Annotated in this window: 110 protein-coding genes and 1 pseudogene; 25 read left to right on the top strand and 86 right to left on the bottom strand. The window is 69.1% G+C overall.

Annotated features, from left to right (window positions below; all coding sequences use genetic code 11):
* Nucleotides 1-212: 212 nt before the first annotated feature.
* A complete protein-coding gene (locus tag ACFW6B_RS22870; protein WP_386598365.1) occupies nucleotides 213-683 on the bottom strand; it encodes a hypothetical protein in 471 nt (156 codons plus the stop codon).
* A 463-nt stretch (nucleotides 684-1,146) separates the two neighbouring features.
* On the opposite strand from ACFW6B_RS22870, the gene ACFW6B_RS22875 reads away from it, so the two are divergent.
* Nucleotides 1,147-1,464, top strand: coding sequence for a hypothetical protein (locus tag ACFW6B_RS22875; protein ID WP_386598367.1), 318 nt, complete (start codon nucleotides 1,147-1,149; stop codon nucleotides 1,462-1,464).
* Nucleotides 1,465-1,571: 107 nt separating this feature from the next.
* Here the strand turns inward: ACFW6B_RS22875 and ACFW6B_RS22880 are convergent, their stop codons facing one another.
* The 3 genes from ACFW6B_RS22880 to ACFW6B_RS22890 all read right to left on the bottom strand — a co-directional run bounded on the left by ACFW6B_RS22880 (nucleotide 1,572) and on the right by ACFW6B_RS22890 (nucleotide 4,624).
* The gene (locus ACFW6B_RS22880) at nucleotides 1,572-2,063 is read right to left on the bottom strand and encodes a hypothetical protein (RefSeq protein ID WP_386598368.1); all 492 of its coding nucleotides are present in this window, start codon (nucleotides 2,061-2,063) and stop codon (nucleotides 1,572-1,574) included.
* Complete coding sequence (locus tag ACFW6B_RS22885) at nucleotides 2,064-2,522, bottom strand: hypothetical protein (protein ID WP_386598369.1); 459 nt, start codon at nucleotides 2,520-2,522, stop codon at nucleotides 2,064-2,066.
* A gap of 1,079 nt (nucleotides 2,523-3,601) precedes the next feature.
* On the bottom strand, nucleotides 3,602-4,624 hold the full coding sequence (locus ACFW6B_RS22890) for a LuxR C-terminal-related transcriptional regulator (RefSeq protein ID WP_386598371.1): 1,023 nt from the start codon (nucleotides 4,622-4,624) through the stop codon (nucleotides 3,602-3,604).
* Between the two features lie 263 nt (nucleotides 4,625-4,887).
* Here ACFW6B_RS22890 and ACFW6B_RS22895 point away from each other — a divergent pair, with 263 nt between their 5' ends.
* The 4 genes from ACFW6B_RS22895 (at nucleotide 4,888) to ACFW6B_RS22910 (ending at nucleotide 8,334) form a co-directional block, all read left to right on the top strand.
* Nucleotides 4,888-5,115, top strand: coding sequence for a hypothetical protein (locus ACFW6B_RS22895; protein ID WP_386598372.1), 228 nt, complete (start codon nucleotides 4,888-4,890; stop codon nucleotides 5,113-5,115).
* 447 nt (nucleotides 5,116-5,562) lie between these two features.
* Nucleotides 5,563-6,282: an RNA polymerase sigma factor gene (locus ACFW6B_RS22900; RefSeq protein WP_386598373.1), complete on the top strand. Its 720-nt coding sequence runs from the start codon at nucleotides 5,563-5,565 to the stop codon at nucleotides 6,280-6,282.
* Nucleotides 6,266-6,649 carry a hypothetical protein gene (locus ACFW6B_RS22905; RefSeq protein WP_386598374.1) on the top strand — a complete coding sequence of 128 codons (384 nt, stop codon included), beginning with the start codon at nucleotides 6,266-6,268 and terminating at the stop codon, nucleotides 6,647-6,649. Before ACFW6B_RS22900 ends, ACFW6B_RS22905 begins: the two co-directional genes overlap by 17 nt.
* Nucleotides 6,646-8,334, top strand: coding sequence for a hypothetical protein (locus ACFW6B_RS22910; RefSeq protein ID WP_386598375.1), 1,689 nt, complete (start codon nucleotides 6,646-6,648; stop codon nucleotides 8,332-8,334). Before ACFW6B_RS22905 ends, ACFW6B_RS22910 begins: the two co-directional genes overlap by 4 nt.
* Nucleotides 8,335-8,348: 14 nt before the next feature.
* On the opposite strand, the pseudogene ACFW6B_RS22915 reads toward ACFW6B_RS22910, so the two are convergent.
* From ACFW6B_RS22915 to ACFW6B_RS22930, 4 genes and pseudogenes are all read right to left on the bottom strand, one after another.
* Nucleotides 8,349-8,771 (bottom strand): annotated as a pseudogene (locus ACFW6B_RS22915) (single-stranded DNA-binding protein); the annotation flags it as partial.
* A 56-nt stretch (nucleotides 8,772-8,827) separates the two neighbouring features.
* Nucleotides 8,828-9,877 (bottom strand): peptidoglycan-binding protein, encoded by a 1,050-nt coding sequence (locus tag ACFW6B_RS22920; RefSeq protein ID WP_386598376.1) that lies wholly within the window; start codon nucleotides 9,875-9,877, stop codon nucleotides 8,828-8,830.
* A 70-nt stretch (nucleotides 9,878-9,947) separates the two neighbouring features.
* The gene (locus ACFW6B_RS22925) at nucleotides 9,948-10,592 is read right to left on the bottom strand and encodes a hypothetical protein (protein ID WP_386598377.1); all 645 of its coding nucleotides are present in this window, start codon (nucleotides 10,590-10,592) and stop codon (nucleotides 9,948-9,950) included.
* A gap of 25 nt (nucleotides 10,593-10,617) precedes the next feature.
* Nucleotides 10,618-11,238 (bottom strand): ParB N-terminal domain-containing protein, encoded by a 621-nt coding sequence (locus ACFW6B_RS22930; RefSeq protein WP_386598378.1) that lies wholly within the window; start codon nucleotides 11,236-11,238, stop codon nucleotides 10,618-10,620.
* A gap of 454 nt (nucleotides 11,239-11,692) precedes the next feature.
* Between ACFW6B_RS22930 and ACFW6B_RS22935 the strand changes: the two genes are divergently transcribed.
* From ACFW6B_RS22935 to ACFW6B_RS22960, 6 genes are all read left to right on the top strand, one after another.
* Nucleotides 11,693-12,250 (top strand): hypothetical protein, encoded by a 558-nt coding sequence (locus ACFW6B_RS22935; RefSeq protein WP_386598379.1) that lies wholly within the window; start codon nucleotides 11,693-11,695, stop codon nucleotides 12,248-12,250.
* A gap of 72 nt (nucleotides 12,251-12,322) precedes the next feature.
* On the top strand, nucleotides 12,323-12,610 hold the full coding sequence (locus tag ACFW6B_RS22940; RefSeq protein ID WP_386598381.1) for a hypothetical protein: 288 nt from the start codon (nucleotides 12,323-12,325) through the stop codon (nucleotides 12,608-12,610).
* A 242-nt stretch (nucleotides 12,611-12,852) separates the two neighbouring features.
* On the top strand, nucleotides 12,853-13,656 hold the full coding sequence (locus ACFW6B_RS22945) for a hypothetical protein (RefSeq protein ID WP_386598382.1): 804 nt from the start codon (nucleotides 12,853-12,855) through the stop codon (nucleotides 13,654-13,656).
* A gap of 32 nt (nucleotides 13,657-13,688) precedes the next feature.
* The gene (locus ACFW6B_RS22950) at nucleotides 13,689-14,495 is read left to right on the top strand and encodes an ATP-binding protein (RefSeq protein ID WP_386598383.1); all 807 of its coding nucleotides are present in this window, start codon (nucleotides 13,689-13,691) and stop codon (nucleotides 14,493-14,495) included.
* Nucleotides 14,496-14,607: 112 nt separating this feature from the next.
* The gene (locus ACFW6B_RS22955; RefSeq protein WP_386598384.1) at nucleotides 14,608-15,555 is read left to right on the top strand and encodes a hypothetical protein; all 948 of its coding nucleotides are present in this window, start codon (nucleotides 14,608-14,610) and stop codon (nucleotides 15,553-15,555) included.
* A 251-nt stretch (nucleotides 15,556-15,806) separates the two neighbouring features.
* Nucleotides 15,807-17,468, top strand: coding sequence for a hypothetical protein (locus ACFW6B_RS22960; RefSeq protein ID WP_386598386.1), 1,662 nt, complete (start codon nucleotides 15,807-15,809; stop codon nucleotides 17,466-17,468).
* Between the two features lie 715 nt (nucleotides 17,469-18,183).
* Here ACFW6B_RS22960 and ACFW6B_RS22965 read toward each other — a convergent pair.
* The 50 genes from ACFW6B_RS22965 to ACFW6B_RS23210 all read right to left on the bottom strand — a co-directional run bounded on the left by ACFW6B_RS22965 (nucleotide 18,184) and on the right by ACFW6B_RS23210 (nucleotide 81,600).
* Nucleotides 18,184-18,702: a hypothetical protein gene (locus ACFW6B_RS22965; protein WP_386598387.1), complete on the bottom strand. Its 519-nt coding sequence runs from the start codon at nucleotides 18,700-18,702 to the stop codon at nucleotides 18,184-18,186.
* A 271-nt stretch (nucleotides 18,703-18,973) separates the two neighbouring features.
* Entirely contained in the window at nucleotides 18,974-19,294 is a 321-nt protein-coding gene (locus ACFW6B_RS22970; protein WP_386598388.1) for a hypothetical protein, read from the bottom strand.
* 74 nt (nucleotides 19,295-19,368) lie between these two features.
* The gene (locus ACFW6B_RS22975) at nucleotides 19,369-19,869 is read right to left on the bottom strand and encodes a hypothetical protein (protein ID WP_386598389.1); all 501 of its coding nucleotides are present in this window, start codon (nucleotides 19,867-19,869) and stop codon (nucleotides 19,369-19,371) included.
* Between the two features lie 95 nt (nucleotides 19,870-19,964).
* Complete coding sequence (locus ACFW6B_RS22980) at nucleotides 19,965-20,345, bottom strand: hypothetical protein (protein WP_386598390.1); 381 nt, start codon at nucleotides 20,343-20,345, stop codon at nucleotides 19,965-19,967.
* Nucleotides 20,346-20,358: 13 nt separating this feature from the next.
* Nucleotides 20,359-22,914 carry a hypothetical protein gene (locus ACFW6B_RS22985; RefSeq protein ID WP_386598391.1) on the bottom strand — a complete coding sequence of 852 codons (2,556 nt, stop codon included), beginning with the start codon at nucleotides 22,912-22,914 and terminating at the stop codon, nucleotides 20,359-20,361.
* A 44-nt stretch (nucleotides 22,915-22,958) separates the two neighbouring features.
* A complete protein-coding gene (locus ACFW6B_RS22990) occupies nucleotides 22,959-24,170 on the bottom strand; it encodes a hypothetical protein (RefSeq protein WP_386598393.1) in 1,212 nt (403 codons plus the stop codon).
* A gap of 3 nt (nucleotides 24,171-24,173) precedes the next feature.
* Nucleotides 24,174-25,151: a hypothetical protein gene (locus ACFW6B_RS22995; RefSeq protein WP_386598394.1), complete on the bottom strand. Its 978-nt coding sequence runs from the start codon at nucleotides 25,149-25,151 to the stop codon at nucleotides 24,174-24,176.
* Between the two features lie 69 nt (nucleotides 25,152-25,220).
* Entirely contained in the window at nucleotides 25,221-26,159 is a 939-nt protein-coding gene (locus ACFW6B_RS23000; RefSeq protein WP_386598395.1) for a hypothetical protein, read from the bottom strand.
* Nucleotides 26,146-30,210, bottom strand: a complete 4,065-nt coding sequence (locus ACFW6B_RS23005) for a hypothetical protein (RefSeq protein WP_386598396.1) — start codon at nucleotides 30,208-30,210, stop codon at nucleotides 26,146-26,148. The genes ACFW6B_RS23000 and ACFW6B_RS23005 overlap by 14 nt, the downstream gene beginning before the upstream one ends.
* On the bottom strand, nucleotides 30,203-30,484 hold the full coding sequence (locus ACFW6B_RS23010) for a hypothetical protein (RefSeq protein ID WP_386598397.1): 282 nt from the start codon (nucleotides 30,482-30,484) through the stop codon (nucleotides 30,203-30,205). The genes ACFW6B_RS23005 and ACFW6B_RS23010 overlap by 8 nt, the downstream gene beginning before the upstream one ends.
* 2 nt (nucleotides 30,485-30,486) lie before the next feature.
* Nucleotides 30,487-31,023, bottom strand: coding sequence for a hypothetical protein (locus ACFW6B_RS23015; RefSeq protein WP_386598398.1), 537 nt, complete (start codon nucleotides 31,021-31,023; stop codon nucleotides 30,487-30,489).
* Between the two features lie 189 nt (nucleotides 31,024-31,212).
* The gene (locus ACFW6B_RS23020) at nucleotides 31,213-32,160 is read right to left on the bottom strand and encodes a hypothetical protein (protein WP_386598399.1); all 948 of its coding nucleotides are present in this window, start codon (nucleotides 32,158-32,160) and stop codon (nucleotides 31,213-31,215) included.
* The gene (locus tag ACFW6B_RS23025; RefSeq protein ID WP_386598508.1) at nucleotides 32,157-33,044 is read right to left on the bottom strand and encodes a ParA family protein; all 888 of its coding nucleotides are present in this window, start codon (nucleotides 33,042-33,044) and stop codon (nucleotides 32,157-32,159) included. Before ACFW6B_RS23025 ends, ACFW6B_RS23020 begins: the two co-directional genes overlap by 4 nt.
* 229 nt (nucleotides 33,045-33,273) lie before the next feature.
* Nucleotides 33,274-33,873, bottom strand: a complete 600-nt coding sequence (locus tag ACFW6B_RS23030; RefSeq protein ID WP_386598400.1) for a hypothetical protein — start codon at nucleotides 33,871-33,873, stop codon at nucleotides 33,274-33,276.
* A 79-nt stretch (nucleotides 33,874-33,952) separates the two neighbouring features.
* A complete protein-coding gene (locus ACFW6B_RS23035; RefSeq protein ID WP_386598401.1) occupies nucleotides 33,953-34,336 on the bottom strand; it encodes a hypothetical protein in 384 nt (127 codons plus the stop codon).
* Nucleotides 34,333-34,773, bottom strand: coding sequence for a hypothetical protein (locus ACFW6B_RS23040; RefSeq protein WP_386598402.1), 441 nt, complete (start codon nucleotides 34,771-34,773; stop codon nucleotides 34,333-34,335). The genes ACFW6B_RS23035 and ACFW6B_RS23040 overlap by 4 nt, the downstream gene beginning before the upstream one ends.
* Nucleotides 34,770-35,021, bottom strand: coding sequence for a hypothetical protein (locus ACFW6B_RS23045; RefSeq protein WP_386598403.1), 252 nt, complete (start codon nucleotides 35,019-35,021; stop codon nucleotides 34,770-34,772). Before ACFW6B_RS23045 ends, ACFW6B_RS23040 begins: the two co-directional genes overlap by 4 nt.
* Before the next feature lie 41 nt (nucleotides 35,022-35,062).
* On the bottom strand, nucleotides 35,063-35,593 hold the full coding sequence (locus tag ACFW6B_RS23050) for a hypothetical protein (RefSeq protein WP_386598404.1): 531 nt from the start codon (nucleotides 35,591-35,593) through the stop codon (nucleotides 35,063-35,065).
* A complete protein-coding gene (locus tag ACFW6B_RS23055; protein WP_386598405.1) occupies nucleotides 35,593-35,841 on the bottom strand; it encodes a hypothetical protein in 249 nt (82 codons plus the stop codon). Before ACFW6B_RS23055 ends, ACFW6B_RS23050 begins: the two co-directional genes overlap by 1 nt.
* Nucleotides 35,842-35,941: 100 nt before the next feature.
* Entirely contained in the window at nucleotides 35,942-36,808 is an 867-nt protein-coding gene (locus tag ACFW6B_RS23060; RefSeq protein ID WP_386598406.1) for a hypothetical protein, read from the bottom strand.
* Nucleotides 36,809-36,817: 9 nt separating this feature from the next.
* On the bottom strand, nucleotides 36,818-37,324 hold the full coding sequence (locus tag ACFW6B_RS23065) for a hypothetical protein (RefSeq protein WP_386598407.1): 507 nt from the start codon (nucleotides 37,322-37,324) through the stop codon (nucleotides 36,818-36,820).
* 76 nt (nucleotides 37,325-37,400) lie between these two features.
* A complete protein-coding gene (locus ACFW6B_RS23070) occupies nucleotides 37,401-37,883 on the bottom strand; it encodes an IPT/TIG domain-containing protein (RefSeq protein WP_386598408.1) in 483 nt (160 codons plus the stop codon).
* A gap of 62 nt (nucleotides 37,884-37,945) precedes the next feature.
* Complete coding sequence (locus ACFW6B_RS23075) at nucleotides 37,946-39,193, bottom strand: hypothetical protein (protein ID WP_386598409.1); 1,248 nt, start codon at nucleotides 39,191-39,193, stop codon at nucleotides 37,946-37,948.
* Nucleotides 39,190-39,459 carry a hypothetical protein gene (locus ACFW6B_RS23080; protein WP_386598410.1) on the bottom strand — a complete coding sequence of 90 codons (270 nt, stop codon included), beginning with the start codon at nucleotides 39,457-39,459 and terminating at the stop codon, nucleotides 39,190-39,192. The genes ACFW6B_RS23075 and ACFW6B_RS23080 overlap by 4 nt, the downstream gene beginning before the upstream one ends.
* A 104-nt stretch (nucleotides 39,460-39,563) precedes the next feature.
* A complete protein-coding gene (locus ACFW6B_RS23085) occupies nucleotides 39,564-40,859 on the bottom strand; it encodes a phage major capsid protein (RefSeq protein WP_386598412.1) in 1,296 nt (431 codons plus the stop codon).
* 161 nt (nucleotides 40,860-41,020) lie between these two features.
* Nucleotides 41,021-43,189, bottom strand: a complete 2,169-nt coding sequence (locus ACFW6B_RS23090; RefSeq protein ID WP_386598413.1) for a 2'-5' RNA ligase family protein — start codon at nucleotides 43,187-43,189, stop codon at nucleotides 41,021-41,023.
* A gap of 58 nt (nucleotides 43,190-43,247) precedes the next feature.
* Nucleotides 43,248-43,421, bottom strand: coding sequence for a hypothetical protein (locus tag ACFW6B_RS23095; RefSeq protein WP_367532599.1), 174 nt, complete (start codon nucleotides 43,419-43,421; stop codon nucleotides 43,248-43,250).
* A 6-nt stretch (nucleotides 43,422-43,427) separates the two neighbouring features.
* Nucleotides 43,428-44,060 carry a hypothetical protein gene (locus tag ACFW6B_RS23100; RefSeq protein ID WP_386598414.1) on the bottom strand — a complete coding sequence of 211 codons (633 nt, stop codon included), beginning with the start codon at nucleotides 44,058-44,060 and terminating at the stop codon, nucleotides 43,428-43,430.
* 52 nt (nucleotides 44,061-44,112) lie between these two features.
* A complete protein-coding gene (locus ACFW6B_RS23105; RefSeq protein WP_386598415.1) occupies nucleotides 44,113-44,346 on the bottom strand; it encodes a hypothetical protein in 234 nt (77 codons plus the stop codon).
* A gap of 12 nt (nucleotides 44,347-44,358) precedes the next feature.
* Entirely contained in the window at nucleotides 44,359-62,439 is an 18,081-nt protein-coding gene (locus tag ACFW6B_RS23110) for a DEAD/DEAH box helicase family protein (protein ID WP_386598416.1), read from the bottom strand.
* Between the two features lie 53 nt (nucleotides 62,440-62,492).
* Nucleotides 62,493-62,705, bottom strand: coding sequence for a hypothetical protein (locus tag ACFW6B_RS23115; RefSeq protein ID WP_386598417.1), 213 nt, complete (start codon nucleotides 62,703-62,705; stop codon nucleotides 62,493-62,495).
* A complete protein-coding gene (locus tag ACFW6B_RS23120; RefSeq protein WP_386598418.1) occupies nucleotides 62,702-65,026 on the bottom strand; it encodes a phage portal protein in 2,325 nt (774 codons plus the stop codon). The genes ACFW6B_RS23115 and ACFW6B_RS23120 overlap by 4 nt, the downstream gene beginning before the upstream one ends.
* A gap of 113 nt (nucleotides 65,027-65,139) precedes the next feature.
* Nucleotides 65,140-65,508, bottom strand: a complete 369-nt coding sequence (locus ACFW6B_RS23125; RefSeq protein WP_386598419.1) for a hypothetical protein — start codon at nucleotides 65,506-65,508, stop codon at nucleotides 65,140-65,142.
* A 54-nt stretch (nucleotides 65,509-65,562) separates the two neighbouring features.
* Nucleotides 65,563-65,943, bottom strand: a complete 381-nt coding sequence (locus tag ACFW6B_RS23130; RefSeq protein ID WP_386598420.1) for a hypothetical protein — start codon at nucleotides 65,941-65,943, stop codon at nucleotides 65,563-65,565.
* Nucleotides 65,944-66,028: 85 nt separating this feature from the next.
* Complete coding sequence (locus ACFW6B_RS23135) at nucleotides 66,029-67,030, bottom strand: thiopeptide-type bacteriocin biosynthesis protein (protein ID WP_386598422.1); 1,002 nt, start codon at nucleotides 67,028-67,030, stop codon at nucleotides 66,029-66,031.
* Nucleotides 67,012-68,241, bottom strand: a complete 1,230-nt coding sequence (locus ACFW6B_RS23140) for a lanthionine synthetase C family protein (protein WP_386598423.1) — start codon at nucleotides 68,239-68,241, stop codon at nucleotides 67,012-67,014. The genes ACFW6B_RS23135 and ACFW6B_RS23140 overlap by 19 nt, the downstream gene beginning before the upstream one ends.
* Nucleotides 68,241-71,300: a lantibiotic dehydratase gene (locus tag ACFW6B_RS23145; RefSeq protein ID WP_386598424.1), complete on the bottom strand. Its 3,060-nt coding sequence runs from the start codon at nucleotides 71,298-71,300 to the stop codon at nucleotides 68,241-68,243. The genes ACFW6B_RS23140 and ACFW6B_RS23145 overlap by 1 nt, the downstream gene beginning before the upstream one ends.
* A gap of 90 nt (nucleotides 71,301-71,390) precedes the next feature.
* The gene (gene fxlA, locus ACFW6B_RS23150) at nucleotides 71,391-71,585 is read right to left on the bottom strand and encodes an FxLD family lanthipeptide (protein ID WP_386598425.1); all 195 of its coding nucleotides are present in this window, start codon (nucleotides 71,583-71,585) and stop codon (nucleotides 71,391-71,393) included.
* A gap of 50 nt (nucleotides 71,586-71,635) precedes the next feature.
* Nucleotides 71,636-72,871 carry a methyltransferase, FxLD system gene (gene fxlM / locus ACFW6B_RS23155; protein WP_386598426.1) on the bottom strand — a complete coding sequence of 412 codons (1,236 nt, stop codon included), beginning with the start codon at nucleotides 72,869-72,871 and terminating at the stop codon, nucleotides 71,636-71,638.
* 203 nt (nucleotides 72,872-73,074) lie between these two features.
* A complete protein-coding gene (locus tag ACFW6B_RS23160; protein WP_386598427.1) occupies nucleotides 73,075-73,740 on the bottom strand; it encodes a hypothetical protein in 666 nt (221 codons plus the stop codon).
* The gene (locus ACFW6B_RS23165) at nucleotides 73,737-73,937 is read right to left on the bottom strand and encodes a DUF5999 family protein (protein ID WP_386598428.1); all 201 of its coding nucleotides are present in this window, start codon (nucleotides 73,935-73,937) and stop codon (nucleotides 73,737-73,739) included. The genes ACFW6B_RS23160 and ACFW6B_RS23165 overlap by 4 nt, the downstream gene beginning before the upstream one ends.
* 444 nt (nucleotides 73,938-74,381) lie before the next feature.
* Nucleotides 74,382-75,632: an acyl-CoA dehydrogenase family protein gene (locus tag ACFW6B_RS23170; protein ID WP_386598429.1), complete on the bottom strand. Its 1,251-nt coding sequence runs from the start codon at nucleotides 75,630-75,632 to the stop codon at nucleotides 74,382-74,384.
* A 78-nt stretch (nucleotides 75,633-75,710) separates the two neighbouring features.
* A complete protein-coding gene (locus ACFW6B_RS23175; RefSeq protein WP_386598430.1) occupies nucleotides 75,711-76,289 on the bottom strand; it encodes a GAF domain-containing protein in 579 nt (192 codons plus the stop codon).
* Nucleotides 76,289-76,885, bottom strand: coding sequence for an ATP/GTP-binding protein (locus ACFW6B_RS23180; RefSeq protein WP_386598431.1), 597 nt, complete (start codon nucleotides 76,883-76,885; stop codon nucleotides 76,289-76,291). The genes ACFW6B_RS23175 and ACFW6B_RS23180 overlap by 1 nt, the downstream gene beginning before the upstream one ends.
* Before the next feature lie 7 nt (nucleotides 76,886-76,892).
* Nucleotides 76,893-77,288, bottom strand: a complete 396-nt coding sequence (locus ACFW6B_RS23185) for a DUF742 domain-containing protein (protein ID WP_386598432.1) — start codon at nucleotides 77,286-77,288, stop codon at nucleotides 76,893-76,895.
* The gene (locus ACFW6B_RS23190) at nucleotides 77,285-77,770 is read right to left on the bottom strand and encodes a roadblock/LC7 domain-containing protein (RefSeq protein WP_386598433.1); all 486 of its coding nucleotides are present in this window, start codon (nucleotides 77,768-77,770) and stop codon (nucleotides 77,285-77,287) included. Before ACFW6B_RS23190 ends, ACFW6B_RS23185 begins: the two co-directional genes overlap by 4 nt.
* A gap of 22 nt (nucleotides 77,771-77,792) precedes the next feature.
* Nucleotides 77,793-79,160 carry an ATP-binding protein gene (locus ACFW6B_RS23195; protein ID WP_386598434.1) on the bottom strand — a complete coding sequence of 456 codons (1,368 nt, stop codon included), beginning with the start codon at nucleotides 79,158-79,160 and terminating at the stop codon, nucleotides 77,793-77,795.
* Nucleotides 79,161-79,309: 149 nt separating this feature from the next.
* On the bottom strand, nucleotides 79,310-79,783 hold the full coding sequence (locus ACFW6B_RS23200; RefSeq protein ID WP_386598435.1) for an ATP-binding protein: 474 nt from the start codon (nucleotides 79,781-79,783) through the stop codon (nucleotides 79,310-79,312).
* A gap of 254 nt (nucleotides 79,784-80,037) precedes the next feature.
* Nucleotides 80,038-80,178: a hypothetical protein gene (locus tag ACFW6B_RS23205; RefSeq protein WP_386598436.1), complete on the bottom strand. Its 141-nt coding sequence runs from the start codon at nucleotides 80,176-80,178 to the stop codon at nucleotides 80,038-80,040.
* A gap of 216 nt (nucleotides 80,179-80,394) precedes the next feature.
* Complete coding sequence (locus ACFW6B_RS23210; RefSeq protein ID WP_386598437.1) at nucleotides 80,395-81,600, bottom strand: helix-turn-helix transcriptional regulator; 1,206 nt, start codon at nucleotides 81,598-81,600, stop codon at nucleotides 80,395-80,397.
* A 188-nt stretch (nucleotides 81,601-81,788) separates the two neighbouring features.
* Here ACFW6B_RS23210 and ACFW6B_RS23215 point away from each other — a divergent pair, with 188 nt between their 5' ends.
* Complete coding sequence (locus ACFW6B_RS23215) at nucleotides 81,789-82,418, top strand: HAD-IA family hydrolase (protein ID WP_386598438.1); 630 nt, start codon at nucleotides 81,789-81,791, stop codon at nucleotides 82,416-82,418.
* A 1-nt stretch (nucleotide 82,419) separates the two neighbouring features.
* Here the strand turns inward: ACFW6B_RS23215 and ACFW6B_RS23220 are convergent, their stop codons facing one another.
* From ACFW6B_RS23220 to ACFW6B_RS23240, 5 genes are all read right to left on the bottom strand, one after another.
* Nucleotides 82,420-82,803: a toxin Doc gene (locus ACFW6B_RS23220; RefSeq protein WP_386598439.1), complete on the bottom strand. Its 384-nt coding sequence runs from the start codon at nucleotides 82,801-82,803 to the stop codon at nucleotides 82,420-82,422.
* Between the two features lie 3 nt (nucleotides 82,804-82,806).
* Nucleotides 82,807-83,046, bottom strand: coding sequence for an antitoxin MazE7 (locus ACFW6B_RS23225; RefSeq protein ID WP_386598440.1), 240 nt, complete (start codon nucleotides 83,044-83,046; stop codon nucleotides 82,807-82,809).
* A gap of 81 nt (nucleotides 83,047-83,127) precedes the next feature.
* Nucleotides 83,128-84,402, bottom strand: coding sequence for a hypothetical protein (locus ACFW6B_RS23230; protein WP_386598441.1), 1,275 nt, complete (start codon nucleotides 84,400-84,402; stop codon nucleotides 83,128-83,130).
* A 390-nt stretch (nucleotides 84,403-84,792) separates the two neighbouring features.
* A complete protein-coding gene (locus ACFW6B_RS23235; RefSeq protein WP_386598442.1) occupies nucleotides 84,793-85,926 on the bottom strand; it encodes a hypothetical protein in 1,134 nt (377 codons plus the stop codon).
* Nucleotides 85,923-86,450, bottom strand: coding sequence for an RNA polymerase sigma factor (locus ACFW6B_RS23240; RefSeq protein ID WP_386598443.1), 528 nt, complete (start codon nucleotides 86,448-86,450; stop codon nucleotides 85,923-85,925). The genes ACFW6B_RS23235 and ACFW6B_RS23240 overlap by 4 nt, the downstream gene beginning before the upstream one ends.
* Before the next feature lie 265 nt (nucleotides 86,451-86,715).
* On the opposite strand from ACFW6B_RS23240, the gene ACFW6B_RS23245 reads away from it, so the two are divergent.
* The 10 genes from ACFW6B_RS23245 (at nucleotide 86,716) to ACFW6B_RS23290 (ending at nucleotide 94,123) form a co-directional block, all read left to right on the top strand.
* Nucleotides 86,716-87,588: a hypothetical protein gene (locus tag ACFW6B_RS23245; RefSeq protein ID WP_386598444.1), complete on the top strand. Its 873-nt coding sequence runs from the start codon at nucleotides 86,716-86,718 to the stop codon at nucleotides 87,586-87,588.
* Between the two features lie 88 nt (nucleotides 87,589-87,676).
* Complete coding sequence (locus ACFW6B_RS23250) at nucleotides 87,677-87,907, top strand: hypothetical protein (protein ID WP_386598445.1); 231 nt, start codon at nucleotides 87,677-87,679, stop codon at nucleotides 87,905-87,907.
* Between the two features lie 555 nt (nucleotides 87,908-88,462).
* On the top strand, nucleotides 88,463-90,400 hold the full coding sequence (locus ACFW6B_RS23255) for an FtsK/SpoIIIE domain-containing protein (protein WP_386598446.1): 1,938 nt from the start codon (nucleotides 88,463-88,465) through the stop codon (nucleotides 90,398-90,400).
* A gap of 48 nt (nucleotides 90,401-90,448) precedes the next feature.
* A complete protein-coding gene (locus ACFW6B_RS23260) occupies nucleotides 90,449-90,919 on the top strand; it encodes a hypothetical protein (protein WP_386598447.1) in 471 nt (156 codons plus the stop codon).
* An 85-nt stretch (nucleotides 90,920-91,004) separates the two neighbouring features.
* Nucleotides 91,005-91,286 carry a hypothetical protein gene (locus ACFW6B_RS23265; protein WP_386598448.1) on the top strand — a complete coding sequence of 94 codons (282 nt, stop codon included), beginning with the start codon at nucleotides 91,005-91,007 and terminating at the stop codon, nucleotides 91,284-91,286.
* Nucleotides 91,287-91,398: 112 nt separating this feature from the next.
* Nucleotides 91,399-91,584 (top strand): hypothetical protein, encoded by a 186-nt coding sequence (locus tag ACFW6B_RS23270; protein ID WP_386598449.1) that lies wholly within the window; start codon nucleotides 91,399-91,401, stop codon nucleotides 91,582-91,584.
* A 219-nt stretch (nucleotides 91,585-91,803) separates the two neighbouring features.
* Complete coding sequence (locus tag ACFW6B_RS23275; RefSeq protein WP_386598450.1) at nucleotides 91,804-92,382, top strand: hypothetical protein; 579 nt, start codon at nucleotides 91,804-91,806, stop codon at nucleotides 92,380-92,382.
* A gap of 135 nt (nucleotides 92,383-92,517) precedes the next feature.
* The gene (locus ACFW6B_RS23280) at nucleotides 92,518-93,510 is read left to right on the top strand and encodes a hypothetical protein (protein ID WP_386598451.1); all 993 of its coding nucleotides are present in this window, start codon (nucleotides 92,518-92,520) and stop codon (nucleotides 93,508-93,510) included.
* Nucleotides 93,510-93,764, top strand: a complete 255-nt coding sequence (locus ACFW6B_RS23285) for a hypothetical protein (protein ID WP_386598452.1) — start codon at nucleotides 93,510-93,512, stop codon at nucleotides 93,762-93,764. Before ACFW6B_RS23280 ends, ACFW6B_RS23285 begins: the two co-directional genes overlap by 1 nt.
* A 122-nt stretch (nucleotides 93,765-93,886) precedes the next feature.
* On the top strand, nucleotides 93,887-94,123 hold the full coding sequence (locus tag ACFW6B_RS23290; protein ID WP_386598453.1) for a hypothetical protein: 237 nt from the start codon (nucleotides 93,887-93,889) through the stop codon (nucleotides 94,121-94,123).
* Nucleotides 94,124-94,590: 467 nt separating this feature from the next.
* Here the strand turns inward: ACFW6B_RS23290 and ACFW6B_RS23295 are convergent, their stop codons facing one another.
* Nucleotides 94,591-95,073 (bottom strand): DUF5949 family protein, encoded by a 483-nt coding sequence (locus ACFW6B_RS23295; RefSeq protein WP_386598454.1) that lies wholly within the window; start codon nucleotides 95,071-95,073, stop codon nucleotides 94,591-94,593.
* A 158-nt stretch (nucleotides 95,074-95,231) separates the two neighbouring features.
* On the opposite strand from ACFW6B_RS23295, the gene ACFW6B_RS23300 reads away from it, so the two are divergent.
* Nucleotides 95,232-95,645, top strand: a complete 414-nt coding sequence (locus tag ACFW6B_RS23300; RefSeq protein WP_386598455.1) for a hypothetical protein — start codon at nucleotides 95,232-95,234, stop codon at nucleotides 95,643-95,645.
* Nucleotides 95,646-95,712: 67 nt separating this feature from the next.
* On the opposite strand, the gene ACFW6B_RS23305 is transcribed toward ACFW6B_RS23300, so the two are convergent.
* The 12 genes from ACFW6B_RS23305 to ACFW6B_RS23360 form a co-directional block, all read right to left on the bottom strand.
* Nucleotides 95,713-96,456 (bottom strand): hypothetical protein, encoded by a 744-nt coding sequence (locus tag ACFW6B_RS23305; RefSeq protein ID WP_386598456.1) that lies wholly within the window; start codon nucleotides 96,454-96,456, stop codon nucleotides 95,713-95,715.
* Complete coding sequence (locus ACFW6B_RS23310) at nucleotides 96,443-96,880, bottom strand: hypothetical protein (protein ID WP_386598457.1); 438 nt, start codon at nucleotides 96,878-96,880, stop codon at nucleotides 96,443-96,445. The genes ACFW6B_RS23305 and ACFW6B_RS23310 overlap by 14 nt, the downstream gene beginning before the upstream one ends.
* Nucleotides 96,881-96,979: 99 nt before the next feature.
* Nucleotides 96,980-97,591: a hypothetical protein gene (locus ACFW6B_RS23315; protein ID WP_386598458.1), complete on the bottom strand. Its 612-nt coding sequence runs from the start codon at nucleotides 97,589-97,591 to the stop codon at nucleotides 96,980-96,982.
* Nucleotides 97,592-97,672: 81 nt separating this feature from the next.
* The gene (locus ACFW6B_RS23320; RefSeq protein WP_386598459.1) at nucleotides 97,673-97,855 is read right to left on the bottom strand and encodes a hypothetical protein; all 183 of its coding nucleotides are present in this window, start codon (nucleotides 97,853-97,855) and stop codon (nucleotides 97,673-97,675) included.
* A 19-nt stretch (nucleotides 97,856-97,874) separates the two neighbouring features.
* Nucleotides 97,875-98,714 (bottom strand): hypothetical protein, encoded by an 840-nt coding sequence (locus ACFW6B_RS23325; RefSeq protein ID WP_386598460.1) that lies wholly within the window; start codon nucleotides 98,712-98,714, stop codon nucleotides 97,875-97,877.
* Nucleotides 98,715-99,079: 365 nt separating this feature from the next.
* Complete coding sequence (locus ACFW6B_RS23330) at nucleotides 99,080-99,445, bottom strand: hypothetical protein (protein ID WP_386598461.1); 366 nt, start codon at nucleotides 99,443-99,445, stop codon at nucleotides 99,080-99,082.
* A 287-nt stretch (nucleotides 99,446-99,732) separates the two neighbouring features.
* Nucleotides 99,733-100,302, bottom strand: coding sequence for a hypothetical protein (locus tag ACFW6B_RS23335; protein ID WP_386598462.1), 570 nt, complete (start codon nucleotides 100,300-100,302; stop codon nucleotides 99,733-99,735).
* A gap of 159 nt (nucleotides 100,303-100,461) precedes the next feature.
* Nucleotides 100,462-101,088 carry a hypothetical protein gene (locus tag ACFW6B_RS23340; RefSeq protein ID WP_386598463.1) on the bottom strand — a complete coding sequence of 209 codons (627 nt, stop codon included), beginning with the start codon at nucleotides 101,086-101,088 and terminating at the stop codon, nucleotides 100,462-100,464.
* Between the two features lie 127 nt (nucleotides 101,089-101,215).
* Nucleotides 101,216-103,003, bottom strand: a complete 1,788-nt coding sequence (locus ACFW6B_RS23345; RefSeq protein WP_386598464.1) for a hypothetical protein — start codon at nucleotides 103,001-103,003, stop codon at nucleotides 101,216-101,218.
* Nucleotides 103,004-103,448: 445 nt separating this feature from the next.
* The gene (locus tag ACFW6B_RS23350) at nucleotides 103,449-104,474 is read right to left on the bottom strand and encodes a hypothetical protein (RefSeq protein ID WP_386598465.1); all 1,026 of its coding nucleotides are present in this window, start codon (nucleotides 104,472-104,474) and stop codon (nucleotides 103,449-103,451) included.
* Nucleotides 104,475-105,039: 565 nt separating this feature from the next.
* Nucleotides 105,040-105,423 carry a hypothetical protein gene (locus ACFW6B_RS23355; protein ID WP_386598466.1) on the bottom strand — a complete coding sequence of 128 codons (384 nt, stop codon included), beginning with the start codon at nucleotides 105,421-105,423 and terminating at the stop codon, nucleotides 105,040-105,042.
* A 91-nt stretch (nucleotides 105,424-105,514) separates the two neighbouring features.
* Nucleotides 105,515-106,006, bottom strand: a complete 492-nt coding sequence (locus tag ACFW6B_RS23360) for a hypothetical protein (RefSeq protein ID WP_386598467.1) — start codon at nucleotides 106,004-106,006, stop codon at nucleotides 105,515-105,517.
* A 210-nt stretch (nucleotides 106,007-106,216) separates the two neighbouring features.
* Here ACFW6B_RS23360 and ACFW6B_RS23365 point away from each other — a divergent pair, with 210 nt between their 5' ends.
* Complete coding sequence (locus ACFW6B_RS23365) at nucleotides 106,217-106,597, top strand: hypothetical protein (protein ID WP_386598468.1); 381 nt, start codon at nucleotides 106,217-106,219, stop codon at nucleotides 106,595-106,597.
* The gene (locus ACFW6B_RS23370) at nucleotides 106,573-107,067 is read left to right on the top strand and encodes an XF1762 family protein (RefSeq protein WP_386598469.1); all 495 of its coding nucleotides are present in this window, start codon (nucleotides 106,573-106,575) and stop codon (nucleotides 107,065-107,067) included. The genes ACFW6B_RS23365 and ACFW6B_RS23370 overlap by 25 nt, the downstream gene beginning before the upstream one ends.
* A 142-nt stretch (nucleotides 107,068-107,209) precedes the next feature.
* Here ACFW6B_RS23370 and ACFW6B_RS23375 read toward each other — a convergent pair whose 3' ends face one another.
* The 10 genes from ACFW6B_RS23375 to ACFW6B_RS23420 all read right to left on the bottom strand — a co-directional run bounded on the left by ACFW6B_RS23375 (nucleotide 107,210) and on the right by ACFW6B_RS23420 (nucleotide 112,779).
* Complete coding sequence (locus ACFW6B_RS23375) at nucleotides 107,210-107,500, bottom strand: hypothetical protein (protein WP_386598470.1); 291 nt, start codon at nucleotides 107,498-107,500, stop codon at nucleotides 107,210-107,212.
* Nucleotides 107,501-107,572: 72 nt separating this feature from the next.
* Complete coding sequence (locus ACFW6B_RS23380; protein ID WP_386598471.1) at nucleotides 107,573-107,866, bottom strand: hypothetical protein; 294 nt, start codon at nucleotides 107,864-107,866, stop codon at nucleotides 107,573-107,575.
* A gap of 119 nt (nucleotides 107,867-107,985) precedes the next feature.
* Entirely contained in the window at nucleotides 107,986-108,393 is a 408-nt protein-coding gene (locus ACFW6B_RS23385; protein ID WP_386598472.1) for a hypothetical protein, read from the bottom strand.
* A 40-nt stretch (nucleotides 108,394-108,433) separates the two neighbouring features.
* A complete protein-coding gene (locus ACFW6B_RS23390) occupies nucleotides 108,434-108,877 on the bottom strand; it encodes a DUF4262 domain-containing protein (protein WP_386598473.1) in 444 nt (147 codons plus the stop codon).
* A 150-nt stretch (nucleotides 108,878-109,027) separates the two neighbouring features.
* The gene (locus ACFW6B_RS23395) at nucleotides 109,028-109,450 is read right to left on the bottom strand and encodes a DUF4262 domain-containing protein (RefSeq protein WP_386598474.1); all 423 of its coding nucleotides are present in this window, start codon (nucleotides 109,448-109,450) and stop codon (nucleotides 109,028-109,030) included.
* Nucleotides 109,447-109,815, bottom strand: coding sequence for a hypothetical protein (locus ACFW6B_RS23400; protein ID WP_386598475.1), 369 nt, complete (start codon nucleotides 109,813-109,815; stop codon nucleotides 109,447-109,449). The genes ACFW6B_RS23395 and ACFW6B_RS23400 overlap by 4 nt, the downstream gene beginning before the upstream one ends.
* A 95-nt stretch (nucleotides 109,816-109,910) precedes the next feature.
* The gene (locus tag ACFW6B_RS23405) at nucleotides 109,911-110,519 is read right to left on the bottom strand and encodes a hypothetical protein (RefSeq protein ID WP_386598476.1); all 609 of its coding nucleotides are present in this window, start codon (nucleotides 110,517-110,519) and stop codon (nucleotides 109,911-109,913) included.
* A gap of 63 nt (nucleotides 110,520-110,582) precedes the next feature.
* Nucleotides 110,583-111,362, bottom strand: coding sequence for a hypothetical protein (locus ACFW6B_RS23410; RefSeq protein WP_386598477.1), 780 nt, complete (start codon nucleotides 111,360-111,362; stop codon nucleotides 110,583-110,585).
* A gap of 62 nt (nucleotides 111,363-111,424) precedes the next feature.
* Entirely contained in the window at nucleotides 111,425-112,270 is an 846-nt protein-coding gene (locus tag ACFW6B_RS23415; protein ID WP_386598478.1) for a hypothetical protein, read from the bottom strand.
* 80 nt (nucleotides 112,271-112,350) lie between these two features.
* Nucleotides 112,351-112,779 carry a hypothetical protein gene (locus ACFW6B_RS23420; RefSeq protein WP_386598479.1) on the bottom strand — a complete coding sequence of 143 codons (429 nt, stop codon included), beginning with the start codon at nucleotides 112,777-112,779 and terminating at the stop codon, nucleotides 112,351-112,353.
* Nucleotides 112,780-112,808: the final 29 nt, after the last annotated feature.

Below are 112,808 nucleotides of genomic sequence, written 5' to 3' on the forward strand. Positions count from 1 at the left end.
GCGGCGGCCGAGCCGCGCCTCCATCTCGCGTACGAGGGTGGGGATGTTGAACGGCCGCGGGAGTGGGAAATCGTCAAGATCCTCGACCAGCTGCTTGCGCAGCCGACGCAGGGAAGACATGGGCACCTCAGTCTGCAAGACGCGGGATCGCTCCCGCGCGGGGGACGCTTTCCAGGGACGCGGGTTCGTGGCAGAACGGTTCTGGTACAGCGCTACGCCTGCGTCTCATCACCGGTTGAGAACTCGGCGGCGACCTCGTTGAGGTAAGCGAGGAGTTCGGCCGACAGGCCTTCGGTGACGCCGCGGCCGGCCAGGCCTTGGACGTCCCCACGGTGCACGGCCCGGAGGAAGTTCAGCGACTCGAACACGCGCTTGACGACCTCGTGCTGGGGCTTGAAGAAGAGCGGGTCCACGTCGAAAAACTCGGCGACTGCTACCAGGATTGGCTCACCCGGCATGTACTCCATGCCCGTGTCCGGGTGGAGGGCGCCGGATCGCATCTTCCCGAGCGTGGGGTGCGAGATGACCTCACGCCGGTGGAAGCCGTTGATGGCCGTGGCGACGGCCCTGTCCGAAGACCTGTCGCCCCATGGTGCTTCCCCAGGTGGGAAGGCGTTGCCGATCAGGTACTCGATCTTCTCGGCCAGCGTCCTCGGCTCATGCTCGGCAGTTCTGTCATCCATCGCGCTCCCCACGGACAGGACCCATTCCTCCCCATAGACGCATCGGCATCACGATCACGCCAGGTGCGCCAACTTGCTTCCCTTTCAGAGGACTTGCATCACGGCTGGCCAGCTTTGCTGCAGGTCAATAGGCGGTGCCCTAGCAGCCAACCGAACACGTGAAGCAAGTTGCGCGATCACTCTACGCCACTGTTAAATCGATTTTCCACAGGGGAACGGGACGCACGCATATGCCAAGCTGCCCACTCCCGCCACCGTCGTAGGGGGGCGCGTGATAGTTCCGGACCAGCAGGGCGACCGCCGTGTACGCGTAGCTGATCTGCCGACCGCACGGGAGCTCGAGTGCCCGGGGCTGGACGGTGATCGTATGCCCACCGTCGGCGTGGGCGCCCGCCGGGCGCGCTTCGCGTTCTCCCCTGGGCCTGACTGCACACGATCCTGCTCGGATCAGGTCCGTGAGGTGATGGACCTGCTGCTGCCGGAACTCAGCCCTGCGGACTCCCTCGTCGACTGGGCCGCGGTGACCGCCGGCGAGTTCGTCACCCACCTGCTGCACGCCGTCCAGGGGAAAATGGCGTGCGAGCTTCGGATCGATGGAGAGCACCTGTACGTGTCGGTGGAGGCTGTCGACCGGTGCGGGGGAACGTGCACGACGCGCGGTGGCGGCCGTCGCCTCGTGGACCTGATCAGCATCGACGCAGGCTCGTACGAGAGCAACAGCGGCAAGCGCGTGATGTGGGCTGCGGCGGAAATCATCCCGGTCAGCGCCTCGGCAGCATGATCACGGCTGACTGGCGGGAACGGAGTTCAGCCGGTTAGACTCCGGGCGAATACCAGACACACGTAGGGCCCCCGCATCAGCGGGGGCCCTACGTGTTTCGTCAGGGGCTACGGCCTTCCACGTCTACGGCGGTGCGCCGCGAGGTCGGCGGGAGGCTTCGGCGGGGTCTGGCGCTCCTCAGCCTTCCGCTTCAGCTCCTCCTGGTGAGCGGCCACCGTCCGCTGGTAGCGCTCCTCGAAGTCGTCAACGTCGAGGTAGTCTTCCGCGTCCAGCCTGCGGACCGCTTCGTCGGCCTCAGCTGGTGTGCTGAACGCAGCGATCTGCGGGTGCAGCGTGTAGACGCCCCGCTGGAGCATGGTGACCATGCGGGCGAACTGCAGGTGCTGCAGTGCAAGACCGACCGCTGAGCGCTGGAGGCCGACCGCATCGGCGATGGCCTGCTGAGTGATGACGATGCGTCCTCCCGGCTCTTGAACACCTAGCAGGAAGAGCAGAACGCGCAGTGCGGGGCCGGGCACGCTTGGGACGAACGCGAACACGTTGGGCGACACCCAGAGATCGGGCGCGGATGCGTGTTCTTCGACCGGCTGTGCTGTCATCTATCCCTCCGCCTTCGGCTGCCGCGGCGCCCTACCCGGCAGCATGAGCTGTTTGAACTCGGTGGGGACCGTGGGGTCCTCGGCGAGGTCCGCGATCAGCTCCAACTGGTCCACTCTCCTGGTCGCCGGCTTCCGGTGAGCCGGGCGGCCAGGTTCTTCTACCTCGATGGTGCCACCCCGAAGCGATGCCTGGGGGTTCAGCTGATAGACGCCACGCTCGACCATGTGCACCAGGCCCAGGGCGTATACCCGCCCCATCGCCCGGTTGACGTGCACGCGGTTCAGTTGCAGCCCTGCAGCGATCTCCCTCTGCGTGGCCCTGATGGTGCCTCCGGGCTCCTGCGTCCCCATGAGGAAGAGCAGGACTCGTAGGGCCGCGATGTCATCGTGAAAGTAGACGGCCATCCATTTGAGGAACTCCAGGCTGTCCATGCTGAAGCCGCCACCGAGGAATCCCACGCTGGTGGGATTCCGTTCGACGATCGCCCTGTGCCCCTCGGGGAGCTTGACGACAGTGGCTGGCTTCGGCTGGGGACGGCGGGAACGGCGGTAGTCACTGGGGGCCGGCGCTGTCCGTTTCGACGGCGCGGGGTCCCCGGAGGGTGCCCGCTGGCGACGCGGGTCCTCAGAGGGTTGTGCTGACACGGGGTCATACGCTCCTCAAGATCGAATACCAGACGAGAAGCACCCTACTACCGGAGGCAACTATAGACGGCACAAGTGCAACTAATAATGGCACTCGGCGTGTCGGGAGTAGCCCTTGCCGTACGTCGAAGAGTCGGCGAATCGGTATGTCTACAGGGTCTGCCCCATTGCGCGCCCGACATGAACACCCGGGGCGCGCCTGGAAGTTGTGCAACTATACGTTGCATTAAGACTTGTGTTGTCGCGTCAGGTACAACGTCAAACGGCTCGAAGGTTGCCCCTGACGTACGTTACTTGCAAGTAGCAAGCCCCTGACCAGGCACTTTGCAGCGCCCTAACTCTTATAGCGTGCGCGCACGCGTGATACCTGACTATTCGCTCTAGCGCAAGAACAAACCAGTCCTCATAGAGCCCGGTGGTACCAGGGGCCTTCGCCGGCCCCTGGACCCCGCTCCCCCGGCACTCGTCAGCGCGAATCCGTCTCGTCGTGGCGTGCACCGTTCGCGCTGACGAGCACCGGGGCTGTGGGCGGTTGCCTGCAGCTTCATCTCCCACCTGTCTCTCCTTGCTGCCCGTCGTGAAGCTCAGCCACCGAAAATCAGCCACGACGACGCCGGTAGTCGAAGGATCAGGTGCACGTGTGCCTCCAGCAACCACTTCCCGGGAGCAACCACGTTTCTCTTCTGCGGTCTGCACCACGTGAGGTCCCCCATGCCCGGTGTCAGGCGAAGCGAAGGCAGTCGGTCCGGGATTGAGGCGCTTGCGCCGAAATCAGGTGCGGGTCCAGCGCCGCAGCGCTGGCGGGGGTCCAGGGGCGCGGAGCCCCTGGGTATCGCGCGGTAGTGCGATGTACCACCGCGGAGCCGCACGGCAGAACTCAGTCAGGGCATCGGCTAGCCCGGGAAGTTAGGGGGTTTCTCCCCGTTTTGGAGTTCAAGAGCCGAGGAGTTTTCTTTAGCCGTGGCCCACCAGTGAATGAGCTGGTAGGTGGTCTTCAGGCCCAACCTGGTGCGAAGGTCAGTGAGATGGTTGGAGAGCGTCTTCTCGCTGATCTGCAGGCGGTTCGCGATTTGCTTCTGGTCCAAGCCTGCGACCATCTCCCGAAGGATGGAGCGTTGGATCGCGTTGGTGATGCGTCCCGCCTGGTCCAAGGGCTCGGACCAGGAGTCAGCTCGATTCCAGTAGAGGTCATAAATCATTGCCATCCACTCGATAACAGCCCTATCGGTGACATACCACCCGGCGTGAGGTGGGGAGCCCTCCACGACGAGGTCTTCGATGAAGGCGTGCCGACGGTCAACGATGATCATGCGGGGGAAAGGGATGGAGAGTGTCCGGACGGCGGCCCCGCGCTTAACTACCTCTTGCATCCACTTCGGTTCGTGGATACCCACCCGGGCGCTGTAAGGGTAAAGAGTTCGCATGCGGCAGCCACGTTCCAGGAGCGCAATGTCACGATCCATGGCCATCGTGAGCAGACTCCTCGAGCGCTTGCGCGGCTGGGCGGTCAGCAGCTCCTCGATAGCTCCAGCCATGATCTTGTCGAGCGTGGCGTTGATCTGATCAGACTGCTCGAAGTACTCACTGCCTCCGCCGTCGTGCCACTTTCCGCGGTCGTGTTCGAGGGCGAGTTCTTCCGTGATTCTGGGGACGTTGGCGAGCTGACCGAGGATGCCGGTGACCTTGCTGATGCCGTCCCACAGAAGGTTCTGGGCGGTCTGCTGGGGGTCGAGGAGGATCCAGCGACCGGGGGCGTAGGTGTTCGGCACGACCGCGTGCAGCACGAGGAGCTCTTGTAGGCCAGGATCATCGTCGGCCATCGGCTCGTCGGCGGCGATGTGCTTGAGAGCACGTAGAGCGCGCTCGGAAAGCCCTGCATTGTCCTTCTCTGCGCCACTCTCGGGCGATTCGAACACTGTTGCGCCTTCGGGAATCGGAATTACAGGTTTCGGTAACCGGTCTGAACTTGCACTTGCCCCTGTCAACGATCAGCGTGTTCTTGTTGATCCTGATCAGCGGATCTCAGTGCGAATCCCGCCGACGTGGCCAAACGGCGTGCCACAGCGGAGATTGATCTTGCACGTTCCGGAGCCAACGACGCCATACGGAAGAGATGAACGCTGACCTGGGAGCGGGCGAGGCGGTCCTCTCGGCACGAACCAAAGGGGAACCACCGACCATGCCCAAGTCCCTGAAGAAACTGAGCACGATCGCATCGGCGCTCCTTCTCGCCTGCTCCCTCGCCCTCATCGGGGTGACCGTCGCGAAAGCCGCAGAAGGCACTCGCGACTTGGCCGACTCGTGGTGGGGCCTGACGGTGCCCGAGGGTGAGCCGGTGGTGTCGGAGCCGATTCCGGCCGTCACTCCCGGGGCGGAGGCCGCACCAGCAGATTCCGTATGGGGCTGACCAGTCGCTGGAGCGCTGGAGACAGGTAGGTGAATCAGGCCGACGCCCGCCTTGGGCGCATGACCTGATTCTGACCGTTTGTTAGAAGTTGGCCGCGGCGCCGGAGGCTGCGGACGACGGATTCGATGTAGCCCGGGTCCGGGTCGATGCCAGCCCGAGTGAGCACAGCGGCCATGTCGTCGGGCGACAGCCAGGACCCCTGCGGCATTCGGGAGAGCACGAAGCGTGCAGCCGGCTTCGGCCTTCTGGTCGTGGACACGACGGCTCCTCTGTGAGGCGGGGGCGGTCGCTGTGCGTCCCCGGCTGATTTGCGCGATTCAGCGGAATCGTACAGTACGAACGGCTTGGGGTGCGGAGCCCTGGACCCACCCCGCTGGATCTGAGCCGCAGGGTGTCGCAAGATGTCAAAAAGTCAAACAGACGTTCGATTTATGGGGGCGGCACGGGGTGAACACTCGGACGGCGGAGGACATCACAGAGGAAGTCGAGCGACTGGTCTCGGTGATGCTGGAGAGCGACGACGACCACATGGTCGACGGCGCCTACAGGCACCTGTACCGCCTCACCCTGCCCAGACTCACTGCCTGGCTCGCGCGGCGGGAATCGAACGAGCACGTTCGCGAGGAACTCCTGCAGGAAATCTGGTTCAAGACGCTCCGTAACCTCTACGCCAACCGCTACACCCCGCGGGAGAACGGCAGCTTCCTGGCCTGGTTCTTCAGCATCGCCGGGAGCGTGCATACCGACTATCTGCGCCGCTGCAAGGTGCGGGCCAACGACCACCTGACCGCTGACATGCTGATGCTGGACCGTGCCAGCGAGCAGATGACCCCCGAAGATGCAGCGGAAACCCGGCAAGTCACCGAGGCCGTAGCCGTGTTGCTCGCGATGCTTCCCCAAGGGCAGCAAGACGTCCTCAAGTTGCGCTTTTTTGAGGGTCTGTCCACACGTGAGGTCGCTGCGAAACTGGGCAAGAGGGAAGGTAATATCCGGACTTTGCAGCATCGTGGGCTGTCGAAGCTCGCGGCAGCTATTCCCTCACCATCGTCAGGGAAGCCAGTTGTCGAGTACCTTCTGACGGTCGCCGCTGGAGCTCACCGCACGCGCTCCGGCCCGGGGGAGACGAACACATTGAGGGAGAAGGTCGAGCATGCTCGTGCCCGCTAGCGCCGCCACCCGTCTGGCGCGCTGCCTTGACGGCGAAGCTCCGACCCCGCACGACAGCTCGACTCTCCAGGCTGTCCTGGCCGCGGCCGCCCTGGCGCCAGCGCCTGCGATATCCGCGGCGGCCGCTGCGCGCGTCGAGACGAACAGCCTCGCAGAACTCCGCCGTCTTCGGGCCGCCCGCCAAGCTGCGTCCGCAGACGCCGGCAGCCGTGACGGCCTCGCTGGCGGCGGCAGCGCAGTCGTCATCACGACCCCTGACGGGCGCATCGTGCGCGCCGTCTCGTCGATCGACGATCTCGACGAGCAGAGCGTTCTCGAGGACATCGCGCAGGCCAGACAGGATGAACGTACGCAAGGACACATGTGAACGATCCCCGGGCTGAGACCGATCCGGCTGCGGGCATCCGAGTACAGGTCACCGACCTCAAGTCATCGGCTGACGCTCTTTACTTCGAAGACGACGACGGCCAACCCGTTCTACTGATCCGGCGCCTGCAGTCCTTCCCTTCCGCGGTCGAAGGCGTTCAAGACGCGATGGAGATCTCTGAGGAGCGCGCAAGGGCCATCGTCCGCTTTCACCACCCCGAAGCCGTCACGTGGGGCGAACAGGACGCCTCCCACCTACTTGCCGTCCCGCCGTCTGGTCCGGTACCACCTGCGCGAAAGCAGGGACAGCCGCCGGCGCCCGAGAGCAAGCCGGCCCGGCACCTGCGCCTTGTGCCGCGCTGGACAGTGACTGCTATCGCTGCGGTGGCGGCATTGGGCGCCAGCTACACCCTGGCGGGCGAGCGAGGCGCCTCGCAGGCTACGCCGGATGCCACGGGCGGAATCCAGCTTTCTGACGCCCAGCCGTACGCGTCGGCCGCCTTCAAGGACTTCGCGACCGACGGCGAGATGTCCTGCACGCCGACTGGCCCGCTCGAAGCCAAATGCGTCGACGTCGACGGCAAGGTGCTGTACTCCGAGGCTTCCGTCGGTTCGGATTGGACCCAGTTCAGCTTCACCTACGACAAAGGCGACAACCAGATCGGGCTGCGCGTCTTCTCCAACGAGGCCGCCGCGAAGCTATGGGCGCAGGAAGATGGATCGCGGGAAAGTGTTCACAACCTGATCCAGTACGGGCGCTTCGCCCTATGGGGAAACGACAGCTCCCGCATCCAGGAGTACCTCTGCCTGCTGAAGGACCAGGACGAGCCGAGCAGCGTTCTGGAGTCCCGCACCTCCGGCCGGCATGCAGGCGAGGCTGAACACGTCGTCGTGGCCGCAGGAAAGCAGGCTCAACCCAAGCCTCACCAGCCGAAGCACGCCAAGAAGAAGGCAACGGTGGCGAGCGGCCGTGCGCACGACGTGCATGTGCAGCGTGTGCAGAGGACGGCCAGCGCGCCCGTGGGGCAGGTGGCCCCCATGCCGCGGCGCCTGGCCGTGCTGGCCCTCGGTACGCTCGGCATCGACCCTGCCAATCCCCCGACACTGGCCGAAGCGAACACGCTGCAGGAGATGGGGACTCTGGTCGCCGTCAGCATTGTCATGGGCGTCGATCCGGCAGACACGGGGATGCCCGTGCAGGACATCCTGGTGCTGGACATGAACGGGGCGGACGGCGTTACCAACGCTGTCAACGCGCGACATTCCGCCATGTTCGAAGGTGGTGAGCATGCGGTCCCCGCGAAGCCGGAGACGGTGGCTGTGATGGCCCCTGCCGCCGACCGGCAGCCGCCGACGGTCCCAGCGATGTCGCAGCCCCAGGAGACTCCGGCGACCACGCCCCAGGAGCCGGCTGGCGACAATCCGAGCACGCAGCCGCCCGCGCCGGAGGATCCTCCGCTGGCCATCGAGCCCGTCGAGACCGGTACCGCGGCACCCATCGAACAGCCTGTCCTCGAGGGCCCGGCCGTTGAGCCGGAGCAGCCCGTCGACGAGGGCCTGGACGGCGCCGTGACCACCCCGCCCGCGGACGCCGAAGCCCCCATGCCGGTTGAGGAACCGGACACGGGGGCGGAGCCGGAGACAGCACCGGATGCCTGGTGCCGCGACCAGGCTGCGCAGGGCTAGAACGGCGGGTCATCCCCACCGGGTCCGGTGTTCCACTGGTCGCCGCTGCGGGCCGGACCGCTGGACGCAGTCCGGCTCGTCTTGGTCACCTTCGCCGTCGCGTTGGACAGGGCGGCGCCGACCTCGTCGACGTCCAGCTCGTACACCGTGCGCTTCACCCCCTCCCGGTCCTCGTAGGACCGCTGTTTGAGGCGTCCCTGCACGATGACGCGCATGCCGCGCTGCAGGGACTCGGTGACGTTCTCGGCCGCCTGGCGCCACACCGAGCAGGTCAGGAACAGGCTCTCCCCGTCCTTCCACTCGTTGGCCTGCCGGTCGAACGTCCGCGGAGTGGAGGCTACGCGGAACTTCGACACCGGGGCCCCTCCGGGCGTGAAGCGCAGCTCGGGGTCGTCGACGAGGTTGCCGACGAGGGTGATCATGGTCTCGCCTGCCACGGCGGGATCCTTCCTGCAGGGCCGGCCCGGACAGGCGGGCCGGCCGGTGGGCGGGACTAGGAGAAGAGCAGCTTCCAGGTGACCGGACCGGGCAGACCGTCCGCGTCGCTGGCCAGCTCCTTGCGCGAGCGCTGGAAGTCGCGGACGTTCAGCCGGTCGGCGTCCGACCACTTGGGCCCGGGGCCGGTGGTGTAGTGCTCGCCGAAGCCCTTCTTCACCAGCTGCTTGCCGAGGGTGGTGATGTGCGAGTTGTTCTTGCCGGGGCCGAACTTGTCGCTGCCGGGGAACGGCGGTGCCGGCTTCGCGGTGACCTTGCCGGGCAGGGTGCCGAGCAGTTCCTTGAGGGAGGTCTCTCCCGGGATGCCGTCCGCGTCCGCGCCGCTGAACCCGAGAGACTCCTGGAAGTCCTGGTAGTTCACCGTGTCGGCGTCGGTCCAGGTTGGGCCGGGGCCGCTGGTGTAGTGCTTGCCGAAGCCGGCTTTGACCAGGGCCTGGCCGACCTTGGTGACGTGGTCGCCCTTGGCGCCGTAGCCGTAGACCAGGCCGTTGATGGTGACCTGCGCGCGGGAGACGGCGGAGCCGCTCCCTGGGAGGGAGCCGCCCGGGTTCGGGGCAGGTGCGTAGTCGCCGGCCGGCATGCCCGCCTTCACCCAGGTGTAGAGCTTAGTGCCGGGGCAGGCGGTCGCGAAGCCGTCCCGGTGGCCGCGCTTGGCGAGGGTACGGCCGGTCTTCTTGCACGCCTCCTCGTACAGGGCCCGGCACGCGGCAAGAGCCTTGGCGCTGGGCTCCTGATCACCGCCGATGGCGATCTGTACGCCGATGCCGCTGACGTTGTGGTTGGGGCAGTGGGCACCCTGCAGGCCCCAGCCGCGGCCCTCGTAGATGTTGCCGGCCTGGTCGACGACGAAGTGGTAGCCGACGCCGGACCAGCCGTTGCCCAGATGCTCTGCCTCGATGGCGCGCATGATCGCGTAGCCGGTGCGGGTGATCGGGGTGCCGCCGTCGTAGTGGACGAAGAACTCGGTCCGCTGCGACAGCGAGACCGATGCCGGCGTGCCGTTCCACGCCTTCGCGCCCCAGGTAGCGCGGGAAATGATCGTGACCATGGGTGGTGTCCTCCGGTGACTGTGTTCGAGGAGGGCACCGTGCCGGGCACGGCCGGTTAGCGTCGCGTGCTCACTCGACGATGTCGGCGTCCACGACGTCGTCGTCCGCCTGCTCGATCGCGGGCGGGTACTCGACCGCGTGCAGGGTGACGGCCAGGCGCTGCGCGAGCCCTTCGAAGTCCGCTTCCACCTGCTCCTCGCTGCCGTCTTCGGGGGCGAGTTGTGCATCCAGGCCGTAGCCCTCGACGTAGTCGGATCCGTGCTGGTGGGTGAGGTACCAGGCGGAGGCCTTCCAGTCGGGGACCTGGCGCTTGACGGTCGTCTCCTCGACGATCTGGCCGCTCACCGAGTCGCGGAACCTGCGCGTGACCTCCTCCAGGACCGCGCCGCCGGCTCCCGCGCGCTGGATCTGAGCCATGGCGCGGGCAGCCGCCTGCGCGCGAGCGCCCGTGACCTTGTCGTACAGGTCGACGTACGGGACTTCCGCCGCTTCCGGGGCCTGACCTGTATCGATGGCGAGCGCCTGGTCGCGGCCGCGGGTGAGCCAGTAGGTGAGGGTGCGGCGGGATACGCCCGCGAACTCGGCTGCGTTTCCCAGGGACAGACCCATGCGGCTGCCCTCCACGAGCCGTTCGATGACCTGGTCGGTCATCAGGCGTGGGCGCATCATGACGGCCGGGATGCGGGGCGGCCGGCGCGGCTTTCGACGGGGCATGGCAGGAACGTACGAATCGGGCGGTCTACTGTCCGGGCGTGAACAGTTCCCCGCAGGATGGGCAGCAGACGGTGCGGGCCCGGTCGTTGTCGCCGCTGTCGGCGAATTCGCCTCCCATCCCGCCGAGGTCCTGGAGCTCGTCGGCGTCCGGGGAACCGCCGGGCAGGGACTCAGGATCAACCTGGCGCAGGAGTTCCTCCATCTCGTCGTCGCCGTAGTTGAGCGAGTCGAAGAGTTCGGCGTCGCCGGTGGCGAGCTCTTCAAGGTATTCGGCGAGTGACCGCGAGTCCCAGCCAGCCGCCTCGGTGAGGCGGTTGAGCTTGATGATCACGGCCTTGGCTTCGAGATCGTTGCGCGAGGACCATCCGCGCTGGACGGGGACGAGCCACCCGCCGTCCTCGTCGATGAGGAGCCCGTCCGGCAGACGGGCGCCGCGGGCCTGCATCTCGATCAGCGCTTCCCGGCGGCCGTGTCCGCCGATGATCAGCCCGGTGCGCTCGTCGACGATGCCCTGGTCCAGGAAGCCGTGCGTCTCGATCGACTCGATGAGCCGTTCGATCTCGTGCCTCTTCGGGTTGCCGGGGCTGGGGGTGAGGTCTGTGAGCGGGACGTACGAGGTGTAGCGCGGCGCGGCGATCGTGCTCATGGGACCCCTCGGCGTGGCGGTGGAGGTTTCCCCGGCGGCAGCGACACGGTCAGCGAGCCCGCGGACTTCTACCGCGGCGCCCCGGTGTCTCGCTGGACAGGGCATGCCGTCATGGCCGGACCGTGTCGCGCCGCCGGGCCGGGCCGGCCTGTTCCGGAAAGGCCGAACCGGAGCCGCCCGATGCTGCGCGTGTGCACGGCGCGCAGGCGTGGCGACCGGGGCGAACCGTAGGAGGTCAGCCGACTTGTGTCGCGTGCTCCCGGTGATCGACTTCCGCGCCATCCGTACTGTATGGTTGACGCATTCAAGCCAACGGCGATTCAGTCGCCGGGGACTGGTGTAACGAATGGCATGCCTGCCGCGTCTGAAGGGCTGTCATCGCAGCACCGGGCCACGGGCAACACAGCACCCTTACACCCCGGGACACAGCGAACCCGGGGGGGGAAGGACACACATGAGCCAGGACAGCACGACCGCCACGGCCGTCGAGACGGGCAATCTCGACCGCGACGCGCTGCTGATGCGCTTCGTCAAGAGCATCGTTGACGACCGCTACGAGAAGGTCCTGTCGGCGGCCGACGCCGCGCGCCTCGCCGAGTACGCCGAGAAGGACACCACGACGGTCAAGCCCAAGTTCGGCGAGCTGGTGCTCGGCTCGCGCACCGTTGCCGAGCCCAAGGACAAGCTCATCGTCCACGACGAAGGCGCGTTCACCTCCTGGGCTGAGGGAAGCAATCACGGCACGTGGAAGTTCGTCGTTGACCCCACGTGGAAAACCGCGACACTGAGGTACGCCACATGGGATGAGGCGAACCAGGTCGCCGTCACGAAGACCGGCGAGGTCATCCCCGGCGTCAAGCTGCAGAAGGCGCCCCCGCCCTCCAGTGTCACGCAGAAGCCCAACCCCGAAGCGTTTGCCGAGCTCGGCAAGATGCTGCGACAGGGCCGCTTCACGGCCGACCTGCGCGCCCTGCTCCCCGCGCCCGAGGACGCCGCCGAGCCCGCGCAGTAGCCACCAGCCGTCGCCCGTCGCACGCTTCCGGCGGCCCGCCCCCCTGCTGGGCCGCCCCTTCCAAGGAACCCCATGAACGCCATCACGATCCCGTCCAGGGTCTACACCCGGCTGCGCGCCGCGCGCATCCCCGCTCACGCATGGGTCGTCGCCATCCACCTCCTCGTCAACACCGACAAGCAGGGATGGCGCACCTGCAGCTCGCTCGCATCCGACACCCTGCTGACCACCCACCAGATCCGGCAGTCCGCCCGCGCCTTGGACAACGCCGGCCTGATCGAACGCGGCCGCCGATACGCCAAGGTTGACGGCCGCAAGACCACGATGACGTCATACCGGCTCAAGGACGGCGTCCGATGACCGCCGCTACCGGATCGCTTCAGGAGCTTGACGACCTCGTCCCAGAGCTGGAGTTCCGAGCGGGACGCATGCCCGACGTGCAGTTCACGCAGGTGCCCAACTGGGTATTTCTGGCTGACGGCATCAAGCCACAGGCGCAAGCCCTGTATGTGCAGCTTGTGATGCACCTGAACAGGTCCCGCGGCGACAGCTTGGTCTGGCCCTCCCAGAAGTCTCTTGCCGCACGCCTTGGCCTGAACCGGGTGCAATCGCTCACCCAGTACGTCGAGCAGCTTGAAGCGCTCGGGGCGATCGAGGTCGAGAAGCAGCGCTACCAGGGCAAGATGCGGCAGCGGTGCGTCTACACCATCCACATGGTCCCGCCGGACGGCTACACGGGCCCCATGGACCTGGACCAGTGGTCCGCAGCCCACACGGACCTCATCCGCGGGAAAAAGCCCACCGAGAAGGCTACGGCGCCCGGCCCGGAGCCCAAGCTCGCCGTTGAACCGACACCTGTTCCCGAGGCCGACGCTGCGAGCACCCCCGCGGCACCGGCCGAGCCGAGGGCCCGCAAACCGCGGAAGAAGGCTGAGAAGTCACCCGAGGAGCAGGCTCTGGAGGACAAGGCCACCGCGGGCGCGGAGTGGTGGTGGGGCCAGCGGAAGACCAAGGCGAACCCGGAACCGAAGCCGGGCCGTCTCGCTGAGCTCGTCACCCTCAAGAAGATGGCCCCGTACGTCGGCAACAAGTCCAGCGCCTACCACGCCACCCGGACACTGATCCTCAACGCCCTCAAGGCCAACTACGCCCCCGAAATCATCGCCAAGGCACTGGAAGACGGCGGCCGAGCCTTCCCCTCACGGCAGCAGTTCGAGGACGCGTGCGCCGTCGCGGCCGGCGTGAACGTCAACCGTCCGCGCCCGGGGGGAACGGGCCGCACTCCCGCGTACAACGACGACGCGACCTGGCGCACCCGGAAGCAGCAGAAGAGCAGCCCCCCACAAGGCGCGAAGCCCGCCGAGGACGACGAGTTCGGGCTGCGCGGACTTGCCGACTCGGCATGACCGCCGACCACACGTCCCCAAGGAGCAGCGACGTGACCACCAGCGCTCAGTTCCCCGCGCGCGGCATGGCCCCCGCGGTCACGGCGATGCGCCAGACCCTCCGCGACCTGAGGGCCGGGACGCTCGACACCTCCGGCTTCAAGCCCCTCCCCGACGAACTCGCCGAGGAGGCGCTGGACGACGGATACGCGGTCGTCCGCCAGAAGGCATGGAACACGTCCCTGCGGCTCGCCAGCCACGACAGCTACGCCCACTGGACGCTCAACCGCCTCGACGCGAAGGAGCAGCACCGCGACCGTCTGCGCGACTACGTCACCGCTTTGTCGTGGGCGTTGAAGAAGAGCGTCGCCCCTCCGAAGCTGAACGGCATCGCCTACGGCAACACAGGTTCCGGGAAGACGACCGCCATCATCGCGGCCGGCAACCACGCCGTACGGAGCGGACTGCGGACGCGCTACCTCAAGCACACCCAGTACTTGGAGTGGCTGCGCCCCAACCGCGCCCCGGCCAGCCTGACCGAGCAGGAGGTCATCGAGCTCTACACCACCAGCAAGACGCAACTCCTGATCCTCGACGAGGTCTGCAGCGGCATGGACAACCCCAGTGACTGGGCGCGCACCCAGTCCGAACACCTCGTCGACGCCCGCCGCGCGGCAGGCCTGCCCACCCTGGCCGCCACCAACCTCACCAGCGACCGGATCATCGCGACCATCGGTTCACGGTTTTTCTCACGGCTGGCCGGAGGCGCCAGCCTGTTCGAGATCGTGGGCGATGACCGTCGCTGCCCGGTGAGTTGGGGCGGGGCGGACGACGAGACGGCAGACGTCGCCTGGGGCTGAGCGGAATACCAGTGCACAACCCGGGCGGACCATGGTCATTCTGTTCTATGGTGTCCAACGACTCCGGGAGTCACAGCGAGCCCTCGGAGCAACACCGAAGAAGGAGTGATCAGTGGCGTCCGCACAGGCCAGTCCGACCGTAACCATCGGCGAGCGCAAGGCCAAGAAGTGGAACGACAACCAGCAGAGGGCCGTCTTCTACGCGTCGCTCGGCCTGATGCTGGCCTCCATCACCTCAATCCGGTGGGCCTGCACCATCATCGGCTTCCCCACCGCAGCCGCCTGGCTCGTTGCCGTGTCTTTCGAACTGCTCGTCGCCATCATCGGCGACGCCGCGTCGTCGACTCGGCGCACGAACAATGACGGCTCGAAGGGCGGCTACTACGGCAGCCTGTGGGCCATCTTCACCTTCATGCTCCTGCTGGCCATGACCGCGAACGTCGGGCACGCCGTTTTCACCATGGGTGAAGCCTTCACCGACGGTGGCATGCCCGTGTTCCTCACGGACTACCAGAGCGAAGTCATGGGCCTCGGCGCGGCATTTGCGGCTGCCGTGCCCCTGGGCGGAACCTTCGGCTTCCACGTGAGCGGCTTCCTCCGCAAGTACGGCGCGGGCGCCGACTGGGTCGACGAGAACGGCACCAAGCAGGTCGCCGAGGTCTTGGACGAGCCGCGCGGCCGTCGGCGCAAGGCTCCCGTCCCGGCCGCAGCGCAGGCACCGCGCCCCACGGTCCGGGCCACCGTGCCGGACGTGCCGAAGCCGCCGGCCCCGCCCGTCGACGAGACCAAGGAGCCGGCCTCGCCGTCCGGCGAGAGCCCCAAGACCGGCGCTCTCAGCGAAGACCAGGTCTATGAGCTGATCAAGCAGGCGCTCGACGAGGGCGACGACGAGCGCCTGAAGCCGAAGGGCGACCTGAGCGGCACGAGCATCGGGCAGATGATCGGCCGAGACCGGAGCCAGGGGTCGCGGATGCGCCAGCGACTCATCAGCCGCTACCTGGCCGAGACAGACAACCACGACGTACCGGAGTGGCTCGTGCAGCTCACTCAAGGGACCTGAGCATCCCACTCTCGGGTGGCCCGTCTCCTGCCTGCAGGAGGCGGGCCACCCGCATTTTTGGCCCTTGCCAGCACGTCAGACCCTTCGTTTTCGGCTATAATAGAAAAACGTACAGCCTGGATGTTGGGGGAGAGGTTAACCCCCTGCGCCCCGCACCATCGCCCGGTCACAGCGAAACCGCGCGATGCACACACGCCAAGATCAGGGAAGGCGCAATGGCCCCAACCACCGCACCCGCACCTCCGCCACGCTTGAAAACCAGGAAGCCCACCGGCCGTATCGGCTGGCCCCTGGTCGTCGTCGCCGGAGCCGAGAAGACCGGCAAGTCCCACCTGTGCGCCGAGTTCGCCAACTCGGACCTGATCGGCCGACTCATCTGGATCCCCATCGGCGAGAGCGACGTCGACAGCTTCGGTCAGATCGCCGACTTCGACATCGCCGACGAGCAAGACGGCACCTACCGCGGCATCCTCAACACGGTCCGCCAGGCCGTCGCCGAGCCCCGCGCCGACCCGGGCAAACCCAACGCGATCGTTCTCGACTCAGGCACCATCCTCTGGGAACTCCTCCAGGACGAAGCCGACCTGATCGCACGAAGCCGCGCCGCAGAGAAAGCCGCCCGCCAGAAGCGGCCCGGCCCGAGCGCCGACGACGACGTCGTCATCGGACACAGCCTCTGGAACCGCGCCAAAGACAGGTGGCGCCACGTCATCGACGCCCTCCGCAGGCACGACGGCCCCGTCATCATCTGCTGCCGACTCGACGAGGTCACAGAGTTCGATGCCCAGGGAAACCCCACCCGCAACCGCACGTGGAAGGTGAAGGCCGAACGCAACCTCCCCTACGACGCCACCGTCGTCATGCAACTCCGCACCTACCGGCGCCCCACTCTCACCGCGGTGCGCTCACTGGTCATGAGGCTCGCTCCAGACGAGGAACGAACCCGGCCCGGCCTGACTCTCGACGGCCTGATGCGCGAACTGGGCATGGAGCAGAACATCAACGTGCAGCCCGCCCCGTTCATCGCCCCTCAGCCGGAAGCCGGCCTGGACGAATTCGAGCGGGAGGCCGAACAACGAGTGAAGGCCAACGAGGCCGCGGCCGAGATGCGCCGGTACGCGACGGAGCGCAGAGTGCCCGAGCCGGGAGATGTCACCCAGAACATCACCCGGGCACTAAAGGACGACCTCGACCCGCGCCGCGCCCTCCTGATGGTGCGCACCGCCTACACCAGGAACGTTCTGCAGCGGGTGACCATCCCGACCAAGCAGTGGGGAGACGTTGACGCGGATACCGCGATCACCCGCCTGCTCACCGACCTGGGCTACACGGCGAACGCCCACGGTGGTACCCCCAGCAACCCGTCACAGCGACAGGGCGGCAAAGAGGGCCCCAGCCGCTCACCGAGCGAGAGGGAGAGCGCAGGGGCGGGAAAGCAGAACGGCGCAGACCAGCAAGCACCGCCTGGCGGTCAGCCGGGCACCCCTCCGCCCCCGGCACCCGCCGAACCGAGGCAGGAGCCTCCCACGGGCTCCTCCGAACCGGAGACGGCCGTCACGACCAGGAACGCGCCACAGGCCGTCAGGAAGCGCCCGAAGACCCGACAGGAGCAGCAGGCCGAGCGTGTCCGCGAGGCGGTGCTGAAGGAGGCCGACTACCAAGCCCGCGTGCACTTCACCACCCTCACCGTCCACCTGGCCGACCTCATGCCGGCGAGCGGGCGCGTCGAGGACATCACCACCTACGACCTCACCGAGTTCGTGAAGGACGCCCGCCCCGGTGTGAAGGAGGCGCTTGTCGGCGCCGGGGAGGCAGCCACCATCGCCGCATACGCGGTGGTGCCGGACGGCCCGTGCATGAACGTCGACGAGGTCTTCGCCGACTGCAAGATGATCGAGGGCGCCCCGTCCTGACGACGTGACGCGTGACGTGACGTGCGGCCGGTACGCCATGACGGCGCCCGGCCGTGCGCACGCACGCTCCGCACGTCACGTGACGTCACGCCAGTACCGCGCGGCGAAGCGTGCACCAGCCAACCCGCGCCCCCGATCGACCCCTGCACGCTTCCCTCTTTTCGTCACCCGCTGCGACTGCCGTGCACAGGTCAGCGTGCACGCACGCCGTCCACCTTCCTGCCGCGTGCACGCCTCGCACGCTCGCCGAGGCACGGACCGACTCCGTCCGCGACCGATCCGCGCACACGCCCGGCACGCACGGGCCGCCACTCGTGCGTGCGCGCCCGGCTCGCGTGCACCCGCCCGTACGCACGAGTGCACGCCCGCACCTCCTCTGCACACACGGTCGAGTCGGCCGCGCGAAGCGTGCACGCGCGCCCCGTGCACGGGCATTGACCAGCAGGAACGCGCCGTGCACGGCTGAGATGCACGCACGCCTACCCGCTCGCGCCTCGGATCGGCCGTAGACGCAGCACGTCCTGCGGCGCGCACGACCGCCGCAAGCAGCGGACACTTCCGCACGCGAGCGGCACCCTCGTGCATAGGCCGCCCACCGTGCACGCCCACGTCATCCGCACGCTTCCCCGTGCACGGGCACGCACGCATGCAGTAGAAAGGGCACGCTCGCCGAGCGTGCCCGTGATCATCAAGCCGTGCGTGCGGCCACAGTCCGTTACCGCTGCTGAGGCTTCGAACCGTCAGCCGCACGCGGCTTCCTCTGCGCGGCCCGGTCCTTTGCCTGCTCCTCCCGCACGATCTCCAGGAACTCTTCAGGGTGCCGGCGGGCGAGCTCATCGGCCGCTCGACGCCGCGGGTTCCGCCGGGTCGGGAACCGGCCGCGCCGGGCCTGGTAGGCATCCATGACGAACTGCAGCAGGGCCTGCTCGCGCTCCATAGCGGTGCAGAACTCGGCGAGACGAGCATCGTGCGCGCGCCGCGACTCGTTCTCGACGGGCACCAGGTGCTTCTCGGCCTCACGGTGCAGCGTCTTCGCCGCCTTCATGGTGCGCCTGGACAGCTCGTCGGAGCGGAACGCGAGGCCGGTCACCATCCGGGACACCTTGCGTTGATCGGCGGGCAGGTCCTGGACGAGCGCGGCGAACTCGCTCGCGAAGTCCTCATCACCGAGCTGGGCGAGGTAGTCGATCTCGTCGTCGACTTCTTCGCGGCTCGGCCCGTTCTCCGCCGGCATGTATACGTCCTCCGTAGCGTGCGGCTGTGTCCCCTGGGGGAGCAAGCGATGGCCGCCTGGCGACCGAACCCACCACGTGCCTGGATCTTCGGGCCTGCGAGCCCTCCCCGGCCCCGGGCGCTATGCGCGCGGTTCGCGCAGGCAGCAGCCAGTCATCAGGCCACACTGACAAGGAGCCAATCAACCCTCGTGGCGCTGTCTGTCTACGGTGAGTTCGGCGGCCAGACGGCCACCTTGGCGGATCATACCGGCCGCAGCCGGCCCTCCCCGCTCACGAGCTATTTTCCACCCGGGGCAGGGCGGTCCTCGACTCGATCACGGTGGTCACTGCGCTGGGCTTCCACACCAGGTCGTGCGCGGCCTGGGACGCGGCGAGAACCGCGCCGATGGTGCCGAGGGCGGGAACACCATGGGTGAACTGGTCGAGGCCACCAGTGGACGCCACGGTCACGACGCCAGCGATGCCGGCGACGACGACAGCGACGATCCGCTTGACCCGGGCGCTCCAGAACGGCTGCTGGACAACCGCAGTCAGCAGGGGCAGGACGGCGCCGACACCGGAGCCGACGGCAACGGAATGCAGGGTGCTCATGGGAAAGGTCCTTGCGTGCGAGAGGGGTTGGGACGGGCAGACCTTGCCGGGCGCCGTGTCCTACCGTCGCGTGCTCACGACCCGGGCAGGGCAATATCGCCAGCGATCTCCGGTGGCGCTTCGGGCGCCGAACGTCCCAGCGAGCGCAGCGCATCGAGCAGCGAGTGAATGTAGTCCAGCGCGGCCGCCTTCCACCGACGGTCACGCCGCTGTTCCTCCTGCATGAGTCGCACCTCACGCTGCAACTCGAGCTGTCCGGCCTCCAGGACGGTGACTCGCTCGACGGTCTGCGCGTGCATCGCGCGCTCCTGGTCCAGCAACACCTTCTGCTGGTCGAGCATGCCGCGCTGCTGGTCGAGCAGGGAGGAGAAACCGGCCGTGACGGTCTTCATCGCCTCAACGTACGTATGCCCTTCGGTGGCCTGCGCCGATGACGTCGCCTGCAGGGTGGCCACCCGCTCATCGGCGTCGCCGCGCCGCTTCACCTGCCGGTAGCTGAACCAGGCCCCGATGACGACACCGCCCAGGGCGCAGACGGGGGCGATGACCGGCGCCAGGGAAGAAAGCCAGTCCACGGCGCCCTCCTCGAACACGGATATGGGTGCGCGGGAGCCGGGACCTGAAAGCCCGCGGCTCCCCGCAGCCCGGAACGCTGCACTACGAGGTGGTCTTACGTCACCGGCTGCGCGGAGGCGGGGCTGACGCCGGCGACCGCGTTCCACCCGATACGGATGGCGTTCAGGATGGCGTCGTCGGAGATCGCGGCGGCCACGGCCACGGAGCCTGTGGCCCCGGCCGCGGCGGCCTCCGCCGCGGCGGCGAGCATGGGCGGTGAGGCGACGAAGCCGACCATCATCTGCGCCGCCTGTGCCTCCGTGGGGCTCAGCACCGTCTTGGACAGGTTCCAGCGCGCCGGGTACCCCGGTGTGTCCGGGGGTTCGGCGAAGACCTCCTGCGCGATCACCGCGATGGCCATGCGGACGCGCGGGAGTAAGGACGGCTCGCAGGCGAGACCGCAGACGTCGTTCAGGGACAACGGCAGGGCGGGCAAGACGGGAGTCTCCTCACTTGGTGTAGGTGACGCGCAGCTTCGGAGGGTTGGTCTGGCCGTAACCGCGCGCACGGCCGTAGTAGTTCAGGCTGGAGTTGTTTGGGTCCAGCGCGATGCCCCGCCACTTCGTGCTGTCGAAGACGCTCGTGATGTCGACCCACTTGCCGACGCTCTTTGCCCAGGCCACCGTCTTGGACTCGGAGTCGCACGAGAACGTGGAAGGACGCGATGCGTGGCTGTGCGCCTTGATCACCGCGCTCCCGCCGGCGTTGTAGTACCAGTGATCGAAGTACAGGTACACCTCGGCCTTCTGGATGGTCGCCCCGGCCAGGTCCGTGGCCAGGGCGGACGAGAAGCCAATCAGCGAGGCCTGCATGCCGTTTGTCGACGAGAAGTAGCCCTGGTAGCAGGAGTTGCCGTAGTAGCTGTTGTACGAGCCGCGGGCGGCGTAGGAGCCGGACCAGGTGGCGGAGTACGTCTTGGTGTACTGCACGACGGGCGGGGTGGCCGTACCGCCTCCCGTGTTGTAGCCGCCGGTCTTCGGGATCTCCGGCCCGATGTCCTCGACGATGAAGTAGCAGCTCCGGCCGGTGGTGGGCAGGCCCAGCTCGAACGTCTGGCCCGTGGTGCCGCCCTCGTTGGAGAAGCTGAGCAAGAAGCGGTGAAGGCCCGCCCCGAGCGAGCTGGCCGGCGCGATGTGCTCCAGCTCGGCCGTCCAGAACCGGCCCGTGTGCGACGGGGTGAGGATGCAGTGCTGCCGCAGCGTCGAGGTGATCGTGGGCGTGGACACCCCGCCGTCCCGCAGGTAGAGCCGGGCTTCTCCATCGTTGGCGGTGTCGAAGTCAGCCGTCGCGTGGAACTTGATGCGATACATCCGGCCCGCCTGGATCATGGCGGGCAGCTCGTAATAGCCGATCTCCGTACCGGTCGACGTCACGGTCGTGGCCGGGACGCCGTACGCGACGATGCCGCGCGGCCGTTGGTCGAGGATCGTGGCGATGTCGTCACCGCCCAGGGTCAGGCTGTCGGCGATGGCCATCGACTGGAAGCCTGCCTTGCCCTCCTGGTCGATCGTCGCGACCGGTACGCCCTCGGAGGAGAGAGTGAGGTAGTTGGGGCGCCCGGTCAGGAGCGCGACGGCTTCCTCGCCCGCCTCGTCGAACAACTGCAAGCCCAGAGGCGAGAGTTCCGTCCGGGCCCCGGCAAAGCCCGAGGCGGTCACGAACTTGGCGTCGGCGTTGTCCCACAGCACACTGCCCGCGGTCGAGGAGACCGACCTGAGACGCACGATCACCTGCGTGGTGTTCGTCGGCGCCACGATGCTGGAGACGCCGGCGACCCGCGTCCAGGCGCCCCGCACGGTGGCTCCTGCGCCGGAGGTGACGATGGCGGAGTCGAGCGGCGTACCCGCGGCGTCACGCCACTCCGCGTAGATGTCCAGGCGGTCACCGACCCAGTCGGTGGAGGCCAGGTAGTCCACGGCGAGGTACATCTTCCGGCCGGGCACCGCGGGGATGGGCCCGACCAGCGTCATCTCCGCAGACGACGCGGCGTTGTTGCGCAGGGCCTGGGCAGTGCCGTTGCCGCCCGCCACAACGGACCAGGATGTGCTGCCCGCGACCCGCTGTGTGGACACAGCACCCTCGAAAGACGGATCGGCGATCAGGTTGCCGTCGGTGCCGAGCGACAGCCGGTCTGCGGTCAGCGAGCCAGCCTTGATGCGCGTCGCGTCGATGACGCCAGCCGCGATCTTCGTGGCGGTCACAGAGTTCGCGGCCAGCTTGTCCGCGGTCACCGCGAGCGCGCTGAGCTTGTCCGTGGTGATGGCGAGCGAGGCGATCTTCTCGGCGGTGACAGCCAGGGCGAGGAGCTTGTCCGTGGTGATGGCCCCGGCGAGGATTTTGACCGCGGTGACCGCGTCGTCGGCGAGAGCGTTGGTCCCGACGGCACCGAGGGCGATCTTCGCCGCGCTGACCGCGCTCTCGGCGATTTTGACCTCGGTGATCATCCCGTCCACGAGGTCCTGCTCCACGGCCTGGCGCGCCTGGCCCTGAACGGCCGTAGAAGGGGCACTGGCGAGGCTGGCGGTGGTGAGGGCGACGAGGCGTACCCAGCACTCGGCGTAGTCATTCAGCGCGACCGTGACGCTTCCGCCGGTGACGTCGACGATGGCCGCGGCGAGCGTGGTGACGTCGGGGGCGAAGTCGGCGGCCGCGCCGACATGTACCTGCATGGCCGCGAAGTCCGTCGGTGGGGTGTCGGAGTCGTCCCACCAGCCATCCCAGGTGACGGTCAGGCCGGACAGGGCCGACAACACGGTCGGGGCGCCGGGCGTGGGGGGCGGAGTGGCGGCCGCGGCCTCGGGGACGAGGGCGATGCCGCCGTCCGGTTGCACTCCGACCGACCCGGCGAGCTGCCCGTCCTCCGTGTAGATGTCGAGGGTGCCACCCTCGATGGAGGTGTACGCGGCCTTGGATGTGCGCTCAAGGGCCTGGAGCCGCTTGTCGAAGCCGTCTAGCAGCGCGGCGAAGCGCTTGGCGTCCGACTCGGTATCCAGGAAGTTGACCATGCCGCGGGATGGTCGATGTCCGCGCGGCTAGTGTCGCGCCCTGGTCAGTAGTGGAAGCTGTCGGAGCGCTTCAGCGTGAGGGTGACGAAGCCGTCGGCGCTGATCTCGTCGGAGATGATGCGGTGCCACACGTCGATGTCGCCGACCCACGGCACGTGCACCTGTATGCGGATGTCGTCGCCGAGGGACCAGGCGCCGAACTTCGCGTTGGGGTGGTCGATGATCTGGACGGCGGGGATCTGTAGGGCGGCCGTGCGGCCGTTGAGCTCCGCCTGGCCGCGCTTTCGAAGAGCGTCGTCCGAGGAGAGCGTCTTGTCCGTGACGGTGGCCACCCGGCGCAGCCGGCCGGTCGCCCGGGAGTAGTTGTGGACCTGGGCGCGCTTCATCTTCTGGCCCTCGCCCTTGCCCAGGACGACGACCTCGTTGGCGTAGTCGTCACCCATGCCCTCGGGCTTGGCGATGGCGACGAGGTTCTCGCCCTGAGCGAAGCGAAGATCAGAGCGTTTACGGCCGATCCGGGGAGTGCCGAGCCTCAGCCGGTGGGTGATGGTGTTGCTCGTCGAGTCCTTCCAGGCGTGCGTCTCCATCCAGTCGAACTGGAACTGGTTGACGAGGGTGTCCAGGGTCTGCCCGCAGTCCGGGTTGTCCCACCAGGCCAGTTCCCAGGGGTCGCTACCGTCCTTGGCGCCCAGCAGTTCCCCCTTGTCGTGCGTGTCCACTACCAGACCGACGCCCCCGTACGGCCGTGTCTGGACGTGGTTCCAGACCGCGCGGAAGGCGTCGAACACGTCGATCCGGGGTCCGCCGTAGGGCTTGGGCGCCGCAGGCACCTTCTTCTTCGGGTTGGAGCCGTCGATGAATCCGTCGTGGTTCTTGTCCCGGCCCGCGTACGGGTCCTTGGGTGTGATCTTCTTGCCCGAGATGACGTGCGACTCGAACGGGATGCCATGCGGGTAGCTGCTGAACCCCTCGCAGTTGATCGTTGCCTGTTCCCCGTCGAATGCGGTCTTGGTGACCAGGCCGCCCCACCGAATCGCACCGTCGATCTCCAGATACAGCTTGGTGCCCCACTCCCGCAGGATGGGGTCCCCATCCGGGGCGAGCATCCGGGCATACTCGGGTTCGATCTTTCCTGCCATCGCCCCGGGCCCGGACAGGTCGCGCTTGGGGTTCGAGGACAGGGTGAACGGGACCTGCCAGTCGAGCACCTCCTCGGTGAGAGCGTCCTGGGCGATGAAGCGCCACCCGGCCGGCACCGGTCACACCTCCTCTTCGTCCGGGCTCTCGACGAATTCCACGTCAGCGATGATCGACGTGCCGGCGTCGACCGACACGTCGCCGGTCTCGCTCTTGTACATGTACGTCTGCACGGTCAGCGTCTGTGTGGTGCCGCGCATCGGTCGGGGGACGGCGAAGTTGTCGGCGAGGACGATGGTGGAGCGGCGCGTGCCGTTGCCGGAGTCGTCGTCGATGTAGGTGTCCTGACCGAGCAGGGAACCGAACTTGGTCTGCATCCGCGCGTAGACGTCGCTCTTGGTCATGCGGAAGCCGGCGAAGGTCATGACCAGCTTGGCGCGGGTCGCCCAGGTCGGGACGTCGATGTCCCACGAGGCGGCGCCGGGCCAGTTGTGCCACTTGTTGTCGGAGTAGGACAGCGTCGACAGAGCGCCGGGGAACGCCGTGTAGAGCACGCGGTCCCGGCGGGCGCTGACCATGTCCCGCAAGTCCTTGATCATCGCCTGCGTGATCGCGGACGTGTTCGGGGGGATGTCGATGCGGGCCAGGGTGATCGCCGAGTCGGTGGGGTGGACCTGCCGCACGTTCGTCGTCGTCTTCGGCACCCCGGAGATCACCCGTGTGAAGATGTAGGGGCCGACCGTGGGATCCGATGGGAGGGGCCAGGTCTCCCCGTACGAGTAGGGGTTCTCCACCCGGGCGATGACCAGGTCCGAGCGCGCCGAGGCACCAGTGGCTGCGACGTTGACCGTGTCCGACGTCGGGAGGCGCCCCGCGTAGGCCTGGTAGGTCGCCCCGGCGGCCTGATTGAGGATCGCGCACGCACCGGCGCGAACCTGCACCTGAGCCGCGGGCGACGACAGCGCCTTGACGGCCAGGTCCCCGGAGCCGACGATGCCCTGCGCCCCGCCGAAGGCGGCGTAAGCCAGGAGCCGCGCCACCTCTGTGGAGTGTTCCGCCTGCCCCTCGGTAAACCACGGCACGCTGTCCCACGACGCCATCTGTTCCTCCTGCTGCTGGTTTCCTGGCGACAGCGGAGGATCACGGGCCCGGCGTGCTTACGTCGCGCCCTACAGGTAGGCGTAGGCGTCGCGCCACGCCACGGTCATGAACGCCGTGGCGGTCGCGTCGGTACCGCGCAGTACGAGGTCCTGCCGGCCACGCGGGATCAGCAGGTTCTCCAGCAGCGGGGACGAGCGGGTGATCAGCCCTGCGATGCTCGCGCTGCCCCGCAGCGCCGTCCGTACCCACGGCCGCGGGTCGATGACGACCTTCTCCCCGGCCTTGAGCGTCAGGTCCAGCTGCAGCTTCCAGCGGCCCACCAGTTCGCACACCGGCTGCGAGATGGGGCCCGTGATGCTGATGACCGGCCACGTCGGGCGGTTGCCGCCCACGACGATCTCACCCGGCGTCCGGACCGTCCCCTCACCAACCATGGCCAGCGGCGCCTTGAGCGGCCCCTTGATGCCGCGATGGGGCGGCGGGGCCATGTCCACGCGCACGCTCTGCTCGACATCGTCGAAGCTACCGGTGTGCACCGTGGCGAAGTTCGCGACGACCGGGGTGTACCCCTGCTTGGTCAGCTTGGAGGCGGCTGGCGCGCACTGCCGGGGCCGCCCATACCAGCGTCTCGCCCGACCTCCCTGCGTCGTCGACAGCACGGCGGGCGTGGCCATGAGGCTGCGGACCGCCCGGCCGTCCCACGCCTGCTGCATGACCGACACGGCGTCGAGGTTCGCCGCATGCCGGGCAGCCGCGGTGGCGCCGTCGTCGACGGTGTCGACACCGACCTCGAACGTGATGGTGGCGCCACCCGTGAAGTCCTGCCCGAGGCGGACGCCGTCTTCCCGGGGAAGTGGGGTGTCGCTGTTCGTCACGTCGGCATTCTTGATCTCGAACGGTTCGAGCAGGTAGTAGCCCGTGCGCCAGGTCCCGAAGGTGAAGCTGGCGCCAGGGTGGACCCCGTTGGCGCTGTACGACAGCTTCCACTCGCCCTCAGCCAGAGGCATACGCACCTCCCAGTCGTATCCGGCGCAGCTCGAACATGGCGTTGCCGAGAGCTGCGCTCGGGCTCATCGGCGCGCTGGTCATGGTCAGGTTCAGGTCGCCCCCGACGAGCGACGCCGTGGCAGCCGACGCGGTGGCTGTCCGGGGCCGGGCGGCGGACGGGGCGGTGGCGTGCACGCGCATCCCGCCGGATGCGTACTGACGCAGGGCGCCCTGAGCGAAGTAGACGACCTGGCCGCCGAACATCTCCGCGACGCGCTGCAGGATGGCCTCGGAGCGCTTGCGCTTCGCCGGGGCCAGGGGAATGTATGCCTCGCCCTGTGTCTCCGGTTCATTCCATACGCGCATTTCGCCCGGACTTCCGATCTGGGCGATGTGCCGCTCGGCGCCAGCCGCGAAGGCGCGGATCCTGCTGGCGGCAGCGCGGATGCCGCCGTTGGCGTACTGGACGATGGCGCCGTCTGCATGCGTGCGGACGACCGCCGGCTTACCGGACTCGCTGTACTGCACGGTGACGTGGATCGTCTTGCCCGTCATGTTGTTGATGGCGCCCTGGATGCGCTGGACCTGCGACAGCGGTGTCCCGGTCGGTGCGGTGATGGTGACCTTCTTGCCGCCCTTGTCGACAGTCTCGATCTTGTACCCGAGGTCCTTCAGCGCCTTCTGGGCGGTGGCCGTGGGCGCGGTAACCGTGATCGACTTCTTGTCCTTCAGCCCCGCGACCTTCTCCTGCACACCCTTCAGATCGCCGACAGCCTGGGAAATCACGGCCTGAATGGTCACCCTCTTCTTGTCCGGCGCCGCGGCGATGTCGGCGGCCAGTGCGCCGATGTCGACCCGGGCGCCCCCGGTCGGCGCGGTGACGACGATCTTCTTGCTGCCGGGGATGCGCTGGAAAGTGAACCCCAGCGCTTCAAGCTGGGTACGGGCTTCAATCGTGGGCGCGTCGATCTGGATGGACTTGCCAGGCTTGATGCTCTCCAACTGCCCCCGCAGGGCCAGGATCTGAGCGGTCGACTCCGGGATGCCCGACGTCGTCATCAGCGTGGTGACCGTCTCCGGCACCAGACCCATCTGGTCGGCCAGGGCCTTCGCCTGATCCTTCGGGATGCCCATGTCCATGGCGAGCTGGATGGCCTTGGCACGGGCCCGCTCCATAGACGCCTGGCTCGTCTCCATCGCCTCCGACAGGGGCATCACACCCTTCTCGGCCGACTCCTTGGCCTTGGTGGCCATGCTGAGCATCGAGTCGCGAAGTTCGGTGAGCTGGCTGTTCAGGGTCTGGCCGTTGCGGGTCGCCGTGTTGACGAGGCCGTCATTGCCGACGAGGGCCTTACCCCAGCCGTCGGACCGCTCGATGGTGCCCTTCATCGTCTCGTCGATCTGCAGCATCACCGCATTGAGCTGGGCGGTGGCGTCGTGGAACGAGGAACTGTTGCCGTTGAGCGCGTCCAGGGCCCGCTTCAGCGCATCGACTCGGCTGTCCGCCGACTGCGTCTTGTCGCTGAACCCCTGAACAGCTGTCGAAAGGCGGCTGTACGCATCGGTGCCGGTTGACCCGGCGGACTCCATGGCCGCCGCGGCTTCCTTGGCATCGCGCTGCCCCTTCTTCAGTTCGCCGTTGATCGCTCCGAGCGCGTCAGCCGCGTCCTTGTACTTCTGGCCCTGCTCGTCGTACTTGAGGACGCTGGCCTTGCCGCCGGCGAGATCCTTGTACTCCTGGTTGGCGTCAGCGAGTTCCTGCAGCTTCTTCCGCAGGCCGTCGATGGTGCCGCCCTGTTCCAGGTAGCGGTCGGTCAGCGTCTTGAGGCTGACGTCGGCATCCCGCATGACGTCGACGAGCTTTCCCTTGCCGTCGGAGAGCTCGGTCTCCTGCAGGAGCTGCACCGCGTGGGCCCGTACGTTGGCGTCGATCACGCCGTTGGAGTCCGCCAGGGCTTGAGCGAGGGACTGGATGCGCTCCCGGTGAGCTTCGGCGGCTCGAGCATTCTCCTCCTGCTTGGAGGCGAGCAGACCGAGTCCGATGGTGGCGCCCGCGATGGCGATGCCGAGGGGGCCTCCGAGAGCGGAGGTGATGCCGCCGAGGCTGCGCATAGCGACGGTGTTAGCGGCGCCGATCCCGCGCAGCGTGCCCCGCAGGCCAGTGCCTTGCGAGGAGACCCGTTGGTAGACGCCGGCCATGCGGCCCCACAGGCTGAGGTGCCCGCCGGCGGCTGTGGTCGTGCCCTGCAGCGTGGTGCCCAGCGAGCGCATGGAGGTGGCGGTGGTGGCGATCGAGGTTCCGAAGCCGCGCAGCATGTTGCCGACACTGCTGATCACCTTCAGCGCCAGCATGGTGGCCAGGAAGTACGCCAGGGCGGTGTTGGCGCCCGGGACGACGCTCATCAGGTAGTTGAAGGTCACCAGTAGGCCGTTGAACACCACGAGCAGCAGTCCGAGTCCGCTCGCGGCCCCGGACAGGTTGCCGATGGCGGTCGCGAGGTTCGAGATGACGGCGACGATCGCGGGACCGACGGTGTCTCCGAGCGCGGTGAAGAAGGTTCCGAGGGCGGGCATCAGCTCGGTTCGGATTTGGCGGATCAGGTCGGTGATACCGCCGTCTGTCGCCGCGCGACCGAGGCCCCGCACGAAGTCACCGACGAGCGCGTTGAGCTCGTGGAAGGCGGGCGCAGCGTCGGAAAAGAACTGCTGCATGACCTTCTGGCCCGGTTTGGAATTCGCCCACCGGTCGAAGCGCTTCATCGTGCCTTCGAACCCGGCGAGCAGGGCGTTGCCGGAATCCATCGCGGCCCGGCCGACTCCGCCGAGTCCCCTGGTCAGGTTGACCGTGGACCGGCCGAGCTGGGCGGCCTTGTCCCCGGCGTGGTCCAAGAACATGGCCAGGCTGCCCGTCTCGCGGCCAGCGGCGGCCGAGGCGCGAGTCCACTGAGCGCCCCTCTCGATTGCGTTACCGACTCGCTGGACGAAAGGGCCGGAGGCCACCAGAAAGTCGGTAGTCGCGTGACCGAGGTTGGCCAGGCTGTTGGTCATGTTGCCGACGACGCGAGAGTTCGTTGCGGCGATCTGCTTGAAGTCCGAGCGGAAGACGCTGGACTTCATGAACTGGGCGCCCCGCTCGGCGAGGGAACCCATCTGGGAAGCAGAGTCCCCAAGAGCGTCTTTCAGCAGCGGGAAGACAGACTGTGCCAGGGGCTTGACGTCGTCGGCGACCTTCGAGAAGAAGCGTTCGCTGACGGACAGCTTGACCTTGTTCCAGGCCGAGGACAAAGACGAGACGGCCGAGACGGTCTTGCGTGCCGACTTCGAGAGCTTGTCGAGCGCCTGGTCCAGATTCTTCTGCTGCTCCTCGGTGACCTTGCCGTCGGAGGCGAGTTGCTGTTGAGCCTTGAGTGACTCCTTGAGGGCATTGCCGAAGCCGCTGAAAGCGATCTTGGTGCCGATGGCTGCGCTGCCCGCCGCGGCGATCAGACCGGGGATGGCGCCAAGGACACCAACGGCTGGCGCGGCCGCGGAGACGAGGGCGGTCAGTCCGACCGCGTACTCGCCGAGTGCGGCAACAGCTGGCTGGATGAGCGAGACCAGGCTGCCGATGAGCGCCATGCGCATGGTGCGGCGGCGGCGGCCGCGCCCCGCCATGCCGAACGACAGCGGGACCTGAACAGGGTTGGCGTCCGCCTCGCCTTGGGCCCGGGTGAGCCACGACCGGATACGCCCAAGGAAACCTCCGCCGTTGGCGCCTCCGCCGTCATCGCTGTCGGTGCGCAGCGGGACGCGGACGTCGCTGCGCGAGGCGAGCCGAGCCACGGCTTCCAGCTCCTCACGGAGCCGGTCCCGGTCGACGCGGACACCGACCGTTGCCTTGACGCCGGCGGCCGCCTCGTCGACAGCCTTCTTGAGCTTCTTCCGCAAGCCCTTGTCGTCGACCTTGACCTTGACCTTGACGGCCAAGCCCTCCGCGGCCTCTTCGACCTTGGTCCGCAGCTTCTCGGCGAACCCCTCGAGGGAGGCGACGACTGGCACTTCAAGGCGGCCAGCCTGCATGCCCTCAGCCACTGCGCACCATTCCTCGTCTGGCCGCGGCCGCCAGCATCTTCTGGTGACCGCTCATCGGCTTCGTGGACTGCTGTGCCTCCGGGCCCCCGCTCCCTGCCGCGACGTCGCTGCGGTTGTAGGGGCGAGTGATCGTTCGCGGCTCTTCGCGGCGGTGATCGGAAGCGAGCAGAGAGATTTCCTCCACGAGCTGCGCCAGGAGCTCGGTGTGCACGGTCCAGCCGTCGAGCGGGGACGACTTGGTGCGCGACTCCTCCGGCAGGCCGTCGAGGAGCACGATCAGTCGGCGGACCCCGAGGAATCCGCGGTCTCCGGGGCGGCGCCAGACTCCTCGAGCGTCGAGCTGGTGGTATCGGCTGAGGTCGGCTTCGACGTCTCCCCATCGGTCTCGGAGGAGCCGGCCGACCCGAAGAGCTTTCCCAGGTCCACCCCGTAGACGCGGGTGAGGCCGATCGTGAGCCGGACATAGTCGGGGACCGAGGGGCGAGCCGCGAGGAAGTCGGCGAACTGCTGCTCGCCGAGGAGCGCCTTGTAGGTCTCCTTGACGGCGTTCAGGAACAGCTTCGGCAGTCGCGGGCGCCGGAACAGGAGCTCGATGATCTCGTCGACGGCGGACTTGCCCTGCGCCTGTACGACGTCTCCGAGCAGGCCAACCAGGTCCAGGTCCTCGCTGAGGATCGGATCCAGTGCGTCGGCGGGCAGTTCGGCCGGGAACAGGAACTCGGCATCCTCGGAGAACTTCACGAGGATGCCGTGCGGGAACTGCGCTTCGCGGCGCGGCGCGGCGAGGTCGATGACGTACTGATCGCTGCTCATGGGTGTCCGGTCCTCCCGGTGGGGGTCAAAGCACCGGGAAGGTAGAAACCCTGATCGCCTTACGTCGCGCGCTCGCAAGACGGCGATGCGAGCCTGTGTCTCACACGTGAGACACGGGGCGGGGAGACGGAAGAGCCCCGTGTCTCACGGTGAGAGAGACACGGGGCCCAGAGTGTGCAGGAGTGCGGGTCAGCTCCGCTTCTTACCCTTTCCCGCAGGCAGTTGACTGACCTCTTCCAGGACGTCGACGAACGGCTTGATCTTGTCCAGGAGGCGCTTGGCCTCACGAGGGTCGCGCTGCAGGAGCTCGCGGGCCTTGGCCGGGTCGAGCGTGCTCGTCACCACGTCCCACTTCTCGACCAGCGTCTTCCGCTCGCGCTCCGACTCGCTCAGGTCGTCGAGCGCCAGGGCCTCCGCGTCGTTCCAGCCGAGCTTGTCGATCGTCTCCTGCAGGCCGGCAGGCGTCTTGCTCTCGGACTGCGTCCAGACGGTGCGAACAGCTTCCTGTCCTGCCGCCTCGTCGTCCTTCCCGCGGGACCGCAGCACTGCGAGCAGCTTGGGCACCTGACGGGCGCTCAGCTTGTCGGGGGCCTCCGCGCCGAGGGGTTCGAGGGCCTTCAACACCGGGTGCTCGTTGACGATGCGGTACCCGTGCGCCCGCGAGATGTCCCAGCGCTCCGCGAGGTAGTCCTTGAACTTGGTGAAGGGCTTGCCGGTGGTCTCCGACACCATCTCCAGGTAGAGCTTCTCGCGACTGATCGCGTACAGCGCGGGGCTTGCCTTCTCTACGAACCGGTTGTCGGCGGCGACGACCGTGTCCTTGTAGAGCTCCTTCTCGTGGTGGACGATCCGTTCGAAGTACGCCAGCCGCTCGGCCTTGGGCGCGTCGGCCGCAGGCTCGCCCTCCTCCACAGGCTCCTCAACGTCGGCCACGGCTGTGGCGGCAAGGGCAGCGACATCGCTCTCCGGCTCCCTCGCTGCGGGCACCGTATCTGCGGCGGGAGCGGGCGTGGCCTTGAGTTTGAGGAAGCCGAAGACGTCTTCTTCGCTGCCAGCCGCGGTTCCCGAGAACGCGTCCTCCAGGGAGCCCTTCTCGTCGGCGTCCGTCTCGGCGGTGTCGGTGTTCGCGGTGGTCATGCGGCGATCTCCAATCGGCTCCGCATACGCAGCAGGAGCGCAGTCGTCAGCTTGTCGTGGGCCTCGGCGAGGTTGCTGATGGTGCCCTCGATCTTCTTGTCCTCTGCGCGCTTGAGGACATCCAGCTCCCACACGGAGAGGCCCAGTTGGCGGGCGATTTTCGCTGTCCTGGAGGACGCGTGAATCGTCTCGTCGAAGACGTGGGTGCTCTTGCCCAGGAGGCGGCGGGCTTCGTCGACGACTTCCTTGTGGATGCCGGAGGACTTGTTGGGGGATCCGAAGTGGACAACGCCCAGCAGCTCAAGCATCTGGTTGACCTGCTTTGCGGCCTTGAAGGCGTCGGAGATGTCGTTCAGAGCGTCTTCGAGGCTGCAGATGTCCATCTTCACCGGCGCCACGAGCCAGCGGGAGGCGCACAGGCACAGCATGAGGACGTTCGGGTTCTCCGGCGGCGCGTCGATCCATACGACGCCGTACTGGGAGAGCAGCGGCTGGAGGCACTGAGCGAGGCGACAGAAGGCCGCGTAAGGGCCCTCACTCTGTGCGATTTCCAGGAACAGGGTGTTGATTTGACGGAGTTCCTTGCCGCCCAGGACCACGTCCAAGTTGGGGCGCACATCCTTGATGGGCTGCAGCGGGGTGCCGTTTCTCAACGCCTCGTAGAACGCCGTGCCCTTGTCGCCTTCGTCCATCCCGAACTCTCGGCGCAGGTTGCCCTGCCCGTTGGCGTCGATCGCCAGGGTTGGGATCCCCTTGGACGCGGTCTTGGTCGCGTTGTTGCCGGTGAGGGTGGTCTTGCCGACACCGCCCTTGCCGCTCGCGAAGGACGTCACATGGCTGAAGAGTCTGTAGTCGATGCCGAGAGCCTCGGCCGACATGGGCATGATTGACACGAGGGCGCCCCTTCAAGGCACGGCGGATAAGTCGCTCGCATTCTGCCAGGCAGACGGTCGCGAAGATGCACAGACCCGTGGGACTGGATGCCTGCGCAGTGCGTTGTCCATGGGAGCGTCACACGGTCGAGTGACGGTAAAAGCCCGTGTCTCACATGTGAGACACGGGCTTCTGGGGGTGTGATCGGGGCCGTGTCTCACAGTGAGACACGGCCTCCGGCTACGCGGCCGGCGCGAACGCGGGGTCGTTGGTGAGCAGGTACCAGGCGTCCGAGTCGTCGCCGCCCTGCACCGCAAGGCGCAGCGGGAGCACCGATTCCTTTGCCTTCTGCAGGTCCTTGCTGACGCCCTCCATCTGCATGGTGCGCGGCAGGACGTACCGATACGACTTCCCGCCGTCGACGACCTCGATGCAGCCAGCGACCTCCGTACGGCCGCCGATGCGCGGCGGCGCGAAGCGGTAGTGCTTCGGGCTCGTTTCGGTCCCGCCCGACGGCGTGATGGTGGTGATACTGCCGCCGCCGTACACGGCCTGGAAGTTGCGGCCGGACCACTGCTGCAGGTCGACCTCCACGGTGGCGCTGTCGGAGGTCTGAAAGGTCCGGGACGGGAAGTCGGTCTGAGCGGACTTGACCTGCTCGAAGCTGGGTTCCTCGGTGAACTTCAGGCTGTCCTCGGTGGTGAGGCCGACGCTGTACCAGCCCGCCGGCATCGCGACGGTAGCGTCGGCCGGCGCTTCAGTGCCGACGGGTGCGAGCCATACCCGGGTTCGCGCGGGAACGACGATCTGATTCGCGTTGGTGATGCTCTCGCCTGCCATGGCAGTGCTCTCCTCGTAGCCAGGGGTTGGGGCCGGGCCACGATGGGGACGACGGACGGCTAACGTCGCGCGGTGGACCTCACACCGGGTTCGCCAGCGATACGAGCGGCAACGCCAGAGGCGTGGGGCGGTAGCTGTGCAGGGCGGCCTGCAGCATGTTCGTGAGCCTGCGGTGCCGAAGGTGCTCCTCGATCCGCTGTCGCGTGTCGCTGCAGGCCGGATGCGGATGCCGGAAGGCCCGAAGCTGTGCCAGGAGGGCGCTGAAGGCGAGAGAGCCCAGCTCGACGCCGATGGCCGTCGGCGCCAGCGCAGGAAGGGGCACGAACGACAGCGCCTCGTCGACGTAGTGGATCTGGAAGTCGTTGACCGTTCCCAGGTCCGCCCAGGTGCCAGGCCTCGCGTGCAGCGGCGTGCCGATGGGCGCGATCTGGATGGTGGTCAGACCGTTCTTCGGCAGCGTCACTGTGTCTCCTGGGGCGGGTGGATGGTGGTGAGGAGGCCGAAGATGTGCCGCGGCTGGCCGTCGGCAAGTGGAGAGTCGATCAGAACGCCGGACGGGCGCACGGAGCTGATGACGGGCTGTCCGGGCCCGGCCGGCTGGTCGACGAGCTCTTTCGTCGCCAGCGCACACACGAGAGCGATGCGCCGCAGGGCATGCGGGCCCGGCCAGCCGGACGGATCGCCGTACACCTCCAAGATCACCTCCGGTTCGGTAACCCACTCCAGATCGCGCAGGTCGCCGCCAACGCCTGGGATCACACGCAGGTGTGGCCAGGGAGCCTCGCGCACGCCAGACACCCGGCCGGGCCCTCCCAGCGCGGCGGTCACCTGAGGGTGCTTGGCGAGCCAGGCCAGGACAACGGCGACCGGGTCAACGTCGGCGAGATCGGTGCCGTTCACGCCTGGCTGCGGGTGCGCGCGATGTAGCCGCTGCCGCGGAGCTGCCGGGCGTAGTCCGGGGAGACGTAGGCGTCGTCACCGGGCTTGACCTCCACGCCGCCCACCCGCAGGTGGTGAGCGAAGCGGACCTTCTCCGGGCTCTGCCCCGCGCGCAGCGGCGGGCCGATGACGGTGACGGCCTGGTCCTCGGTGGCGGCCGGCTCCGTGGCGGCCGCGAAGGTGTTCTTCTTGGTGGCGTTCGTGGTCATGGCGCGCAGGGTGCAGAGCGGTGCGCCGTAGTGTCGCGTCCTCACCGCCGGGCGGCGACCGCGGCGGCCGCCCGCGCCATGTAGAAGGCGCCGATCGCTTCCAGGTTGCCCGGGTAGACCGTCCCGACTTCCGCTTCGACGACGAACTTCCCGGAGGCGACAACCTTCGCGGTGACGGTGCTGCCCGTGATGACCGGCGGCAGGGTCCGGATGTTGCGCGAGATGCCGTCCGGGATGGTGTGCACGCTGCACCGGCAGTTCTTGAGGTTCGCGACAGCCCGGCTGCTCTCGTCGCGGGGCTGCTTCATGTACGTGAGGGGGCCGACGCCGCGGTGTTTGCGGTCCCAGTCCATGCTGTTGATCTCGAACCGCAGGTTGTCGGGGCGCTCCTGACCGTGCGCCTGCGCGTGCGTGGGGCGGACGCGATCGTCCGCGACGGTGATCCACTTCTTCGTCGGCGGGGCGAACCTCTTGGCGGCCCGCTCTACCTCGCGCGCGACTTCGTGGATGTGCGGGGCGACCATCATCGCGACCATGCGGTCCAGGCCGGGCGTCGCGTGGAACTTCGCCATCAGGGCACCTCCGGAGGGTTCTCCGAGGCGACGACGGCGATGTAGTCCGCCGCCCCGTAGCCAGGCACGGTCTTCGGGAGCGCGGTCACCACGGTCCAGGTGAGGGTGCCGTCGCTGAGCACGTCGCCCGGCTTGAGCGGCCACGCCTCGGGGTCGACACGCAGCGTCCACGAGCCGTCAGTCTGCTTCGCGGCCGCGCCCGGCCATGTGCCGCGCGGCGTCGGCCGGGCGTCGGGCGGAGGCGGCACGGGCGTACCGAGCGCATCTCGAGTCCACGGGTGTGGCAGGACGTACGCAGTCAGGGATCGGTCCGGGAGGACGACGGCCATGGGGTGCTTCCTCTCCGGGCTACCAGCGGCGCCGATAGCGTCGGCTGCCGTACGGCCACGGGTTCGCGGACGCCGTGGCGATCGTCCGGTACAGGCGCGGCCGGTATCCGCTCAGGGAGTCCAGCGTGGGCGGTGCGCCAACCTGCCCTGCCAGCGGAGCCGAGTCGTACGAGATCGACTGTCCCTCGGCCGACACGGACGTCACCCGGCGGGTGCCGGATTCCGGCGCGGTGGGGTCGTTGCGGATCGCCTCGGCCGCGTGCGCGACGACGTACCGCACGATGGGTTCCTCCGTGGCCGCGTCCAAGCCGACGAGGAGGTCCACGGTGAAGGTGCCGTCCAGGTTGTCGACGTGACCCAGCACGGTCACGACGTCGTCGAACTGCTGGATGGGCCAGGCCTGCGGATCGTTGAGGCTGTACCCCCACAGCGGTGTGACGTCGAGCAGTCGTCGGGGTGTGGGGAGCAGCGGCCGACCGAGGTAGCTGGACACGTCCGCCTGAGCGGTGCGGATCTTCGTCCAGTACCGCTCGCGCTGGGCGGCGGTGAGCGGCAGGGTGACACCGAGCTCGTCGGCGACCTCCTCCGCGGAGGCGATCAGGCCGGTACCGCGGGGTAGGTCGACCTTGACCATGCGGTCGGTCGCCGTGGCGCCGGCGGACGGCTTGAAGGTGACAGCGCACCAGTACCGGCCATCGGCCAGCGAGTCCGGGAGCGTGAAGCGGTACACCGCCTCACGCAGGCGGACGGCCGGGCCAGCCGTCGCGGCCGGGGCCCCGGTGCGCTCGGGGCTGTCGTAGAGGTCGATGCGGTCGACGCTGCCTCCGGCCGTCGCCGGGTCGCAGACCGCTCCAGCCCATACGGGCCGGTAGTCGTACGCCGTCACAGGAGCCTCCTACTCGGCGGTCGCGGCCTGGGCGAGCTGTTCGCGCAGTCGGGCCACGATCCGATCGGCCTGGGACCGCTTCAGCTCCGCGCCCGCCGCGACCAGAAGGCGCGTGATGGGGGTGTTGTAGGTGCCGATGCCGGTGTGCTCGACCAGGCGGACGGTGCACTGGGCGCGCTCCCCGTACGTGCCGACGGTGAGGAACACGCCGTCGGGGTCGGTGGGCATCTCGCCGGTGGCGTCGTCAACGATGCGACCGTCGAGCTTCGCCGGGATGAGCTGCTGGGCGGTACTGAGGGTGTCCAGGTCCGGAGCGGGCTCGAGAGGGGCGGCCGGCGGTTCGAGCGGGGCGACGTCCGGCACCTTCGTCTCGACGTCGGCGGCCGGGGTCGCCTTGTTCTCGGGCTCGGCGGCCGCCGCGGTGTCGGGGGCTTCCGCGACGGTCTCGGTAGTGGCTTCCGCGGTCGCGCTGTCGGTTTGCTCGTCGGTCGTGGTCTTGCGGGTGCGGGGCGGCACAGGGTCCTCCAGTGGGTCAGGCGTTGGCGGAGGAACGTTGGACCGCCCCGCGGTCTAACGTCGCGCTGCGCACAGATCAGGCGTACGTGAAGCCGCCGTTCTTGGTGACGGCCCCGGCGTCGTCACCGACGACGACGTTCACGGCCCCGGCCGAACCGGCGGGCGTGGTGACCTGCAGCTTGCCCGACGAGAGGATCTTGAGGTTGGTGCCCGCTGCCGCGCCGAACTTGACGTCGGCGACACCGTCCAGGTTGGTGCCGGTGATCGTGACGACGGTGCCTCCGGCCGCGGGCCCGGTGGCCGGGCTGATGGTGGCGATGGTCGCCGGCGGGTACAGGGCGTCGATCTGCGACTGCCGCAGGATGGCGCCCGCCTTGTAGCGCAGGACCTTGATCGAGCCCTCGGGGACGCCGTCCCGGCTGTCGCTGGGGCGGGTGCCCTGGTCGAACGGCTTCGTCTCGTAGACGTCGGCGGTGACCTTCATCAGGGGGTCGCTGGTGGGTGTGGCGGGGAAGGCCGACTTGGCGATGCGGGCGCCGGCGGCGTTGTAGAGGCCCATGGCGGGTCTCCCTTCTGGTTGGAGGTGGTGAGGGTGTAGGAAGCGCCGCGCTTGGGTCGCGGTCAGAGGATGCGCAGGTCGTCCCAGCCCTGCGAGGTGACCGAGAAGACCAGCAGTCCGGGCTGGGAGACCTCCCCGGACCGCATCGCCCACCAGTCGGAGCCGTTGTCGAGCGTGGGCGCCTGCACCCACAGGCGGCCCGCGCCGAGCTGCTGCGTACGGAAGTGGTGGTAGTGCCCCGAGACGAGAATCCGGGCATCGGCGATCGGCTGCCGCCCGAACGTCTGGGCCCGCCACCAGTCGCCCGCCTTGTCCGGGCGGGGGTACTGGTGGCCGTGGGCCAGGCCGACGATCGTCCCGGCCATGTCCAGGGACACGGTGTCGCGCCAGGGCTCCGGCACGACGAAGGAGACGTGCCCGTAGGCGTCCGCGTTCTTGGCGTAGGCGTCGGCGATCTGGCTCATGACCTCGATGCCCCAGTCGTCCTGGGGCGGGCCGACGGCGTCCTTGCCGCGCCTGACCCGCGCATGGTTCGAGCCGCAGGTCGCGGCCACCACGCGTGGGAAGGCGGTGGCGAGCCGGTCCAAGCCCTCGAACGTCAAGCGCCGGTGCAGCCGCACCATCTGGGTGAGCGTCAGGTCGTTCGTGAAGGCCTGCGAGGCGACGTTCTCGAACCCTTCGATGCAGTCGCCGGCGTCGAGCCAGTACGCCGAATCCGGCGCGCGTCCGATCTTGACCAAGTCCCGCAGGTGGTCCTGCAGGCGGTCGAACCGCTCGGAGATCCGGCCGACCAGTTCCTTCGTGCCTCCGTCCCGGCCCACCTTTCCGGCCTGCGGGTCGGCGTACACCACGGCGAGCGCGCGGCCGCTCTCGGCGGCTGGGCTGCGGGGCTTGCGGCGGCGCCGCATCACGTCGCGGACCAGCGCGTTCAGGTCTTCGGCAGAAGACCACCCGGGAACGGTCGGCTCGACGAGGTAGCGGCATCGCCACACGGGGCGGGTGACGGCGTCCTCACCTTGGGCGTCGCGGTGCCAGGCGGCGGGGTCGTGGCGGGCCTCCACGAGCCGTACTCGGTAGCCGTCAGGGACGGCCAGGCCGAGTTCCTCCACGCGGGCTCGCCATCCCGCCTCGTCCTGGGGCGGCGGGTCGGCGGCCGGCGCGGTGACGAGCATGGCGCCGTCCGGCTCCCACCGCACGCCCGGTTCCCACCCCTTCGGCGCGGCCGCCGTGGGCCGGGTGATCTCGGGCGGGGTGGTCTGGGCGGGGCCGGCGGGAGCCAGCAGCGCGTCCAGGTGGTCGTCAAGGCTCATGCGGTGCACCTGCATCCGTTGGAGGCGCCTCGTCGGCGATGACGCGCGACCGCCGGCGCCTGCACGCGGTGCCCGTTGGCGGTCAGCGCATCCGCGATCTGCGTGGCGGAGACCGTACGGGTGTCGAGCAGGTCGCGGAGCTTGTGGGCGGTGCCCTCGTCGAGGGTGTCGAGAATCGCGCCGACGCTGCAGCGCGGCCCGCGTTGAGCGGGCGGCTGCTCGGTGAGCTGGGTGAGGGCCGCCATCAGCCCGTTGGTGTCTGCCACGGCAGTCCTCGCTCTCGTGCTGGGAAAGGAGTGCGGGGCCGGACCGTTGTGGGTCCGGCCCCGCGATGCGCCCCCGGTCACGGGCCCGAGTCGGGCCCGGCCGGTTACGCCGGCGTGGTCCAGGTGCCGATGACGAAGGACTCCGGACGGGAAACCTCCAGAGCGACACGCTCGTCGGCCCGGAACGTCAGCACGCCACGCTCGAAGTTGTCCGCGTTCTCGCTGGAAACGGTCACGGAGACGTTCTCGCGGTCGTAGAGCTGGGCTCCCATGCCGAAGCTGCCGAGCAGGTACTTCTCGTCCGGCATCGCCGTCGTCTCGACGACATTGATCCGCCAGACCTTCTTCTGCGCGCCCACGGCGACCTGCAGGGCGACGCGGAAGGCGCCGTTGTCGTCGGTCTCGACCTCGACCTCCTCCCACATGCTCGGCGAGAGGACGACACCGGTCGGCTCGTACTCGGCGAGCAGCGACCGCGTCATCGCGCGGCGCATCTGGATGGAGAACTTGTCGGTGTTCTTGCCGGTGTACTGCTGGACGCCGGGGGTGTTGAACAGGCCGACGATGGAGGTGCCGTCGCCGCCCTGGCTGTGGAGCAGGTCGTAGTCCTCCGCGAACTTCACCCCCTCGACCAGGCGGGAGTTGATGAAGTTCCGCAGGCGCGGCTCGTCGGACAGGATGTTCTTGTGCCCGTCGAGCAGGTGGGCGATCTCCGCGATCGGGAACGCCACGGGCTCCAGCTTCAGCTTCGACCGGGGGGCCTTGCCGAAGACGTCGGTGTCCAGGCCGGTCGGCGCGGAGACACCGTCGGCCGCGCGCCTCTCCGGCACCTGGGCCGCGTTGTTGACCCAGCCGGTCTCGCGGATGCCGAGGAGGACCGCGGACTTCGTCTTCGCGGACGGGAAAAGGTCCCGGATGTGCCACTTGCGGCGCTGCGCCTCGGTGATGCCGAGGTCCTGCACGGAGCCGAGGGCCTGGTGGGTGTGGGTGCCCGCGGAGAGGGAGAAGATGCTCTTGCCCTCGATCTCGGCGCGGATGTAGGGCCGCTCCTTGAACTCGCTGGCCGCGGCCCGCTTGTAGGCGTCGGACTCGGTGAACAGCTCACCGAGGCTCTTGCCCTCCACGCCGCGCGGGGCGCTGCCGTAGAACTGGCCGGCCGCGGGGGTGCCCTCGGGGGCGTTGATGTACTCGTTGAGGGTGTCGGCGCCCTGCGCGGCGTCGATCAGCCCCTTGATCTCCTGGGCGTCGCGGACGACCTTGACGTACGCGTCCCTCTGCTCGGTGGAGACGACGAACTTGCCGCCCTCTTCCTTGAAGGTCGACGCGATGCGGTCGGCCTCCGCGCTCTTCTCCTGCAGCTGCGACTGCAGGCTCCGGAGCAGGCTCTTATCGGTAGCCATGGTGGTGTGTTCTCCCGGTGCTGGGCGTGGCGATGGACATGCGTCGCTCGCCCGGCCAGCACCGGGACGACCCGAAACGCGCGGGCATTGGAGAACACCAGGAGGGTTAACGTCGCGCGCTCAACTCGTGGGTTGCGCACGGGACGTCTGCGGGGCGCGTGTCAGGCGCGCAGGGCGGCGAGCTGGGCCTTGACCTCGTTGGGGTCCAGGACGGCCCTGTCGGTCTCCTTGAGGGGCGTGTAGGGCTCGTCGTCGCCCTCTTCGTCGGTGCCCCACTGTTCGGCCCCCTCGTCGTCGTCCCACAGGTCGACGGGCGGCGTTGACGTCGCCTCCTCGCCGGCGTCGTCGTCCGCGGCCTCGCCGGTGTCCTCGTCTTCCAGCTCCTCGTCGGCGGCGGCCGGCGCTTCCTCGTCGGGAAGGAAGTCGTCGTCCAGGTCCTCGTCCCCGTCCGGGGTGGGCTGCTGGTGCGCGGGCATGGGGGCGCCCTTCTTCGCGAGAGCGGCCAGGAGTCGTTCCACGCTCGGCTGCAGCGTCCCGACCTCGTCGGGGGTGGCGTCGGAGACGGTGATGAGGGCGGTCGCGTCGTCGAGAGCCTGGGCGGACGGCTTCATGAACCGCGCCTCGATCTCTTCGTCGACGCTGGCGGCCCGCTCCCGGCCGTCGACGGGAACCGCGACCGTGGCGAGCTCAACGGGCTGAGGAGTGCCGAGGTCCACGTCGAAGCCGTCGACCGTGTACGGGACGGCGTACGTGCTGTTCTCGCCCTGCTTGCAGACCACGACGATGGCCCGGTCCGGATAGGTCGCCTCCACGCTGGTGAACCCGTCCTCCCCGCAGTCGAACAGGGGCCGTGCGGCCTCTGCGATGCGGTTGCGGAGCTGCTCGTACGAGTAGGGGGTGGCTGCAGGCATAGGAGTCTCCAGGGGGAGGTTCTTCGCTTCTAGGACAGCCGCGCGGGCGCTCTTGCTCTCCGCGGCGTGGGTGGCGGGGTAGATGCCGAGGGCGTCGTGATGGCGCAGGTTGCAGTAGCCGTGTGCGTCCTCGGGGGACATGTGCTTGCTGGCGAGGGCCACGCAGCGGTCGAAGTCGCCGGGGCTGCCCCAACCGATGCGGGCGGCGCCTTCGCCGTGTGCGTACCAATCGCGCAGGTTCTCGGCGTTGCCGCGGTTCCGGTCGAGTCCGTCGGCGGCCTTGGCCTCCAGGCGGACGGCGGCCGCGGTCTTGGCTTCCATGCTGGCCTGCATCGTGTCCGCGTCGACGGGCGGCCCAGACAGCGGGATCGGGGTCCGCTTGGTTCCCTGCACGACCACCACGTCATCGAAGCGCACGGGTATCTGCGGGAACGGTGCGACGCCGGGCAGCCGGTATCCGAGGGTCACGTGCGGGGTGAAGCCGTGGTCCTCGCGGAACTTGTCGGAGAACACCGACTGGCGGAGGGCGTCCGCGATCCGGGTGCGGAGCTCGGTCAGGCCGGCAACGTCGACGGGCACCCATGTGACTTCGCCGTCCCCCGAGTCGGGGAAGCGGCCGATGCCGCCGATGCTGCCTTCCAGGGGGTTGGCGTCCGTGAGGGCGCTGCGCACCAGGTCGGTCAGGTCGTCCGGGTGTCCGCCGAGCGCGGCGGCGTCCCCCAGGTACGCGAGGGTGACGTGCAGGTCCCGGGGCGCCGTGCCGTCCGGCTGAGCGATGCGCTCGGCGGCGTCACGCGGGAGGTACAGGGCGATCATGGCGCCGCGGTCGACCTGCTGCTCGGCGTCCTTGTAGTCGAGCTCGATCGCTGACCAGGTGGCCTTGTGCTCGACTCCCTCCCCGGACAGGGCCGCCGACTTCACTTCCAGGGACCTGGTCATGGGGTGCGCACCGTGGAGGACGGGGCTGACCTCGTACAGGTCCAGTGAGTGGATGATCCGTACTCCGTCGTGCCGCTTGCTGGCCGCGCCGGGCGGCACCTTGTAGCCGATGGAGAACTGCGCCTCGCCGTGCTCGTGCCACTGCTTGACCTGCTCGTATACGTCGCGGCCGCGCTGGGTGCGCAGGTTGAACTGGACGGTCGCGACGAGCGCGCCGGCCTCCTTCGGCCACACGGCCCCGCCGGGGATGGACACGAACCGCGGGTCGCCGGGCTTCCACTCCTCGACCTCCAGAACCACGCCGATGGGGTCCTTCCACTCGTGGTGGAAGACGGACTTCACGCGGCGGGTGGCCAGGGTTCTGGCGAAGGCTCCTGGCAGGATGAGGTCGCTGACCTCGTCGACGACGCCGGTGACGGCGAAGATGGCTCGTACGGTGCCGTGGCGGATCGACGGCTTACGGGGTGGGGGGCTCGGCACGGCGGGGACCTCCAGGGCGCGGGGTGATCAACCCGCGCACCGTGCCCCCGCCGGAGCCTTACCGTCCCGCGCTGTCCTTCTGGGCCTGCTCGAAGCCGAGGGTCCAGTAGCGGGCCTTGAAGCGCTGCTCGGGCCCGCCGTCGGCGTTGTAGGGGCAGTCCTCCACCGTCTTGCCAGCGGCGGCCGCCTTGTGCGCCTCCTGGGCCACGGCGAGCGCCGTTCTGCGGTCCATGGCCATCTACTTGCCTCCCTTCTTCTTCGGCTTCCTCGCCCCGGGGAAGGGTGCGCCCTCGTCCTCGTCGTCCTCGTCGGGGGACTCTTCCATATCCGGGTCTTCCTCGTCGGCGCCAGCGTCGAGGGCGTCGGGGTCCTCGTCGTCGGCGGCGAGCGGATCGGCCTCGGGATCGTCGTCTTCGGCCGCCGGGTCGTCGGCGTAGGGGTCGGCAGCCCCGTCATCGGCGAGGGGCTCCTGGCCGTCGGGCGCGGCCCCGTCGGGGCTTGCGGGGTCCTGGCCGGGGGTGGTGCTGACGCGCTGCATCTGCGCGCCATCGACGTCCAGCACCCAAGCGCTGTCGTCGCTGTACCGCCACACCTGCCCGGTCGCGTCGCGCACCCAGCCGGTAAGCGTGCCGTCGGGCGCCCGGTCCAGCCAGGCCTCTTCACCGTCCTTGCCGGTGAACGCCGCGAAGGCGTTCGCCGGATCGGTCTCGTCGCCCTCGTCGTAGGCGTCGCCCGCCCACGGGCGGGAGTCGTCGTGCGCGGGCGGCCGCATCTCGTCGGCGGCCGGGTCGGGCGGGCCCGGTGGCGCCCCGGGCGCCGGCTGGGTGTTGGGCAGGGCCTTGATGGCGTAGGCGAATCGAGTAGTGGTCACGCGCGGAGGGTGAGCTCTGCGGCTGGCTTGTGTCCCGGTCACAGCCCTCACCTCACGGCCGCTGGTCGATCAGGCGGGTGCGCTGCCGGAGCAGCGCGAGAATCGTCTGCGGGTCGCTGGGGTCCAGGTTGCGGCGGGGCCCGAGCGGGCCGAGCAACACGGGCTTCCCGGTGTGCTGCTCGACCAGCGCCCGGATTCGTGCCGAGCCGATCACCGGCCGGTCAGCCCGGCCGGTGATCTCGACGTCGTACGGGCAACCGTCCTCGAGGACTCCGGTCGCCAACATGCGGGCCTCCTTCTACCGAGTGGCGAGCAGGCCGAGGAGGAACGCCCGGAGGTCGTCGTCCTCGTACCAGTCGCCGTTGAACAGGGACTGCAGAGCCCGCGGCAGGATCACGTCCGCCCGGCCTGATTCTGAGCTGCTGAACAACCGCGCGAACAACTCGTCGACGCTGGATCGACGAGCCCCGATACGGCCCCTGTGGGTGCGGGCGTACCGGTATATCTGCTGCGCGGCCAGAAGGTCCGGCTGTGCCTGCTGCAGGTGGACCAGGAGCGCGTACACGGCTGTGCCGAGGCCTTCGTCGCCGAGGTCAGCGACAGAGACCGTCCGGCTGGCCGGGTCGTACCCGCCGACCTCTGCGCTTCGCGCGCTCACGAGGCGCCGTTCGGCCGGGTCGAGCCAGTCCCGGGGGACGAACCGCTGCACGTTGGTCAGCGCGCGGGCGGCGTCGCTGTCGCTGTCCGGGGACACGATCAACGCCGAGGCACCTCCCGGGCCCATCTCGCGCACCGAGCCCAAGGCGTCGGCGACGACATCGGGCAGCGCGGCCACGTACGCGGCGCGGAGCCGGTCCGCTTCCGCGCGGGCGTCGGCGGCCTCAGCGCGGGCGGCCGCCAGCTCCAGCGCGTACTCCGGGTTCACGCTGTGCCCGACGGGGTGGGCGGCGAGATCCCGGGCCCGGCGCTCGGTGATGTCCGCGTACGCGGAGGCCAGGCGCAGGCTGGTGTGCGGGTCGTCGCCGAGCTCCGGCCGGGCGGCCGCGAGCCGGGCGTTGATGTCCCGGTCCATGTCGCCGCCAGCGGCGCGCAGGGCGGCCAGGTGGCGCATCGCGGTGGCACCCGGGCCGCGGTCGGCGGCCTGGTCCGGCGCCCAGCGCATGCCGTCCTGCACGGCGGGGAGCTCCCCGGCGGCCAGGGCGCGGCGGGTGGTGCGCTGGTACCAGCGTGCGCGCCGCGACGTCTGCCCGAAGCGTCCCGGGGCGGGCAGCAGCCGCGTCCAGTGCGCGATGCGGTCGGCGAGGCTGTCACCGTCGCCGGGGTTCGGCAGGTCGGCGCTCTGGGTGATGCGGTGCAGGCGCCGGGACTCCGGCCACGCCTTCACCCGGGCTACCAGGCGCTCCCGGAACCGGCGGAAGGCCTCCGCGTTCCACACCCGGCCTGCGGCCTTCAGCAGGGCCTTCACCATGGCGATGATGCGGCGTCCGATCCGCATGAGTAGGGCGAGGACCTGTGGGAGGAGTCGCTGCCGCTGCGCGGGAGGCAGGTGACGCAGGATGCGGCGGGCAGTGGCCTGCCGGGTGGCGTCCATACGGCCGGCGAGCACCCGGCCCAGGCGCAGGGCGTCCTCGTTGCTTAGGCCGTCGCCGAAGGCCTGCCGGGCGAGCGTCATCAGCGCGTCGTCGACGTGCCGGCCGATGGTCTCCTCGGTCTCGCCGGTGCTGCCCTGTCCTGCGGACGGGGCGCCGATCTGGTCAGGGATCATCCGCAGCAGGTCCGCGGCGCGGTTCGCCGTGTCCTGCTCGCTTTCCCCGTCCAGCGGCTCCAGGTCGTTGATGGTGCGCAGTACCGCCTTGACCGCGGCCGCGCGGGCACGGAGCCGCTCGGCCTTGAGTCGCTTGAAGGCCTCCGCCCGCTCGGGGCCGGTGACACCGACCGCGTTTAGGGCGTCGACGGCGTCCTGGCGGGCCTGCTGCATGTGCGTCAGCAGAGCTTCGGAGGTGACCCGTTCGGCGACCTGCTGCCGCAACTGGTGGATGCTGCCCGCCGGCTCCGTCCCGGCGATGGCCGAGTCGACGACCGCGCGCGCCACCCGGTGAGGGTGCCCGGCGACGACATCATCGGCGGACGGGGCCAGGTTGGGGTCCCGACGGGGCGTGTCCGCCCCGTCGGCGGCAGGCAGTTCGGGAAGCTGCCACAGCGGCTGATCCCCGGCCAGGACGCGCGAGTGCTGCGCCCCGGTGGTGTCCTGCACAGTCACCTGACGGGCCCCTCCGAGGAGGTCGTCGATGCGGGCGACCGTGTACGAGGAGACGTTGTTCTCGTCGTTCTCGTCGGGCAGGGCGATCGTGTCACCGACCCCGAGATCGTTGACGGTGCCGGGCGCGGGCAGGGCGCCGCTGTCCGTGGTGGTGCGACCGGCCGCCTCGTCCAGGTGACCGGCGGCACGTCGAGCCGCCCGGCCCTCCGCAGTGTCCGGCGTGGACGTGGCGCGCAGCGCATCAGCGAGGGCAGTCGCCTGGCCCGGAGTGACGGGCAGGTCCTCGCCGATCCGGGTCACGGCCTGCTGCACGTCCGGGTCGTCTGTGGGCGCCGCGCCGTGGTCGGCGATGGCGTTCCGCTCTTCCGGGGAGAGCTGCGGGTCCACGGTGTCGCCGATGACCGGGTCGACCGCCTGCGGCTCTTCCAGCACCCGCAGGTCGATGTCGTCGTCCTCGTCACCAGCGGCCGGGGCCTGGCCGTCCTCGCCCACCAGGCGGGTCATCGGAGCGTCCGCCGTGGTGTCGATCTGAGAGGTCTCACCGGTGCGAGTGTCGGCGACGTCGAGCTGGACCTGGTCGCCGTCGGCGTCGCGGCCGACGACCGTCACGGTGCGAGGGCCGTCCTCGCCGTTGTCGACGATGACGTCACCCTCGTTGAGTGCGCCGGCCGTGGTGGGGACGACGTCCGTAGTGTTCGGGGCATCGTTGGGCCCGCTGTCGCGGACTTCGCCGACGGTGCGCAGGTCGGTGACCGGCATGGGCTTGATGCCCTCACGGGTGGCGACCTGCGCGGTGTCCCCGTCGACACCTTCGACGGTGCCGAGCATGTTGCCGTCCCGGTCGCTGACCACGTGACCGTCGCGGACCCGCTGGCCCTCCGGCGTCCAGCCGGTGGGTCGGGCGGCGCCTCCGTCGGTGACGGTCACCGACGTCGGGGCGAGGCCGGTCTCCTGCTTGTCGTCGCCGAAGCGAACGGACACGGTGGACGAGTTGGCGCCGGTGACCACACCGTCGCGGCCGTCGTTGTCCTGCACGAGGCTGCCCGGAAACAGGCCACGACCGGAGCTGTCGGTGGCGATGCGGTCGGCGATGTTCCCCGTGAGGACGTCGCCCTCCGCGCCCGTGATGAGGGAGCTGTCGGCCCGATCCCTCTCGTTGTCAGGCTCGCCTGTGGCGCGGGCGGCCGAGGCGTCGAGCGGCGTCCACACCGGGGAGCGGTCCCCGCTGCTGCCGTCCCGTGTCTCCGAGACGAGCGTCATGAACATTTCGGTGCTGCGGCCCTTGCGGGAAACGGCTCGGCGCTGCGGCGCCTGGATGACGTACCCGGACAGGATGCGCGGCTTCCCGGTGCGAGTGGCGCCCTCGATGCGGACGACGTCGCCGAGGCCCAGGTCGCTGACACTGACCCACTCCGCGGTGCGTCCGCCGATCGGCTCCGGCTGGGGCTGGTTCTCGGGCACGTCGACGTTCGGCGTCGACACCTCTTCCGCCGGCTTCACCGCATCAGGGACTTTGCGTGCTGAGGCGTCTTCGTCCCGGACGACTTCCGGTTCTGGCGCGGTCTCACCCGGGCGTGGGCGACGCATCGCACGCGCCCGGACGGGGTCGGCAACCAAGTGCACTCCGTGCACCAGGCGGTCCACCTTGTTGCCAGCGAGGTCGAACTTGCCCTCCTCGGGCCCTCGGCCGATGTCAAGCTGGTAGTCACCCATCACGCCGAACGGGAAGTCGAGACCCTGACCGATTGAATTGCGAGTCAGGTAGTTCGGGGTGTCGGTGGCAACGCCGCGCTCCGACCACTCCGCCGGCCCTCCACCAGGCGTATCGGCGTAGGTCCAGACGCGGAAGGAGTCGACCTCGTCACCGACCTGCACCTCATCCGGGTGGTACACGGGGATTGTGTAACCGTCCTGCTCGGATGCGGCACGCCAACGCGGGTAGTGCTCGTCCAGACGCTGCTCATTAAGCAGCAGCAGGCGAGCCGTTGTGCGGTGGTACAGCGGCTCCTCCTCAACGAACTTGTCCATGAAGGCCTTGGCGATGGCCACGGTCAGATTCTCGCCGTCCGGGCCGCGGAAGGCGTGGGCTCGCATTGCGGCGTCGGGCGCGTCCCATGGGAAGGGGTTACCGTCCCGGTCTCGAATGCCTTCCAGCGCCTCGGTGTAGGCGATGGCCTGCTCGCGACTGATGTCGTACGGGTCAAACAGCGTCTTCATCGACCCGGGCGCCAGGATGCGCCACTGCTTGCCGCGCCGGTTGTTGTGCTTGAACGGACCGATGGCGAGGCGGCCGCCGGGGCTCATCTCCAGCTTCTTACTGGCGATGACCTCGTCGAGGCGCTGCAGCATGTCCCAGTTGCCGCCGGGCCCCGGGGCATCAAACTCGCCTGCCTTCAGGTGCTCGCGGAGCGCAGCGACGTCGCTGAAGCGTGGCTTCGATGCGTCGAACACCTCGCCCGCAGCGGCTTCTTCCGGCTCGTCGACCACCGGCCCGGAGTCATCGACGTCCGCAGTGTCATCACCGGAAGCATCGGCTTCTCCGCGGGTGGCCCGCTGCTGCTCCTCCCACTCCCACCGGTCAAGGCGTTCGGACTGCCGCTTCTGCTCGCGGAACTGGTTGTACGTGACGCGGCCGCCGTTCTGATCGAACCACTCGATCAGCTCGTCGGACGCGTACTTGCGCCACGCATCGTTGGCCGAGAGGAACCCACCGTTGAAGACGTCGTCCTCGCTGTAACCGCTGCGCTTACCCTCCTTACTGAGCATCGAGCCGCCACGCATCGCGGTCTCGGCCCGATTCCGGCGCTCCTCGTGCCACACCTGGTACTCGTCGCGGAGCTGTTCGTCCCTGGACAGCCGCTTGGCGCGCACAATCTCTGGCGCAACGTCCGTTTGCCCGAAGCCCAGGGCCGCGTCCATAGCCTTGTTCTCGGCCTCGCGCTCCTCCTCGGTCGCCGGAGGCTCCTCCTGCAGCACGTTGCGGAGCTGGTCGGCCGGCGGGAACCGGCGGTCCATCTCGGCGGCGTAACGCTCCCAGTCCTCCGCGGTGAAGTCCTGGTGCGGGAGCGACTCCAGTTCGGGGTCCGTCAGATGCGAAAGATCCGCCGGCAGTGCGGACGGCTCTTCACGCTCCTGCTCGGCCTCGAACGCGTCCCGCTCTGCACGCATTGCCTGGGGCAGGTTGCGGCCCTGTCCGTCGCGCCAAGCACGTACGGCCACCGGGTCGAGGTCGCCAGCCCAGTCGAACGGCGTGCCGTTCGCATCCGACAGGCGCTCGTACCGGTTGGCGAGCTCGCGAGCCTGCGTGCCGCTGTACGCACTCACTGCGGTGTTGCCTGCGCCGCCGAGCCCGGCGCCGGTGCGGGCATGGGCGAAGTACCACAGGGCGGGCTGACCGTCGGCCAAGGCAGCGTGGTCGTCGCTCCACGTCACCAGGCCGCCATCGACAGACCGCGTCAGGGTCGGATTGTCCGCAAGCCGGCGTAGAAAGTCCCGGTGCTCCGGAGTGTCCATGCTCGGCAGTAGCTGACGCCCGGTCCGATAGTCGTCACGCAGCCCGTCAAGGCCGCTGGAGTCGGAATCGTCTCCGTTGTTGCGGTTGTCCCGCTCCGGGATATGCGGGATCAGCGGCCGGCCAAGGCCGCCGCCCTGCGGGCGGTTGCGGTCCCGGTCACGGCGGTCCCGGCGACGTCGTTGGCGACGGTCACGACCGGCGGAGTCGTCTTCGCCGTTGTCGTCATCAGACTCGTCGGTGTTCGGCTCGTCGACGGACGACGTGTCGGCGTCCGGCCCGTCGTCCGGGGTGGACGGCGTCCGCTCCGGCTCCGTGTGGAGCGCAACGCTGGGCAGGCTCGCCAGGTTCGGCAGGGACAGGTCCCGCATGTCAGCCGCGAAGCCACGAGCCGCTTGCTCAGGGCTGCCGTAACGGCCTTCGCCTGTCTGGCCGCCCGGCCGCCACCAGAAGAAATCACCCGTCGACCTATCCCGGCCCACCAGGGCCTCAATCAGGCCGTTGACGTAGATATTCCGAGGGCCGGCGCCCTTGCGCACCTTGTCCAGCCACAGCCCGTCGCCCATGTCGTCCACCCAGTCAGGCGTCTCCATGGTCGGGGTGCCGGTCTCGGGTGCACCATCGGCGCTGTTGGCTGGCTCCTCCTCCGGTGCCAACTTCGCGCGCCTGGCCGCGCGCTCAGCGCGTAGCGCCTCCAGGTCCCGATCCTGCTTGCGCTGACGGGCATGCTCCTTCGACAGGCTCCGCTTGCCCTGAGCAACGGCCCGGTCGTCCGTGATCCGGATGACCCGCTCGTCCGGGTAGTCGCTCCCCATGGAGCCACCCGGCTCCCCGCTGAGGTGGACCGACCTGTACGTGTGGCGGGTGGGGTCATCCTGTCTCGGCTCGGAGCTGAAGTGCACGGCTGTGGTGCCCCTGCGTCCGGGCTTCCGGTACACGTCACCCGGCTTGAGCTCGCCGAGCGTGGTCCACTCCTCGCCCTCGCCCGGTGCGTCGCCGGACCAACGGATCTCCGCTTCGCGCGCGGCCCGCATGAAGCGGTGGATCTGCTCGGACGTCGCGTCGTTGGCAGAGCCCTCCCGGGGCCTGATTGAGTAGAGGTGATGGGCGTCGCCCATCGCACCCCACAGGCCGCCCCGAACGTCGGAATCGGCACCGGCCGCGAACGCGCTCAGGACCTTCGCCCAGTTGTCGATGACACCCTGAGCTGCCCGCGGCAGGTCGTCGCCATACTGCTGCCGCAGCGCCCTCTCAAGGTCGCTGTAGGGGCCGGACAGCTCAGTCACGAGGTCAGGGGTCGTAGCGGGGGTGCTCTCCTCGCTGGCTCCGTCACGCTTGAGGCCGTCCAGTTCGGTGCGGACCTGCTCCGCATCGAGCTTGACCGGGGCGTCGGCCTCCGACGTCTCACGGTGCCCGAACGGGACCCAGTCGGGGGCGTCTATCTCGTGCGGGACGTCCGGTTCGCCCGCCGGAGGCATGGTCTGCCAACCGCGCCACGCGCGCCGCGCTTGCGCACGGATCTTGTCCGCGAGCCTCCGGAGAACGGCCTGCCTGCGTCGACCCTCGGGCGTCGTGGCGTCGACCCCGTCCGCGGTGGCAGCGGCCTCATCCGCTAGCCGGTTCATCTGCCGGTAGTTGAGGCCGCCCCGGCCCCAGTGCTGCGCAGCCTTGCTCAGCTCAGGGTCAGAGGACTTTGCCCACTCTTTGGTGAGCTTGAAGAACTCGTTTTGCTGCGCGTCGCTGAACTCGGAGTACCAGACCTCGTCTTTGCCTTCCTCCGGCGTCAGGTGCCGCCAAGTGGTGTCCTTCAGCGCCACCGACATGCCGTCGTCACGACGCCTGCTGTCGACGGCCTGTGCGGCTTCCCGCGGCCCATGCAGCGGGTCGGAGTCCGACTGCGCCGCCCCGCCGTGGGCCTGGCCACCGCGAGCGTCCTGGCCCAGCCACACCGTGCCGCGGCGGCGGATCCAGCCGACCGTGTTGCCGCCCTCGTCGAGAACCTGCCCGTGGCCTTCCTCCAGGTCCAGGTTGGCCAGGCGCGTGCCGTAGAAGAGCCGCAGGCCCTCGGGGGTCTGCGCCGCGTCCAGATCCTGCTGGCGCTTCTCTGCACGGGCCGCTTCCTGCGCGGTGGGCGCATTGTGCTCGGCCGTGCGCGCCTCGCCGGGGAGGGACAGCTGCCGGGGCTCGTACGTCCGCGGAGCGCCGCCGCCGTCGAGGACAACGACCTTGCCGTCCTCGGCGAGGATGACGCGGCCCTCTCCGTTCGGGGTGACGGCCCAGTCGCCGTTGTTCCACTCCCGGGCGGCCGGGGGTACCGGGACCGGCGGAGTGTCTGCCTGCGGCTCGGAGAACCGGTCACGGCGGGCCCGCAGCTCTCGCTGGATCGCCCCCACCTGCACACCGAAGCGGCCAGAGCGCTCCTCCGGGGTCATCTCCTGGTCGTGGAGTGCGTCCGCCAAGTGCAGCGCAGTCTCGCTCGCTGGGCCGAACACGTCGCCCGCAGCCTCGCCCCACTGCTGATCCAGGAAAGTGAACAGCTCGTTAGAGAGTTGTGCCACACGGTCACGCGGTTCGCTGCCAAACTGCTCCTGATAGCGAGCCTTGAGCGAGTCGACCGCTCCACGGTTGTCCGCCTTGTTCCTGGTGAACAGAGAGCTGACCTCAGCGTCGTCCGCCACAGCCGAGGACGAATCAGGCCGCTGCTGCTCCAGACGACGCGCAGCGTCGTCTTCGCGTCGACGTCGCTCGCGCGTGACCTGGTGCCGGGCCAAGAAGGTGTCGATCGCTCCGATCAGGACGCGCAGCGGCTCACCCACCTTGTCGCGCTCGGTGCGTAGCAGACTGTCTTGCAGACCGGTTGCCTGCTCGCGGGCGTCCATGAGGCTCTGCTCGGCCGCGTCGAAGTCGTTGTCTTCCAGCGCGGCGATGGCGTTCATGACACCACGGCGGATCCGGCTGATGGAGTCGGGTACTTCTGACAGCCTCCAGGTTTCCGACGCTGCGGCGCCCAAGAGCGTGTCGGCAACGTCGACGGGCGCGAGAGCGTCCCGCCACTCCTTGTTGTGGGCGAACGGCTGGACCTCGGGCGTATCGGTCGTCTCAGCGGACGACTCTTCCTGACGCTCAGGTGTCGGCTGCGTGGCCTGGCCACCGTCCTGCGGGGTGCCAGCGGCGTCACCGAGTCGTACTTCGTCCGCAGGACGGAAGAACAGCTCTCGACCTTCCTCTGTGACGACGCGGACACGACCACGACCGGTTTTGGCCGGCGGTTCGGCCACGGTGTGGACGCGGCCGTCGGCGTCGGCGAATCGGTCGCCTTGCTTCAACTGGTCCGCACGCCGGATCTCCGCCTCGCGAAGATCAGCGGTATCGCGGCCTTCCGCATCGGCAAACATGTCCGGCGTCCCGAATGGGTCGTCAGGCTTGTCCAGGGGGTTGCTTGGGTCGGCCGCCCGGCTGGGGCCGGTCGGTGTGGCCGGCGTGGAGAACAGCCCGTCGTCCTCACCTTCGTCGCCTTCCACCTGGTCGCGGGTGAGATCAGCCCAGTTCCCGCCAGGTCCGCTGCGCTGCGGTGTCGGCTTCGGCTTGGTCTCCCGCTCCGGGCGCTTTCCGGCGCGACGGTCCTTCTCCGCCTCCAGCGCGGCCAGACGGGTCTTCGCGGCTCCCACGAGCGGCCCATGGGCCATCTCGTGCTCGATGAGCGCCACGATCTCCGCCTGCAGGCCTTCCGGGGTCATGGCGCGGGGACTGATCGTGCCGACAAGCGGCTCTACCGCATCGTCGTCATCGTCGCCCTGCGGCGGCACGCCTGGACCGGTCGGCGGTTCCGAGGAACCACCAGACCCTGCGTTACCCCCAGCGGGTCGGATCGACTCCAGGTCCTCGTCGACCTGGTCACGGTCCAGAGTCACCGTGCCAGCCCGGCCGGTGCTCGAGGACTCGCGACGCTCGTTCACGGAGGACGCGCCGGAGCGGGTGCGGGGAGTACGGGCGGCGCCCTCAGGCCGGATTTTGGCGAGCTCGCGGTCAACCTCGTCGGCGTCCAGCGTCACAGCATCGTCATCGACGGCGCTCAGGGCGGCAGCCGCGGCCGCCTCGTCGATCTCGTGCTCACGGCGGTCCTCGATGCCGAGTTCGTCCTTCAGCTCGGCAACGCGGCGCTTCGCCTTCAGGTAACCCTCGTCGTTCGGGTCAACCTCGCGGCCCTTGTATCCCTTCAGCTTCTCGTTTGCGGTGATCAGGTTCGACAGCAGTGCGACACGGCGCTCCTTCGACCGCAGGAGCTCCCCGTGCGGCGAGGTTCCCCCAAGCCCCCGCAGCGCGCGGGCCCGCTCATCCTGGACGATCTCCAGGCTCGTCTCAGCATCGGCGATGGCCTCGTCGAGGTTGTTCAGGCGACGCTCCAGCGAGGCGAGGATGCCGCGGCCGGAGGCTTCGACGAGTTGGCTGGGCGTGTAGACGCCGCGGGTGTCCGGCTCGGCCGGGTGCTCCCAGCTCGGCCAGTCGAAGCGCACCTTGGCGACACGGTTGCCGAACTGGTCGTGTCCGATCTCGACGTGGAAGTTGTGGCCGCCGAGGTGACCGAGCGGCACCCGGGTGCCGTCCTGCAGGCTCATGTTCCAGGCGGCTTCCTGCACCCGCTGCGCGAGGTCGTCGTAGGCGTCGGCCCGCTGGTCGTACTCCTCGTCCCCGATGCGGATGCGGAAGTTGTCCCCGGAGACGTCTTCACGGCGCTCCAGGGCGTCCCGCCACGCCGGCAGCACCTCGGCGAGGTCGCTGATGATGCCGTCGGCGGCGGCGACCGTGCGGCGGCGGGTGTCCTGGTCGCGGTGCCAACGGCGGTCCGCGCGCTGCAGTTCGACGACGTCGGCGCCTGCCTGGGCGTAGTCCATGACGGTCATGTCGCCGGTCGCGATGGCCTTCATCTGGCCGAAGGAGACGGCGACGTCGCCGATGTCCTCCATCTCGCGGGCGTCGAAGTCCTTGCGGTCCATCTGTGCGATGAACCCGGCCTTGCGCTCCAGCGTGCCCAGCTTGAAGGCGTCGAACGTCTCCTCGGTGACGTACGAGAGGATCCGCACGTCGTCCGCGGTGCCGGGGATCTCCGGCATGTTCAGGTTGCCCTGCCGCTCGATACGGCCCTCACGCTGCGCCATGTCGGCCGGCCGCCACGGGAAGTCCATGTGGTGCAGGGCGACGGCACGCGTCTGGATGTTGGCGCCTGTGCCCATCTTCTCGGTGGAGCCGATGAGCACCGCGATCTTGCCGTTCTTGGCGTCCTCGAACAGCTTGGCCTTGGCCTTGTCGGTCTTCGCCTCGTGGATGAAGCGGACCTTGTCGGCTGGAACGCCCGCCTCGACGAGCTGTTCCTTCATGTACGCGTAGCCGTCCCACGCGTTCTTCGCCGTCGAGCCGGGCGTGCTGGCGTCCATGAAGACGATCTGCAGGGAGCCGGGCAGCTTCTGCGGAGTGGAGTCCTCGTCAGAGACGGGGTAGATCCGGTCCTTGTTCTCCTCGTAGATCTCGGCGATCTTGTGGACGGCGGCGTCGATCTTGCCGCCCTCTTCGCCGTGACCGCCGACGAGCCGCATGTCGATTGCCGCGCGGGAGGCCAGGCCGATGGCCTTGAGAACGCCGCCCTGCTTGTGGATCCACGGCTGGCTGGGCAGCGCGGTGACGAATGCTTTCTGCTCGGCGGAGATCGGCACGGTGACGACCTCGCCACGCTTGCCGTCCGCGCCGGCGCGCACCTTGGGGGTGGGCAGGTTGAGGTCGGCGGCGGTCTGTACGTCGACCGCGAGCCGGTACATGCGCAGCAGTTCCGCGGCGTTGTGGAAGCGCGAGAATCGGGCCTTCATCCGGAAGCCGGACCCGTCGGGGGCCAGCTCCAGGTTCTGGACGATCTCGCCGAACGTGGCGGCCCAGGAGTCGAAGTCGTTGACGCCGGCGGCTTCCAGGACGTCCGGGCGCAGGAAGCGCTGCATTACGTACGCCTCGGTCACCGAGTTGGCGATCGGCGTGCCGGTGGCGAGGGTGACGACGCGGCCGGACTCGTTCCGCTCCCGCAGGTACTCGATCTTCATGTGAAGGTCGGAGGCCTTCGCGGAACCGGGGATGGCGGCGCCCTCGATGTGGGAGGCGGTGGCCAGGTTCTTGTAGCCGTGGGCCTCGTCGACCATCAGGTAGTCGATGCCGGTGTCCTCGAAGTGGACCGTCCCGGCGTCCTTCTTCGCGGCCAGCTTCTGCTTGAGCTTGGCTTCCTTCTGCTTGAGCGTCTCCTCCAGGCGCTTGAGGGTCAGTGACTTGCCCTCACGCTGCTTGGCCCGCGTGATCTCTTCCTGGAGCCTGTCGAGCTCCCGGCGCATGTACTTCTCTTGGGCCTCCGCGCGCATGGGGATCCGCTCGAAGGCGCCCTGCGTGAGGATGACGGCGTCCCAGTCGCCGGTCGCGGCCTTGGCGATGAAGCGGCGGCGCTTTTTGCCGGTGAGGTCTGTGGAGGACGCCGTGAGTAGCTTGGCGTCCGGGTACAGCTCCAGGTACTCGCGCCGGAACTGGCCGAGCATGTGGTTGGGTACGACGATGGCGGGTTTGCGGGCCATGCCCGTGCGGCGTAGTTCCTGCGTACCGGCGACCATCGTGGCGGTCTTGCCTGCGCCGACGACGTGGGCGAGCAGCACCGACTTTTCGCTGACGATCCGGCGGATCGCCGCGTTCTGGTGCGGGCGCATCGTCCACTCGGCGTTCGCGCCGGGCAGGGCCAGCGGAGAGTCGTCGAACTCCCGCATCACCAGGTTGTTGAAGGTGTCGTTGTAGACCCGGGCCAGGCGCTTGGTGCGCTCGGGGTCCTCCCACACCCACTCGGAGAACCGCTCGGCCATCTCCTTGGCCTTGGCCTGCGCCTCGCTGGTGGCCTCGTCGTCGGTGACGGTGACCTTCTTGCCGCCGGCCTCGATCGAGCGGGTGACGACGATGGTGCGCTGCTCCAGCAGCGCCTTGGCGATCTCCGGCGCAGGCTTGGCCTTGGTGCCCCAGTCCGAGCGGGCGGCGATACCGGTGGTGGGGCCCTGCACCTCCCACATGGAGGCGCCACCGCGTTCGGCTCGGACCGCCTTGGTGCCGAGGATGTGTTGGAGGAACGCCGTGATGTCCGTCTCCGGGATCCACGGGGCGCCCATCTTGACCTTGATCTCGGACGGGTCGAGATCACGGGGGATGACGTTCTTCAGAGCAGCGACGTTCGCCGCGAACCTCGGGTCGGCGGCCGCGGCCTTCTCGGCGAGCGCCAGCTTCTCCCGGACGTTGCCGGAGAGGTACTCGCCGCGGGAGACGAGCCGGTTGGAGCCCGGCTCGTCGAACGCGAGCGGGCCGATCTCCTCACGCAGCACCTGCAGGTCGGTACGGCGCAGGAGCCGGGCGATCGTTGGCAGGTGCAGTTCGCCGCCGTCGAGCTCCTGCGCCAAGGCGATGGCCTGCTCGGGGCTGTCGGCGCGGTTGGCGATCTCGCGGGGCGCCAGCACCCGCTGCCGGAAGATGTCGGCCTTCTTCGCGGACTTCGCGGAGTCGTCCCACTTGTCCAGGCCGAAGACGACGGCGGAGGCCGGGTCGTCCTCGAAGAGCTGCAGCGCGGACGGCTGCTTCCACGCGTCCGGGACGTCCTTCAGGCCTTCGGCCTTCGCCCGGTCCTTCGCCTCTTGAGGGCTGAAGAACCGGGTCTGGCCCGGCTTGTCGATTGGGCCGTGCTGCTTGACGTAGGCGTCGTACGCCTCGTTGAGCTTTCGACGCAGGGCCCGCATGTCGTCGGTCTCGCCGCTCTCGCGGGTGGAGCCCTCGAGCCGGAGGAGACGGTTGGTGGTCTCCCGCAGGGCGATCAGCTTGCGGAGCTGTTCCTGCTGTGTGGGGTGGACGTCGAGCGGGATGACCGCGCCGTCCTCGACCTGCGTGAACTTGCCGTCGGAGAGAATGTGCACGGCGCCTTCGTGCTTCTCCCCGGCGAGCTCAAGGTGCCGGTCGACGGCGTCGATCTCCGGCACGTACCGCATGCGGTTCGGCCGCTCGCGGGACATGTAGGAGGCGCTGCGGATGCGCTCCAGGCCCGCCTTCAGCGCGGGGCCTGCGTTCTTATCGCCGACGACGGTCAGGTCGTGGTCGGAGAACTGCCCGCGGCCGGTGGTGAGCTGCCCGAGGATCATCTTCGGGTGCTGCTGGAAGTAGTCGTTGACCGCGATCTCGTGGCCGTTGACGTTCGTCTTCGAGGACCGCGTCCACGACATGTCGATGTCGTGGGTGTTCTCGTCGCCGAAGCGGCGGCGGAAGACCAGCATGTCGGTGACGACGCCGGTGCCGGCGGCGTCCTGGTGGGCGCCGGCCGGGAGACGGACCGCGCCCACCAGGTCGGCCATGTAGGACATCTGACGGCGGGCGGTGTCGTCCTCGCCGTCCATGGTGTAGCGGCTGGTGACGACGGCGACCAGGCCGCCGGGCCGGACCTTCTGCAGGCTCTTGAGGATGAAGGTGTCGTGGATCGAGTGCTTGTTGTCCGGGTTGACCTGCGCGTCGTACATCGGGAACCGGCCGAACGGCACGTTGCCGATGGCCAGGTCGAAGTACGAGTTCGGCATGCGGACATCGCCGAACGAGTCGTTGATGATCCGGGCGTCCGGGTAGAGGAGCTGCGAGATCGCCGCGGTGGTCGGGTCCAGCTCGATGCCGGTCATCCGCGCGTTCTCGGGCGCGGAGCCGATGAAGTTGCCGCTGCCGGAACCCGGCTCGAGAACGTTGCCGCCGTCGAAGCCGAGTTCGCGGACCAGGTTCCACAGGGGCTGTACGAGCTCGTGGTCCGTGTAGTGGGCGTTGAGGGTGTTCGCCCTGGCCGCGGCCCACTCCTCGTCGTTGAGGAGCTCCCGGACGGCGGCGCGCTCCTCGGCGAACGACTCCCACTTCTTCAGGGCGCGGGCGTACTTGGCGGGGTCCGGGTTGCCGTCGGCGTCCCGGAAGGCGCCGTCCGTCGGCTCCGGCTTGTCCGCGAGGACGATCGGCAGCGCGCCCCAACCGGACCAGCGGGCGAGGATCTTCTGCTCAGCAGGCGTCGCCGACCGGTCCTCGGCCTGGATCTGCCGCAGAGTTCGGACAGCCGCGACGTTCGCGCGAGCCCTGGCCTTCTCACCCGACGGCGCCAAGTCCTTCTGGGACGCCGGGCGGAAGGCCCGTGCGGCTACAGCCTGCCGTGATCCGGAAGCTCGGCGTTCTCCATGCCGGGCTCGGCCGGCAGGAAGATCCGCTCGCTCATCACGATCTCCCTGGCCTGCGCTCTGGCCTGCGTCCTGGCCGCCACCCGGTCCACGAACTTCTCGCTCGTCTGCTGCGCCAGGATCTGCCGTGTCCTGTCGGCGATCTCCTGATCCGCCAGAATCCCGAGCGTCGCGAAGAAGGTCTCCTTCTCCGGCTCCGTCCCCAGCTCCGCGTACGCCTTCGGCCGGTACGTCTGCCAGTGCTTCTCGGCGATCCGCCCGAGTTTGTTCACTGCCACTGCTGTCGTCTCCCGTGGTGGTGGTGTCGGGGGCGGACTGATTATCCGTCCCGGGCGCGGACGGGACGGCGGCAGGCTTCGCCGGCTGCCCCTTCTTTTTGCCGTTCCGGCTCTTCAGCGTGGCGTCGAGCCGCTGCTCGTGGCGGGCCGTACGATCGCGGATCGCCTCCAGCACCAGGCGGGCCCTGCCGTACGGATCACGGCCCGGATCGTCGTCGAGCGCGGCAAGGACGGCTTCGGCGGATCGCCGTAGTTCGCGGCTGGCCTGGATGCGCTGACGTATGCCGGTAGTGGCCGCGAGGTAGCGGAAGCTGGTGTTCAGGTCAGCGGTGAGCTGGCGATCCTGGCCGTTTCCCAGATCCCGGGCCAAGTCGGAGCTGTTCCAGTCCCTCTGCAGGGCGGCGATCTCGTCCTTGACCTGCAGGTAGGTTTTGGCGCCGTCCTGCCCGTACGGGGCGTCTGCAGCGTCGTTGGCATCGGCCGCGTCCGGCGTCGGCCGGGGGGCCTCCGGGGTGTGCTGCTCGTCGGCGTCCGTCGTGGCCGGCGCCTCGGGCCCGTTCGGCTTGTCCTCCTGGCCGCGGTCACGGTCGCGCTCGGAAATGAGGTCGGCGAGGGCGGCTTCCCGGGTGCGGAACGACTTCTCGGAGCTGTAGCGGCTGCCCCCGCCGAGCCGGTTCCACGTCCAGGCGCCGTTGCTGCCCTGCAGGCTGGCGTCATCGCTGTCGTCGCCGTCGATTGTGACCGGGTAACGCTTGCCGTCGAACGGCTCGACCCGGGCGCGGCGGGCGTTGTCCTCGTCGTACTTCAGGCGGTCCCGGCGCTGCATCTCCTCCAGCGCATCCTTCGCCCGGTCCTGCGCCGCGACCATGCGGTCCTGGTCACTGAACCCGACGTCGTGGAACTCCTGGTTCGCCGCGGTGAAGTAGTCCTCAAGCTCGGCATCGTCCAGTGACCGCAGGTCGGGGGCGGCCGGCTCCGGCGCGTCAGCGTTCGGGACGTCGGCAGGCGGAGCCTCGGGCGCCTTCGGGGCGGCGGGAGTCTGCGGCGCGGCCGGGGTGCGCAGGCGGTCTTCGTCGCGGCGAACCTCGATCTGCCGACCCTCGGCGGCGAGGCCGCGCACCAGGCCGTCGACGGCCAGGGCCCGGGTCACCGGGCGGGTGTTGGAGGTGGTGACGTACGCCTGCGCGCCGTCGGACCACACGAAGCCAGCACGGCGGAGCCGCTTGTGCATGTCGGGGTCGTTCCGGTCCGCGCCGTGGACAACCGCGCGGCTCGGCGAGTACTGGACCCACATCGGATCCTTCTGGTCATCGGGCTGGCCAGCCAGCGTGTGCTGCCGGGCCGCGTTGACCGCGAAATCGGTCTCCGTGCGGCCGCTGACGTGCCGGTCGCCGACATTGCCGACGTACGCGGAGCGGCGGGTGTTGCGGTCGAACACCGACTGCCCAGTGGCGATGCGCTTGCCGTCCGGGCCGTACACGTTGGTGCCGTCCTCGCCGCGGGCCATGCGGTAGCCGGGGAAGCTGGCGAGTTCGGTGGCGCCGTCGGGGACGTCGTTCTCGTGGCGGCCCGGCTCATGACTGGTCCGGCCGGACGTGGCTTCCCGCATCCGCTTCCCGGCGGGCGAGTCGAGACGTGCGCCGATGCCGTCGCTGCTCCAGTCGAACGGCTGCCCCTGCTCGTCGCGGTAGTCCCGGTAGGTGTGGGCCCGCGCGATGGCGTCCGGCTTGCCCTTGTCCGCGGCGAGGATGGCGATCGGCACGGAGGTACCGACGTGGAAGACGGTCCAGCGCTGCTTGCCCTTCACCTCCATGCGGCCGATCAGGAAGCCGTCGACGACCTGCGGGTCCGTGACGAGGTCGGCGCGCTGCCGGGCGACGGCCTCGCGCTGCCTCCGCTCGTTGTGGGTCTCGCGGAGGCGTGGCACGTCCGGGTTATTGCGCCAGTGGTCCAGAACCTGCGCGACGGTGGACAGAGGGCCGTCATCGCCCTCCTGCTGGGCCGGGGGCTCTGACTGGTCGTCGTCGGTCGGCTTGCTCTGGCCGGTGTCGTTCTGCTGCTCGTCCTGGACGTCGCCGTCGCTGCCGGCGTCACCGAGCTGCGGCTGCTCGGCCACGGGCGCGGGCTGCGCCTGGTGCTCGTTGCTGCTGTCGCGATTGGCGTTGCGCTCGCGGCCGCGAGCAATGGCGGCGTCAATGCCGTCGCGCCCGTTGGCCATGTCGAGCCGGTCCGCGACGTGGGGGGCTTCCCAATCGAAGGGGCGGCCGCGGTCGTCCCAGGCGTTCTCCAGCTCGTTCGCGAAGTGCAGGGCGTCCGGCTTGGAGCGGAAGCCAGCCTGGTGGGTCATGATCGTGCCCGACCCGATGTGGTAGACGTCCCACTTGCCGTTGCCGTGCCGGGTGACCAGGAAGTTTCCATCGGACGAGAGCTGCGACGTCCGGGCGAAGTCCAGGCCGCCGGTCGCCGAGTACGTGTCGATCCGGACCTGGGCGCGCTCCTGTTTCGAGGCTCCCCGCAGGTGGACACCGTTGTGGGCGCGCGGCGGCCGCTTCCAACGCTGGTCCTTCTTGCCCGACTCCAGGTGGTTGCGGGCCGCGGTGACGCTGGTGAACCGCGGAGCCTTCTTCGACCCCTTCTCGTCCTTCGGCTCCGCGTCGTCGTCCTCGCCGATCGGCTGACCCTCGTCGTCCGTGTCGTGAGGGTCGTCCGATGAGTCCGGGTCGCCGTTGTCGTCAGCGTTGATGCCGTCACCACGACGGGGGTCAGCGTCGCGGCGGGCATCCTCCGCCTGGACCTTCTCCTCGTTCTTGGTGGGAGCGCTGCCGTCCGGCCGCGCCACCATCGTCAGTCGCTGCCGAACGACCTTGCGCTGATTGCTGCCGTCCAGGTTCGAAACCAGGATGTCGTTCATCGACAGGGCGCGGACGATGCGCGCGAAGCCACCGCCCCACACCCTGGCCACGCCGCCGGTCTCAATGAACCGCCCCTTTGAGTCGCGGGGGTGGAGTTCCTCCCGCCACGGGCGGCGGATGCCCTTGGTCTCGACGAGTGAGGAGAGAGCGTTGATGATCCGGTTCGGCATGCGGCGGACCATGCACAGCGGTGATGCTTAGCGTCGCGTCCTCGTCGGGGCGGTCACATCGTCTCGGTGAGGATGTGCAGCAGGAACCACGCAGCGAACCCCAGCCATCCCACGGTGAAGACTGCCCGCCCGGCCTTGGACGTGCGGATGCGGAACAGCTTCCGGGTGTTCTCGCTGAGGGTGTCGCCCTCCAGTTTGTTGACCAGCGCCCATGTCTCGAACAGGGCGAACAAGGAGGTCCACAGGACCCAGACGATCCAGCTCACGGCGTTTCTCCTTCAGGGGCGGTGCGGTAGCGCAGGCGGCAGCGGCAGTTGACGGTGAGAGAGCGAGGGGCGAGCGGGTCGCCGGGGAAGCGCACCGGCCAGCCCTCCATCTCGAAGGGCTGTTTCACGGGCAGCATCAGGCCCTCTGCGGCAGCGTGAGCCGGACGTACGCGGTCGTCGCGCCGTGTCTGCCAGGTGCGCTGGATGTCCGGGCTCGTGGACGCTGCGACAGCATCGACGGCACCGTTCACCGTGGCGGTGGCGGCCGATTCGGCGATGCTGCCGATGACGTGTGCCGACTCCTCGCCCTGCAGCATCTCGCCGACAGTTCCGACCAGGGCATCGAGGGCGGAGCCGGCCTGCTGCGCTTCGTCGAGCGTCAGCTCCAGGGCCCGGTGGAAGGCCAGCATGGTGTCGGCGGCGACGGCCGCCGCGGTGAGCACCGCGGCGCCGATGCCGGCCGACGCCCCGCCGCCGACACTGCTACCGAACGCGTCCGCGGCGTCGGCAGCCCTCGCACCCGCAAGGCGGGTCAGGACGGGCGTGAGGGTGGCGATCACCTCGTCTTGCCACTTCTCGGCCCCCACGGCCTTGCCCATGTCCATGGGCTTGATGCCGCCGCGGGTATCGGTCGGCCCGTCGTCCAGCCAGTAGCGGGTGCCCTTGCGCGCCTTGGGGGACCGCAGACGCGCGGTGATGACGCCCTCCTGCCGGGCGAACAGCCCGGTGAGAGCGGCTTCGACAGCAGCGCGGGCCTGGTCGAAGTCGTCGTCCCTGACGCTGAACTCGGTGATCAGTGAGAGCGCCTTGGACTCCATCCGGCGTGCCTCGTCGACGGCGGCCGCCGCGGGGCCTTCCTCGGGTATCCCGTCCAGGCCTGCCCGTGCCTCGTCGACGGCGGCCGCCGCGGGGCCCGACTGCGGGCTCAACATGGCGGCGTGCGCCTCGTCGACTGCGGCGGCCGCCGCCCCCGGCGTCCCGCCGGGGGCGTACCCGAGTGTCTCGTCGCGCGCTTCGGCCACGGCCTGCGCCGCTGCGCCATCTGTCGGCGGCGGGCCGGGAGGCTGCGGCGCGTTCGGGCCGGGCCCGGCCATTCCCGGGCTTCCACCCTGGTCCGGGCCGCTGGAGATTCCGAGTGCAGCGGCGTCACCCGGTACGAGCGGCACGGGCGCCTTCTGCGGGGAGATCCACAGCGCGCGGGTATGCGGGTTGGAGTACGGAGACAGTCCTGCGAGCTTGCGGTATTCGTCGATGCTGATGAGCCCGGCGTTCCACTCCTCGCGGGCTTCCGCGCGCCGTTTCCGCCGTGGCAGTTCCAGCACTTCGACGGTCGACGTGTCGTAGCGGAGCCGCATTTCTTCGCCTGCGTCCTTCTCGAACGCGTTGGCGATGAGCTCCAGGTGACCGAGTTCCGTGTGCAGCCAGAAGCCGAGTTCTTCCTGCTCGGCGTTGTCGAAGGTTCTCCCAGAGGCGTTGCCGGTGACGGACTCGGGAACGCCGAACGCGGCGAGGATCTCCAGCTTCGCGTTCGCGGAGGCGTGCTCGTAGTTCATGTCCCGCGGCTTGGCGGCGGTGTCGACGTAGTTCATGCCGCCAGGCCCTGCCGCGATCACCGACAGGTGGCCGGCGAACTCGGAGCCGGGCAGGAACCGGGACTCGAGCCTGTCCATTTCCTGCGGGTTGAGGGAGGTCGCGTCGACGGCGATCACGCCACCGGGGCGGGCATCGTTCTTGATGAATGAAACGTTGTAGAGGCGCGACAGGTGGTCCAGGTCGACACTGATGCCAGCAGCCTCCAGTGGGGTGATGCCGCTGAAAGGATCAGTTGGGTGTGGGTCGCGGATCCACAGCACCCGCTCGGGCGGCAGTTCCCGGATAACGCCCTCGCGAGTCGTGAACTCGAAGTGGGAGAGGTAGTCGCCCTTGGGGTCCGGGATGGGCAGCACCCGGTCCGGCGGGAGGAGATCTAGCCGGGTCAGGGTGCCTGCCCGGCTGCGAGTCTTCTCAACGAACGCGCCTCTTTTGCTGAGCAAAATCTGCGCCGAGAGCCGCTTGCGGAGCATCGGCCCCGTCTCCAGCGGATTCGCCTGCCCGTTGAGCAGCCGCAGGAGTGGATGGTCAGGGAACGTCTCCTCGAACTCGCCCTCTTCAGTGAGCCCGCGGCCCAGTTCGAGGGGGAGGCGTGAGGCGTGCTTGCCGATGGTGTCGATGGCCTTGAACACCCAGACGACGCGCTCGTACCCCTCGGTGACGACGCGGTCCATGTCCCAGCCGTCGGCGCGGCCTTCTGTGCCCCAGATGTTCCCGGTGCCGGCGTACATCGTCGACGTGTACGCGCCTCCGGACCAGGAGATCGTTTTGGTTTCCGTCTCGACCGGTTGGGAACTGCCGGATAGCAAGGAACGCAGCGCGGGGAGGAAACGGCGGCCCGCCATCAGCGCACCTCACCCGAGGTCAGCCACAGGCCCGCGCCGCCTACGAGGGCGGACCCGGCGGCAAGAGCACCGACTGGGGAGAGGAACCAGATCAGCGACAAGGCGAGCACCGCGCCCGCCACGGTGCTCACGGTTCCGACGATGTACGCCGCTCGGCCGGGCCGGGGCCGCTGGTGGAGCGTCCAGGAGCCGAACGTGAGCAGTACGGCAGCGACCAGGCCGGTGCCGACCAGTCGGTGGACGGCGAACGCGGCAGTGACGAGGCCGATCGTTCCAGCGGCCACCAGGAGCAGCCCGGCGAGTTCGCGGGCGAGCCGCGCTCCGGCGCGGTGGCGGCCGGGCGGCGTGTCCTTGGGTGTCGTCTTCACCCGGCGGAAGCTAGGAACGCTTCCGGGCTAACGTCGCGTGGTCGGGACCTTGGTCTACATGTGGGGGCGGGAGACGCCGGCGACGTACGCCTTGAGGCCGTAGCGGCTGTAAGTGCCGCCCTTGACGAGCTTGGCCCCCGGAGGTGGCGTCGGGGTGGGCTTGCGCTTTGCTCGCACAGATTGGTCCCCGCCGATCAGGTGCCGGTTGTCGACGAGAGCTTCACAGTCGTAGCCGGAGACATCCGCGAAGGGGCGTCGGCAGTTCTTGCAGTAGGTGTCCAGCGCGTCGATGCGCTGCTCGACCTTGGTTTTGAAGGAGCCGCGGAAGTCGGCAACGCGGGCAACGGACTCGTCGACTCGGATCTCAGCGGCGACAACCCACTTGTGCGGGCGCTTTTTGACAGTGGTGGAACGGGACGTGGACTCGTCGGTCACGTGCAGGACTCTCCCCTAAGAATTCCGGGCCCGCTCCAAGGCCGTGGTCACTGAGTGAGACGCGGCAGCAGCCAATTCTGTTACGTCAACTGTCGGCCCTGTGTAGGACGGCGGCCTTGGCTGCCCAGGCCAGAACGCTCTGTGCCCGCAAGGACAGCCCGAGTCGGTTCCAGTGGAAGATCACGTGATAGCTGAGCACCTGCCTCAACCCGCGGTCGAGCGTGCCTGCTTGAACAGCACGGGCGAGTTCCTGCCCCGTACTGCGGAAGGCGGCAGCCCATTCGGCGACGGGCTCAAGTTTTCCGCCGGGGCGCAGAAGGATGTCGCTGTCGGCCCAGAGCAAAGGCAGGATCTCCTGGGCGCGGGCGTTCAGACGGTCCGCCGGGACGTCGCTGACGGCCGAGCGGTGCTCTTCCGTGATGACGCGATGCCAGACGTCCCCCTGCTCGTACCACTCCAGGCCGACGGCGCGCATCATGATCGTGCAGAGGAGAACGGAGAGCTCGCGCGGCCCCACGGCCAGGTCCCCGCGCTGCCTGAGTTGCGGCGCCTCTCGGCTGTCAGTCATGAACAGGGCGTGCGCGGCCGTCATGCTGGCCTCGCCCCCGAATGCCGCGGTCTCAGGCTCGTAGATCCCGGGCCACCAGCGCACGAGGTGCCCGTCGGCCACAAGGCGGTGCAAGCCGAGTCGGTCCAGGCCCTCCGCGGCTCCGATCTTGGCGCCGATCCCCGGCCGGACGCGGAGACGCAGGCGCCAGCAGGGGTGCTTCCTGGTGTACCACCAGCCGCCGATGATGCCGCCGGTCTCTGCCTCCTGGAGCAGGGGCAGGACGTGCGCGGTGAAGGTCTCGTCGGCTTTCGTCCAGTCGGTGAAGTGGAGATACACCTGCCACCAGTCGTCCGTGGAGGCGTGCCGGGCCAGGGCCTCCCGGCCGGCCTGGTCGTAGACCGCCAGGGCGTCGGACAGGGTCGTCGGTTCCATCCCGTGCTGGGCTGCGACTTCGGGGATCGGCAGGCCGGTGAGGGCGGCCGTGACCGCGCGGTGGATCGGGCTCGGCTCCGTCGAGATCAGTTGATCAGGAGACATGCGTCCCATCCGGTGATCGGGGCCTGCTGTGAGGCGTGGGTGGTCAGGGCGAGCGCGGCGCCGGCGTCACCGTTGATCAGGCCGGACTCGGGAAGTCCGGGCCGGGCGCTCGCGGCGAGGGCGTCGCCGAGGCTTCCCGGGAGGGCCTGGAGACGATGGTCGAGGGCATCGGCGGCGGCGCGGGTGGCCGTCTGGTAGATGCCCGCCCAGCCGTGGCACAGACCCGAGTCGGTGACCTGGGCGAGCTGTTCGGGGTCGGTCAACGCCCGGTACAGCGCGTCCTCGTAGAACGCCTGGACGTCGGGGGCGCGCAGGGCGAGCCCGGCGAGTTGCCCGGCTCGTGCGATGCCCGTGGTCCCGTAGCACCAGCTCGGCCGGGTGGGAGCATCGTGGTGGGGGCGCCCGAGGTCGACGTCGCGGCGCGAGATGTGCTCGGGCCACCAGGGACCGGAGGGACTGGGCTGGCACCAGGTGTCGAGGTGTTCGCAGATGCTCCAGATGGCTTCGCGGTGGCCGCTGACGGTGATGCCGCGGCGCATGGCTTGGGCCAGCAGGAGGAGCGGGCCGGTGATGCCGTGGGCGGCGCCGAAGTTGCCGTGGCCGCCCGGGAAGTGGGGAGATTCGCCGCGGGCCGGGTCGTGGCGGACCCACCAGCCCGGCAGGCCGCGGCCGTCGGGCGCGAGGGGGCGGGTCAGGGCGACGAGGTACTTCAGGACTCGTTCCAGGGGGAGCCCTTCGGGGTCGGTCCGCAGGAGGTACGCCCCGATGCCGGTGAGGCCGTAGAACAGGTCGTACTCGGCGAAGGTGGGCAGGTCGCCCTTGCGGATGCGGGTGAGCGCGGCGTCCACGCGGCGGTGGGTCAGGTCGGTGATGTGCTGGTGCAGGGTCCGCCGCGCCGGTTCGTACAGGTGCTGAAAGGACGGCGGGACGGTGGTGAGGACGAAGCCGAGGGCCGGGGCGCCGAGGAACAGTCCCGCGGTGTCGGCCGCGCTGATGTGGCCGGCCGCCGCGGCGGTGATCCACCGGTGGGCGGGGCGCCAGGAGCCGCCGTGACGGCTGATCGTCTCGATGTGCAGCAGGCTGATTCCGGCGGCGCCGTCGGCGAGGGACTGCACCGCCCACGGCTCGTCCGGAGGCGAGGGAGCAGGTTGTGCGAGGTGGGCGGTGTACTGCTCCAGGATCGCCGCGGTGGTGGCGGCTGGCGCGGTCATCAGGCGGCCCTCCGGTGCTGGAGTGCCGCGGTGCGTACGAGCCGGATCGTGGTCTCCTCGGCGCGCGGGTCGACGCCCAGGGCCCGGACGTGGTGCTGGTGCAGGAGTGACCGGGCGACGTCGAGCGGATCACGCTGGCCGGTCAAGGCTGTCTGGTAGGTGTCGACGGCGGTGGCGCGGGCCCGCCACGCTTCAGCGACCGCAGGGCCGCCGGGGAGGGCCGCGAGCACGGAGTTGCCGTTCGGCGCGGCGAGTTCGAGCACCTGGGTACGCAGGGCCCGGTTCAGTCGTCCCGTGCCCTGGGGGAGGTTGCGCACCAGCCACTCCTCAGCCGCCGCGGTGTCCGGCGCCAGGGGGGTGACGAGGTGCAGAGCACTGGTTGCGGCGAGAGCCTGCGGGGCGAGCACGTCGGTGTACTCGGTGAGCTGGATCTGGGCGAGGGCGGCGGCGGAGTCCGTGGCGAACACCCGGTGCGCGGCGTCCATGGCCGCCTCGCCGCCGAAGCGCCCGGTCTGCGGCTGGTAGGGAGCCAGGACGAGCCCGGCCGCCAGACCGGTCCCGTGCAAGCTGTCCGCCCACCTGCGGACGTGCTGAGCGGCGGCCCCGTACGCGTCCGGCGGCAGGTGCAGAGTGAGGTCGAGGTGCTGGTCGGCGTCCGGGCGGGCCATCTCCCGGTGCCGGGTGAACCACCAGAGTGGAGGGGCGTCGCCGAACGCGGCGAGGAGGCTGGGCAGGTGGCGGCTCAGGATCTCGTCGTAGCGGCGCGGGTGGGCGTGGAGCTGCGCGAGGAGGATGTCGCCGGCGCCCGGAAGGTGCCGACCGGGGGCCGCTGACGGGGCGGGGCGAGGCCGGAGTACCTCGGCGGCTGGCTCCGAGCGGCCCAGGGAGAACCAGATCTCGTGTGCCCGCCCGATCCAGCCGTGGGCGTCTGCGTCCGGGACCTCGCGCAGCTCCAGGCGCCGGGCGTTGTCGAGGTGTGCGCGCAGTACCCGGCGGTGGACCGGGTGGGACAGGTCGAGGGGGAGGCGCTGGTCGTACTCGATGATGGCGACCTGCACCGGGACCCGCAGCCGGCCGCGCCATGCGGTGAAGGCCTGCTCCCATCTCTCCGTCGGGGTTGTACGGCCGGGCAGGTCGTCGGCCCTCAGCAGCCACCGGGCCTGCGTGAAGATGGTGCGGCGGTAGCGCACCCGCGGCAGGTACGGAAGCCGGGCGCCGACGCCGAAGTCGAACGGCTTGTAGGCGGCGAACTTCCCATGGGCCACTTCGGCGAGGAAACGAGCCAGCGGCGGAGTCTGGGTCCCGCCCTCCAGCGCGTGCAGGACCCGCACGTCGACTGGCCGGCCGGTGGAAAGCTGCACGAGGTGAAAGCTGCGCGGGTCCGCGGTGACGGCGATGTCGGCGAGCCGGATCGTCGTCTCGTCGGCCTCCTGGTGGCCGGACAGCTCGATGACGTGCGGCAGTAGCCGCGGTGTACGGGTGACGTTCTCGTTGCGGTGGCGGCGCGGAGGGAACACGAGCTGCGCCGTCAGGCCGTCCGGCGCCCCCTGGTACGTGGCGGCGAGCGCGTCCTGCTGCTCGGGCGGCAGGACGTGGGCGAACCGGCCGGCCATGCTGCTGCCGGGGCGAGGTGCCGCAGTGAGCAGAATGTCGAAGGAGCCGCGGGACAGATCCGTGGTGCTGTGGGAGTGAACTTCGAAGGCGGTCTCCACGCGGGGTACGAGCAGCGGCTCGTCACTTCCGGCGGCCTTTTCCAACGCGTCGACCATGTCGTCCGTCAGCCGGAGCTCATCGCGGCCGTCCAGGATGACTTGTTGCACCAAGGCGAGCAGCAGTTCATCGCGGTCGGTGCGCGGTTTCAGGGCGGCAGAACGTTCGGAGCCGATGTATCCGGCGGGTAGGCCAAGGCCGCTGTCGGCGACCAAGTCCAGCACCGGCACCAGGGCGCCGACGCCGTACCGGGCCCGGAACCGGTAGTGATAGTCGCGCCAGTGCTGGTAGCCGTAGGGCTGCGGGGTGGTCCGGTAGAGGGCCGACACGGCTGCTTGCACTTCCGCGATCACCGTCTGCGGGAGGTGGATCTCGCAGTCGAGGGCGGTGTCAATGAGTAGCGGTGTCGGCGTGACGGGGGTGAAGGCGCGCATCCGCGCGGCGACGGCGCGCACCCTGGTGTCGGAGATCATCGGCTGGTGGGCGGACATGTCGTCGCGCAGCGCGTACAGCGCCTGGACCAGGTCCCGCACCTCGGGGACGGTGTCCGCCTGGAGCCGGTCCAGTTCGCGGCACAGGTGCTGGAAGGCGTCCACGGTGGTCATGGGCGCCCAGAGGCTGGTTACGAGGAACTGCTGCTCGACCAGGCTGGCCAGAAGGGCGTCGATCTTCTCCGGGGTGGCCTGCGGGAAGCGGTCGCGCAGGTGGTCGTGGAGGTCGCCGTAGGAGATGGGGGTGCGGGCCGCGTCCATGGCGGCGGCCACCGGCCGGGCGTTGCGGACGGATATCTCGACCGGGGCCAGGAGGACGGCGTGGCCGTCGGAGGGCGGGCCCGGCGCCACGAGCCGGTCACCGCGGGGGCGGGCGGCGTTGTTGGCGACGAGCGGTAACCGCTCCAGTAATGCGGGGGTGCGCTGGAGCCGGAGGACCATTTCGGTGACCCATTCGGCGTCCGGCCGGATCATCGCGCGGTGCTTGTCGCGCCACCGCGCGCTCGCCTGGGGCCCGACAGCCACCGGGGCGGTGCCGGCGAACAGGCCGAGCGGAGTCGGCCGGTGCTGCCACCGCAGGAGGTAGGAGATCGTCGACAGCGCGGTCCGGCGGACGTGACGGGGCTCGGCCTGCCGGCCCTGGACGACTGCCTCGATGGCGTCGGACAGGACGGGGGTGGCCAGTTCCAGGGCACTGCGGAAGTCCTCGCGTTGCCAAATGCGGTTGAGCCATCCGCGGGTGACGGCCACGTTGTCCAGATTGAGGGTATGGGGGATGTCTGCCGGCCCGGGGCTGGTGGTGGCGCGCAGCAGCGCAACGCCTTGCCACTGGTATCCGGCGACTGCTCGGGAAGCCATGAGGCCCTTCCGTGAGGCGGCGCAGGGAGAGAGGGGCCTGTGGGCCGGGCGAAGCGCTTCGCCCGGCCCACAGGTGAGGGACGGCCTGGATCAGGCCGGGTCCTCGGTGAAGGAGCCGCAGGCGGAGGAGCCGGTCGCGCAGGTGGTGCCGCAGCCGTCGCCCGTGGAGCACATGAGCTTGCCGTGCGGGTGCTCGGCGATGACGACCTTCACGTCCAGGGGCGCGAAGTCGTCCTCGTCCAGGCCCGGCAGTGAAACGGGCGGGGCCAGAGTGGCGCTTGCCATGGTGTGCCTTCCTGTTATTCGGATGGTGCGGGACTGCCTGGCTCCCGGCGTTACGCCGCGGGCCAGGAGAGCGAGACCCGGCTGTGCGTTTTGTCGATGACCCGATCGGCCGGGATCTGGGCATCGGGGGTGCCAGCCGGGTAGACCCGGATGACCGGGCTGGGGCCGCCGCGCCGGTTGGTCTCCCAGTCGCGCAGCACGTCGGCGATCTTGTCGGCGAACTGCTTCGCGTTCGGGCCGAGGGCGTGCACGCCGTACTCCAGGTGCTTGTTGTCCTCGGTGCGGCGGGTGACGAGGTAGGCGAAGGTGTCGTCCTCGACGGCAGCGAGGGCGAACCGCTTGTTCACGGGGTCGACCAGGCCCGTGTCCAGGTCTTCGTCGACGGCCATCGTGCAGAAGCCCGGCAGGCTGATCGCCATCGCCATCTGGAGGGTGTCGATGAGTTCCTGGACACGAACCGTGACGCCGGTCCACAGTTCGTGGCGCGGTGTGGTGACGGCGTTGTCGAGCCGGTGCGGGTCGGCCGGCAGGCCGTCATCGAACTTGAGCCCGATCTCCGGAGTGCCGTTGACCAGGAGGAGTTCTTCCCGGTGAGCGGTCGAGCCCTGCATCGGGACGAAGCCGCAGATCCGCGCCGACTCGCTCTCCAGGTAGGAGCCGTGCTCGCCCGCGACCTGGGTGAAGGAGACCGACCGGGTCAGGCCTCGCATCCGCAACGGCACCACCAGCCGGCCGCCGGGCTTGAGCTGCGCGGTCCACGCCGGAGAGATGTCCCAGGCCCCCGCGGTCACCATGACGACATCGACTTCACCGAGGTCCGGGATCGGCTCGGCTGCGTCGACAGTGACGACGCGGACCCTGCCGTATCCGTGCTCGTCCAGGAGCCGCCGGGCGCGGTCGGTGACCTCGACGTCGATGTCCACGGTGATCACTTCGCCGTCCTCGCCGACGAGTTCGGCGAGGTAGGCTGCGTTCAGCCCTCCCGAGCCGATCTCCAGCACCCGCATTCCGGGGCGTACCTGCGCCTGCTCCAGCATCATGGCCTGGATCTGCGGGGCGGAGACGGAGCTGATCTGTACGCCGTACTCGTCCGTTTTCGTGATCACGGCGGCGTACGGGTCGTACGCCTTGTCCAGGGGCGCGCCGGGGATGAATTCGTGGCGAGGCACCTTGCGCATCACCGTGTCGATCTCCGGGGTGGAGAGGGTGCCCTCCCTGCGGAGCTCGTCCACCGCCTCGTTCCGCAAGCGGGTCGCCTCGTCGGGTTCGACGGTCGTGTTGATCATGAAGTTCCTTCGGTCGTACGTGTGTGAGGGGTCGGGCCGGCAGGAAGGTGCCGGTGCGCCGGGAGGCTATCGGCGGGCGTTCTCCGTTCTTGTCAGCTCACTTGAGCCGACGATGTAGGGGTGGACGGCGCGTGACAGCTATGGCGCCGGTGCGGAGCCGTTCGGCGGTCCGACCCGTCACGTCAGGGCCGCCGAACGGCCGTCTAGGTGAGGGCCGCAAGATCGTCCAGACTGATGACCTCGTAGTCCCGCAATTCACGTACGAGTTGGCTCGCCAGGAACCAGCCCAGTTGGGGGTGCCCGTACGCCACGGGCGCGTCGTCGTCCTCGGCAGGAAGGGGATCCAGGCCGGTGGCGGTCAGGCGGTACCGGGAGCCGACGACGCCCCAGACGGATGCCGCCCGCGCGAGGAAGGCGACGTACCCCTTTTGCAGGTGCGGGCACAGCTCTATGGCCGGCCGCAGGTGCTTCAGGCACACCGGCGGCTGGGCTGTCCTCACCGGCTCACCAGCACGGTGAGATGCGTTTTCCGCGGCCCCGGCGAGGAAAATGTAGCCCCGGTCGGTCTCAGCCGGGCAGAAATCGATCTGGCACCGAAGCCGCTCCATCGTCTCCCGCTGCCGGGTGGGGTTGACCAGGCGCCACTGCGGCTTGCCCGTCGGCTTCCCGGCAGCGTTGAGTGACTGGGAGCACCGCGCCCACAGCTCACCGCGCGGCCCACGGTCAGCGGGGGTTTCGTCCTGGTAGGCGAGACGCATGGCGCCGAAGGCGTTCGTGCCGAGCGTGAGGTCCGACTCCAGCCCGCCGTACTCGCCCTCTCGATGGGTGATGTACGGAACGAGTCTCGACGCGGCGCTGCTTCGCTTCATGCGGCTGCCCTCACTGCTTCGTGGGGCCGGTGCGGTGCCACAATCCGTCCGTCGGGGAGGAGTGCGCCGGTGTCCTCGAACAACACCGTGCCGTTGCACAGCAGCGCCCAGCCCAACACCTCGTCCCGAGCCACGGATCGCGCCGCGGCCCGGTCGGGCGCGTCGGCCGACGGGCACGGGGGTTGGTGCTGACACATGAAGCTGGTCCTTCCAGATCGTGGAGTTGGGCCCTCTTCGGCCTACGTTGCCGTGGGGGAACACGGATAGGGGTTGGCCGAAGAGGGAGTCAGGGGGGTCCCGCTTGAACGCGGGTCTTGCACAGGTCCACCGGGCCAGGGGCGGGCACAGGGCCGGAAGTGGCCCCCGTTCCCTGAACCACCGTCCAATCCGGGGAACGAGGAGGCTGGGCAGCCTCAGGAAAGAGGAAGGCGGGATGGTCGGGTCGCACGGAGCGTCCTTGATCTAGTTGTGGGAGATGCGCCCGGTGCGGGGGAGTTCGGCGTCCTCGTGGGAGGAGTCCGCCGAACCGGCGTCCCCGCACCGGGCTGGTGTCCCACGGTCGGCAACGGGGGGTGCCTAGCGTGAGACGGGGGCCCGCGCACGGCTCATGCGGAGGATGGGGCGAGCCGAGCGCGGGAGCTTCAGGCGGCAATCGGCGGAGGGTGGATGGCGGCGGCGTGCAGAACGGACCATTGGGTTCGGCCGCCTCCGGTCTCTTCCTGCAAGAGGCTTTCGGCGAGGCGCCGGCGCTGGACTTCGCCGGTGCCGGCAGGTGCGTACGTGGTCTGCATGTCGCGCCAAATCCGCTGGATGGGGCCATCCGAGTCCAGGCCCGCGGCGGCGTGCAGTTGCATGGCGTCGTTGCCGGCCTCGGAGGCGAGGTCATGGCCGAAGCCTTTGGCGGCGATCAACTCGTCGTCGCAGGGCAGGCGCCGGTCCAACATGTCGACGGCGTGATAGGCCAGGACCTTGGCCGTGATCAGCCGAGCGGACATGCGACCGAGTCGTTCCTGTATGACGCTGAGGTCGGCGAGTTTGCCTTCGTAGCGAGGGCGTTTGCCGACGTACTGAGCCGTGAGGGAGACGGCCGTATCGTGCAGGCCGAGACTGAGCGCGGTGAGGTTGGCTCGCCCGCACAGGATGCTGCTGGACTGGGCGACGTCGAAGCCCTGACCAACCTCGCCGAGCACGTTTCCGGGAAGCACTCGAACTCGGTCGAAAGTGATCTGGCCGAAACTGAAGCCACGCAGCCCCAACTTGGCGCTGTGTCGCACGAGGCGCACACCCCGCTGGTCGCCCTGAACCAGGAATGCGGTGAGGGCCTGTGAGGTGCGGGTGCCAGCCGGGGCGGTGCGGGCGACGACCACGTGAAGATTCGCGATGTGGCTGTTGCCGACGTGAGCTTTGACTCCGGTGAGAACCCAGGCGCGGCCGTCCCACTCGGCTGCGGTCTGTATTCCGCCGATGTGACCGCCCTGGTCCGGCTCGGTGACGGCGATCGACATCAGGGCGCTGCCGTCCGCGATGCCCGGCAAGAGCGTGGTGTGCTGCTCTTGGCTGCCGTAGTAGAGCAACGCGGCGACCGGGATCAGGCTGGCTTGCAGGATGGCGGCGGCCGCACCGGAGACCCTGGCGAGGCGGTGAATCAGGATCGTCTTCGCGACGTGCCCGGCTTGCATGCCCCCGAAGGTCTCGGGCACGGTGACGCCGAACCAGCGGCGGCCGGCCAGCAACCGAGCGATCCTCTGGTCCACCCGCTGCGGCGCGCTCTCCATTCGGCCCACCCGGGGCAGGATCTCCTGGGCGGCGAAGTCGTCGGCGGCCGCCCACAGCGCCTGATGGGCAGGCGTGAGGAACCTGTCGAGGACGGCGGGTGTGGTGGGCATGGACATGGACGGTCCCTCTCCCTAAAGGGGCTCACATGACGGCTGCGGCCGAAACCGCGTGTGTGGGGGGGGGCAGGACGTGCGTCAGGAGGCAGGCGGCGGGGTGGGGATCTTGAGGGCGTCGGCCGCCGCGCGGGAGCCCTCCCGGACGATCGTCTGCAGCTGGGCCGCATCGCGGAGGGTCCGCGGCTCCGGGTCGATGATGCAGACGGTGAGCAGGGCCAGGCCGGTCGCCTCGTCGATAATGGGGCTGCCGAAGTAGGACTGGATGCCGATCGCGTCGACGACCTGGTTGCTCTGGAAGCGCGGGGAGGCGGCGACGTCCGGCAGGGGCAGACCGCGCCTGCGCTGGATGACCTCGGGACACCAGCCGTGAGCGCGGCTCATGGTGCGTCCGACGAGGGGATAGCCGGACTCCTGCGGCGGGTTGTGCAGGCCGAGGAAGGTCTGCTCGTCGCTGAAGGCGTTCACCATGGCGTAGAGGAAGCCGCTCTGGCCGGCCATGGTTGTGGCGATGTCGTCCAGGACCTCCTGCCCCTGCATGGTGATGCCCAGCTCGGCGAAGCGGGCGAGACGGGTGGCCATCTCGGACAGTTCGGTGGCCGGGTCTTCGGTGAAGGCCTCGACGTGACGCTGAGTGGTGCGAGCATAAGGAGTAGTCATCAGGCGTCCAAGCGTGTGGAGTTCATCGAACGGGTCTGTACGGCGTGCTGGACCAGGGCGAGGAGTACCGAGGCCACGGACTCGGCGTTGCGGGCGTCGCAGAACATCAGCGGCACGTGTTCGTCGACGTCGAACGCTTCGCGGATCTCCGCCAGCGTGCGCGGGGCGGTGCCGGGGAAGCGGTTGATCGCGATGATGAAGGGCATGCCGAGCTGCTCGAAGAAGTCGGCAGCATGGAAGCTGGAGTCGATCCTTCGCGTGTCGGCCAGGACGACGGCACCGAAGGCACCTTCGGCCAGGTCGCGCCAGAAGTCCCAGAAACGGGGCTGGCCAGGGGTGCCGAACAAGTACAGCTCTATCGGGTCAGGAACGTCCCAGCCGACTCGGCCGAAATCGAAGGCGACTGTCGTGGTCGTCTTGTACTCGACACCGTGAAGACTGTCGGTGGCCGCGCTCTGCTGGGTGAGGACTTCCTCGGTCCGCAGCGGCGCAATGTCGCTGATGGCGCCGATCGCGGTGGTCTTCCCCACCCCGAACCCTCCGGCGACGACCACCTTGACGATCACCCGATCGCCCGGCTGGACAGACTGCGTCACGATTCCGTCACCCGGCCTTCGCGGTCGCGTTGGGGAAGCGGCGCTTGAGCGCGGCACTCAGCGCGAACAGCGTCTGCACATCGCGGTCCTGGCCGGGGACATCCGGCACCGGCAGACTCAGCGCCCCCGCATCGATCAGGTCGGAGACGAGTACCGTCACCGCGGCGACGTGCAGGTCCAGCGTTCCCGCCAGCTCGACGAGCGGCCGGGTGCGCTCCCGGCACAGCACCACGATCTGCACACTCTCCTCGGATAAATCCTGCGGGGAACGGGGGCCGGGGCCAAGGACGGTGTGCATGCTGAGGCGATGACGAGCGCGTGTGCGTCCGTCGGTCACCGCGTACAGCCGCACGATGCTGTCCGTCTCGTCCGTCGCAGATCCCGGACCGGATCGGGGACTCATTCGACACCGGCGCCCTGACCATCGCGCGCGCGGACGGGGGTGGTCATGAAGGGGGCGAAGCGCTGGACCAGGCGGCCGGCGGCGAAGGCCACCGTGCCGATGTTCGCGTCGGTGCGGGCGAGTACGACCAGGATCGTCGCCACCTTCGTGCCGTTGGCGTTGAAGGCGCTACCCGTGCCAGCCTCGGTGGCGAGGAAGAGGGTGTCGTCGCGCTCGATGAGGATCTGTCCCGCCGGCATCTGCTTGTCCGTCGGGCCGGTGACGCCCTTGGCCAGCCCAGCCATCCCGGAGAACGCTGCGGCCACCCCGTCCGCCCAGTCGGGATCCATGTGCGAGGGGATCGCCTGCTTCATGCCGTCCCGAGAAGCGAGCATGGCGTGCGTCACGCCGACGGTGTCGGTCACGAACTCGTCGAGCAGTCTTGCCATCTGCCCCTGGATCTCCGCGGGGGAGATCGTGGAGGTGGCCGAGTCGAAGGTCATGGCGAAGGACTCCAGAGGGGGATCAGGGCTGATTCGGAGGGACGTCGGCCTGCAGCCCGGCGCGCAAGCCGGTGCGCCAGTCCGCGGCGGCCCGGGGATTGGCGGCCGGCGCAGGCACAGCGTCCGTCGATGCCGCGGGCACGGGGCGCCGTTCCCGTCGCCGCTTCGGCAGGGGCTCGGTGCCAGTGCCGACTGGCTGCGGGGCGGGAGAGGTGTGAGGGTCGGGGAAACGCTGTTGTCCGGCTCCCGGGCGCACCAGCTCTTTGACCGGTCGAGGCTCGGTTGGCACCGACACGGTTCCGATGACCGGCGCGGTGGCGACAAGGTACTGATTGGGGACGACAACGTTGGCCGTGGTGCCGCCCGACGGATTCATCTGCAGGTATACCTGCAGGCCGTACTTTGCAGCGATCTTGGCGACCGTCACCAGGCCCAGACTGCCCTTACGGACTTGGTCCGCGACATCAGCGTGACTGGGGTTGCTCAGCACCGCGTTCAGCCGGTCCCGCTCGGCGGGGTTCATGAGGATCAACGCGCGGTCCTCGACCTCGAATACCAGGCCGTGGGCCACCCTCTGCGCACGAACGGTGACCTTGGACGCCGGATCCGAGTTGTCCAGGCCGTTGTCGATGAGCTCGGCCAGCAGGTGAGTGACATCAGGGTGCACATGCGCGGGCAGCGCGAAGGCAGCGCCTACGTCGCCAGACACAGTCTGTACCCGGGCGTACTTCACGACTTCGGACTTCGCCCCGCGCAGCATCGTGGCAACCGGGACGGGAGCCCGAGTCTCGCGCAGGGACTTACCACCCAGCACGACGGAGACGCTCTCGACCATGCGGCGCAGCCGCGTCGCGAGGTGATCGATCTTGAAACTGCGGTCGAGCAGTTCCGCGTCTTCGGTCGCCTTCTGCAGCAGCGTGAGGTGTTCCAGCATCTCCCCGATGAGGCCGTGCTGACGTCGAGACAGCGTCTGGTGCATGGCGACCAGCACGGCCGCCTGCGACTCGTCGTGGACCCGCAGCAGGCTTCCAGCTCCCTGTACCTGCAGATTGCCGATCTGCTCCAAGACCCTGACGAGCGAGGCGTCGCCTTCCCACTGCGGTTCGACCGGAAGCGGTGGCCGCGCGCCCCGGCACAGCTCCTCGGCCGTCCAGAGCATGCTCTTCTCCGTGGCCGCTGCAGCCTCCGCGATGCGCTGCAGCTCAACGTCGCGGTTGAGTTGCAGGGAGGCGGCCACGGCCCGTGTGCGGATGCCTCCGACGAGACCGGTGATGAGCACGCTGCCTGCGAGGCAGAAGGCAAGCTGCGCCGGCGTGAAGTGGAAGGCCCACGTGGCGAGGACGGTCAGGCACGCCAGAACGGCGCTGCAGGCCAATGGGGCGTACAGCACCCCGGAGACCTCGTCGAGGAGGTACCGGTCTGTGCGGGAGCGGCCTCGTCTGCGGCGATGGCTGGCTGGCCGGGCAGCTGGTTGGGGGGAAAGCATGGGGTCCTCGGAGTCGATGCCAGCAGGGGAAATGTGCGCGTCGGCAGGGCGTGTCAACCAGCAGGAAGGACAGCTTGCACGGTCTTGCCCACGACCTCGTCGTGGGCGTCCCTCCTCACGTCCCAGGACAGACGCCCCTGGTAGCGGGTGACCCACCCCAGGCCGGTCAGCGTGCCGCTGACCGCTCTGGACTGGGTCGCCGCTTTCTCGAAGTCCGGGAACTCGGGGTAGTCGTCGTCCACCTCGATGAGGAGTTCGTGCGTATCCGGCGTCACAATCAGGTGGAGGGAAACGCAGCCGTCGGTGAGGGGCTTGCCGTGTCGTACGGCGTTGTCCACGAGCTTGGCGGCGACGCGGGCTGCAACGTCCACGTCGCCTTGCCAGCGGGCGACCGTGAGCCAGGGGCGCACCCGCAGCCGCGCGTTGGGCCCCGCTCCCGCATCGGCCCGCAGGATGGTGCTCCACTCGAAGGCCGGTTTTGCTTCCGTTCGTAGAGGAAGCAGAGTGGTCGGGGCCGTCGACGGCATGGGTGTGACCGCCTCGCCGACGCAGACAGCCGGTTGCTGATTCGGGGGGTTCACAGGAAGGCTCCCAGGTGCACGCCCCCAGGCAGAATCGCGCTGATGGGGCGGGACGAATGACGTAAGAAGCGCTGCCTGTCGGACACGTTGTCGGGGACGGCGAAGACACGGAGCAGCGGCGAAGGTGACGAGGGGTGCGCATGCCGCATCTGCAAGCGCGAGCCGACGGACGCGGTCGTTGGCCGTACGGCGCGGGCCGGTCATGATGCGGCCTCCGCCGCCGGGGTCGGGTCGACCACACGGCGCGGGTAGAGGATCGCGCCGATCTCCTCGTAGAAGGCTTCCGTCTGCTCGGCCGTGAGGACGAGCGCCAGGCCGTCGACTCGCTTCGTTCCGCGCATCAGGCTGAGCGGAATGGCGATACGGCCGGCCTGGGTGTGATGGAGCGGGCTGCCCTCCGCGCGCTCTACCCGCAGAGCAGGTAAGGACGCTGCGGAAGGCCCCTCCGCAGAGTGACCCTTCGTCATGGCACAACAACGTAGGGCCATTTCCCCAGGTCACCCCTGAATCTAATTCAGGGCTGACTGGGGTTCAGGGTCGAAATGGCCAGTTCAGGGTCAAGCCGCGATGCCCATGTGGCTGGCTACTGCGCGAAGGTCGTCGCGGAACAGGGGACGCTCCCGCTTGAGCAGGTCGATCACGGCCTCCCTGACCAGCGGCGAGAAAACGATCTCCTCGGGCGACTGTTCCATCAGCTTGGTGAGCACGTGGACGGTGGCGTAGTCGTCGCGCTGGGTGCGGTTGCAGTTCATGACCTCGATCAAGTACCGCGTGCGGCGCTCCAGCGGCAGCTCGCGGTTGATCTCCACGGTGTCCGCCAGACGCAGGGCCTCGCTCGCGTTGCCCTCCTCGGCAGTCAGGTGAACCTCGTGCATCGCCACGTTGGTGGGACCGAAGCACGTGTGCCAGTCGTTGCGGTCGGAGCCGACGCGCGCGGCAGCGGACTTCGCGCCGCGGTAGAGATCCCAGGCGACAGGCCCCTTCGCGGCGCGCACTGCGGCGACGGCTGCCTGCAGGTGCAGCGCTCCGTGTGCCGACCAGTGCTCCGTCGACGAGTCGTCGGTCGGGGCGCAATGGGCGATCGTTGCCTGTGCCAGTTCGACGCTGTCGTGGACTTCGCCGGCGGAGGTGAGAACGCAGGACAGATTCCAGGCGGCGGCCGCGATGAGAGCCGGGTCGCCGGAGTTGTCGGCGAGCGACAGTCCGCGGTCGGCGGCGATGCGGGCGAGGGTCGGTTCCCCCACGCGGCGAAGCCAGATCTGATGGAGTCCATAGAGACTGACGAGTTGACGCAGTGCTACCTGTTCGTCGGCGCCGGACGCGTCACGTAGGGCGGCGTGTCCCTGCCGGAGGAGCAAGGGCAGGCGGGCCCCCACGTCCTGGTATCGGTTCTTGGCCTGGGTCTCGTACACCTTCCACGCGTCGTCGACGTCCTTCTTGAAGTCCTCGGCGGACACCGATTCGCCAGCGGTAGGGAGCATCGACGAGGGCAGGGATAGTGCGCTGCGGATCTCGGGGACGTGCTCGTGCTCGGTGTCCAGGCCTGCGCCGACGCCGGAGAGGAAGCCGCCCGTGAGATCTTCCAGGGTGCAGCGCAGGACCCTCGCCAGGTCGAAGAGCAGCGAGAGCTTGTCGATCGGGATCTGCTCGTGCTCTACCTTGTAGACCCAGTTCTCCGATCGGCCGATCAGCTCCCCCAGGCCCTTTTGAGAGATGCCGCGCCGCTCACGGAAGTACTTGACCCGTTGTCCGATAGTGAACAACTCGCGTGCACTTAACATGATTTGACCTGTTCTCTGCAGGGGTAGGGCACTCGAAACCAGCGTAGGCCGGTTGGTCGCCCAGAGGGGGGATACTGGATGTCTCTCCCCTCTGCGGGAGGGCACTCAAAGGTCCTCTGCTGAAGTGGCGGGGGCCGCCTTACGAAGCGCGTCTCGCAAGGGAGTTCCTCTTGTCCTCCTCCTACCGCGGCCTGATCCTCGACTTCGGCGGAGTTCTCACCACGCGTATGCGGCTGAACGGACAGGCTTTCGAACGGTCCGAGGGTCTTGAACCAGGCGCCTATTTCCATGCCCTGGACGAGAACCCCGAGGGTGTGGCCGTGTACTCGAAGCTCGAAGTCGGGCAGGCCAGCCAGGAAGACTGGAACCGGGTGATCGGCGGCATCCTCGGCATCGACTCCACAGACCTCATGCGTCGGGCGCTGGCCAACCTCCGGCCCGAGCCGACCATCGTGGCGGCCGCCGACCGGGCCCGAGCTGCCGGGATCAAGGTGGCGATGCTCTCGAACAGTTTCGGCTTGGAGCCCTACAACCCGTACGAGGCGCTGGGGATGTGGGAGGACGCTTTCGACGCGGTGATTCTCTCCGAGCGGGAAGGCGTGCGGAAGCCGTCGGCGTTCATCTACCAGCGGGCACTGGACGCGCTGGGGCTGACGGGCCCGGAGTGCGTGTTCGTCGACGACCACGCCGAGAACCTGCCGCCGGCCGAAGCCCTCGGCATCCGCACCATCCACCACACGACAGACCCCGCGGGGACGGCGGCACAGCTCGACGCGTTGCTGGAGCGCGCGGCCGCCTGATCTACGGCAGCCGCAGGGAGCGCAGCCGTTCGGCGATGGTGAACGAGTCGAGTCGAAGGGCGTGGATGTCGGCGATCAGTTCGCGCCAGGCCTCGAACTTCGTGTTCACGCGCTCCCCGTGCATTCCCAGGTACGCCACGGCCACGCCGAAGCCGTACAGCTCGTTGCGCGCGGGCAGCGGGCGGAGCACGACGCATTCCTCCAGCATCACGGCGGCCCGCCAGAAGGCGTCCGGGTGGTGCTGGTCATGGCGGGGTGGGTCGACCTTGTGCCGGGCGGCCAGGCCGACGAAGACGGAGTAGTCGTTGACCGCGAGGTCGTCGTTCAGCAGCTCAGCCTGGCGTTCCAGGAACCACCGGTAGTCGACGTAGTACTCGGCAGGCACAGGTCAGGCCGCCCGCGGGGCGGTGTGGGCCGGCTCCGGGGCGCCATACTCGGCGTCGAACGCGGCGACCGTCTCCGGGTCGCCGGTGACCTGCCGGAAGATCTCCGCACCCTCGGCCAGGGCGCGCTCGCGCCGCTTCTCCTCAGCCACCTGCGCGAGGTAGGCGTCCAGCGGCAGCCCCGCCGCGTCGGCCAGTGCCTGCAGCGCGTCCGCAGTGATGTCGTCGATCTCGATGCCAGCCATGCACCGAGTATGCCGCCTGCGTCCGCAGCAGGGCCAGCCTGTACAAAATATCGCCCTGACCTGCATTTTCCGGTTCATCTATCAGGCTTGCGGCGGCGCGGGGGACGGCGTCTCAGGCGTCGGCCACTGCCCGTACAGCGGCACGGCCTCGAACACGTCGTCCTGCTGGGCGCCGGCCAGGGCGTCCGCGCGGGTGTACGTGGTGTCGGTGAGCTGGGAGTCCGGGGACCAGCGTCCCTCTTCGTTACGGCGGGCCCTGGAGACTCCGCCGCGCTTGAGGTCGTTGTTGGCGCCCACTCGCAGCGAGTGCGAGCGCACTGGCAGCCCGCCGATGATCTCCTTTCCGGCGGCGGTCGCCCGGGTCTGGATGATCGTGTTGATGGTGCGCCCGGACAAGCGCAGGCCTCGAACGGTGGCATGGGCACGGCCGAGCTGGAGGTCGCCCTTCTTGGTCAGGGCGCGCAGGAAGGGCAGGTGAGGGGCGTCCGCGCCGAGCTCGGCGAGGTCGGCTTTCCAGGCCGCGACGCGGCCGGCGAAGCGCAGGTCGTCGCGGTCGGCGTAGAAGCGCCACGCAGCGGTCTTCGCGTTGGTGGTCTTGGTCTTGGCGACCCGGACCCATACCCCGGGCCGCGGGCCAGTGAGGACCGGGCGTAGGTCGGCGTTGGGCAGGTCAGCGATCTCGATGCCGCGCAGCAGCAGCCGGTAGCCGACGACGAGCGCGGCCGCGTCCCGCCGTCCGATGCGGGTGGACTCGTCGATGGCGTCGAGCACCGGCAGCAGGTGCTCCAGGGTGAGCGCCGCAGCCTGGTCACTCAGCCCGGCCGGGTACTCCAGGTCGCGGTAGTCCTCGATGATGTCGCGGATCTTCGAGCCGTCCGGGCGTTCGCCCTTGGGGTACCAGGTGAGGATGCGGGACAGGTAGGCCAGCAGGGTGTCCGGGCTGTAGGGGGTCCCGCTCGGCTGACCGGTGTCCATCAGGGTGCCGATGTACTCGGCGATGTGCGCTGCGGTGGTGGAGGGCTGAGCAATCCGCCCGTTGGCTTCGCACCAGGCCTGGAAGCGGTTCCGCGTGGAGTCGCGGTTGATCCGGGTGTTGCGAGAGCGGCCGCCCGCGGCGCGGCGCAGACGCTCGCGGGTGCGCTCGGAGACCCGGAAGTCGTCCTCGGTGAACCCCGGATGCTCCTCGACGCGCGGTGGTAGTTCCCCCGGCCCCAGGATGGTGTTCCGGGTGACTCGGTAGCGGGGTGCGGCGGGCTCGTCTGCGGCGCGGTCCGGAAGATGCGCGGGGGCCTCGTCGTCGACGATCTCGCCATAGACGATGTCGTCCGGGTCGGTCGCTTCCGTCGCTGTCGTCACGCCGGCTCCCCTGGCATCTGTCGGTTTCGCTGACCGTCCCTCACTACCTCCTATTCTTCCACGAATAGGAGGTAAGGACACCCTAACTAGTCGACGGTGACTCGATCGAGGGTGCAATGGCGCCCGGAACCGCTCTGCAGCCCGCTGATGGCCGAACGGGGCGCCCTGCATCGGATCGCACCAGGGGGGCCGCGAACGTCGCCCCTGGGGCCCGTTCTGGAGTCCGCTTTTTCTGACGGTTCGTTGATAGATGGCCCATTTGGTCTAGTTGTCTTGGTGGATCAGGGACGGCACGGCGGCATGCCGAAGGGCGTGCCGCCCATGGCACGCTCTTACTTACTTATCTACGAACCTTCCTGGAGCTAATTTGAACGGGTGAATTGCTGCGCGTCATTGCCTGCAGCAATCGTGTATTTCGCGGGCAATCAAATGTCGCAGCGTTGATTCCCAAAGTTCTGCAAGTTGCGGCCAGTGATCTCGGGCGGGCTGGAGTCTCTCAGGCACAGGAACGAGCGCGGCAGCACCAGGAGACCCGGCCGGCACCTGCGGATCGGCCAGCCACAGGACTGCCCCCACCTCGCCCCCCAGCGCCTCTCGCTGCTGCCCATGTTGCTCCGCCATCTCGTCCAGCCACCTGCGGCCCCTGCCCAGGCTTCGCCAGCGGTACTCACCGACCGCCGCGCGGCTGCGCTTCCAAGGTGAGGTCGCGGCGCTGCGGAGCTGAACGGAATCGACCAGCACCAGCAGCGTCTCCGCGCTGCGCAGCAACTCCACAGAGCTGGAGGTGTGGTCCGAGAAGCTGAACAGCAACTCTCCAGAGCTGGAGGGGGGGTCCGGGAAGCTGAACAGCAACTCTCCAGAGTTGGAGGGGGGTTCCGGGGGGCAGCGCTTGCAGGCCTGCCAGTCGGGCCCGATCAGCGATGGCAGCGTCAGCACGAAGACATGAGACTCACCCCTCTGGGCCGCATCGCTCGGCATCTGCAGCGCCTCACGCCAGTGCGTCGAGCGCACGTCGAGCTCCGCCGCTAGGCGCCCCTTCCGTGTCGGCTTTGGGCGCGGCCGCTTGGTCCAGGGCAAGAAGCGTCCGGAGTCGTAGCGTTTCCTGCGGGATGCCTCTTGGTCGCCGCGATAGGGGAAGAACCAGAATTCCGTTGCTTCCTCGCCGACGGGGCGAATCTGCAACGGTAGTTGCAGAGAGAATTCGATGGAGGTGTACCAATGCTGGTCCCTGGAGTCGCGCCGGGGATTATTCTCCTCGTCGGATTCTTCAAGTTCTTCGGATGAGTCGGTGAATTCTTCACCGAAGATAGCCGTTACCTTCTGCTCGATTTCTTCGTCTGTTACATCTGCGGGCTCGAACGGACTGCTGAAGTGTTCTGCCGCCTCACGCAGGATGGCGAGGCCGAGGCAATGCCTATTGTTGCCATCAATGACCTTCAGGTCGTCGGGGTGAATTTCAAAGTGCATCGAATGATCCTCGGAGGGCGTAGCGGTGGTGAAGTCGGGGCTCTGCTTGTCGGTCATCGCTGCGCCTCCCGGCTCTCCGTGGCGAGATTTTTGATCTTTTCTGTGAGACGGTGCCGACGCACCCGCTCCGCACCCGGCTTGATCTCGAGTTGCTCCGCCAGCTCCTCGGACGTGAGACCCGAGAGGATCAATGCGGCGTACTCCCTTTCTCTCGCTGGCAGTTGGGTCAGCACCTCCAGTGCGAAGAGGCGATCGGGCACCGAGGCCTCCGGGTCATCAGCCCGCTCGTCTAGTACGGACGCCATTTCCGCGCCCGCCGCCTGCACGAGGGCGCCTGTCCGGTCCCGGGCCCGGAGGAAGTCGATGCCGCGGCTGACGATCCGGTTCCAGAAGAACTTCTTGACTTCAGTGACGTCCGCGAATTCGTGTTTGCAGGACTCTTCGGCCAGCTTCATCACGATATCCTCGGCGTCCGGCTGGGACAGTCGAAATTTGCCCATGGTGAACCCGAGCAGCCTGCGGTATTCGGCGCGAAAGCATTCCCTGTGCAGCCGATACCGTGACGATTCCGGCTTCGCCATCCCATGACTCACTGCCCCTCGGCTCCCGTGCCCTCCGCTCGGGCCCGCGCCCGAGGACTACCGCAGGGCGCCCGGCGGCCGCCCCCCTTCACCACAACGACGCCCCCCGGGGCCGCCGCGTTACATCGATGGCTACAGAAGCTGTGCGGCCGTGTAATACATCAGTGCCCTGAGCCGTCTCCCGGTGTGAAGGCCAACACGCCTTACGGGGGGCAACCGGCCCAGCGACGGTGTCCCCCGCCGTACGGAGCACAAAGGAACTGCCGTGGCCACTGCCGTTGCACCCGATCTCGCCATGCTCGCTCCCGAGCTGACCATCGACGAACTCAACCAGCTCGCGGCTGCCGGACCCCAAGCGCTCCGCGTCACCATCACGCCGTCCCTCGCCAGGGCCCTACTCAGGCAGAACACCAAGAACCGCAACCTGCGCGAGGCCACCGTGGGCGACTACGTCCGCGACATCGAGTCCGGCGAATGGCCCCTGAACGGCGAGACCATCAAGACCGCCGTCAACGGCGACGTCCTGGACGGGCAGCACCGCCTGACGGCCATCGAGAAGGCTGGCGTGCCGGTCGAGACGTTCATGGTCATCGGCCTCCCCCCGGAGACGCAGGCCACCATGGACGCGGGCCGCCGACGCACCACCGCCGACGCCCTGTCCCTGGAGGACGAGACCCACGCGACGGCCCTGGCCTCCATCCTCCGCCGGGCCTGGGCCTGGAAGCGCGGGGACCGGAAGTTCAGCCAGCGCAGCACCCCCACCACCGCCGAGTGCCGCACCCTGCTCGAACAGCACCCGGAGATACGCCGCTCCGCCGAGATCGCCGTCCGTACCCGCCTGGCCTTCCCCCACATCCCGGCGTCGGCCCTGGGCACCGCGCACTGGCTGTTCAACGCCATCGACTCGGGCGAGTGTGCGGAGTTCTTCGCCCGCGTCGGCGACGGCGCCGAACTGTCGGTCGGGCACCCGATCCTCGCCCTGCGCTCCCGGGTCACCTCCGAGCGCGCCAAGGAGGGCAACATCCCGTGGGCCCGCCACCTGGCCTACCTTGTCCACGCCTGGAACGCGGTGCGCGAGGACCGCACCCTGAGCCGCATGGTCGTGAAGCCGGGCACCCCGGTCCCCACCCCGAAGTAGCCGATCCCCCGCCCGATCAGCCCCGCCGAAGGGAGTCGGCGGGGCCGGACCTTCCCCCACCAGGACTCGTTCGCCCGGAGCACCCCCGATGCCGCAGCCGTACAAGGCCAGCACCATCACCGACCCCGTCCTGGACGGGCTGTACGAGACCCTGCGCCTGTACCAGCACGGCGCGTTCAGCGTGGCCTGCACCGACTGCCATGTCGGGCCCGGCGAACTGTGCCTCGCGCGCCGTGCCGTCCACCGGGCCCGCCGCCGCGCCTACCGAGACAAGCTGGCCACCCGCGAACTCGTGCCGCTGCTCGCGGCCGCGGCGTGATGACCCCGCTGCGGCACCTTCACGTCGTGGTCCTGCGCTACTGCCTCGTGCCCGCTTGCCCCGCAGCATTCGACTGGGCCCGACCCTGGCCGGACGGGTGGAAAGGCGTCGCAGGGCCGGGTGCCAGCGCTCTCTACGCCTGCCCCGACCACAGCCCTGCTTGGGAGCGGCACCGGCCGGTGACCCGCCGCTACCCGGATGAGGGCGGCGTCGCCGCGGTGTGCGCCTGCGGCTGGTCGACCAGGCCCACGCCAACCCTCGGAACGCTGGAAGAAGCGTTCCTCGAGCACCTGGTGCCGGAACTCACCCGCCCCCTCGTCACGACAGCCGCGCTACCCTGATCATCAACACCGCAGCCCTTTGGGGCTGTTGGCCGGAGTGGGACACAGCGAACCCGCCCCCGGCCACACACGACTGGGAGCCCACGATGCTGCACAGCACGATCTGCCCGACCGACGTCCCGACGGCCTCCACGCTGCCGCTGACGTGACGTGACGCACCCCCGAACTGGGGTTTTGCGCTCACGTCCCGTCACGTCACCTCCCGGAGGCCTCCATGTCCCCGTCCCTGGGGCGTGCCCGTCAGACGGGTATCGCCGTCGCCCGCTACGCATTCCGCCGCCGCTTCGAACTCGCCCCCGCGGCCGCCGATCTCGGCCTGACCGCCATGTCCTGGTGGCACCATGTCACCGGCGTCACCTGGCAGGAGCACGCCGCCTACGGCCTCGCCACTCTGGGCGCGGCTGCGCTCGGCTGGAAGGGCCTGACCACCAAGCACAAGGGCATCGCCAGCGCAGGCGCCGGCGGCACGGTCGTCCTGGCGAACACCTGGGCCGGTGCCGCCCTGGGCCCGTCCGTTCCGTCACTCATCGCCGCTACCGTGACCGGAGGCACGGCGTACGCCGTCTACGGCCCGTGGCTGACGAAGCAGCGCAACGAGCGGATGGCGCTGCAGGTAAAGGCGGCCAAGGCGGGTGTCACTGCCGCCGGTCTCGGCACGAACACCGAGGGGCCGAGCCTGACTGGCGCGACCCGCGAGGAGACCAGGCTCGTCAAAGCCCTCGTCGCCATGCTGTCCGTGGCCGATGTGAACGTGACATCACTCGACTACACGCCCTTCGGGTGGCGCGCGACAGTCGAGCTGCCCGCCGGCCGCAACACGGCCCCGCAGAAGGTCATCGCGGCCAAGGAGCAGTTCGCCAACAACCTGGGGCTGCCCGGACGTGTGCGCCTGTCCCGGGGGGAGCACGACAACGAGCTGATCGTCACCCTGTACGAGACCGATCCGCTCGCCGAGCCGATCCCGTGGCCCGGCCCGTCGACGGCGACGTGCCTGGAGCCTGCCGTGCTCGGCGTCGACGCCTACGGCGAACTCGTCCGGATCGCCATGCTCTACAACCACGTCCTCATCGGCGGCGCGACCGACAACGGAAAGTCGGGCCTGCTCAACGTGCTGATCGCCTGGGCTGTCGCCTGCCGAGACACCGAGGTCATGCTCATCGACCTCAAGCCGGGCGCGGTCGAGCTGGGCCCGTGGCGGAGCTGCGCTCTGGGCCTCGCCGACAGCCCGAGCCGCGCCATGCAGCTGCTCAAGATGATCTGGGCTGAGGTCGAGCGCCGAGGACAGCACCTGCGCGACCTCAGCGAGAAGCTGGGCAAGCCGGTCAAGAAGTGGGTGCCCGGCGAGCACGGGCCAGCCTGGTTCGTCTTCATCGACGAGCTCGCCGAGCTCGTGCGGAAGGTACCCGCGGCCGCCAAGCTCGTGGAGTCCCTGCTGCAGGTGGCGCGGTTCGTCGGCATCACCCTGGTCTGCGCGACACAGTCCCCGTCCAACCGGGTGTTCGGCGGGTCCACGGACGGCCGACAGCAGTACCAGGTGCGCCTCGGCCTGGGCGCCAGGGAATCGACCACCGCGAACCTCATCTTCGGCCCCGGCGCGTACGGGGACGGCTGGACGCTCAACGAGCTGGACGCGCCGGGAAAGTTCCTGCGCTGGGATCGGGAGCACCAGGAGCCCGTGGAGGCCCGCGCCTACCTGATGACCGCAGACGACATCGGTGCGACCACTCACCGGTACGCGCTGGACGACACCGCGGTGGAGGCCCGGCCGCACCCGGGCATCGAGCACGAGCCGGACGACGACCCCACGCCCCCGACTCCGCCGTCCGGGCCGGGCGGCGGCCGGCCGGCCCTGCGCGCCGTGCCTACCTTCCCCGACGGCAGCGAGGTTCCCGACAACCGCCACGAACTGTGGCAGGCCGTGGAGAAGGCGGGCAGCCGCGGCATCACCATCAAGGAACTGCTGGCCCTGCAGCCAGACGGGGTGTCCTCCCGCGGCGGCATCAGCGATCCGCTGCAGGTGTGGGCCAGCAAGGGGCACATAGTCCAGTCCGGTACCCGCGACCGCTCGCAGGTCTGGATCACTGCTCCCCGCCGCGTGGCGAAGGTTGCGGCTACGGACCAGCGCAGCGAATCAGCCACGGTCAGCGGCTGAATTACGCACCACGGCCCCGTCCCGACGGGGCCGTGGCATGATCTGCGCATGATCAAGGGGTGGGGGGCCGCCGCGAGCATCGTGTTCGCCGTCGCGGCCGCAGTAGGAGTGTCCGGGTGCGGGGGAGATGCAGACGGCGACGCGAAGAAGCCGGCGGCCGCGTCAGCGAAGGCGCCGAGCTTCAGCGAGGCTTCGAAGACCTTCCAGGACGTCGCCGCGAACGCGTACCTCGACGACGTGTGCACGACGGAGGCTGGGACCTGCTGGGACAAGATGAACGGCACCGTGGATGCGGCGCGCGACCTGCGTAAGGCGATGAACGCCGAGAAGAGCGTCGGCCCCGAGTTCTGGACCGAGGCCTACGCGCTCATCGACACGATGGAAGAGGGCCTGGCGGTGGGCGAGGATCAGGGCGCCCCGGCTGGTGCCGCGACCCTTCCCGAGGCGACCAACCGGGACGACATCTTCGGGTCGGCGCACGATCTCGCCGACTGGCTCGACGAGCACCCCATCAAGTAGGGCGTTCTAGCGCCCCTTCTTCTTCACGCAGAGGAAGAGCAGGCCCGTGAACGGCAAGTAACCGAGAGCCACCGCGGGGGCCGCGATGAAGGCGCGGAGCATCCATTCCCACACAGTGGGGGCGGGGGAGAGAACGCTGAAGCCGGAAGGCGTGGCGCTGTACAGGGAGCTTGAGCGGACGTATCCGAAGCTGCGGGATCTCGCGGCGGCGACGAGTACCGCTCAGACGAATCAGATGGTGGGCTACGCGTACGGGTTCGCGCGGGCGATGCTCGCCGAGAGGAACTTGCCCGAAGCGCGGAAGAAGCTCGAATGGATGGAGCGGGAGCTCGCCCGGGTGCAGCCCGCCAGCGGGGAAGCTCCGTAGCCTTCCTGGCCGGCCATTTGGCGAGGCGCAGTAGCTGCTACAGCTGGTACGCCAAGATCGGAGACGAGACACTGCCCAACCCGGGGCGCGTCTGATCTCCGAGGGGGCTCTCGTGTCGGTGATTACGCTGCTGGTGGCTTTGCTGCTGATCATGGTCGTACTGCTGACTGTGTGCGCTGTCGCCTACGCCGTGCATCGCAGACCGTCCCTGAACGGCCCGGTCACCGCTGGTATCGCCACGGTGGCGGCGCTGGCCGCCGTGTTCGCCGCGGTGCTCAGTGCAGGTGGCAGCCGGTGAGCGGCTGTGTGCGGCCCGGCCGCCATGCCCGAGATCTGGGGCGGGGTACCGCGCCGCAACACCCGCTTCACCGGCCGCGAGCCGCTCCTGAACGATGCCTACCGCCGGCTCCCGGGCACCGGGGCGGGCGAGTGACCGTCCGGCTTCCCCCTCGTTGTCGGGGTGGAGCCGGGCGCGAGCCGGTATCTTCAAAGAACGTTCTTAGAGGAGACACCTATCGTGGCTGATACCTTCCGCTATTCGGCATTCATTGATTCAGTGCATGCGAATCGTTTGAAGGCGCTGCGCCGGAAAGGCTCTCAGGCCGTGTCGGATAAGGCGCGGGAGTTGGTAGGTGCGGGGTGGAGTTCTGTTGAGGCGCGGTTGGAGGCGCGGCGTCGTTGCCGTGAGCAGTGGCCGCCGCTCGATGTTGTGGTGGGGCGCGCCCTGGAGCAGCGGCTGAGTGAGCCGGACTTGGCCGGCCCGTGGGCGCCGCTGACTGACGCGGAGGAGGAGTTCATGAGCCTTTCCGGGCGGTGGCCGAGCAAGAACTACCCGGGATTCCTCGTGAAGCGAGCGTATGACCTGCCTGTTGACCTGCTGAAACGGGCTCGTACGGCCGCGTTCCGGGCGAGTGAGGGGCCGCTGGCGGAGCTCGATGAGCGAGGCCTGACGTACAACCGGCTCGACCTGGAAGAGGAGGAGCGGCGGATCAGGGATGAGCTGCTGGACAAGGTGTATCCGGTGCCGCGGATCCTCCGTCAGGGCCTCGCCCGGTACGGGCCCTGGCCGCACGAGGATGACCTCCCGGCCGGGTGATTCTAAGAACGTTCTTAGAATAGTTCCGGCTCATGATTTCCTCGAAAAGTGACTCGTGGGCGTTTCTCGTTTCGGCTTGAATTCCTCTCGTCGGATGCGCTAAATGTTCTGTGAGTCGATTTCGAGGAGGTTGTAATGCCGTCGTATGTGCCGCCGGTGCCGGGACTTCTGCGCTACACCTGGTGGGGTGACGTCCCCGAAGGGCTGTACACCAAGACGCAGCTCGCCGCGATGGACCCTCCGCGCAAGCCGGGAGGGGACCCGGTCGCCCAAGTGCTGTACCACGGCAACAGCTACGCGCCGCTGTACGAGGTGACGGCCGCGGTGCCGAAGCGGTCCTGCACGCCGGCGCAGCGCGCAGCCCTGGGCCGTGCCCGTGCCCTTCAGTACGTGTGCCGGCGGTGCGGTGACCGCCGTGACTACCCCCTCGGGAGCGGGCGCTGGTGTGAGCCCTGCTCGTACGCCGTCGGGCTGTACGCCGCGCACGCGAAGGCCCATCGGTTCGCCCGCGAGATCGTCAGTGATCACGGCGCGGCCCTCCTGGTCGTCGGGGCCGGGCCCGGCGAGTACGCGCAGCCGGAAACCGTCGCCGTCCTGCGTGTCCACGACCGGGAGCTGCTGCACGAGGGGCCTGCCGGGGCGTACGGCACGCCGGAGCGCGCAGCAGCCCTCGACCGGCTCGACCAGCTCCTGGACGGCCGCCGCGTCGTCCACGAGACCGACCGGGGCCCGGTCAGCCGCTACCCCTCCATGCTCGTCACGCCGCCCGGACAGCTCGTCAGCAGCGAACGCGACGGCCTTCACCCGTGGCTGAGCCCGCACCGCGAGAGCGCCGACAAGGCCGACTACGTCTCGCGGCTGTGGCGGCAGTGGTTCGCCTGGACGAGGGACGAGTGGACAGGGATGGCGAGCGAGCCGTGGGACCAGGAGCGCGGGGTGTGGGTCGCCTGGGCGCGCACCGCGCAGGCCACCGACGACGCCCGCGGCCTGGCCGGACTTCTGCACCGGATCGCCGAGGGCACCGAACCGGTATGGGAGCGGGCCCGGTGGATCGAGGATGGCCACGGCGAGCCGGACCTGACGAGGGGAACGCGGCGCCGGAAGGCCGCGGCGGGGGTGGCAGCCTGATGCCGCAGATCCGACTCATGGGCGACGATCGAGAGCTGACCGGCCGGACCCTGGACGCTCTCCTGCGGGCCCTGAACGCCTCACCGGAACTGGTCGTCGGGGACGTCGCGAACCGGCCTCCACGCGGCGACGGGGCGCGGTTCTACATCGAGGTACTGCCCGTGGGATGCGCCCCGGCCGAGGAGGTGACGGTCACGGTCGAGCGGGACAGCCCGCGGCCGCCGCGCCGTAGAGGCCTCCCCCGCAGCCGATAGCCTCGCCGCATGAGCACTACGAACGATGCCAGTTAAGATTCCTTGCCTCAACGAAGCGTCCCGCATTCCACAGAGGGATCATGCATTTTCGACCTAAATGGCCATACAGCCCAAAGATGCGCATGCCGTACATAAAGGCTTCGGAGGACTGGGCCGCTGTACTCGGCGCCTCAATCTTCTGTGCAGCCATCGCAAACATGGTGTGCGATGGGCTTGGGTGGCCAGACTGGCTGCCGTGGTTGATTCCGATAGCCGGGCTCTGCTGGAGCATAGAACGACGCGTGCGCGCTTTCAACGAACTCGCACACCAGTGGAACACCAAGATCGAACACGAGGAAGCGGCTGCTGTGAAGGAGTAGGAACGCGATTAGCCTGGCGATCAGGTGATCAGCCGCTTGAACCGCGGATACGCGGTCCGTTCACCGGTCGTGGTGGAGCGCGATGGCAGGCACGTCCGGCCGTAGGCTCGGATCATGGCTGACCCAGGGCAGAAGAGCGGCGAGGCCGTGCAGATCCCGCCGAGCTCGACGCCGTGTTCCCGGCGCTGCGGGACTTGGCGGCCGCGCTGGGCGGGCCGGAGCTGAACAGGATGGCCGGGTACACGTTCGGGTACGCGGACGCGATGCTCGTGGAGGGGAACCGCCCGCGGCGCGCGAGAAGGCCCGGTGCTCCCGAGGATCGACCCCTCGGCTCCCGTGCGTCATCGCAGGTCACGGCGATTACAGAGAGCCACTTGTCACTTGGTGGCAGCTTCGGGAGGACCGGGCCGAGAAGTTGGAGTGGCTGAAGACGGAGCCGATCGCCGAGTCCCACGCTGCCCAAGATGCTAGGCGGCGGGCGTAGCCACCGGGAGCAGCATGGACACCGCGGCGTTGGTCGTCGGGTCTGCCTTGAAGAAGCGGAGGATGGCGGCCTCGCTCTCGACGGGGCCATACGGCCATGGCCGGGTGGTGAGGGCGAAGGAGATCTGCCCGTGCTGCCGGGCGATGACAGCCCACTCTGTGGTCACGGGGAGCGTGATCGGGACGCCGGGGAGGCCGAGGACGGTGACAGTGAGGCCTTCGAGGACGGCCGTCACGGGCATGCCGTGGATCTCCGGGTTCTCCACCATGCTGCCCTCGTGCATGCCCCAAGCCGCGACGAGCTTGCGGAGTGCCGACTGCGCGGCCTGGGGACCGAGTTCTCCATCGCCCGGCAAGTACGCCGCCAGGAAGGCGAAGTCACCGCCGAACGACGGTTTCCCGATCCACCCCATGGCGGTGATCTTTCCGTAGAGCCACGGCTTCAAGGCGGTGTCATTGCTGTTCATGCCGGGAGCGTACCGAGGCGCACCGACAGGCCGGGTCAGGGCTTGACGCGGGCCTACAGATGGGCGACAGCGCGCGACGTAAGCACGCGCGGGCCCGCAACCTTCCCCGGCTCGCTACTCCCGGCGGGCGATCCCCCTACGGAAGGACGTGCACCCGTATGACCAACTGGACCCCGAAGCTGACCAACGTCACCGGTACCGATGGCACCTCCGGCACCGGCCAGTACGTCTCCGCGAACGGCATCTGCACCTTCACCGCGCAGATTGTCGCCAAGAAGGAGACTGCCGCGGCCGACGCCGCTGGCTTCGGCCTGACTCTGCCCGTCCCGGCCGCGGCTGGCTGCCGCTACGTCTTCCAGGCCAGCCTCGACGGGCGCGACGCGGACAACGGTGTCTGGAGCGGCGAAGCACAGATCTACGCCGGTTCGGACGGCACGAAGATCGACCGCATTCGGGTCACCGGCACATCGAACGGTGCCGCGCTGCAGAACATCGGCCACCTCTACGGAGACGTCGAGGGGGCCACCGAGGCGGAGATCATCACGGTCACCGGCTCGTACCCGGCCGCCTGATCCCCGGCATGCCAGCGGGGGCCGACGGAGCTTCTTCCGTCGGCCCCCGCTGGCATGTCCGCAGGGTCTACCACGCCTCTTCAGCGATCAGGGCCTTCAGCCCGGCCGCAGCCTCGTTGACTGCTTGGTGCACTTCGGGCACCAGGTCCAGTGCAGCCGTTGCCGCACGCGGACTGGGCTCCGGATCGGCCAGAACTGCCAAGAACGCCTCCAGCGGCGTCAGCGCGATGAGCTGGCGTGTCCACGCCTTCCGCGCGTCGTCGGCCGCGTAGCGGTCCGTCAGGACCTCTGCAGGGGTCAACGGAGCCTCACCGTGCCCCTCGACCTGCAGAAGGGCAGCCACTCCGTTGTCGCGGATGTACTCGTCGATGAGGTCTTGCTCCGGCTTGCCGGAAATGCTGTTATCGAACATCACCGCGAGGCGATCGGCCAGCACCCGTTCCCGCATGTTCCGCGGCCGTGGAGCCTTCCGCTTCTCCAGCCACTCCCGGATGTGCCAGGAGTTCGGGTAGTACCCCTGGTCCCAGGGGAGTTCTTCGGTGGTCATGGTGAGCCGAATCGTGGCCAGCGCCCACGTGAAGTCGCTGTACGAGCGGAAGGGTGTCGCCTCACCCAGGACCTCCGCATCGACTTCCTCCGCGGCCGCGGTGAGCTGAGCGACCGTCGGGCCGTCAACCCATCGCAGGAACCACTTCGCCGGCCGGTAGTACTCGTCGAGCTCAGCGCGCACAGTGTTCTGCGGCAGCTCGAAGCGCTTGTTGAGCTCCCGCGCCAAGGCGTGCAGCCGCTTGGCCCGGTTAGCGACCGGCATCGTCGTCGCCGAGCAGTTCGGCGTGGAAGCGCCGGGTGGCTTCCTGCCTGGCCTGGATGTGCGCCACGGCGTCCGGGTCCTGCAGGTCGGTGATTGGGAAGAGGCTCGGTCCCAGCCGCCCGCCGTACAGCTGAGCGTAGGCGGTGATGAGCTGCACGGTCCGCTTCGCATCGACGCCCGGGTCCTTGTACGTCTCGAACGTCTCGCCGTTCTCCGCGGTGACCGTCGTACTGATCTTGTGGTCGAAGGTCTTCAGGGACTGCCGCAGACTGCCGACCTTCTCGTGCACCATGCGCCAGTTGCCGTCTTCGGCGTAGCCCATCAGCTCGGAGAACTTGAGCAAGACGTACACGAAGTCTTCCGCGAGGACGTCCTCCATGCTCGTCGCGCCGAGCAGTTCGGACAGCTGGGGCCCGTCGGTCATATCTCGCCCTTCACGCAGGGTAGGGGTGGTTGTCCAGTCTGGCAGGACTAAGCTGTTGATCAGGTCCGGATGCCGCATCCCCCGTCGGCATCCGGACCGTCAGTGTGTACGGCGCCGGGTCAGCCGCGCCCACACGGACGGCGGCGGCTGCAGCGCGGTCCGGGCCGCTTGTCCGAAGGCAGCCAGCGCCTCTTCGAAACGAGCGTGATCGTCGACGGCGCTTGCGGCGGCCATGACGGCTTCGACAGCTTCAACCAGGCGCGCGTCTTGATGCCGCATCAGCGGAGTTGCGGCGGCGCCGAGCTGGACGGTGGACGCCTGCAGGTTGGCCAGTGCGACCTTGCGAGCGTGGATCTCACGGCTGATGAGCTGGGCGGCATCCCGCAGACCCGCCACGTAGCGCCAGTTGTCCTGAGCCGTGGAGCTGGCGATCCCACCGATGGATCCGAGGAGTACGACCGCAGTCGCGCGCCACTTCTCCTTGCGCCCTTCCCAGATCGAGTCGCTGATGTTGGCGGCGGCCCGGACTGCGATTGCTGAGGTGATGAAGGCGTCGACCTGGCCCTGCAGCGTGGCCCTGTCGGCGGCGCGGTCCTGCCGGTCGCGGGCGCGGTTGGTCAGTGAGTTCGTCAGGAGAGCGACCAGGAACGCCGCGAGAATCGGCAGGAGCAGGTCGGCGTGACGTGTGAAGGTGTCGAGAGCGTTGTGCACGTCGGCAGCTTCAGGGACTGGAGTGCCTGCGCGGAGGGTTGTGGCGGTTCTGCAGCAGAACGAAGACCGGCCCGGAACCGGTCAGCCGCCGGCGGCCGCGCGGGTGGCGACGGTGAAGTGCGCGCCGACGAGCGCGTCCTCGAGGTCCTCGGCGTCCAGCCGTTCCCGTATGACCTGGCGTAGCCACGCGGCCGGCTCCTGGCCGTCGCGCGCGGCGGCTGCGGCGATGCGGTCCAGGTCGGTGTCCGTGAACAGCTCCATCATGGGCGCGACGGTAGCAGTGTCACCGGCGGGGGAGGAGTGCGTACGGGCGCAGAGGTACCCCGATGACCTGCAGGACGAGGTTGCGGTGTGCGGCGTGCAGGGTGCGCACGGCGGCCCGGGTCAGGCCCGGCTTCGGCGCCGGGGCGCCGTTGCGGGCCCTGCCGGGCTTCGTTGGGATCCACAGGTAGCCGGGGTCGGTGCCTTGGAGCTTCATGATGCCGGTGCGGACGGCGAGCCAGCGGCGCAGGATTTCCACGCTGTGCTTGTCGAGCGGGTGGTCGAAGTCAGCGACGGTCGCGACGGGGACCGGGCGGCGCTCTAGGTCGACATCGGTGACGTTGAGTCCGTGGAGCTGGGGCACGGAGCGGCCGGTGGCGGCGACGAGGGCGGCCACCGCGGCGGTGCGGATGGAGGTGGCGGCGTTGGCGCCGGTGGGGCGCCGCACCGCGAGGGTGCGCAGCAGCTTGTAGGCCTGCTCAGGCTCCAGGCGGTCGCCGTGCCCGGTGGGCGGGTAGGCGCGGCGCAGGCTCAGCCCGAGGTACTCGGTGAAGGCGTTGTACGTCTGGATGCGGGCGCGTTGGGAGTCGTATGCCGCGGCGGCGTCGGGGCCGAGGAGGGTGTTGCGGCGCCGGGTCTCGCCGGCGTCGGCTGCGTCGAGCCAGGAGTCGGTGCGCTCGGGCTCGACGAGTTCTTCGGCGGTGAGGGAAGCGGTCTTCTCCTCGTTGAGGACGTGCTCCAGGAACTCGGTGAGCAGCGTGCCGCGCAGTCGGACGGTCTCGTCGGCGTACCCGGCTTCCTGCTGGGCGTTCACGAAGGCGCCGATCGCCCCGAGGGCGTCGGTGGTGCGCGGGTTCGGCATGCCGACAGCGTACGGAATCCAGTCCCGCCATTCTGGATAACAGCAAGAAGCGCAGAGAGCCCCCTCCCCCGGCAAGCTGCGGGTCTCGTCTTGGTCCGTGTCGGACCAAATCGGTCCGTGCAGGCCCGGTACGGTCCTTGTACGACCCCCGCGCAACCCGGGGCGGGGCCTGGGCCCCGCGGGCCTTCCTCGCTTCTTGCTGTTATCCGTGATGCCGGCTTGGTCGGCGCCCGCGGGAAGCTGTCAACGAAGCCTCCCGGGGGCGCGTCACCCCTACAGACGGCGCACCCCCGGCGGGTGTTACAGCACACTTGCCCGAGGGGCTGGGGCCTGCCGCGGCTCTGAAGACGCGGTGACGTTGGTCGTCAGGCCCGCGCTTGGGGGCGGCAATGGCTGCACGGGCTCCATCGTGGCGGTACAGCGTCGGCCTGATAAGACAGCACCGGCGCCCCCTGCCATCCCTGGCGGAACATCTCGCAGGTGGGCGAGTGGAAGAAGTCACTGGTCATCGTGGTGATGACCTCGTTCTCGTCGAGGTCCCATGCACCGGGCCGCATCATCCGGCCGTACTGGTCCTTACGAAGGCCGGCAGCGATACCGCCGTCCTTTCGCCCCCACTGCGTCACGGTGCTGATTCCACAGGCTTCGGCGAACTCGTAGACGTCGAAGTTGGGATCCATGTAGCCGAGCACCTGCGCGGTCACCCACATGACGTTGGTCTTCAACGTCATGGTCTCCTCCGGCTTCAGCTCCCCGACGTTGTGGCTCTTAGGGTCTGTAGCTCGGTCGTGGCCCGCGCGGTCAGCCCTCCAGGGGGCATCTCGCCAGTCGTGATTGCGGATCTCCGCAGCGAAATCTCGGGCAATACGAGAAAGGGGCACTTCATTGTCCTTCCGTCGGACTTGATGCCCCGCCCCCCGATTTGGGGCGGAGACATGCAGTGCACTACAGTACGCCCCTTTTCGCCCTTGCGCAAGGTCCTGCTAGGTCCTGCTAGGTCCCGGCGGGCGCCATCAGCTCACTGGCTCTGCAGCTTGGCGCGAGCCTGCTCCAGCTGCTCGACGGTGATGGCTCCGGCGTCCGGCAGGCCCGCTTCCGCCCATGCGGCCTGCGCGCGGGGGATGGCGCCGTCGGCGTCGTCGATGAGGATCTTCTTCGCGAGGTTCACGGCGATGGCGCCGTCGCCCAGGTCCATGAGGTGGGCGAGCATGCGGACCTGCATGGTGGCGGAGGCCTTCTCGTTGTACCGGAAGACCAGCACCCATCGCCCCTGCAGCGCGCGGGCCCGCCCGATGAGGTCGCGGCCGCGGTCGGTCTCCTGCTGCTCGGTGCGGATGTGCTCGGTGTCCCCCGCCGGGTTGCGCAGGGTCAGCAGACCTCGCCGACTGGACTCCTCGATCTCAACCTTCTCCAGGAACGCCACGAACCGCGAGGCGCTCTCCAGGCGGCTGATGTCCTGCGCGGCTTGCTGGGCGATCAGGTGCAGGTCCACGGTGAGGGCGTGCACGCGGCGGCCCCACGCGGGTTCCTCGCCGGGCGGGCAGGGCCCGGCAGCGTGCGTGGCGGCAATGACGAGGCTGTAGTCCACGCCCCCATCATGGCGGCTTCCGGGACGACGTTGCGGTCGGTGTGCACCAGGTGAGCCGGGCATGTGGTGTGGCCACGGGACATGGATGAGAAATCTTCGCTGCGGCACTGAAGGCCGAACTTAAGGCGACCGGAGCTTCGAGCCTGATGACGCCGACGCTCAATCCCTGTCCCGGTACGGGTCGTACGGCTTCTCCCACTCGGATATCGCGCGAGGCGTCTGCCTCATCATGTACTCGATGTCACTGGCATACCGGTACGGCTTCGAGTCGGATTGCTGATACCTCGGCATTGGCGGGGATGGATCGCGGCGCTTGTATGTAGGTTCCTCCGGCTCGCTGCCAGATGGCTTCGACGAGTCAGACGCCTCTTGTAGCTGTCTGCGGAGCCCGGCCACCTCCTGCTCAAGCGCTGTCATCTTCGTTCGCAGCCCAAAGTTGGTGAGCATCGCGTCCCGCCGCGCCGCCTTCTCAATGGCAGACGTCCTTTCCTCCATCTTCTGTCGAAGCTGGGTTACGGCGTCACGGAGCTGCGAAAGCTCTATGGACAAGGAAGTCGTTGCGGAGCGAGGCGCCAGAATGTCCGGAAGCTGGGCCACCTCCTGCCGAAGCTGGGCCACCTCCTTACCGAGCTCGCGGTATCGACGGGCTCGCTCGCTCTCAACAAATGCATCGAACTCATCCGCATCTACAACTTCGCGCTCGACCGGCAGACTGAGGTCGTAGTTGAAGCGTTGATGCTCGGCCATTTCAACCACCTCCTGGGGTGACAGCGCCATGTCCAGCATGGGGCAAAAAGCCGGGATATGCGGATCACGCTAGTTGAGCAGGCCACGGCGACGCGGCGGGTTGATCGGTTCCGGCTCGTACACGGTCAGCAGGGCGGCTTCTGCCCAGTCGGGACGCGGGTGGCCTCTACACCAGGAGGCCGCCGCCGCGGCGGATGATCGGCTCCGGTTCGTACACGGCCAGGAGGACGGCTTCGGCGCGGTCTGGGCTCTTCATGCCGCGGGTGCGCATCGCCTTCTTGGACTCGATGACCGTGTGGCCGCCGCTGTTGTACTGGAGCTTCGGGGTGGTGAGCTGGATGGCGGCGTTGCGGTCGGTGCGCAGCCGGAGCCGGCCGGCTCCGGTGCCCGGGTCGGGCTGCAGGAGCGCGCGGGTGGCGAGCCACATTTCGTCGCGTTTCTTGAAGGGGCGCATGACGGCGCCCGGGTCGTCGTGGCCGGGGGACTCGGAGACCATGACGCCGACGATTTCGGCGCGGTGCCGGCCGTTCTCGGACCATGTCTTGAGCATGCCGACGGCGCCGTGGCCCAAGCCGTTTTGGTCGATCTTGACGCGGACGGGGGCGGTGGAGCCGAGGGCGTCGGCCAGGCGCTGTGCCTGCTCGATCTCCTCCAGGATGCGCTGGGCAACCTTGACCTGGTTGTCGTTCTCGGCGCCGCTGGAGTGGTGGCGGTGCTCGATGACGTCGCCGACGCAGCGGTAGATCGTGAACTCGTCGCCGCCGTCCGCGGCGACGTCCACGCCGAGGCGGACCCAGGCGCCGCGCTTGACGGTGTGGGTGGCGGTCTCGCCCTTCAGGCCGAGGTCGCACAGGCGAACGTAGCCGGGGCCGGTGGGGTCTTCGACCTGCTGGGCGTACTCGACCCACAGCGTCGGTATCGCCTTGCCGCCGCCGCCCTTGGGGAACTTGGCGTGGACCTTGGCGATCACGTACGGATGATCTTCCCCGTATTCGCGCAGGGTGCGGTCCACCCAGTCCTGATCCGGGAGGTGGATGGCGAGGGAGTGCTTGGGGACGCCGTCGGGACAGTCCCGGCAGTACGGGACGCGCTCACCGGTGATAGCGGGGGAGTCGAAGGTCGCGATCGGGATGGTGACGGTGGTCGGTTCCTCCGGGTCCTCGCCCTCTTCGCACAGCGTCTCGAACCATGACCGTGGATCGTCCATCGCCGGGTTGCCGATCGCGAGCATCTTCGCGTCGCCGGTGAGCAGGTTGTTTGTGCCCTGGCCGATGGTGCGTGCGATACCGCCGGCCTCGTCGACGATCATCAGGAGCTTGGGCGTGCCGTGGATGCCCTGCATGGCGGCCTCGTCGTTCTCCGGGGCGGAGAAGCCGTAGGCGACCAGGACTTCGTTGCCGTAGGCGTCGGGGATCTTCCACTGGGTGGTGTCGGCGCGGCCGGGGAGCCCTGCGCGGGCGATCACCTTCCTGATGTGGGGCCAGAGCTGGTTTCTGACCTGCCGGAATCGGGTCGCGGTGGTGACGATGACCATGGTCCCGGGCGGGTTTACTGCCCCAGCCCAGGCGGTCAATCTGCCCGAAATATAAGTTTTCCCAACCCCGAAGCCTGCGGGCACCGCGACGCGTTTGTAGTGCAGGACAGAGTCGACGATCTCCTTCTGCTTCGACCAGATCGTCTCGCCGAGAACGTCCTCGATGAACCCGGACGGGGTGTCGGCCCACAGGCCGAAGCGGCTGCCGGTGGCCCGTTCGACTTCGACGAGGAGGATGGGGAGTTCGGCGACGCTGACGTCGTCTTTGAGGGCCTGGCGGCGCAGCGCTACGGGAGCGCGCAGGAGGTCGTCGGCGAGGCGTGCGGCGAGGTTGGACTTCACCCCGGGCCGGCCGCGGACGGCGGCGGCCTGCGTCACGGCGGTGGGCCGGGACGGTCGGCGCGGGGCGGCGGTTCGCATGCGCGCACCGTGCAGGCCGGGAGGGGTTTGTGTCCTGGCCCGCACGGTGCGGGGGCGCCCGGTGGCGCTGTTGGGGCAGTCGGCCGGGCGGCCGGCGATGGCCGCTGCCGGTGCCCGGCTCTGAGGGGGGAGGGGAGCCGGGCACCGGGCGCGGGGTCTACCGCCGGAGCTTGGGTGTTCGCCGACCGGTTGGAGCGGACCGGTCGGCGAACAAGCTGGGCACCCGACGGGGGAGTGCGATCCCCCCTGAGCGTGTTGTCGAGTGCTTCACATCTGGGGAGACGTGCCAGGGGCCAGGAGTGTTACACCGCCCAGAACTTTTCTCGGTAGGGCTACTTGAGGTGTGTGCCGAGCAGGATCGCGCCCAGGAGGAGCGGCGCGAAGATGCCCAGCAGGTTGATGAACGTCATGACGGGCCCGTCGCCTCTGCGTCGCCGTGCCATGGTCAGGCCCGCCTCTGCACGGCGCGGATCTTCGCGCGGATCGAGTCGATGTGCAGGCCGGTCTCGTCGGCGATCTTCCGCATGTCCCAGCCGGGTTTGCCGTCGAGCTCGGCCGCGGTTTCGTTGCGGATGGCGGCCGCAGTGAGGTGGCGGGAGCGTGCGGCCGCGGCCTTGCGGGCGAGGTCGGGCAGGCGGTCGGCTGCGTCCTCGACGAAGTCGATGTCTGCGGCCTCCGCGGCGGCCTGCTTCTCCTCTTCTGCCGGCAGTCGTCCGGTCTTGCGGTCCAGGCCCAGGGCGACACGGCGGAGCTCGTCGAAGGCGTTGCGGGCGACGCCCATCGCCTTATCGACGGCTCGGGCCCGGGTGTAGAACTCCAGAGACAGGGCGCACCGGTCGCGTTCGCCGGCGACGACGACGTGTTCCGCGTCGGCGTCCCGGGCGATCCGGGAAGCCTCCTTCAGGCGCGTGGCCGCGTCCTTGATTTTGTCGAGCTCGGAGCGGACTTCAGTGACCGCGGTGTCCTTGATCTCCTTGAAGTCGAGGCGCTTGAGCTTGATGGTGTCGCCGGGGAAGAGGATGGCGCGGACGGCGCGGCGGCGCCCGATCAGGGCTTCGTGCTGGGTGGCGACCCTGGGCAGCTTGTCGGCTGCTTCCGGAATGAACGGCACGTCGGCGGCGCGGCCTAGGTCGGCCCAGTCCCGGGCGGGCGGGGCAGGCGTGGTGTCGTCGAGGCCGAGGGCGGAGCGGACGGTGCGCCGCTGGACGTCTCGGGTGCAGCCGGCAGCCTCGTGCACGGCGCGAGGGCGCTGATAGACGGCGAGGGACACCATCAGCCGGTCGCGTTCGGGGCGAACGATGGCGAGCTCGTCGAGGATCTGCCGGTAGATCTCGTGGGCGCGGCTGCGGCGCTCCTGCAGGGCGGGGATGGCGTCGAGCTCGGCCTTGAGGGTGTCGGCGGCGTCCTGGCGGATCTTCTCGAAGTCCGGGCGCTGCAGTTCTGGCGCGTCGGGTGCCACGGTGTTGGGCATCACGATCTCCTTGCCTGCTGTCCCAGTAGCCGCTGGCGGGCGGGCTGGAGTCGGAGGCTGGGGAAACCCCACGCCGTACATTTCGGCGAACCATACAGTACGGATGCCTGCGAGGCAACGGCGGCTCACCGCCAGCGCATCGAGAACGCCCTCCCGCCGACTCGTACGACGATGCCGCATCGCCGTGGCTGCCGCCTCGTCCCGGTAAGCAGCCAGCCGGATCGAGCGCCTCCGGCAGTCCACCACCAGGTGAAGCCCCACGCCCTTGGAGGCGGCTCGTCGATCCCGTTGGTCCCGCGGGGCCGCTTGTCGGCCCCGGCTGTCTCCTTCACCCGCGTCGGTGCGGGCTCGAGAAGTCGGGCCCGCCAGACCTTTGGGTTGATGTGGTTGGTGTTGATCTTGTTTCCCTTCTTCTAGTTCCTTTGCGGTCTGGGGGGTCTCGCGACTGCGGGTGGAGCGCGTCTTGCGTCTGCGGCTGTGCCGCAACTCCGGGGTGCTGCTCTACCGCAACTCCGGACTTGCGCTCTACCGCAACTCCGGCGCGACCTGCGGAAACGTGTGAACTTCAGGCAGTGCGGGCCGTGCTGTGACGGGGTGTGGCGGCTGCGGTGACGGGCGCTCGAACGCCGTCGGGGAACAGGACGTACTGGCGACCGTCCGGGTAGAGCACGGTCATCTCCGTCGGCAGCATCGGCCGGCGGACCTTCCACCCCTCGCTGTAGGACTCCCGGGGATGGTCCTCGAACCACATGTTGCAGTCGTGGCAGGCCGTGAGCAGGTTCTGCGGCCGGTTGATCCACTCTTCCCGGGCGCCGCCCATGCCCCTGTTCACCCGGTGGTGAATGGTGAGGTTCCGGCCGGATGCGCAGCGCACGCAGCGGTGCGCATCGCGGGCGAACACGAGGGCGCGAACGTCGTCGGTGGGGCCGGTACGACGGCGGGATGCCACGGCAGGTCTCCGTTCTACCCGCCGTGCCGGGCCCGAATGGGCCGTTGGGGTGCGCGGCGGGCGAGCGGGGACGATGCACTCGGGCCGCGGCTTACGTCGCCGCGTCCTCCTTGCCCTGGTCCTCGTAGGCGATGCGCAGAGAGTCGAGCAGGGTCGCGATGTCGGGGGCGTTCGTGTACTCGATGCTCAGGTTGGCCAGTCCGCCCGGCAGGACGGTGACCTCCCATTCGGCGGCGTTGGTGTCGTCGGTCCAGTAGTAGACGCCGGCGCCTGCCTGCTGGACGCCCTCTGCGGCGCCGTCGAACCAACTGGGGCCGAACACCTCGTCCAGGGCCTGGCCGGCGACGGCGTGCGGGACGTTCTCGAACTGCAGCGTGGCCTGCATGAAGTCGTCGATGCACACGTAGCCGGAGCCTTCACCGTTCTCTTCCTCCCACTGGAGGCGGGTGTCGCAGCATCCGGTGGGGCGCTGCAGGACCTCCAGGGGCGGGAATGCGATCTGCATCATGTCCGCCGCCGAGGTCTGCAGCTCCTCGAACTGCTGCTGCCAGTCCCTGATCGCTGTTTCCACATGAGGCTGCATGGGGTCCTCCGATCTGCTCGCCCCGCTGGTGCGAGGTGCGACCGGGGAGCGGGGCGGAGCCGGGAGAGGTTGCTGGCGGCCGCGGTCTTACGTCGCGCGGCGCCGCTGCGATGACCTTCGTCGTCAGCAGGGGACACAAGTCGTGTCGGCCGTCGACAGTGCGCGGCGTTCGGGGCGCAGCAGGGCGCCCCCGCCGTGAAGGAGCCGTCCGTGGCCCCGTACCAGCCCGCCGAGCCGACGCAGAGCCATCCGCTGAGTCTGGGCTTCACGATGACGTTGATCGCGTTCGCGGTGCACGTCCTCTTCGCTGCGGTCGGCGCCCCGCAGGATCACGGACTGGGCTACTGGGCGTTGGTCTCGTTGATCCAGTGGGCGACATTCACGCTGGCCGGGTACGGCAAGCCTGCGCTGTACCACTTCGTCGCGGTGCCGTTCCTGGCCACCTACTTCAGCCTGTGGGCGGCACTGCTGCCCGCGGCGGCGATCGTCCTCGTGCGGGTCTTGCACCGCGGCGCCTCCCTGCGGCGGACGCCCGTACACGGAGGCTTGTGGCCGACACTGCAGGCTTGGACGGGCTGGAGTCGCAGGTGACGGACAGCCAGGCTGACCTGCACGTGGTACCCGTACGGCAGCGCGACGCGAAGGCCTTTGTCGCAGCCTGGCATCGGCATCACCGGCCGCCCGCGGGCAGCGTGTTCTGCCTGGGCGCGGCAGACGATGCCGGCGTTCTTCACGCGGTCGCGATGGTTGGTCGTCCCGTTGCCCGCATGTTCGACGACGGGCAGACCCTCGAAGTCACCCGGACCGCGACCGACGGGGCTCGCAATGCCAACAGCCTGTTGTACGGGGCGGCCTGGCGTGCCGCGAAGGCCTTGGGCTATGCCCGGCTGGTCACGTACACGCAGGCCGGGGAGAGCGGCGCGAGTCTGCGTGGCGCAGGATGGCGGGTCATCGCGCAGCGGCCACCGCGGCGGGGCTGGAACTGCCCGAGTCGGCCCCGGACGTCCAATGGCAACGACCTGATCGCCCGAACGCTCTGGGAGGCGCCCGGCCCGCCGTGACGGGGCCCAGCGGTGGTGCGCGTCCACGAGGGAGGGGGCACGACGCCCCCTAGGACCAACGCGCCGACCGTGCCCGGGTCACCGATACCACTGCGCCCCGGGCCGGATGAGCTCCGGACCGGGGCGCGACGTGTGATGGGGGCTACGCCCCGCTGCCGTTGGACGTGCCGCCGGTGCCGCCCGGACACTCCGGATCGAAGATGTTGCACGACGTCGGGGACGGCTCGGGTGCCGTAGGCGATGGGGTCGGCTGGTTCGGGGTCGGCTCCGGGGCGGACGGCCGTGCGGAGGTCGGCGAGGTGCTCGGCTCCGGGGCGGTGGTGCCGTCACCGCCGCCGAAGACGGCGAACGCGGCGAGGATGGCGCCGATGACGAGCAGGGCGATACCGACGATCAGGCCGACGGTTCTGCGGGAGGGGGCGGGCTGGGCCATGGGGCAGGTTCCTTCCGGTGCGGTGCTGGGACCGGCGGAGCGTGCACGAGCTATGCGGCTTGTGGCGCGTGCTCACTTTCGGAAGCTCGGCGCCTTCACTGGCGGCGCGGCCGGGACCTTCCCCGCGGGGGCCTTCCCCGCGGCCGGCGGCTTCCCCGCGGCCGGCGGCTTCCCCGCGGCCGGCGGCTTCTTCGCTGACCCGTACGTGTCCCCATGGCCGGATACCGGCGGCACGCAGGTGCCGCTCCCCCCGCCCACGTCGGCCGTGCAGCTGCCCAGGGCCACCACGGTGATGACCATGAAGCTGATCAGGAGCGCGATGAGCGCGAAAGGAGCACGGCGCGAGACGGGCAGGTAGCGGTTCACCGGAAGGCCTTCCATCGGCGGAGTCAGTTCGCCGGATGCTGGAGGCCCCCACGCCTTGCGTCGCGTGCTGCCTACCCCGTAGGGGCACGGGATACTGTGCCGTGCCCCTCGCTACTGGGTCAGGCTGCCTGCACGCGTTCGGGATCTGGCGCGGCGCCCTTCGCGGCCTTGAGCTTCATGCGCGCCGTCACAGGATCCGGGCACTGCGCCCAATGCTTGTGGCAGGAGACGGCGGCCGCCGCTTCCCGCAGCTCCGCCCACAGCCGGTCGTACTCGGCCGCGTCAGCCGGCTCCCACCCCTCCGTGGCCGAGCGGCCGGGGTGCTGCCGCCCCCGCTCATCGATGGCCTCCCATCCCGGGTGGGGTTCCCGGGACCACGGCAGCCGGGCCTGATGGGCGTGGAGCTGGGCCTGCAGCGTGGCGAGGCGCAAATGTGCGGTGATCAGGTCCTTCGGGAACTTCAACGGGTCAAACGGCTCGGGCTCAGGCTGCGCGGGCTCATCGGCGGGGTTGGGGACGTCGGTCATGCGATCGAGCGTAATCGGCCATGCCGACAGCGCCCGCGTGTCACATGAGGGGCTGGTGTGGCCTGTCGTCGCAGTGCGTGTCGCCGGGGAAGCGCCCCCACCGATCGGGCCAGAGAACCTGCCAGACGGGCGGCTGCTCGCCGAGGAGCGCGCGCATGCCCGGGAAGTCGCTGGTGTCGCTCACAGGCCGCAGACGGACCGTGTAGCCGATCAGGACGTCGTCGAGTTCCAACCCGTCGAAGGGGTCGAGGAGATCGGTTACGAGCTGTGCGGCGGCGTTGTTCAGGACGCTGCAGGCGAGCTCGGCAGGCAGGGTGGTGCAGGCGAGTTCGTAGGCGCGGCCGGGCCGGGCGCCCAGGCCCATCGTGTACGCGAACGATGGCTTCTCGCCGTCGGCGTCGAAGATCCACCGCACCTCGTGGCTGTGGGCGGGAACGACGGTTCGGGCGTCTTCGGGGCGGGTGTCGGGTGTGATGCGGTCCATGGGGGCGTTCCTCGGGCCAGGGGGCGGGTCGGGGTCGGGTGCAAGACAGCCGGCCGTCGCGGCTACCGTCCACGGCTGGCCCGAGGGGGCCTACAGGAGACGCGGGTCGAAGAACGTGGCAGTGGTCATACGGGGTGCCTCCGGGCGCAGCTACAGGAGCGACTGTTCGTCGCCATGCGGGTAGAGCAGGTCACCGGGGAAGCGCCCCCACGCGTCCGGCAGGAGGATCTGCCAGAACGGGCAGGTGGGGGCGGGGCCGTTGTTGCTGAAGCGGCTGGCGTCCCGTACGCGGTGCAGGCGTACCGGGTCGCCGTTCACCACCTGGTCCAACTCCAGGTGCTCGGCGGGCTCCGAGAGGTCGCGCTGAAGCTGTTCGGCGGCGCGGCGGATGATGACCTGGGCGAGCGGGCCGACCACCCCGACGCAGGCCAGTTCGTAGGCTCGGCCGGGCCGCTGAGCCAGGCCGACGCTGTACGCGTAGAACGGCTCGTCGCCGTCCATGTCGTGGACGGCGACGACGATGAAGTCCGTCTCGGGCACGCGGGGGCGCTCGTCGACGTCGAGCGGGCTCATGCGGCTTGCCTCCGGTACTGGGCGGGGCGCGGGCGGGGAACGGACTGCAGGCGCCGGGCCTGGAGCGCGGTGAGCTGGCCGGCCGCCTGGTCGAGCCAGGACCGGAGCGCGGCGATGTCGCCGAGTCCGGCGACGGCGAGCGCCTGGCACGCCTCGTCGGTGGTGGCGATGCCGGGCAGGATCGTGGACTGTCCGGGTGCCGGGCGGGCCCCGGTGGCGGCGGCCAGGTCCCGCAGGAACCAGACGGGGCGGCCGTTCATGATCCGGGCGCGCACGGGGGCGTGTTGGTAGTGAAAGACGCGAGTGGCCGGGAACGGCGCGGAGGGCGCCGGGCGGGCCGGCGGCGGGCCTGGCTGGTTCGGCATGGGGTGCTCCTCGGGTGCTCTCACTGCGGAAGACGTGCCAGGCCGGTGATCCGCTACGCCCCGGTCGGGCCGGGGCGTAGCGGGACCGGGAGGCGTCAGTCCTGGGACCACTTGCTGGTGTGCTCGAACTTGCCGGTGATCAGGTCGACGATCAGGTGGTCGCCGTCGCTCGGGGGATTGGCCCGGGAGTAGTCGGCGAGCAGCGCCGTGTACCGCTCGTCCTTGGCCCGCCATTCGTCGTCCTGGTGGTGGTCTTCCGGCCACTCGTACGGCTCGACCGTGCCGTCCGTGCAGTGGAGGAAGATCTCTTCGTCGTGCCAGAACACACCGTTGTCGTAGGTCTGGGTGACGAACTCGACCTTCACCGCGTGCGGTGTGGCGTCGTCCGGGCCGCCGGGCTCGCACAGCCAGCGAAGCAGCTCCAGCAGTTCGGCTGTGCCGCGCCGGTCCCCTTCCCCCATGAACATGTTGGCGAGCATGTACAGCTGGTCCTGTGTCCAGTCGGCGACCATCGGCAGGATGCGGTTCGGGTCGGCGAAGAACTCGGCGTCCAGACGTTCGGCCGTGACCCTCCGCCCTGCGAGGGTGGCTACGTCGGCGAGGGTGACGGTGCTCCCGACGTTCAGGGCGGGCGCGGGGGCCGGGGAGGAGGCGGCGCTGCGGTTCACAGTGAAGCGCTGCGTTCCGACGTCGATCGGCTGCATGGGTGTCTCCAGGGTGTGTGTCAGGCTGGCCCGGGGCGGCCGCCCCGGGCCGGGCGGAAAAGGTCAGGCGGACGGGCGCAGGGCGATGCGCAGCGTGTCCCCGTCCTGCGGCTGCTCGAAGTCCCTGATCTCGATCAGGGCATCCGCGATGGCCGTGTGATCGAAGTCGACGTGGGGCAGCCGGTCGACGGGGACGTCACGGCGTTCCTCGCGCTCGGGGTCACCGTCGTAGTGGAAGGTCGGGCCGTACGTGCTCCAGGCCGGGCCGTCGTCGTAGTCGTGCGTGATGTGGAAGCTGACGGCGCTGGGGCGGGTGTGCTCCGGGTTGTCGTCGAACCACTCGGTGAGGGCGTCCCGCAGGTCGTCGAGCAGGTTCTTCGGGTACACGTACCGGCCGGGCGTGACGTCGTCGGGATGAGTGCGCGGTCCGTGCCCGTCCGCGTCGCCGTCTTCGACCTGGCGGCGGGCCATGTCGGCGGCCTCGTCGGCGGTCGCCGTGGTGAAGGTGGCGGCCCACCGGCCGAAGTGGTCTTCGTCGGTCTTCAGCTCGATGACTGCGTCGGCGTGCTCGCCGGGGAGGACTCCGGCGACGTACAGCTCGTCGCTGTGGTCGCAGCTCAGGCCGAGCACGGTGAAGACGTGCTGGCCAGCCGTGACGTCGACCTGGGACGCGGGGCCGCCGGTGTTGAGGCCGAGTCCTTCGAACATCTCGCCGACGGCCTTGACGAGGTCGCCGCCGTCCACCTCTCCGTCCGTGTCGTCGCCGCGCAGGTGGCACCAGGTGCGGAACAGGTCGGCGAGGGCGCGGCCGCTGGTGGAGATGGTCGGGTCGAAGGTGCGCATGGTCAGGGTCCTTTCTGGGGGCCGCGCCCCCGGGGTGCGGGGCGCGGCGGGGCGGGAGGTGGTCAGGCTTCGGTGCCGGTGAGGCGGTCGAGGATGGAGCGGGTGAAGTCCAGGCCGAGACGGCTCACGTACGCGTGCACGGGGGCGTGGTCGCGGGCGCGGGCCCGGTAGTCGGGCGTCTCGATCTGCCCGGTGGGGCCGACGTTCCGGCCGAAGGCGACGCAGTCGTGCGACATGAATTGGCGCATGTCGGCGTGCGGGAACTGGGCTGCCAGGCGGCGCGGTATCCCGCCGGTGATCTCGTTGCCGAGCACCTTGTACGAGCCGCGCGGAGGGACTGGAGTGACCAGCCGCAGAACCTTCTCCAGGTCTGCGAGCGTCCCGCCGAAGAACTCTCGCCCGCCGTACTGCAGTCCGAGCGTCGGGGCCGTCATATGCGACTCCAGACGGATCACAGCCGGGCCGCGCCGGAACGCGCGCACGGTGGTGCCGTTGTGGGTGCGCCACGTGTTCGTCGGGATGCCCCGGTCTGCGAAGTAGTCGTGTAAGCCGTCGAGGAATTCGCGGGCCGGCCGCGCCCCGTCGTCGGCGGGGGCGTGCTCGGTGTCGAGGTCGGGGAGGGCACTGCGCAGGATCTCGCGGGCGATCAACTCCGGGTCGGTGGCCGGGACGGCGACGATCGGGTACGTGGGGCCGCTGTCACGCCGGGCCCACGCGAGGGCGGTGTGCCCGGGGTGGAACGCGGCAATGACGGTGCGGGTGCCGTCGGTGATCCGGGCTGCCGGGGCGTCGGTCCAGCCGGTCCGGAACGCGGTGGCCTTCCACGGGGTGAGCAGGTTGGGCGCCGGGAGGAGTGCGGCGACTCGGCGAGCGGCGAGGGGCGTGCTGAGAACGGACGCGGTGGTCACGCGGGTGGTGCCTTCCTGGAAGGTGCGGGAGTGGAGTGGGCGCCGCGCCCCGGGCGGCTGACGCGGGGCGCGGCGGCGCGTCAAGCGAGGGCAGTGACGGCAATGTCGGCGGCCCGCGCGGGGGTGCCGAATACGGCGATGGACAGGCCCGCCGGAATGTCCGCCTCGGTGGTGTCGCCCGGGGTGATGAGCACGGTGTGGCTGATCAGCCGGTCGGCCCACTTGGCCGGGACGTCGTCGCCGGTGACGCGGAAGCGGACGGTGCGCCGGTACGGGTCGGCGCCGTCCGGCAGGGCGGGGAACAGGGCGTAGCGGGCCCGTCCGCCCTCGTCGAACAGGGGCAGGCAGGTGAACGACTTCAGGGCGATGTCCGCCCACTTGCGGCGGGAGTCGGGTACGGAGGCGATGAGCACGCTGTCGCTGTCGCGGACGATCAGTGCGCCGGTGAACCCGGCGGCGGTGAGGCTGGACAGGGCAGTGCGGGCAAGGGTGTCGATGACGCCGGACATGGGTGTCCCTCCGGTCGATGGGGTGTGGG

The sequence above is a fragment of the Streptomyces sp. NPDC058751 genome, assembly GCF_042746485.1.
GTDB lineage: Bacteria > Actinomycetota > Actinomycetes > Streptomycetales > Streptomycetaceae > Streptomyces.

Bases quoted from the DNA above. Each gene is read 5' to 3' on its own strand.
- ACFW6B_RS23085 (WP_386598412.1), bottom strand. From the start codon at position 40,859: ATGGCTACCGATAAGAGCCTGCTCCGGAGCCTGCAGTCGCAGCTGCAG.
- ACFW6B_RS23295 (WP_386598454.1), bottom strand. From the start codon at position 95,073: ATGAACAGCAATGACACCGCCTTGAAGCCGTGGCTCTACGGAAAGATC.
- ACFW6B_RS23400 (WP_386598475.1), bottom strand. From the start codon at position 109,815: ATGCCGAACCAGCCAGGCCCGCCGCCGGCCCGCCCGGCGCCCTCCGCG.
- ACFW6B_RS23045 (WP_386598403.1), bottom strand. From the start codon at position 35,021: ATGACCACGAACGCCACCAAGAAGAACACCTTCGCGGCCGCCACGGAG.
- ACFW6B_RS23160 (WP_386598427.1), bottom strand. From the start codon at position 73,740: ATGAAGCGAAGCAGCGCCGCGTCGAGACTCGTTCCGTACATCACCCAT.
- ACFW6B_RS23340 (WP_386598463.1), bottom strand. From the start codon at position 101,088: ATGCTGGACATGGCGCTGTCACCCCAGGAGGTGGTTGAAATGGCCGAG.
- ACFW6B_RS22930 (WP_386598378.1), bottom strand. From the start codon at position 11,238: ATGAGCACGATCGCCGCGCCGCGCTACACCTCGTACGTCCCGCTCACA.
- ACFW6B_RS23070 (WP_386598408.1), bottom strand. From the start codon at position 37,883: ATGGGCCTCTACAACGCCGCCGGCGCCCGCATCGCCAAGTCGGCCTTC.
- ACFW6B_RS23000 (WP_386598395.1), bottom strand. From the start codon at position 26,159: ATGCCTCTGGCTGAGGGCGAGTGGAAGCTGTCGTACAGCGCCAACGGG.
- ACFW6B_RS23250 (WP_386598445.1), top strand. From the start codon at position 87,677: ATGCCGCAGCCGTACAAGGCCAGCACCATCACCGACCCCGTCCTGGAC.
- fxlA (WP_386598425.1), bottom strand. From the start codon at position 71,585: ATGGCAAGCGCCACTCTGGCCCCGCCCGTTTCACTGCCGGGCCTGGAC.
- ACFW6B_RS23240 (WP_386598443.1), bottom strand. From the start codon at position 86,450: ATGGCGAAGCCGGAATCGTCACGGTATCGGCTGCACAGGGAATGCTTT.
- ACFW6B_RS23200 (WP_386598435.1), bottom strand. From the start codon at position 79,783: ATGCCGTCGACGGCCCCGACCACTCTGCTTCCTCTACGAACGGAAGCA.
- ACFW6B_RS22970 (WP_386598388.1), bottom strand. From the start codon at position 19,294: ATGAGCACCCTGCATTCCGTTGCCGTCGGCTCCGGTGTCGGCGCCGTC.
- ACFW6B_RS23095 (WP_367532599.1), bottom strand. From the start codon at position 43,421: ATGGACCGCAGAACGGCGCTCGCCGTGGCCCAGGAGGCGCACAAGGCG.
- ACFW6B_RS23345 (WP_386598464.1), bottom strand. From the start codon at position 103,003: ATGCGAACCGCCGCCCCGCGCCGACCGTCCCGGCCCACCGCCGTGACG.
- ACFW6B_RS23330 (WP_386598461.1), bottom strand. From the start codon at position 99,445: ATGACGTTGAAGACCAACGTCATGTGGGTGACCGCGCAGGTGCTCGGC.
- ACFW6B_RS23310 (WP_386598457.1), bottom strand. From the start codon at position 96,880: ATGACCGACGGGCCCCAGCTGTCCGAACTGCTCGGCGCGACGAGCATG.
- ACFW6B_RS22875 (WP_386598367.1), top strand. From the start codon at position 1,147: ATGGACCTGCTGCTGCCGGAACTCAGCCCTGCGGACTCCCTCGTCGAC.
- ACFW6B_RS23020 (WP_386598399.1), bottom strand. From the start codon at position 32,160: ATGACCACCGCGAACACCGACACCGCCGAGACGGACGCCGACGAGAAG.
- ACFW6B_RS22935 (WP_386598379.1), top strand. From the start codon at position 11,693: ATGAGCCAGGACAGCACGACCGCCACGGCCGTCGAGACGGGCAATCTC.
- ACFW6B_RS22995 (WP_386598394.1), bottom strand. From the start codon at position 25,151: ATGGCGTCGTGGGACAGCGTGCCGTGGTTTACCGAGGGGCAGGCGGAA.
- ACFW6B_RS23280 (WP_386598451.1), top strand. From the start codon at position 92,518: ATGCCGTCGTATGTGCCGCCGGTGCCGGGACTTCTGCGCTACACCTGG.
- ACFW6B_RS23410 (WP_386598477.1), bottom strand. From the start codon at position 111,362: ATGCGCACCTTCGACCCGACCATCTCCACCAGCGGCCGCGCCCTCGCC.
- ACFW6B_RS23265 (WP_386598448.1), top strand. From the start codon at position 91,005: ATGAAGGCGCGGAGCATCCATTCCCACACAGTGGGGGCGGGGGAGAGA.
- ACFW6B_RS23190 (WP_386598433.1), bottom strand. From the start codon at position 77,770: ATGACCTTCGACTCGGCCACCTCCACGATCTCCCCCGCGGAGATCCAG.
- ACFW6B_RS22920 (WP_386598376.1), bottom strand. From the start codon at position 9,877: ATGGTCACGATCATTTCCCGCGCTACCTGGGGCGCGAAGGCGTGGAAC.
- ACFW6B_RS23165 (WP_386598428.1), bottom strand. From the start codon at position 73,937: ATGTGTCAGCACCAACCCCCGTGCCCGTCGGCCGACGCGCCCGACCGG.
- ACFW6B_RS23395 (WP_386598474.1), bottom strand. From the start codon at position 109,450: ATGAGCCCGCTCGACGTCGACGAGCGCCCCCGCGTGCCCGAGACGGAC.
- ACFW6B_RS23075 (WP_386598409.1), bottom strand. From the start codon at position 39,193: ATGAGCCTTGACGACCACCTGGACGCGCTGCTGGCTCCCGCCGGCCCC.
- ACFW6B_RS22925 (WP_386598377.1), bottom strand. From the start codon at position 10,592: ATGCCCCGTCGAAAGCCGCGCCGGCCGCCCCGCATCCCGGCCGTCATG.
- ACFW6B_RS23120 (WP_386598418.1), bottom strand. From the start codon at position 65,026: ATGTACGCCGGCACCGGGAACATCTGGGGCACAGAAGGCCGCGCCGAC.
- ACFW6B_RS23305 (WP_386598456.1), bottom strand. From the start codon at position 96,456: ATGCCGGTCGCTAACCGGGCCAAGCGGCTGCACGCCTTGGCGCGGGAG.
- ACFW6B_RS23235 (WP_386598442.1), bottom strand. From the start codon at position 85,926: ATGACCGACAAGCAGAGCCCCGACTTCACCACCGCTACGCCCTCCGAG.
- ACFW6B_RS23170 (WP_386598429.1), bottom strand. From the start codon at position 75,632: ATGTCCATGCCCACCACACCCGCCGTCCTCGACAGGTTCCTCACGCCT.
- ACFW6B_RS23185 (WP_386598432.1), bottom strand. From the start codon at position 77,288: ATGAGTCCCCGATCCGGTCCGGGATCTGCGACGGACGAGACGGACAGC.
- ACFW6B_RS23255 (WP_386598446.1), top strand. From the start codon at position 88,463: ATGTCCCCGTCCCTGGGGCGTGCCCGTCAGACGGGTATCGCCGTCGCC.
- ACFW6B_RS23110 (WP_386598416.1), bottom strand. From the start codon at position 62,439: ATGCCGAACCGGATCATCAACGCTCTCTCCTCACTCGTCGAGACCAAG.
- ACFW6B_RS23145 (WP_386598424.1), bottom strand. From the start codon at position 71,300: ATGGCTTCCCGAGCAGTCGCCGGATACCAGTGGCAAGGCGTTGCGCTG.
- ACFW6B_RS23225 (WP_386598440.1), bottom strand. From the start codon at position 83,046: ATGGCTGGCATCGAGATCGACGACATCACTGCGGACGCGCTGCAGGCA.
- ACFW6B_RS23050 (WP_386598404.1), bottom strand. From the start codon at position 35,593: ATGGCGAAGTTCCACGCGACGCCCGGCCTGGACCGCATGGTCGCGATG.
- ACFW6B_RS23285 (WP_386598452.1), top strand. From the start codon at position 93,510: ATGCCGCAGATCCGACTCATGGGCGACGATCGAGAGCTGACCGGCCGG.
- ACFW6B_RS23300 (WP_386598455.1), top strand. From the start codon at position 95,232: ATGACCAACTGGACCCCGAAGCTGACCAACGTCACCGGTACCGATGGC.
- ACFW6B_RS23350 (WP_386598465.1), bottom strand. From the start codon at position 104,474: ATGCCCAACACCGTGGCACCCGACGCGCCAGAACTGCAGCGCCCGGAC.
- ACFW6B_RS23385 (WP_386598472.1), bottom strand. From the start codon at position 108,393: ATGACCGACGTCCCCAACCCCGCCGATGAGCCCGCGCAGCCTGAGCCC.
- ACFW6B_RS23030 (WP_386598400.1), bottom strand. From the start codon at position 33,873: ATGGCAGGCGAGAGCATCACCAACGCGAATCAGATCGTCGTTCCCGCG.
- ACFW6B_RS23320 (WP_386598459.1), bottom strand. From the start codon at position 97,855: ATGATGGAGCTGTTCACGGACACCGACCTGGACCGCATCGCCGCAGCC.
- ACFW6B_RS23405 (WP_386598476.1), bottom strand. From the start codon at position 110,519: ATGCAGCCGATCGACGTCGGAACGCAGCGCTTCACTGTGAACCGCAGC.
- ACFW6B_RS23135 (WP_386598422.1), bottom strand. From the start codon at position 67,030: ATGTCTCCTGATCAACTGATCTCGACGGAGCCGAGCCCGATCCACCGC.
- ACFW6B_RS23390 (WP_386598473.1), bottom strand. From the start codon at position 108,877: ATGGACCGCATCACACCCGACACCCGCCCCGAAGACGCCCGAACCGTC.
- fxlM (WP_386598426.1), bottom strand. From the start codon at position 72,871: ATGATCAACACGACCGTCGAACCCGACGAGGCGACCCGCTTGCGGAAC.
- ACFW6B_RS23015 (WP_386598398.1), bottom strand. From the start codon at position 31,023: ATGAGCAGCGATCAGTACGTCATCGACCTCGCCGCGCCGCGCCGCGAA.
- ACFW6B_RS23205 (WP_386598436.1), bottom strand. From the start codon at position 80,178: ATGCGCGGAACGAAGCGAGTCGACGGCCTGGCGCTCGTCCTCACGGCC.
- ACFW6B_RS23360 (WP_386598467.1), bottom strand. From the start codon at position 106,006: ATGCAGCCTCATGTGGAAACAGCGATCAGGGACTGGCAGCAGCAGTTC.
- ACFW6B_RS23175 (WP_386598430.1), bottom strand. From the start codon at position 76,289: ATGACTACTCCTTATGCTCGCACCACTCAGCGTCACGTCGAGGCCTTC.
- ACFW6B_RS23105 (WP_386598415.1), bottom strand. From the start codon at position 44,346: ATGTTGGCGACCGGAGTCCTCGAGGACGGTTGCCCGTACGACGTCGAG.
- ACFW6B_RS23025 (WP_386598508.1), bottom strand. From the start codon at position 33,044: ATGCCCATGTCGGCCGAGGCTCTCGGCATCGACTACAGACTCTTCAGC.
- ACFW6B_RS23140 (WP_386598423.1), bottom strand. From the start codon at position 68,241: ATGACCGCGCCAGCCGCCACCACCGCGGCGATCCTGGAGCAGTACACC.
- ACFW6B_RS23290 (WP_386598453.1), top strand. From the start codon at position 93,887: ATGCCGTACATAAAGGCTTCGGAGGACTGGGCCGCTGTACTCGGCGCC.
- ACFW6B_RS23420 (WP_386598479.1), bottom strand. From the start codon at position 112,779: ATGTCCGGCGTCATCGACACCCTTGCCCGCACTGCCCTGTCCAGCCTC.
- ACFW6B_RS22880 (WP_386598368.1), bottom strand. From the start codon at position 2,063: ATGACAGCACAGCCGGTCGAAGAACACGCATCCGCGCCCGATCTCTGG.
- ACFW6B_RS23260 (WP_386598447.1), top strand. From the start codon at position 90,449: ATGATCAAGGGGTGGGGGGCCGCCGCGAGCATCGTGTTCGCCGTCGCG.
- ACFW6B_RS22870 (WP_386598365.1), bottom strand. From the start codon at position 683: ATGGATGACAGAACTGCCGAGCATGAGCCGAGGACGCTGGCCGAGAAG.
- ACFW6B_RS22965 (WP_386598387.1), bottom strand. From the start codon at position 18,702: ATGCCGGCGGAGAACGGGCCGAGCCGCGAAGAAGTCGACGACGAGATC.
- ACFW6B_RS22940 (WP_386598381.1), top strand. From the start codon at position 12,323: ATGAACGCCATCACGATCCCGTCCAGGGTCTACACCCGGCTGCGCGCC.
- ACFW6B_RS22905 (WP_386598374.1), top strand. From the start codon at position 6,266: ATGCTCGTGCCCGCTAGCGCCGCCACCCGTCTGGCGCGCTGCCTTGAC.
- ACFW6B_RS23375 (WP_386598470.1), bottom strand. From the start codon at position 107,500: ATGGCCCAGCCCGCCCCCTCCCGCAGAACCGTCGGCCTGATCGTCGGT.
- ACFW6B_RS22985 (WP_386598391.1), bottom strand. From the start codon at position 22,914: ATGGTCAACTTCCTGGATACCGAGTCGGACGCCAAGCGCTTCGCCGCG.
- ACFW6B_RS22895 (WP_386598372.1), top strand. From the start codon at position 4,888: ATGCCCAAGTCCCTGAAGAAACTGAGCACGATCGCATCGGCGCTCCTT.
- ACFW6B_RS23325 (WP_386598460.1), bottom strand. From the start codon at position 98,714: ATGCCGAACCCGCGCACCACCGACGCCCTCGGGGCGATCGGCGCCTTC.